This window comes from Flammeovirga sp. SJP92 (assembly GCF_001583495.1).
Taxonomy (GTDB): domain Bacteria; phylum Bacteroidota; class Bacteroidia; order Cytophagales; family Flammeovirgaceae; genus Flammeovirga.
Map to the genome: position 1 here is coordinate 115,344 of NZ_LQAQ01000063.1, position 91,456 is coordinate 206,799.

71 protein-coding genes and 1 tRNA gene (1 of these 72 running past the window's edge) are annotated in these 91,456 nt (G+C 36.2%); 17 read left to right on the forward strand and 55 right to left on the reverse strand.

The window, feature by feature from the left end:
• The 7 genes from AVL50_RS16450 to ccoS form a co-directional block, all read right to left on the reverse strand.
• Nucleotides 1-436, reverse strand: the 5' portion of a protein-coding gene (locus AVL50_RS16450) for a FixH family protein (protein ID WP_082795865.1). The gene continues 5 nt to the left of window position 1, outside the view; only the first 436 of its 441 coding nucleotides appear in the window; the start codon lies at nt 434-436; its stop codon lies off the left edge, out of view.
• A 25-nt stretch (nt 437-461) separates the two neighbouring features.
• Nucleotides 462-2,075, reverse strand: coding sequence for a 4Fe-4S dicluster domain-containing protein (locus AVL50_RS16455; protein ID WP_062617596.1), 1,614 nt, complete (start codon nt 2,073-2,075; stop codon nt 462-464).
• 244 nt (nt 2,076-2,319) lie between these two features.
• On the reverse strand, nt 2,320-3,192 hold the full coding sequence (locus AVL50_RS16460; RefSeq protein ID WP_062617597.1) for a cbb3-type cytochrome c oxidase N-terminal domain-containing protein: 873 nt from the start codon (nt 3,190-3,192) through the stop codon (nt 2,320-2,322).
• A 34-nt stretch (nt 3,193-3,226) separates the two neighbouring features.
• Nucleotides 3,227-3,469 carry a hypothetical protein gene (locus AVL50_RS16465; protein ID WP_062617598.1) on the reverse strand — a complete coding sequence of 81 codons (243 nt, stop codon included), beginning with the start codon at nt 3,467-3,469 and terminating at the stop codon, nt 3,227-3,229.
• Nucleotides 3,456-3,653: a hypothetical protein gene (locus AVL50_RS16470; protein WP_062617599.1), complete on the reverse strand. Its 198-nt coding sequence runs from the start codon at nt 3,651-3,653 to the stop codon at nt 3,456-3,458. The genes AVL50_RS16465 and AVL50_RS16470 overlap by 14 nt, the downstream gene beginning before the upstream one ends.
• Nucleotides 3,654-3,716: 63 nt before the next feature.
• Entirely contained in the window at nt 3,717-5,882 is a 2,166-nt protein-coding gene (ccoN, locus tag AVL50_RS16475) for a cytochrome-c oxidase, cbb3-type subunit I (protein WP_062617600.1), read from the reverse strand.
• Nucleotides 5,836-6,018 (reverse strand): cbb3-type cytochrome oxidase assembly protein CcoS, encoded by a 183-nt coding sequence (ccoS, locus tag AVL50_RS16480; protein WP_044206551.1) that lies wholly within the window; start codon nt 6,016-6,018, stop codon nt 5,836-5,838. Before ccoS ends, ccoN begins: the two co-directional genes overlap by 47 nt.
• Before the next feature lie 244 nt (nt 6,019-6,262).
• Between ccoS and AVL50_RS16485 the strand changes: the two genes are divergently transcribed.
• The 5 genes from AVL50_RS16485 to AVL50_RS16505 all read left to right on the forward strand — a co-directional run bounded on the left by AVL50_RS16485 (nt 6,263) and on the right by AVL50_RS16505 (nt 11,194).
• A complete protein-coding gene (locus AVL50_RS16485) occupies nt 6,263-7,348 on the forward strand; it encodes an endonuclease/exonuclease/phosphatase family protein (RefSeq protein WP_062617601.1) in 1,086 nt (361 codons plus the stop codon).
• A gap of 74 nt (nt 7,349-7,422) precedes the next feature.
• Nucleotides 7,423-9,066, forward strand: a complete 1,644-nt coding sequence (locus AVL50_RS16490) for a Zn-dependent hydrolase (RefSeq protein ID WP_062617602.1) — start codon at nt 7,423-7,425, stop codon at nt 9,064-9,066.
• A 168-nt stretch (nt 9,067-9,234) separates the two neighbouring features.
• Nucleotides 9,235-9,307: transfer RNA gene (locus AVL50_RS16495), tRNA-Trp, on the forward strand.
• A gap of 82 nt (nt 9,308-9,389) precedes the next feature.
• Entirely contained in the window at nt 9,390-10,151 is a 762-nt protein-coding gene (gene truA / locus AVL50_RS16500) for a tRNA pseudouridine(38-40) synthase TruA (RefSeq protein WP_062617603.1), read from the forward strand.
• Nucleotides 10,152-10,360: 209 nt separating this feature from the next.
• A complete protein-coding gene (locus tag AVL50_RS16505; protein WP_062617604.1) occupies nt 10,361-11,194 on the forward strand; it encodes a DUF4349 domain-containing protein in 834 nt (277 codons plus the stop codon).
• 93 nt (nt 11,195-11,287) lie between these two features.
• On the opposite strand, the gene AVL50_RS16510 is transcribed toward AVL50_RS16505, so the two are convergent.
• From AVL50_RS16510 to AVL50_RS33720, 11 genes are all read right to left on the reverse strand, one after another.
• Nucleotides 11,288-12,208 carry a hypothetical protein gene (locus tag AVL50_RS16510; protein WP_157491369.1) on the reverse strand — a complete coding sequence of 307 codons (921 nt, stop codon included), beginning with the start codon at nt 12,206-12,208 and terminating at the stop codon, nt 11,288-11,290.
• 389 nt (nt 12,209-12,597) lie between these two features.
• Nucleotides 12,598-13,092: a GNAT family N-acetyltransferase gene (locus tag AVL50_RS16515; protein ID WP_082795866.1), complete on the reverse strand. Its 495-nt coding sequence runs from the start codon at nt 13,090-13,092 to the stop codon at nt 12,598-12,600.
• Between the two features lie 177 nt (nt 13,093-13,269).
• On the reverse strand, nt 13,270-14,226 hold the full coding sequence (locus AVL50_RS16520) for a metallophosphoesterase (protein ID WP_062617607.1): 957 nt from the start codon (nt 14,224-14,226) through the stop codon (nt 13,270-13,272).
• Between the two features lie 295 nt (nt 14,227-14,521).
• Nucleotides 14,522-15,502, reverse strand: a complete 981-nt coding sequence (locus tag AVL50_RS16525; RefSeq protein WP_062617608.1) for a pyruvate dehydrogenase complex E1 component subunit beta — start codon at nt 15,500-15,502, stop codon at nt 14,522-14,524.
• 302 nt (nt 15,503-15,804) lie between these two features.
• Entirely contained in the window at nt 15,805-17,595 is a 1,791-nt protein-coding gene (locus AVL50_RS16530; RefSeq protein ID WP_063850759.1) for an OmpA family protein, read from the reverse strand.
• 278 nt (nt 17,596-17,873) lie between these two features.
• Entirely contained in the window at nt 17,874-18,920 is a 1,047-nt protein-coding gene (locus tag AVL50_RS16535; protein ID WP_062617610.1) for a glycosyltransferase family 2 protein, read from the reverse strand.
• A 148-nt stretch (nt 18,921-19,068) separates the two neighbouring features.
• On the reverse strand, nt 19,069-19,398 hold the full coding sequence (locus AVL50_RS16540; protein ID WP_062617611.1) for a YbaB/EbfC family nucleoid-associated protein: 330 nt from the start codon (nt 19,396-19,398) through the stop codon (nt 19,069-19,071).
• Between the two features lie 94 nt (nt 19,399-19,492).
• Nucleotides 19,493-20,728, reverse strand: a complete 1,236-nt coding sequence (gene clpX, locus AVL50_RS16545) for an ATP-dependent Clp protease ATP-binding subunit ClpX (protein WP_062617612.1) — start codon at nt 20,726-20,728, stop codon at nt 19,493-19,495.
• A 270-nt stretch (nt 20,729-20,998) separates the two neighbouring features.
• Nucleotides 20,999-21,682, reverse strand: a complete 684-nt coding sequence (locus AVL50_RS16550) for an ATP-dependent Clp protease proteolytic subunit (RefSeq protein WP_062617613.1) — start codon at nt 21,680-21,682, stop codon at nt 20,999-21,001.
• A 192-nt stretch (nt 21,683-21,874) separates the two neighbouring features.
• Entirely contained in the window at nt 21,875-23,017 is a 1,143-nt protein-coding gene (locus AVL50_RS16555) for a DNA polymerase III subunit delta' (protein WP_062617614.1), read from the reverse strand.
• A gap of 256 nt (nt 23,018-23,273) precedes the next feature.
• Nucleotides 23,274-23,408 (reverse strand): hypothetical protein, encoded by a 135-nt coding sequence (locus AVL50_RS33720; protein ID WP_256366128.1) that lies wholly within the window; start codon nt 23,406-23,408, stop codon nt 23,274-23,276.
• Nucleotides 23,409-23,955: 547 nt separating this feature from the next.
• Here AVL50_RS33720 and trmD point away from each other — a divergent pair.
• Complete coding sequence (gene trmD, locus AVL50_RS16560; RefSeq protein WP_062617615.1) at nt 23,956-24,693, forward strand: tRNA (guanosine(37)-N1)-methyltransferase TrmD; 738 nt, start codon at nt 23,956-23,958, stop codon at nt 24,691-24,693.
• 90 nt (nt 24,694-24,783) lie between these two features.
• On the opposite strand, the gene AVL50_RS16565 is transcribed toward trmD, so the two are convergent.
• Both AVL50_RS16565 and AVL50_RS16570 read right to left on the reverse strand, forming a co-directional pair.
• Nucleotides 24,784-25,446, reverse strand: coding sequence for an outer membrane beta-barrel protein (locus AVL50_RS16565; protein WP_062617616.1), 663 nt, complete (start codon nt 25,444-25,446; stop codon nt 24,784-24,786).
• Between the two features lie 138 nt (nt 25,447-25,584).
• Nucleotides 25,585-26,661: a branched-chain amino acid aminotransferase gene (locus tag AVL50_RS16570; RefSeq protein WP_062617617.1), complete on the reverse strand. Its 1,077-nt coding sequence runs from the start codon at nt 26,659-26,661 to the stop codon at nt 25,585-25,587.
• A gap of 140 nt (nt 26,662-26,801) precedes the next feature.
• Here AVL50_RS16570 and AVL50_RS16575 point away from each other — a divergent pair, with 140 nt between their 5' ends.
• The gene (locus tag AVL50_RS16575) at nt 26,802-28,121 is read left to right on the forward strand and encodes a hemolysin family protein (RefSeq protein WP_062617618.1); all 1,320 of its coding nucleotides are present in this window, start codon (nt 26,802-26,804) and stop codon (nt 28,119-28,121) included.
• A 159-nt stretch (nt 28,122-28,280) separates the two neighbouring features.
• Here the strand turns inward: AVL50_RS16575 and tpx are convergent, their stop codons facing one another.
• Nucleotides 28,281-28,778: a thiol peroxidase gene (tpx, locus tag AVL50_RS16580; protein ID WP_062617664.1), complete on the reverse strand. Its 498-nt coding sequence runs from the start codon at nt 28,776-28,778 to the stop codon at nt 28,281-28,283.
• Nucleotides 28,779-28,928: 150 nt separating this feature from the next.
• Between tpx and AVL50_RS16585 the strand changes: the two genes are divergently transcribed.
• The gene (locus tag AVL50_RS16585) at nt 28,929-29,588 is read left to right on the forward strand and encodes an HD domain-containing protein (protein ID WP_062617619.1); all 660 of its coding nucleotides are present in this window, start codon (nt 28,929-28,931) and stop codon (nt 29,586-29,588) included.
• A gap of 76 nt (nt 29,589-29,664) precedes the next feature.
• Here AVL50_RS16585 and AVL50_RS16590 read toward each other — a convergent pair whose 3' ends face one another.
• Nucleotides 29,665-30,309, reverse strand: a complete 645-nt coding sequence (locus tag AVL50_RS16590) for a response regulator transcription factor (protein WP_062617620.1) — start codon at nt 30,307-30,309, stop codon at nt 29,665-29,667.
• Nucleotides 30,310-30,315: 6 nt separating this feature from the next.
• On the reverse strand, nt 30,316-32,442 hold the full coding sequence (locus AVL50_RS16595) for a tetratricopeptide repeat-containing sensor histidine kinase (protein ID WP_062617621.1): 2,127 nt from the start codon (nt 32,440-32,442) through the stop codon (nt 30,316-30,318).
• A 69-nt stretch (nt 32,443-32,511) separates the two neighbouring features.
• Here AVL50_RS16595 and AVL50_RS16600 point away from each other — a divergent pair, with 69 nt between their 5' ends.
• The 3 genes from AVL50_RS16600 (at nt 32,512) to AVL50_RS16610 (ending at nt 36,266) form a co-directional block, all read left to right on the forward strand.
• The gene (locus AVL50_RS16600; protein ID WP_062617622.1) at nt 32,512-34,638 is read left to right on the forward strand and encodes a PKD domain-containing protein; all 2,127 of its coding nucleotides are present in this window, start codon (nt 32,512-32,514) and stop codon (nt 34,636-34,638) included.
• A gap of 143 nt (nt 34,639-34,781) precedes the next feature.
• Nucleotides 34,782-35,390, forward strand: a complete 609-nt coding sequence (locus tag AVL50_RS16605; protein WP_062617623.1) for a TetR/AcrR family transcriptional regulator — start codon at nt 34,782-34,784, stop codon at nt 35,388-35,390.
• A gap of 108 nt (nt 35,391-35,498) precedes the next feature.
• Nucleotides 35,499-36,266 (forward strand): haloacid dehalogenase type II, encoded by a 768-nt coding sequence (locus tag AVL50_RS16610; protein ID WP_082795867.1) that lies wholly within the window; start codon nt 35,499-35,501, stop codon nt 36,264-36,266.
• 49 nt (nt 36,267-36,315) lie between these two features.
• Here the strand turns inward: AVL50_RS16610 and AVL50_RS16615 are convergent, their stop codons facing one another.
• From AVL50_RS16615 to AVL50_RS16675, 13 genes are all read right to left on the reverse strand, one after another.
• The gene (locus AVL50_RS16615; RefSeq protein WP_172826857.1) at nt 36,316-37,722 is read right to left on the reverse strand and encodes a DUF1254 domain-containing protein; all 1,407 of its coding nucleotides are present in this window, start codon (nt 37,720-37,722) and stop codon (nt 36,316-36,318) included.
• Nucleotides 37,723-37,848: 126 nt separating this feature from the next.
• Nucleotides 37,849-38,832, reverse strand: a complete 984-nt coding sequence (locus tag AVL50_RS16620; RefSeq protein ID WP_062617625.1) for a helix-turn-helix transcriptional regulator — start codon at nt 38,830-38,832, stop codon at nt 37,849-37,851.
• Between the two features lie 202 nt (nt 38,833-39,034).
• Nucleotides 39,035-39,817 (reverse strand): methyltransferase domain-containing protein, encoded by a 783-nt coding sequence (locus AVL50_RS16625; RefSeq protein ID WP_062617626.1) that lies wholly within the window; start codon nt 39,815-39,817, stop codon nt 39,035-39,037.
• Between the two features lie 233 nt (nt 39,818-40,050).
• A complete protein-coding gene (locus AVL50_RS16630; protein ID WP_062617627.1) occupies nt 40,051-40,464 on the reverse strand; it encodes a cyclic nucleotide-binding domain-containing protein in 414 nt (137 codons plus the stop codon).
• A gap of 72 nt (nt 40,465-40,536) precedes the next feature.
• The gene (locus tag AVL50_RS16635) at nt 40,537-40,938 is read right to left on the reverse strand and encodes a hypothetical protein (protein ID WP_062617628.1); all 402 of its coding nucleotides are present in this window, start codon (nt 40,936-40,938) and stop codon (nt 40,537-40,539) included.
• A 344-nt stretch (nt 40,939-41,282) separates the two neighbouring features.
• On the reverse strand, nt 41,283-45,269 hold the full coding sequence (locus tag AVL50_RS16640) for a starch-binding protein (RefSeq protein ID WP_172826858.1): 3,987 nt from the start codon (nt 45,267-45,269) through the stop codon (nt 41,283-41,285).
• A 384-nt stretch (nt 45,270-45,653) separates the two neighbouring features.
• A complete protein-coding gene (locus AVL50_RS16645; RefSeq protein ID WP_063850749.1) occupies nt 45,654-47,237 on the reverse strand; it encodes an aldehyde dehydrogenase (NADP(+)) in 1,584 nt (527 codons plus the stop codon).
• Nucleotides 47,230-48,837 (reverse strand): glycoside hydrolase family 43 protein, encoded by a 1,608-nt coding sequence (locus AVL50_RS16650; protein WP_062617667.1) that lies wholly within the window; start codon nt 48,835-48,837, stop codon nt 47,230-47,232. Before AVL50_RS16650 ends, AVL50_RS16645 begins: the two co-directional genes overlap by 8 nt.
• Nucleotides 48,838-48,918: 81 nt before the next feature.
• Complete coding sequence (locus AVL50_RS16655; RefSeq protein WP_062617630.1) at nt 48,919-49,869, reverse strand: C-terminal binding protein; 951 nt, start codon at nt 49,867-49,869, stop codon at nt 48,919-48,921.
• Nucleotides 49,870-50,125: 256 nt separating this feature from the next.
• Complete coding sequence (locus AVL50_RS16660; protein ID WP_062617631.1) at nt 50,126-51,298, reverse strand: fumarylacetoacetate hydrolase family protein; 1,173 nt, start codon at nt 51,296-51,298, stop codon at nt 50,126-50,128.
• Nucleotides 51,299-51,314: 16 nt separating this feature from the next.
• On the reverse strand, nt 51,315-52,205 hold the full coding sequence (locus AVL50_RS16665) for an SMP-30/gluconolactonase/LRE family protein (protein ID WP_062617632.1): 891 nt from the start codon (nt 52,203-52,205) through the stop codon (nt 51,315-51,317).
• Entirely contained in the window at nt 52,189-52,989 is an 801-nt protein-coding gene (locus AVL50_RS16670; RefSeq protein WP_062617633.1) for an SDR family NAD(P)-dependent oxidoreductase, read from the reverse strand. Before AVL50_RS16670 ends, AVL50_RS16665 begins: the two co-directional genes overlap by 17 nt.
• 19 nt (nt 52,990-53,008) lie before the next feature.
• Nucleotides 53,009-54,697, reverse strand: a complete 1,689-nt coding sequence (locus tag AVL50_RS16675) for a DUF5107 domain-containing protein (protein ID WP_172826859.1) — start codon at nt 54,695-54,697, stop codon at nt 53,009-53,011.
• A 345-nt stretch (nt 54,698-55,042) separates the two neighbouring features.
• Here AVL50_RS16675 and AVL50_RS16680 point away from each other — a divergent pair, with 345 nt between their 5' ends.
• Nucleotides 55,043-55,597, forward strand: a complete 555-nt coding sequence (locus AVL50_RS16680) for a GPR1/FUN34/YaaH family transporter (RefSeq protein ID WP_157491370.1) — start codon at nt 55,043-55,045, stop codon at nt 55,595-55,597.
• 210 nt (nt 55,598-55,807) lie between these two features.
• Here AVL50_RS16680 and AVL50_RS16685 read toward each other — a convergent pair whose 3' ends face one another.
• From AVL50_RS16685 to AVL50_RS16745, 12 genes are all read right to left on the reverse strand, one after another.
• On the reverse strand, nt 55,808-57,115 hold the full coding sequence (locus tag AVL50_RS16685; protein ID WP_082795870.1) for a glycoside hydrolase family 11 protein: 1,308 nt from the start codon (nt 57,113-57,115) through the stop codon (nt 55,808-55,810).
• Nucleotides 57,116-57,240: 125 nt separating this feature from the next.
• Nucleotides 57,241-60,390 carry a glycosyl hydrolase family 8 gene (locus AVL50_RS16690; protein WP_082795871.1) on the reverse strand — a complete coding sequence of 1,050 codons (3,150 nt, stop codon included), beginning with the start codon at nt 60,388-60,390 and terminating at the stop codon, nt 57,241-57,243.
• Between the two features lie 618 nt (nt 60,391-61,008).
• The gene (locus AVL50_RS16695; protein ID WP_062617637.1) at nt 61,009-61,989 is read right to left on the reverse strand and encodes a glycoside hydrolase family 43 protein; all 981 of its coding nucleotides are present in this window, start codon (nt 61,987-61,989) and stop codon (nt 61,009-61,011) included.
• Nucleotides 61,990-62,005: 16 nt separating this feature from the next.
• A complete protein-coding gene (locus AVL50_RS16700; protein WP_216639055.1) occupies nt 62,006-63,523 on the reverse strand; it encodes an MFS transporter in 1,518 nt (505 codons plus the stop codon).
• 216 nt (nt 63,524-63,739) lie between these two features.
• Complete coding sequence (locus AVL50_RS16705) at nt 63,740-65,089, reverse strand: endo-1,4-beta-xylanase (protein WP_062617639.1); 1,350 nt, start codon at nt 65,087-65,089, stop codon at nt 63,740-63,742.
• 66 nt (nt 65,090-65,155) lie between these two features.
• Nucleotides 65,156-66,379 carry a PKD domain-containing protein gene (locus AVL50_RS16710; protein ID WP_062617640.1) on the reverse strand — a complete coding sequence of 408 codons (1,224 nt, stop codon included), beginning with the start codon at nt 66,377-66,379 and terminating at the stop codon, nt 65,156-65,158.
• Nucleotides 66,380-66,412: 33 nt separating this feature from the next.
• Nucleotides 66,413-67,882: a RagB/SusD family nutrient uptake outer membrane protein gene (locus AVL50_RS16715; RefSeq protein WP_062617641.1), complete on the reverse strand. Its 1,470-nt coding sequence runs from the start codon at nt 67,880-67,882 to the stop codon at nt 66,413-66,415.
• Nucleotides 67,883-67,886: 4 nt separating this feature from the next.
• A complete protein-coding gene (locus tag AVL50_RS16720; protein ID WP_082795872.1) occupies nt 67,887-70,961 on the reverse strand; it encodes a TonB-dependent receptor in 3,075 nt (1,024 codons plus the stop codon).
• 730 nt (nt 70,962-71,691) lie between these two features.
• Nucleotides 71,692-75,699, reverse strand: coding sequence for an ATP-binding protein (locus AVL50_RS16730; protein ID WP_062617644.1), 4,008 nt, complete (start codon nt 75,697-75,699; stop codon nt 71,692-71,694).
• Between the two features lie 360 nt (nt 75,700-76,059).
• Nucleotides 76,060-77,205 (reverse strand): endo-1,4-beta-xylanase, encoded by a 1,146-nt coding sequence (locus AVL50_RS16735; protein ID WP_062617645.1) that lies wholly within the window; start codon nt 77,203-77,205, stop codon nt 76,060-76,062.
• A 304-nt stretch (nt 77,206-77,509) separates the two neighbouring features.
• Nucleotides 77,510-78,943 (reverse strand): hypothetical protein, encoded by a 1,434-nt coding sequence (locus tag AVL50_RS16740; protein WP_062617646.1) that lies wholly within the window; start codon nt 78,941-78,943, stop codon nt 77,510-77,512.
• 78 nt (nt 78,944-79,021) lie between these two features.
• Complete coding sequence (locus AVL50_RS16745; protein WP_062617647.1) at nt 79,022-79,585, reverse strand: Crp/Fnr family transcriptional regulator; 564 nt, start codon at nt 79,583-79,585, stop codon at nt 79,022-79,024.
• Nucleotides 79,586-79,652: 67 nt separating this feature from the next.
• On the opposite strand from AVL50_RS16745, the gene AVL50_RS16750 reads away from it, so the two are divergent.
• On the forward strand, nt 79,653-80,450 hold the full coding sequence (locus AVL50_RS16750) for an SDR family NAD(P)-dependent oxidoreductase (protein WP_062617648.1): 798 nt from the start codon (nt 79,653-79,655) through the stop codon (nt 80,448-80,450).
• Between the two features lie 206 nt (nt 80,451-80,656).
• Nucleotides 80,657-83,329: an alpha-amylase family glycosyl hydrolase gene (locus AVL50_RS16755; RefSeq protein ID WP_062617649.1), complete on the forward strand. Its 2,673-nt coding sequence runs from the start codon at nt 80,657-80,659 to the stop codon at nt 83,327-83,329.
• A gap of 157 nt (nt 83,330-83,486) precedes the next feature.
• Here the strand turns inward: AVL50_RS16755 and AVL50_RS16760 are convergent, their stop codons facing one another.
• From AVL50_RS16760 to AVL50_RS16785, 6 genes are all read right to left on the reverse strand, one after another.
• Nucleotides 83,487-84,158, reverse strand: coding sequence for a hypothetical protein (locus tag AVL50_RS16760; protein ID WP_062617650.1), 672 nt, complete (start codon nt 84,156-84,158; stop codon nt 83,487-83,489).
• A gap of 140 nt (nt 84,159-84,298) precedes the next feature.
• The gene (locus AVL50_RS16765; RefSeq protein WP_062617651.1) at nt 84,299-84,850 is read right to left on the reverse strand and encodes an AraC family transcriptional regulator; all 552 of its coding nucleotides are present in this window, start codon (nt 84,848-84,850) and stop codon (nt 84,299-84,301) included.
• A 207-nt stretch (nt 84,851-85,057) separates the two neighbouring features.
• Nucleotides 85,058-85,285 (reverse strand): hypothetical protein, encoded by a 228-nt coding sequence (locus AVL50_RS16770; protein ID WP_062617652.1) that lies wholly within the window; start codon nt 85,283-85,285, stop codon nt 85,058-85,060.
• A gap of 86 nt (nt 85,286-85,371) precedes the next feature.
• On the reverse strand, nt 85,372-86,046 hold the full coding sequence (locus AVL50_RS16775) for a carbohydrate porin (RefSeq protein WP_062617653.1): 675 nt from the start codon (nt 86,044-86,046) through the stop codon (nt 85,372-85,374).
• Complete coding sequence (locus tag AVL50_RS16780) at nt 86,021-86,647, reverse strand: hypothetical protein (protein ID WP_062617654.1); 627 nt, start codon at nt 86,645-86,647, stop codon at nt 86,021-86,023. Before AVL50_RS16780 ends, AVL50_RS16775 begins: the two co-directional genes overlap by 26 nt.
• Before the next feature lie 43 nt (nt 86,648-86,690).
• The gene (locus tag AVL50_RS16785) at nt 86,691-88,010 is read right to left on the reverse strand and encodes an amidohydrolase family protein (RefSeq protein WP_063850762.1); all 1,320 of its coding nucleotides are present in this window, start codon (nt 88,008-88,010) and stop codon (nt 86,691-86,693) included.
• 359 nt (nt 88,011-88,369) lie between these two features.
• On the opposite strand from AVL50_RS16785, the gene AVL50_RS16790 reads away from it, so the two are divergent.
• From AVL50_RS16790 to AVL50_RS16800, 3 genes are all read left to right on the forward strand, one after another.
• A complete protein-coding gene (locus AVL50_RS16790; RefSeq protein ID WP_062617656.1) occupies nt 88,370-88,942 on the forward strand; it encodes a Crp/Fnr family transcriptional regulator in 573 nt (190 codons plus the stop codon).
• A gap of 72 nt (nt 88,943-89,014) precedes the next feature.
• Nucleotides 89,015-89,668 (forward strand): MBL fold metallo-hydrolase, encoded by a 654-nt coding sequence (locus AVL50_RS16795; protein WP_062617657.1) that lies wholly within the window; start codon nt 89,015-89,017, stop codon nt 89,666-89,668.
• Nucleotides 89,669-89,680: 12 nt separating this feature from the next.
• A complete protein-coding gene (locus AVL50_RS16800) occupies nt 89,681-90,445 on the forward strand; it encodes an MBL fold metallo-hydrolase (protein WP_062617658.1) in 765 nt (254 codons plus the stop codon).
• A gap of 162 nt (nt 90,446-90,607) precedes the next feature.
• Here AVL50_RS16800 and AVL50_RS16805 read toward each other — a convergent pair whose 3' ends face one another.
• Complete coding sequence (locus AVL50_RS16805; RefSeq protein WP_062617659.1) at nt 90,608-91,240, reverse strand: hypothetical protein; 633 nt, start codon at nt 91,238-91,240, stop codon at nt 90,608-90,610.
• Nucleotides 91,241-91,456: the final 216 nt, after the last annotated feature.

The window sequence follows — 91,456 nt, forward strand, 5'->3', positions numbered from 1 at the left end:
GAACTAATGCTTTCTCAAATAAGTAATCTACTCCTGTGTCTGAAAAATTGACTTGAATGATCCATCTTCCTTTCACAATTCTTGAAGCATCTATATTCTGTGTATTCTCAGCATTCAAATCTAGTTTCACATTAAAGTCTAAACGAGAATCTGATGGTCTGAAAAAGCGGATATTTCCCTCTGTTTTTTTCAATTCAGAAGGAAGAATAATATCTACAGTTCCTTTTTCTCTATTTAAAGCTATAACAGGCGCAGCTGATAATTTCTTTGTATTTTCTTTCTTCTGAACCGTTTCTTCATAGCGTTGTTCCTCTGCATAGTAATCTTTAGATACCATGTTTACAGGCACCGTAAACATTTTAATTACCAATCCAATCATAGTCACTCCGAATACACAGAAGACTATTACTACTCCCCAACCCCAGTTTAATTTCATGTTTGTTCTCTCTAAAGTTTGTTATTTATTTCTTTATAGGTCCAAGGAAATTTGTGGTCACTTCATCCAATTCCTCTTCTCCATTCATAATCTTGATGGTGATTTTGTTCTTCATTCCATCAAGGTTTTTAGGGTCAATATCAATAAAGAATACACCATCTAAGTGAGCTCCTTCTTTTAATTGCATATCACCTCCGGCAATGGTAATTTTTCCTTCTGGATCTACTAATACTACATCCAAATCGTCAAAACTATTATTGCTCTTATTTACTAATTGTATGGTATATAAATTTCTAATATCTCCGTTTTCGGCTTTCTGGAAAAGCATACCTGGTGCTCTTAAGACCGTTACCTCAACATCTCCTCGTTTTACTAAGGCCAACGAGATCGCCCCTACCAAAATCAACAATACGGCTGTATAGGCTTTGATTCTTGTCGTAAATTTAAATGGCTTTCCTTTTTCAATATCATTAGCGGATGCGAAACGGATCAAACCTCTTGGCTTGTCAATTTTATCCATCACTTCATCACAAGCATCAATACAAGCTGTACAGTTCACACATTCTAATTGAGTACCATTTCTAATATCAATACCTGTTGGGCAAACATGAACACACAATTTACAGTCAATACAATCACCTAAAGGCTGTTCTTCTGTAACTGAAGGATTCACATCTTCTAATGTCATTTTTCTCACCGTTTCTTTTTGCTCCGAAACAGGTGATTTCACTTCCTCTACTTCAGCCTTCTTGATTTCTGGAAGTGGGCTTGGTTTTGCTTTTGGCTTTTTCGCTTTGCCAATGATCGGCTTCACAGAAGATGAACTCCCACAGCCACCACAACCTCCTGCTGTTGCTTTTTTCTTCTTTAGTTTTCCTCTTGGTTCTCCTCTTACATGGTCATATGATATCACAATAGAATCTTTATCAAGAAATACGCCTTGCAAACGACCATAAGGACAAACCTGTGTACAAGCCTGTTCTCTAAACTTAGCAAATACAAAATAGAAAATACCAGCGAAAGCAATATGTGCCAAGAATACTGGCCAATTTTCAGCGGGCTTACTTGTCATCATTCCAATCAAAGCATCACCTCCAACAATGTAACCTAATACCATATTGGCAATGGCTAAAGAGAAGACAATAAAGATTGTGTGCTTTGTTCCCTTCTTTAATATTTTTTCCTGAGTCCAAGGGGACTGGTCTAATTTTCTTTTCTGATTAGCATCGCCTTCAATCCAATATTCTATTCTACGGAATACCATTTCCATAAATACGGTTTGAGGACAGGTCCAACCACACCAAACTCTACCATAAACCACTGTAAAAAGTACAATGAATATAATTAGTGCAATCATAATCAAAACAAACACAAAGAAGTCTTGAGGGACAAATAGACGTCCGAAGATCACAAATTGCCTTTCTATTATGTTCATCATAAAGAAAGGTTGTCCATTAATTTTGATAAAAGGGCCAACAAAGAAGAAAGCTATTAGGATGTAGGCTACCCATTTTCTTGCATTATAATATCTACCGCTTGGCTTTTTTGGGTACAACCAAACTCTTTTACCGTCCGCATCAACTGTTGATATACTATCACGAAATGATTCAGGTGATTGGGAATGTAGATCTTTTCTCATGACTATAGGTCGTTTTGATAATTTGTTCAGTGGTGGATAATTCTGAACAAACTTTTATTCCTGCTTATTCCAAATTTAATGAAATTGGAACTCACTTAGAGTACCCTCTTAACACATATTTTCAAATTAAAAATAGAGGTTTAAAAGACGAACTCAAGTACTTATATATGATGATATGTTAATATATAAAAAGTATAAAAAGGGTAACCTCTTAAGGCTACCCTTCTATATCTTCAAGCAATTATTACATTGCTACTTTTTCTCCTTGAGGTGCTTTCGCATTTGGAGGATTTGTACCTTGCAAGCTTAAAATATAGCTTGATACCTCTTGAATTTGTAATGGTGTCAACTTCGCTTCCCAAGCTAACATACCTTTGGCAGTTACACCATATTTGATCGTTTTGAAGATGCTTTTCACATCACCTCCATGTAACCAATACTCATCAGTAAGGTTTGGTCCAACACCACCTTCACCTGCACCACCGTGACAAACTTTACAGTTAGCATCGAAAGCTTTTTTACCTGAAGCCAATGCAGCTGCTTCTACTACAGCCTCTACATTTGTTTCATCAATAGAGTTAGCCATTGTAGCTAGGTATTCTTTCTTTGCAATTTCAGCTTGCTCTACATCATAGTGATATTCGGCGATAGATACCGGTTCAGCATCTGTTTCACCCCACCAGTGATAAACACCAAGGTAACCGAATGCTAAAACGATACAACCATAGAACAATGCTTTCCACCAAGGCGGAAGATCGTTGTCCAATTCTTGAATACCATCATAATTGTGATCCATGATGATATCTTTTTCCAAAGCGATTGGTTTAGCAGCATTAATTCTTGCTAAGAAACCTTTCCACCCTGTTTCACCTTCCATTTCGAAGGCTACATCTTCAGCTGTCTTAGGAGCTTTTTTCAGGCTTTCTTTCACAATGAAAAGAAGACCTAAAGCTACAATAATGATAGCGAAGAATAGTAAAACTAATACTGATCCTAAAGTATAAATAAGTAAATCAAAATTATCTATACCATAAACCAGCTGCTCTGATGCCCAAGCTGCATTACCAGTAAGCGTAAGAGCTAAAAGCGATAATATTTTTTTATTTGCAGATTTCATGACCTGTTCAGTTTGAGAGTCAATAGCTTGTTACCTATTGAGCCGTATGTTTTTTTGTAACAACTACAGTATAAAAGACCAATGCCAATACTAGGAAGATTAAGAAAAAAACAATAATCGCAAACCCTAACAATGTTACTGCCCATTCGCTTGCATTCATCATGTTTAATGATTCCTGCATTGATGACGCTGCAAAAGTTGATGAAGCGTTTAATAAGATTGCACTGATTGTCAATACAAATGACAATAATGGCTTTGAAAGTTTACTTAAATTCATTTGTGCTGTCATTTTCTTTCTCTTCGTCTAAATCTAAAGGAAGGTTGGATATTTCAGACACTGTATCATTTTTCATCTTAAAAGCATAGAAACTCCACGCCAAAAAGAAAACAAAAAAGATAAGGAATCCGATGACCGGAAAAATATCAATCCCTTCTATAGATCTAAGTACATCTTTATACATAACTACATGTTATTCAGAATGTTTACTCCCAATATCAAAACATCAGGAGTAAACATATCTAATCTATTTTAATGGAAGGTTACTTGCTTTACCTGCGTCTATACCTAAACGCTGTAAGTAGGCAATCAAGGCGACAATTTCCTTACGAGGGGCAGTGTCAGCACCGTCATTAATTAAGCTTTCAGTAATTTCGTCTGCTTGCTTATCTAAATCAGCTACCGCTTTGTCCTCATAACCTTCTTCATATGGTACACCCAAGTTTCTCATCAATGAGATTTGAGCAGGAACGTCATCAACAGAAATGTCATCCTCCAATAACCATGGGTAAGATGGCATGATTGAACCTGGAGACATTGAACCTGGATCCAACATATGGTTGTAGTGCCATGAATCTGGATATTTACCTCCTACTCTTGCTAAATCTGGACCAGTACGCTTAGAACCCCACTGGAATGGATGGTCATAAACAAACTCACCTGATTTAGAATAATCACCATATCTTTCAGTTTCAGAACGGAAAGGTCGGATCATTTGAGAGTGACATAAATAACACCCTTCTCTGATGTAAATGTCACGTCCTTTTAATTCAAGAGGAGTATATGGTTTCACCGTCGCAATTGTCGGTGTATTTTCTTCTACGAAATAAGTTGGTAAGAATTCTACAAGACCACCAATTGAAATCGCTACGAAAGAGAAGATTGTCATTTGGATAGGACGAGCCTCAATCCATTCGTGCCATCTCTTCACGTTGTGCGATCCTTGTAATGCTGGAGCACTTGCTTTTTCTTCTTCTAATAAGTTACCTGACTTAGCCGTCATATAGTAGTTATAAACACCTACTAAAGCACCTACTACATATAATAAACCACCCACTGCTCTCAACATGTACATTGGTACAATTTGAGTGACTGTCTCTAAGAAGTTAGGATACTTCAAGAAACCTTCTGGAGTGAATTCTTTCCACATTAATGACTGTGTCAAACCTGCCCAGTACATTGGTACTACATAAAATACAATACCTAATGTTCCTAACCAGAAGTGAACGTTAGCCAACTTCAATGAGTGAAGTTTTGTACGGTACATCTTAGGGAACAACCAGTATAACATACCGAATGTTAAGAAACCGTTCCATCCTAAAGCACCTACGTGAACGTGAGCAATTGTCCAGTCAGTGTAGTGTGTTATAGCATTAACATTTTTGAAAGACAACATTGGACCTTCAAAAGTGGCCATACCGTAAGCTGTCAATGCAACAACCATAAACTTCAGTACAGGTTCTGTACGAACTTTATCCCAAACACCACGAAGTGTCAATAAACCGTTCAACATACCACCCCATGATGGAGCAATCAACATTACTGAGAATACAGTACCTAATGACTGAGCCCAGTCAGGAAGTGCAGTGTATAATAAGTGGTGAGGTCCAGCCCAGATATAGATAAAAATCAGTGACCAGAAGTGAATGATGGATAATCTGTATGAATATACAGGTCTGTTAGCTGCCTTAGGTACGAAGTAGTACATTAAACCTAAATAAGGAGTAGTAAGGAAGAATGCCACGGCATTGTGACCATACCACCATTGTACTAATGCATCTTGTACACCTGCAAAAACAGAGTAAGAATTGAATAATGATAACGGTAATGATAAACTGTTTACAATGTGTAATACAGCTACCGTTACGAATGTTGCCAAGTAGAACCAAATTGCTACATAAAGGTGTCTCTCACGTCTTTTGACCAATGTCATGATCATATTAAGACCAAAAACTACCCAAATTACGGCAATGGCGATATCGATCGGCCATTCTAATTCGGCATATTCTTTACCTTGAGTAAAGCCTAATGGTAAAGTAATTAAAGCGGATAAAATAATTAACTGCCATCCCCAGAAATGAATCTTTCCGAGTAGATCACTGTACATTCTTGCTTTTACCAAACGTGGTAATGAATAATAGATACCGGCAAACATACCATTACCTACAAATGCAAAAATCACTGCATTGGTATGTAGTGGTCTAAGTCTACCAAAAGTCAACCAGGCTTGTTCTCCTATGTTGAAAATTGGGTGAGCGAGTTGTAATGCTACTAATAGTCCCACTACCATCCCGGCTATTCCCCAAAACATTGTAGCGATTGCAAAATTCTTCACAATCACATTGTCGTACGAAAAATGCTCTAAGTTAGCGCTCGTCGTCTCCTGCTTGTGTTGCTGTTCGTTGTCGATCATCTTCTTCGAATAATATTCGGATGCTTGGAGTGTATGTATCCTCATACTGATTAGATTTCACAGACCAAATGAAGATCCCGAGAAAGATCAGGGCTACAATCAAGCTGATTCCAATCAATACGATTATTGCACTCATAAGATATTTAAATAAAAAGAGTCCTATACTAATATGATACAAATATACTCGACCTAATAAATCCTATTACATGACATTCATCAACCGAAAACATTGACTTTCGTCAATCTTTTTTTCTTTGTAAAAGTATTGATGAATAAAGATTCAACAGGACAAACATGACTTATGTCACATATTCATATAACTTGCAGTATGATTACAAATTAATTTTTTTTAAGACAAAAAAAGGTGATAAAAACTAGGTATGAAGATTTTTTTCAAACAAAATAAATTTAGAATTTTTGGCGTTTTTTGTGTTGTTTTTTCACAGCTTGGAACGTTGCCTGAATCCCTATTTCCAACGGCAATCCTATGGGCATTGATTACCCCGTTGATCGGCCTTTGCTTTATACCCTTATCAATAGAAGAATTCATTAAAAGAAGAAAGTATTACCAGCATTTTTCTACATTTTATATTCTTTTCTTATTAATACTAACTATAAAAACATTTCAATACAGTTTAGATTCCGATGAACATAACGACTTTTCGGTGATGAGTTATAATGTCTCTGTATTTAATATATACAGCTACCTTAACCATGATTATAAAGAAGGAAAGGAGCTCATGAATTGGCTCATGGAAAACCAAACGGACATTTATTGTTTTCAGGAGTATTACAACATTACTCCTCCAAGTAAAAAACACAACCCTGAAGGTATTTTTAATGCCAATAAAAACCTGGGAACTTCAAAAGGGTATCATGTTTATGCCCCTCCTTTCTTAACGAACCACATAGATGCCACCTTTGGTTTAGCCACCATTTCTAAGTTTCCTATTGTCAAAAAAGAAAAAGTGGACTTTAAGAAAATTGGAGGTTCAACAACCAACGGTATCTTGATAACCGACATAAAACTCAGCTCCAATGACACGATAAAGGTCTTCAACTGCCACCTTCAGTCCATTATATTGGACAATGGAGAAACTAAATATAAAAACCGATGGGACCGTTGGACCAGCACAACCCTGAAAATACATAAGGGAGCAGTTCTCCGACAAAAACAAATTGATATAATAATGGATCTCATCAAAAAAAGCCCTTATCCTGTTGTACTTTGCGGTGATTTTAATGAACCTCCATATGGATACGGGTATTTTTCTTTTGACAGTCTTTTGAAAAACAGTTTTGAAAATAAAGGCAATGGTTTTGGTTTTACATTAAGAGACTTACCGTTTAGAATAGATCAGATCTTTTATTCAAGTCAGTTGACATTAAATACTTTTATCACTGAGACCTCAATAAAGGCTTCGGATCATTACCCTATCATTTCTTATTTTTCCATTGAAAAGTAATACATCAATCCCTCTACTTTTCTTTGAAATAAATATCTTGTGGAAAATTACAACTAAACACATATTTAAGAAGAATGAAAAAATCTTTACTAGTAGGTATTTCTTTATGTACGTCCCTATTTATGGGGTGCGCTGAACAACCTCACAAACAAGAAGTTCAACAAGCTGTTGCTGCTCCAAAGGTAAATCACCTTGTCGATTACACTGATTTTACACTAACTTCTGATTTGAGCCATATGAGTGGCAATCAGAAATTGATGATCAAAAAAATGATCGAGGTGGCAAAAATCATGGACAACCTGTTCTGGAAGCAAGCTTATGGAGATAAAGATTCTTTTATTGAAAGCTTACCCAATGATGAGTTAAAAAGATATGCAGCCATCAACTACGGACCGTGGGATAGACTACAAGACAACAAACCTTTTGTAGATAACACGCCGGAAAAGCCAGTTGGAGCCAACTTCTATCCTCAGGATATGACAAAAGAGGAATTCAATAGCTTGAAAGACGATTCAAAAACAAGTTTATACACTGTACTACGTAGAGACCCAAGAGGAGAACTGAAAGTAATTCCTTATTCAAAAGAGTATGAAGCAGAACTAGACAGAGCTTCTTCTTTATTGATGGAATGTGCTCAATTAGCCAAAGATCCTGGTTTGAAAAAGTATTTGGAGTTAAGAGCAAAAGCTTTTGTTTCTAACAACTATTTCACTTCTGACTTGGCTTGGATGGATATGAAATCTAATCCAATTGATTTTGTAGTGGGACCTATCGAAAACTATGAAGATAAATTGTTTGGCTATAAGACTTCATTTGAAGCTTATGTTTTAATTAAAGACATGAAATGGTCAAAGAAGTTAGAAAAATATGCTTCATTCTTACCTGAACTTCAAAAAGGTCTTCCTGTTGATAAAAAATACAAGGATGAAATGCCTGGTACAGATTCTCAATTGAATGCTTATGATGTGGTTTATTATGCAGGTGATTGTAACGCCGGCAGTAAGACCATTGCCATCAACCTTCCTAATGATGAAAGAGTTCAAGATCAAAAAGGATCGAGAAGATTACAGTTGAAAAATGCCATGCGTGCCAAATTTGATAAAATCTTAGTTCCTATTTCTGAGGTTTTGATTGATCCATCTCAACGTCAACATATCACTTTTGATGCATTTTTTGCCAATACAATGTTCCATGAAGTGGCACACGGATTAGGTATCAAAGAAACTATCAATGGAAAAGGAACAGTTAGAAAAGCACTAAAAGAACATGCTTCTGCCTTAGAAGAAGGAAAGGCAGATATTTTAGGTCTTTATATGGTATCACAACTTCATAAGAAAGGTGAGATTGACGGTGACATGAAAGATTACTATACTACTTTCTTGGCTGGTATTTTCAGATCTGTTCGTTTTGGTGCCGCTTCAGCACATGGCGTAGCCAACATGATCCGTTTTAATTTCTTCAAAAAATATGGTGCATTTGAGCAAGATGCTTCTGGTCTTTATAAGGTGAATTATGAAAAAATGGAAGAAGCAATGAATGCTTTATCGGCCAAAATCTTAGAATTACAAGGAAATGGAGATTACAAAGGTGTTACTGAATTAGTAAAATCTCATGGAAAGATCTCTTTTGAACTTCAAAAGGACTTGGATAAGATTGATGATGCAAATATTCCTACTGATGTTGTATTTAATCAAGGTGTAGAAGTTTTAGGGCTTTAAGCCAAAATCCATAAATTATTCTAAAAACAGGTGTTAATTGGCTTTAACACCTGTTTTTTTCTCCCTCAAAATGAATTATTTAAAATTTTATCTCAAAAAATGTTTTGAGTAGATTTGTATAGAAATAATTTAACCGTTAATATTGCAACGTCTTAAAGAGAAAGACACACGGGCATAGCTCAGCTGGTAGAGTTACGGTCTCCAAAACCGCAGGTCGTGGGTTCGAATCCTACTGCCCGTGCTAAACCGCAAGTTCTGAATAGAATTTGCGGTTTTTTTTGTTTATAATGTACCTCTGATCAAATCGAGAAAAATCCACAGATATGAGATACTTTGCTGAAATCGCTTATTTAGGCACAAATTATCACGGCTGGCAAGTACAGCCTAATGCTGAAACAGCTCAAGGGCATCTTGACTATGTTTTAAGCAAACTATTAGGCAAAGAAATCAATACAATTGGCAGTGGAAGAACCGACACTGGCGTACACTGCTCCCAACAGTATGCACAGTTTGATTATGATGGTGATTTAAGCGGAAAAAATTTCCTGCACAGAGTCAACTCATTTCTTTCTCATGATATTGCTGTCAATAGCTTGTGGCAAGTGGACGAGGAAGCTCACGCCCGTTTTGATGCTACCAAAAGAAGTTACCGCTATGATATTGTTTTAGGAAAATCTCCTTTCAAACAAGGATTAGTTTGGCAATATTTCAGACACCCTGATTTTGATAAACTCCAAGAGGCCGCTAAAGTATTATTAGAGTTTGAGGATTTCACTGCATTTTCTAAAAAACATGCTGATGTACACACACACATATGTGACATTATGCAATCCTATTGGACAAAAGAAGGTGATACATTATCCTTCCACATCCAAGCCAACCGCTTTCTTAGAGGTATGATCAGAATTATCGTAGGGAATATGATGGAAGTAGGCATGGGAAGAATGACTACTGATTACATGAGGGAAACGCTTGCTACTAAAAGCAGAGAAAGAGCGGCTAAGTTTCTTGCTCCTGCTCAAGGACTATTCCTTTCGGAAGTACTTTATCCTGAAGAGATCTTTTTGAAGCAAATTGTGGATTGAGGTAAGAGGTAATTTATTTTACGTGGAGAGCTCACTTAATTTTTTAGCACAATACTTTCTTAACAAAATTTAAATAAGGCATCAACTAAAACCTATACTTTTAAAAAATCCTATAGAACTCTATTATACATTGTTCTTTAATCGAAGGTTTTCTACATTAATTCTACAAGCTTTTTTTTTGATTAAAGTAAACTTCAACACCTCAATGTATGAAAAATGTAATTTTTAATCTGATCATCTCTTTATTCATCATTTCGTGTAATTCAGACAATCAAACACTTATGGATCTTGGAAATGTTGATTTTGACCTTGATCTTGAAGTTGACATCCCATCTACTTCTACCAACGAATTCACTCCTAATCACACTCTAGAAAAAAAGACTCCACAGAAAATAATTAAAGATGGAGAAATAACAATTAACGTTTCAGATTTAGAAAAATCAAAAATCAAGATAGACTCTATCATCAGTCAGTACAATGGATATTATGAAAGAGAGGAACTCAAAAATGACACATGGCAACAAGCTTATGAATTAAAAATAAGAGTACCAAGCAATGCTTTTGAGAAAGTTATTATACAAATAGAACCTGGCTACGGATCGATTACACATAAAAAAATTAAAAGCAGAGATGTCACAGATCAATTCATTGATATTGAAACACGTCTGAAAAATAAAAGGAACTATCTCCAGAAATATAACGATCTCTTAAAAAGAGCGAAAACAGTAAAAGAGATTCTCGAAATAGAAGAAAAGATCAGAAAATTAGAAGAAGAGATTGAAAGTCAAACAGGACGTTTAAACTATTTGAGTGATTTGGTAGCTTACAGTACGTTAGAACTTACTTTAAACAAACCAATTGACGAAAAATACCAAGCTCAAGAAAGAGATGACTTCTCAAAAAGAATAGTCTATGCTTTTTCAAGTGGCTGGATTGGATTTGGAGATTTTATCGTATTTATGTTCAAACTATGGCCTTTTATTATCCTACTAGGAATAATCATTTATGGCTGGAGAAGATATAGAGCAAAGAAGAAAAAATAGTTTTAATTATCCGTTCATAAGAGAAAATTAGTGAGAAGCAGTCAATAAAAAAGGGACCTGAGTTTAGGCCCCTTTCTTTTATTAATGAAATGTTTATTCACAAACTTGAGTACAATAACTACTGTACCATCCCCATCGGCGAGTTCCTTCAAATTCATCTCCAAAACTCCATGCTGTTTCATCACTTGTCATGGCAGCATGAGCAGCAATAATATAACAGTCAGGAAGATCTGCTAAAGGTATAGTATAAGTATAAGACGAAACTGCAGGGTCATGATCTGTTTTATAAGGGAATTGACCAGGCACTGGCGTTCCTCTTCGGTTAGTTGGCAATCCTTCTAAAGTCCCAACATATAAATGTGTCTCCGCAAACTGATCATCAGATGTAGAACTATAAGTGATATATAAGTTTTCCTCGTCATTTGTCACTAATAATTCTCCCACAAGAATAGTCTGGCCAGCAAATATTTCAAAGCTTTCAGTGACATAAACACATTCTTCATCGTCACCACAATCACCTTCAAAATCAAATGGGTAACAACCTTGACCTGATTTTATTAATACAGTTCCAGAAGCAGCCTGAACATCTAAAGTGAACTCTACAGTAACCACTCCTCCTTGAAATCCGAAATCATCAAATTTCACAAAATCACCAGTATCAAAGGTACAATCTGTACCGCTTCCTGTTGTTGAAGTCAAATCCCAATCCATTCCATTTACTGTTGCGGAAACGAAATTATCAATGGTGACATATTCTCCTTCACACGTCATTAATTGAAAAACCAAGTGGCTGATGTCTTGTGCGTTATCTTGGTCAATTTCTAAAGTGAAAGTAAACCCATCTGTAGTGGTGAGAATGTCATAATCCCCGGCACCAGCCAGGCCATTTCTTTGATTTGAAGGAGTTTGAGAGGGCGATTCTTCTATATTAGAATTATTACACGAGTAAAATAACATAGAAACAAAAAAGGTTAGCAAAAGATACCAACCGCTTTTTTTGGATAGCGTTGTCATAATAAGCAAGAGTTTAGAGAAATGAGCAAGTAGATAAAACGAATTAGCACTAGTACTGAAGTGCAAATGAAATGAGTGATTATTGAAAGAATTTAGAATAGATCAGTACTTATTAAGTGTAAATTACACATTTAACAACACGTAAACAAAAGGAAGTAACTTAATAGCTTTTTTAAAAAGAAATAGGGAAGCACACATAAATCAAGTAATATTATTTCAATTAAAAATACTATTACAGCCCTATTTTAGGCATCTATAAAGCTATCCGACATTGATATAAATCGCTCTTTTCCAACCCTTTTAAGCTTATATTTTTTAACTTCTAGCCATTCATTACATCAAAGATGATTTAAAAGTCACCCAAACACTACAAATGTAAACTGCTACTACTATTTATTGACAGAACGATAGGACTCGTCCCCTCTTTTTTCTAAAATGACAGATTTAGGAGCAAAACCCAGTTTATTATAAAATGCAATAACCTGTTCATTTTCTACTCCAACAGCTATTTTTTGGATAGCCACACCTTTATAGTTCAGCCAATTCATGGCCTCTTTCATCATCTCTGAACCGATATCATCTTCTCGGTATTCTTCCAAGACATAAAGAGATTCAATCTCTCCTACTGTCGTATCACATTTATGCACAGAGACAATTAGATACCCCACAAGCATATTATTAGCTTTTGCGGTAATCACCAACATGTCTTTCGCTTTTTCAAGTAATTTATTACGTCTTCTGACCCAATCCCTATCCGTAGGTTGAATCATAACGTCGTATCTTAAATGATGATGCATTGCAAATAGCTTTTTCCATAGTTCTGCGACTTCATCAATCGATGATGCATCATTAATATCGATAGTGTATTGGCTAGTCAATTTCATTTCTATTGGATTTTGGTGTGTTGTCTTAGCTTTGATTCTTAAAATTGATCAAATTACAGTCAAAAACAAAGCCTTCTATATCAAAAATAATTGATACAGAAGGCTAATTTCATGCTCTAAGTAACCTAAAGTAAGTAACTTTGAGCATATTTATTGAATACCTTATTGATGATATTTTTAGAATTTTAAAAATCGATCTGAAACAGAAGGAGAAATCTCATAATCAAAATTTACTCCTAAATCTTTCGGCCCTGGAGCTATAAAATCTCCCTCTACTCCCATAATATCAATAAAACCTTGCTCATTGATCTCAATTATAGCATAAACAGGTATTTTATAAGGCACTGTATTTTTCAAAGCGGGACGGTAATCATTTACTTCATCAGAAAACCTTTCTTTAAACTGAAACTCTTTTCCTACCCATTCATAAGACATACTGTTGATCCTTACATAATGAATACCGTTTATTTCATGATAATCATCGTGATGATCATGCCCACTGAAACAAGCAATAACCTTTTTCTTCTCCTGATTAACCTCTTCAAAAATACACCTTACTTCATCTCCATTTTTCACACCCGATTCACCATCTAAGTTCTGATGAGAGAATACAATCACTTTTTTATTTGTCTGAGCAAGATCCTCCTTCAACCATTCCAACTGACTATGTGGTAAAGTTGCTCTTGTTGGTTTATGTGCAAAATAATTTCCTTTTTCATAGTCAACATATGATGAATCCTCTACAAAGAAATTAGGGTCCAATACTATAAAATGAAATGCTCCTTGATCAAAAGAATAGAAGTTTTTCTTCATATCAATATAATCCATCACTTCTTCTTTTGAAGACACATCCATATCATGATTACCCAATACATGGTATTTTTGACCTGCAAAAGAATTCCACACTTTCAAAAAATATTTATTCTGCTCTCTGGGATAACAAAAGTCTCCCAACTGAATGATGAAGTCTACTTTTTCTTTCTGAGCTTGCTGTACAAAGGTTTGGAGGCGTTGGGGAGCATCGTGAATAATATCTTGATGTACATCTGTACAAACAGCAAATTTTACGCTTTTCTTTTCCGAACAAGAAACACAAAATACCCCCAACAGGAGTAAAAGATGTAGTTTTTTCATGATTGATTCTTTTAGGTGAAATGACTATTGAATTTAACCCAACTTCAATCGATTTTATATCTATTTCTTATCTTATAATAAAGCTTGATTATCTATTAATTCACAAGTGGAATTTATACATGATTCGAACGGGCGTTGTGATACCACACCACCACTACAGTAACTGTGATGTGAGATGAGATGATTTAATAGGTTAAGAAAAATATTCTACTTTTCAAAAAATACATAAAACAAAACCTCTAATATTAGCTGAACTAACATTAGAGGTTTATTTATGCTTTAGGCAATCCGAAGATTACTTTCTGTACATTACTTTTTTCACTGCTTCAACAGTACGCTCAACGTTTGGCAAGATCTCTTCGATCAATGTTGGCGCGTATGGAAGAGGAACATCTTTAGAAGCTACTCTTACTACTGGAGAATCTAAGTGATCAAATGCGTGAAGTTGTACGTGGTGAGAAATCTCAGATGAGATTGACGCTAATGGCCAAGCTTCCTCAACTACAACTAAACGGTTTGTTTTCTTCACTGATTTTAAGATAGCATCAAAATCGATTGGTCTTACAGTACGTAAATCAATTACATCACAAGAAATACCTGCTTTCTCTAATTCTTCTGCCGCTTTAGTGATTACGTGAACCATTTTACCGAATGAAACTAAAGTTACATCAGTACCTTCCTGGATAACGTTTGCAACACCCAAAGGAATGATATATTCACTCTCTGGCACTTCACCTTTATCAGCATACATTAATTCTGATTCCATAAAGATAACTGGATCATTATCTCTGATCGATGCTTTCAATAAACCTTTTGCATCGTATGGATTAGAAGGAACAACCACTTTAAGACCTGGAGTATTAGCATACCAGTTTTCAAAGTTTTGTGAGTGCTGAGCACCTAACTGTCCAGCGTTACCTGTTGGTCCACGGAATACCATTGGCGCAGAGTATTGTCCACCTGACATCGAAAGGATTTTCGCCGCACTGTTGATTACTTGGTCTATAGCTACCAACGAGAAGTTGAATGTCATAAACTCTACAATCGGACGAGTACCGTTCATTGCTGCACCTACACCGATACCAGCAAATCCAAGTTCTGCAATTGGCGTATCGATCACTCTATCCGGACCGAATTCGTCTAACATTCCTTGTGTTACTTTGTATGCTCCGTTGTATTCTGCAACTTCCTCACCCATGATGAAGACATCCTTATCACGACGCATTTCCTCTTGCATCGCCTCTCTAAGAGCTTCTCTGAATTGAATTTCTCTCATTACTTATTAAAAGTTCTGCTAATAATATATATCAGTATTTTCGTTTTCGGATGCCAAGATAAGAAGATTTATGCTATTTTTTAAGCTTATCAATAAAAGGTTTTCATAAAAAAAGAACATTCATCATTAAGCTATAGCAAGTAAGGTAAATTTTTATCACCTCTTCACATTTCAGCAGGTCATACAAAAATGACTTAAGCAATTGATAACATCTTTTTTAGGAAGTCATGAAACACAAAAAAGCCTATCCTTAATGAAAAGGATAGGCTCTTGCTATATTATAGAACTACTTCTAAATCTAATTATTTAGTAGCAGCTTGGAAATCTGCATTTTCCCATAAAGCGAAGAACTCAAGATCTTGAGCCGCTTTAGTTTTCAACTCACCTGCAGCTTTGATTTCGCTGATAGCTGTAGCAGCATCAGATTTTCTAGCAGCAACGATTGCTAAACCGTAGTGAGCCCACTCAGTACCTGACTCGTTGAAAGCTGTTGAAGCTTGTGAGAAGTCATTAGCACCTGATTTTTCAGCTTTTAATAAGTAAGCTAAACCTTTGTTGTAAACAACTGTAGCATCATCTCCTGCTGAAGATAAGTACTGGATAGCACCGTCATAATCGCCATCAGTGATTGCAACATAACCTTTAACAGCATTTGCAGTAGCAGCTACTGAAGGGTTGCTAGAGTTAGCTTTCTCTAAGTCAGCTTGAGCACCAGCAATATCACCTTTCATTAACTTAGCACCAGCAAGGTTAGCATAAGCTTCAGGAACATTGTTAGACTTAGCAGCTGTCTCGAAGTGAGGGATTGCTTTCTCTACTAACGCCATAACATCACCACCTTGTTTCGCTTGAGCAAATAAAGTAGCACCTAAGTTATTGTGAGCGATAGCTGAATCATCTTTACGTACAGCAGCTTCGTAAATTTTTACTTTAGCAGCTAAATCCGAAGATAAGTGAGCAGCATATAATAACTCCTCAGAAGATAATGAATCTAAAGCCATTTGACCTTCTGCGATGCTAGCCGCACGAGCTGAGATCTCAGCATCAGTAAGCTTTTCTTTAATCTGTAAGATCTCAGATTTAGCATTACGTAATGGAGGGTAAACATAACGGAATAATTTCTTGTAAGAAGCAAGTGACTGTAATTTCAATTGCTTAGATACGAAATCACCTGATCCGTTTACTACTGACATGATTTCATCTTTCTCAGCATCAGTAAATTTATCTGAATCTTTTAAGATTGCTTTGAACGCTGTCCAGTTTTCAACTACTGGCTTTGTTACAAATTGAGGAGCAGCTTCCTCTTCAACCTTATTTTTCTTTAACAAGTACTCGTAATACTTTTGTACAGCCTCAGGACGCTTGTTTGCTAATTTAGTATTTACTTCTGTAGAACCTTCTGGTGAGTGAGAACCAGTAATTGTTACTGTTCTTGTAGGGTTCTTAGCAGCTACATAATTAGATAACTCTTTACCTTCAGCACCTCTCTTCTCAGAAGAACGTAATACTGATGATCCTTGTAAGAAGAAGAAATCCACGTTAGATGGGATGTACTCTTCAGCGTTGTTGTAACCGTGATCCGCAAAGTTTGCGATAAAAGTAGGCTGAACGTTTTTGATCGTAGTGATAACACCTTGACCCATGTTGTTAGGCATTGCTGCGAAAGCACCTTCGTTAGACTCTTTTACTTTTTGGTTTTTAACTTTAGTCGCACGACCTAAGTATTCTAATTGACCTCTCTCATACTTATCCTCATAAGCAAAAGCCATACGCTCGTGTAAAGCCGGGGTCGCTTCAGGAGCATCAGCGTAGTCATCACCGTTGAAGCTTACTACACCTACTTCTACAGGCTCAGCATCGTTCGGGTTGTATTGAACTACAACATCATAAGTATAACCTTTCTTTAATAATTTTGGAGGAAGTTTTGTGTCAAGTTCAAAAACAACCGAATCACCATGTAATTCTAATGGTGAAGGATTAATTGTCATTCCTTGCTCTTGTGCTAGCTTATTCACATCAACTGGGTTACAGTTAGTAAATAACATTGTTCCAGCAGCAAGTACTGTAGACAAAGCATTAGTGTATTTGTTCATAATCGTCATCCAATTTTTCTATTTCTAGGTTCCGCAATTTAATTGCCTTAACTCAATTGTTCACCTACGCAGTACAAATATTAACTTTTTTTAGAAGTTTGAATTTATAAATAGTATGATATCAAATGAATATAGCATTTTAGTTGCGTAATTTTTCAGTTTTCAAAGATAAGTGAATACAATTTACTAACTCTTAATGCTTATTATTATTATAAAAGATTAACAAAAAATAAGATTCAAGAGTTACTTTAATTCATTTTTTCTAATTAGAGGTTATTTTAATTATGAATAAACCCCTTTAAGTCTGTGAATCTCGTTCTTTTTTTCAAAAAAAACTCCTTTACAATCAACTTTTTATAAACTTCAGGAAAGTTTATTTTATGATTTTTAATTTTTCTCCTCGCTTTGATCAAATAACCAAGTGAAAAATAGAAGTCTCTATGTGCTTTTAACACAGCCCAAAGGTTATTTACTTCTCCTTTTAAAAGAAATCTCACTCCTGCTATTCCATCTAATACCATCCTAAAAAATAATACCAGAAACAATTGAGAAGAAGGTAAATTCTTAAAAAGCAAGAAGAGCCCATTTCTAAAATTCAAATAGGTTTTTTTAGGATTTTCTCTACTGAGTGTACCTCCTCCTACGTGATATACTTCAGCATCTCCAACGGCTTTGATTTTATATCCTTCACTCTTCAATCTCCAGCACAAATCTATTTCTTCCATATGAGCAAAAAAACTTTCATCTAAACCTCCCATTTGATGATAAAGTTCCGCTCTTATAAATAAACACGCTCCTGTCGCCCAAAACACATCAACGGTATCATTATATTGACCATCATCGTATTCTAAAGCATGCATAATTCTTCCTCTGCAGAAAGGATAGCCCATAAAATCCATATATCCTCCTGCGGCTCCAGCATGTTCAAAGGATTCTTGATCAGAGAAAAGTTTAATTTTTGGTTGACAAGCAGCAACTTGCTCATCACTTTCCATAAGAGAAAGTAAAGGTGTCAACCAGTTTTCGGGACACTGTATATCTGAATTCAGCAATACATAGTATTTTGCATCTATCTGTTCTAATGCTTTATTATATCCACCAGTAAATCCGAAATTTTCAGATAGTTCTATTAATTGTACGTGAGGGTAATTTTCTTTCAAAAAAGGGACAGAGTCATCAGTAGATGCGTTATCCGCGACAATTACTTTAGCCCCATAACTACTTTGAATTACACTATCTAAAAATTCGTCTAAAAATTTCCTACCGTTATAATTCAAAATAACGATAGCAACCTCATCATAAGGAAGTTCGCTTGTTGGCTTCATGTCAACAAAAAAGTCTCAGTTTATATATAAAGTACCAGAGCAAAATAAAATAGCATTTCATTCTAGTACTTAGGGGTTGCTGGTGTTTTGACCAACAACCCCTATTATGCTTACTTAGCTATATTGTAAAACTAAGTAAAAAATTTGCTTATCCTAAATTTCCGAAGTCCATACCAGGAATGTTAGGCATCATTCCTTTCGTAGTCTTCATTAATCTTTCTTGTCCTTTCTGATCTGCTTCTTGGATTGCTTGGTTAACAGCGGCTACCACAAGATCTTGCAGCATTTCTCTGTCTTCCTCTTTACAAAGCAATGGATCAATTTCTAATTTAATCACCTGCTTTTTACCATTTGCCACGGCTCTTACCATTCCTCCACCTGCATCTCCTTCAGCAGTGACATTTACTAAGTCTTCTTGTGCTTGTTTTAATTTTTCTTGGACCTCTTTCAATTGTCCAAACATATTACTAAAATCCATATCGATAGGTTCTTCATTAAATTTGAAACACAAACAGCAAAGCACTTAAGAGTAGTACCTTGCTGTTTGTTAGATTTATTATGTCAATTTGTGTTTATGCAACTCTTAAGTTTTTCGCATGAGAAGAGCTTTCGAATTTAATCTTAGCGTATTCTCTATCAATCACAAATTCTTTTACTTTCTCTTCAGATGATGGCAACTCATACATAGCATCAAGCATAATCGCCTCTAAGATACTACGCAATCCTCTTGCTCCTAAGTCATATTCTAATGCTTTTTCTACAATATAATCCAAAGCATCATCTTCGAACTCTAATTCAATATCCTCCATTGCAAACAATTTCTTGTATTGCTTTGTCAATGCATTCTTAGGTTCCGTCAGAATATTTCTTAAAGCATCTTTATCCAATGGCTTCAAGTAAGTCACCAATGGTAAACGACCGATAAGTTCTGGAATGATACCAAAACGTTTTAAGTCTTGTGCCGTCACAAACTCTAATAATTCTTCTTTGTTTAATTCTGGCTGATCATTGTCTTTACCAGCAAAACCAATTGGTCTTGTATTCAAACGAGAAGCGATCATATCTGCGATACCTGCAAAGGCACCACCACAGATAAATAAGATATTTTCAGTGTTTACTGAGATTAGTTTTTGCTCAGGGTGCTTTCTCCCTCCTTGCGGTGGAACGTTTACAATTGACCCTTCTAATAATTTAAGCAATGCCTGTTGTACACCTTCACCACTTACATCTCTTGTAATAGATGGGTTGTCAGACTTACGAGCAATTTTATCAATCTCGTCAATATATACAATACCTCTTTCTGCTTGCTCTACATTGTAATCTGCAGCTTGAAGTAAACGAGTAAGGATGGTTTCAACGTCCTCACCTACATAACCCGCTTCTGTAATTACAGTAGCATCAGCAATACAGAAAGGTACTTGCAATGCTTTCGCTAAAGTTTTTGCTAATAATGTTTTGCCCGTACCAGTATTTCCGGTCATGATGATATTTGACTTTTCAATCACAATATCATCAGAGGTCTGCTTCTGGTTCAAACGCTTATAATGATTATATACAGCAACCGAGAGTACTCGTTTTGCTTTATCCTGCCCGATGATATATTCATCAAGATGTTTTTTCATCTCAGCAGGTGTTTTTAAATCAAACGAAGAAGCCTCCATATCCTTTTTACGAGGTTTTCTTTCCTCCATAAGGATTTGGTGTACTTGTTCAATACAGTTGTTACAGATCTGAGCATTCTGACCTGAAACCATTAATTCCACCGTATCTTTAGGTGCGCCACAAAACGAACAGAAATTTCCTTTCATTTATTCTCTCCTTGCCTTTACTCTTCATTCAAAAACGTATAAAGAAAACTTTCTTTATACCACAACAAACTCCTTATAATATTCTAGAGTTTATATACTTTATGTTGAAAATGCAAGTTACTACAATTTTTACACTTTCTTACAATAGGTAAGAGGGAAATGTAAGATCATTTCCCTCTCAATACCAATGTTTTATACTTATGACAGGTTTTTTATTGAATTTTCACAGTTTAATGTAAAATCTTACTCAAAATACTGTCTAAGTTTGGTTTACTCGTTGTTGGTAGGGTTTCTCATCAACACCTCATCAACTAAACCATATTCTTTAGCTTGTTGAGCTCTCATCCAGTAGTCACGATCTGAATCTTGCCATACTTTGTCATAAGGCTGACCAGTATGCTTTGCTAAGATTTCATAAAGTTCCTTCTTTAATTTCTGGATTTCTCTTGCTGTAATTTCAATGTCAGATGCTTGACCTTGCGCACCACCTAATGGCTGATGAATCATGATTCTTGAGTGAGGCAAAGCAGCTCTTTTACCTTCCGCACCACCTGCTAGCAATACTGCACCCATTGATGCTGCTAAACCTGTACAGATTGTTGCAACATCAGGACGAACATATTGCATTGTATCATACATACCCAAACCTGCATATACAGAACCTCCTGGGCTATTGATGTACATCAAGATGTCTTTCTTTGCATCTAATGACTCTAAAAACAATAACTGAGCAACAACAATATTGGCTACTTGATCATCTACCTGCGTACCCATAAAGATGATACGGTCGGCAATTAATCTTGAAAACACATCAATTTGTCTGAAGTTACGGTCTCTTTCTTCAATGACATAAGGAGTGGTATTTTCAATATTTCCAATATAGCTATCCATGTGAAGGCTCGAGATCCCCTGATCCTTCATGGCAAATTTTTTAAATTCGTTCTTAAAATCCATAGTTTAATCAATTTTATGAGTTAACGCTTATTAGTGCTAGACTATATATAAGCATGTTTTAAACATGCACTTACAAAAGAGAGCAGTGTATTTTTTATCAATCACACTGCTCTCCTATACAAATATATAATAATACTGTTACGAGAGAAGAAAAATCTCTCTTGTTTTTCGTTTTTTTCTTAAAAAATGAGGTTAATATATAATACGCTCAAACGCTTTCCCGACCTTGATGGATAATGTTACAAAAGTAATTTTTGGGTTCGCATTTCTTTCAATGTAATAAAAAGAGTCATTGAAGCTTTTCACCAATTCAGGCAGGTTCTTCTCTGTGAGCACTTTAGAAAAATTATTAACAAAGGCTCTTGTCTCTTCATCTAATCTGATTACTGCTTCTGCATTGTTTTTGATCAACATGGCTTCTCTAAAAAGGGTCAATCCAAACTTGAAAAAGTTTTTCTGTCCTTCTTTCCCCAGTTTATTGAACTCTTCAGACCACTTTCCTACAATCTCTGTAAAATCACGTTTGAAACATGACCTCATCCAATTTTTGAAAAGTTCTTCACTTTGATCAGGCACATCTGAAGCAATTCTCAATGCTTCACGAATATTTCCATCAGCAAGGAATGCTACTTTTTGTGACTTACTAGCCTCTACACCTTGTTGCATCAACAAATTTCCAACCTCATCATCAGAGGGAGCTGGAACATATATTTTTTGTGCTCTGGAAAGAATCGTCACTAAAAGTTTTTCAGGATCATTACTAACCATAAAGAATAATGTCTTCTCTGGCGGTTCTTCCAATATCTTCAAAACAGCATTAGCGGCAGGTGCCTGCATTAATTCTGGCATCCACATCAATACAATCTTATAGCCTCCCTGATGTGCTTTGATAGACATGGATTTGATCACTTCACGACTTTCCTGTCTTGAAATAATGGCTTGCTTGTTTTCTCCTCCAATAAAATCAACCCAATCACTGACGTTTTTGTACGTTCCATTTTCTTCCAATACAAAAGACCTCCAGTCTGGAAGAAAACGCTCGGTTACAGCATCCTCCCTCTTGCTTACTTTTTTTGTAGTGACAGTTGGCACTACAAAGTGCAGATCAGGGTGAAGCATTTTCTGTGCATTTCTACATGATTTACACTGTCCACAAGCATCTTCATCTCCAGGGTTTTCACAGTTGAGGTAATTTGCATAAGCCAAAGCCAATGGAAGCTGTACACCTCCTTCTTTCCCAATAAATAATTGAGCATGGGCAATTTTATTTTGCTGTGCAGCATGGATTAATATTTTCTTAACGTCTGACGCTCCTGGTACTTGTGCGAAAAGCATGTAAATCTGTTTAATTGACTTTATAGTATAAGTGCTAAGTCAAAATTAATTGTCCTCTATTTTTGGCTTGGTACTTATCAAATACTTTATCACGGCAAATTTCAATATTTCACCCTTTTATGCAAATTCTTTCTGTACTACTTCCTCAATTTTTGTTATTTGGCAACAAAGCAAAAAAAGAGACCTCATAATTATGAGGCCTCTAAAGGGTAAATACATTTCATATCATACTTCGATAATTTTAATATTTTTCGATTTATTCGTGAACCATATGGTAAATATTATTGGAATCATTCGGATTATAACCTGAAGCTACTGAGCTTTTGTAGGATACACAACTGCTCAATGAAAGCAGAAATGCTCCAATCAGGAGTAATTTTAAATATTTCATAGTAGCGTGAGTTTGAGATAATAATTTTTCCGATAGTGTTATTTCGGTTCCTTTAAGTTAACATTTATTTACTAGAATCACAAAGGATTGATAAAAGTTAAAGCTAAATGACAATTTATTTTCTCAACACCAACAAAATAAGACCATTAAACACTAACTATCAATAATTTACAAACAAAAATAACCTTCTAATTTGCTTAGAAGGTCTCCCTTATTATTCATGATTTATATGATAGATATTCTCAATGTCATTTGGATTGTATCCTGATACAATTGAGTCTTTATAGGATACACAACTACTTAAGGTTACTATAAAAATACCAGCTAATAAAATTTTAAAGTTTTTCATGTTTCTATAGTTTTAGTGTTTTTTGCTTAATAATTATACGTAAATAATACACTTAAAGATTTCTTTTTTAGGTGTATTTAACAAGAAAAACAAATAGTTGTGAATCAGTATACAAAGACAAAAAGGATTTCAATTCATTGTTTGTATCTTTGCAATTCAAAATTTATATAGATTTTCAACTCAATCGTTGTCATTATAATGCGTATTGATATTATATCGTGTGTGCCAAAATTATTGGACAGTCCATTTTCTCACTCTATTCTACAAAGAGCCAATGATAAAGCTCTTTCTGAAGTTCACGTTCATGATTTAAGAGAATATAAGGTGAATAAACATGGTCATATTGATGACTATGCTTACGGACATGGAGCTGGAATGGTATTGATGGCAGATCCGATTTTTAATTGTATTGAAGATCTTAAAAAAGAAAGAGACTATCAGGAAGTCATTTATATGACACCTGACGGTGAAGTTTTCGATCAGCAGATTGCCAATCACCTCTCTATCAGTTGTGAAAATATTATCATCCTTTGCGGTCATTACAAAGGTATTGATCAAAGAGTCAGAGACGAGGTAATTACAAGAGAAATCTCTATTGGTGATTTTGTACTTTCGGGGGGTGAATTAGCGGCAGCTGTTGTAGCCGATGCTATTATCAGATTAATCCCGGGAGTGCTTGGTGATGAGACATCCGCTTTAACAGACTCTTTTCAGGATGGTCTTTTAGCTCCTCCTGTTTATACCAGACCAAGAGAATGGAAAGGACAAGAAGTACCTGACATCCTTCTTTCTGGGCACGAATCTAAAATAGATGAATGGCGGTTAGAGCAGTCAATGGAACGTACAAAGGAAAGACGTCCTGATTTGTGGGAAAAGTATTTGGATGCTCACCCTGAAATTAAACCAAGAAAAACGAAGAAAAAGAAAAGGAAATAATCAAGCTTTTTTATATACCCCCTTCCTTTTTTGTATGGATACAATAAAAAGAAGGGGGGTTCTGTTCTTCATCGATAGGAAAAGTAGATCCTATAAATGTAAATCCATTGCCGCACCAATTTCAATAAAGCTGGCATTAACAGCCTCTCCAACATTGCTTAATGGACTTGAAACCACCGTAGTTGAATTACTATTGTACCTCAAATAAGGGATAAGCTTAAATTTTTTAGTGAAGTGGATGGGCACACCACAGTCAATGTAAAAGCCTACTTTGGAATCAAATTCCACTGAAGCAAAATCTCTGTTATTTTCCGTTACGCTATACCCTCCTGGAATCTCATACAGAAGACCACCACCTAATCGGATACCTTTCACTTTAGCATCTTGGTTAGTGATAATTTCATACTGAGCTCCTCCTCTGAAAATTGCTCTGCCAAAAAATGAAGAGCTGGTATTACTACCATAAGATGATGAAGTTGCATTGTATTGAAGCTGCATTGCATAACCTACATTAGCTAATAAAGAAAGATTGTTATTTAAGTAATAACCGAAACCAACCTCAAAACCAAAGCCACTTCCATATTGGACTGAAGACAGGCCTCCATCTGCGGGAACATCTACACTCCCTAAGCCAATACCTAGGTTCATTTTTCCATTGAGAAAAAATGGGGAATCAAAATTAGATTGAGCATTGATATTAAAAGAAATTAGACTCAATAATAGGATTGAAAAAGTAAGTTTGCTAATTCTCATTATTTCATTGTTATATAAAAGATAAATAGTCGAAATCAAAGATAGAAAATTTCAATATAAAAAAGCACTTATAATTTATTACTAAACTATAAGTGCTTCATATTTTTTGAGCTGGAGTTTATCCTTCTGCCTTAATGACTAGATCTTATATGTCCACCCTCTTGTATCTTCGATTTCTCCTTTCTGAATACCTTGGAATTTTTCTTTCAGCTCTTGAGCGAAAGTGTAATCTGCTGGCAATTCATAATCAATACCCTCATCGGCAATTGAAGCAAAAGGAGCAATCGTAACAGCTGTACCAATACCGAAAGCACCGTTTAATCTGCCTTCCTTGATCGCTGTGATCACTTCCTCTACAGAAATATGACGCTCTTCTACTTTCTTACCCATTTCCTCTAATAATTCAATTACAGTCAAACGAGTGATAGAACGTAGGATTGTGTCCTCTACAGGAATAGTAGGTGAAGTCACGAATGTACCGTCGATATCGAACATTACATTCATAGTACCTGATTCCTCAATATATTTACGCTCTTTAGCGTCTGTATACAATAACTGGTCGTATCCTTGCTCTGCCGCTAATTTTGCTGGAAGTAAAGACGCAGCATAGTTACCTGCCACTTTAGCGAAACCTGTTCCGCCTGGAGCCGTTCTCGCAAACTCTTTCTCCACTTTAAGTTTTAGCGCTTTAGAATAATATTTCCCTGCTGGAGCTGTGATGATTGCAAACGTATATGTCTCTGATGGACGCATTCCTAAAAATGAATCTGTTGCAAACATAAACGGACGGATATAAAGTGAACTGTCTGGCGTATTTGGCACCCACTCTCTGTCAATCTCTAAAAGTGTATGTAAACCTTCCATAAAAATTTCTTCTGGAATCGTTGGCATACAGATTCTTTCTGCAGAGACGTTTAATCTTTTAGCGTTTTCCTCTGGACGGAAGACTAGTACTTCCTCAGCGTTTTGTGCGTTTCTAAATGCTTTTAATCCTTCAAATATAGACTGCCCATAATGCAATGACGACGTTGCAGGACTTAATTGAAATGAATCGTAAGGGACGACTCTTAAGTCTTGCCATTTACCATCGCGATAGTCAGCTACAAACATGTGGTCAGACATAGTCTTTCCAAATGGTATATTATTGAAATCTACTGTACTTAAACGTGAGTTCTCAGTCTTCTCAATTCTGATGTCTAATGTCAAATCCTTCATAATACTGAACTAACAATTTTTTGCGATGTGAAAAATGTGCCATAAATATAGATACATTTGTACTATTGTGAGTTATTATTTCGAAAATTGTGCAACTCTTAATGAGTTTTTTTGATATTTGTTAAAAATTTCGGAGAAAAATGAATGAAAACATAATTTACATCGGTTTATGTCTTTTATTTTCTGCCTTCTTCTCTGCCACTGAAATCGCCTTTGTTTCGGCGAATAGATTGCATATAGAAGTACAAAGACAGAAAGACTCTTTTACGGGTAGACTGATTGATAAATTCTTTATAAATAAATCTACTTTTATTACCACTATTCTAATCGGAAATACGTCCGCATTAGTAATGTATGGTGTGTTTGTTTCTAATGTTTTAGACCCTGTTTTACAGGTTTTATTCAAGAACAATTTCCCTGCTTTAGACGCTGGTTCCATTGAAGTTGGTGTTTTGATCTCTCAAACCATCCTCTCTACAGTGGTTGTATTGGTGACAGCTGAATTTCTACCGAAGAGTTTAACCATGCTCAACCCTGACCTGTTTTTGAGTATTGCGGCTCCGCCAATGAACATCATTTATACAGTGCTTTATCCTGTAACATGGGCAGTAGAGAAACTTTCACAGTTTTCTATCAAACATTTGATGGGTATCAATATGGAAGAAAAAATTGCTCCTTTCAATTTGACTGATTTGAGCCAATATATCAATGACATTGAAGTGGCTTCATTGAGTGATGATGACACTGACAGTGAAAGTATTGATAAAAAGTATTTCGAAAATGCTTTACAGTTCAAAGAAGCAAAAGCTAGGGACGTGATGATTCCCCGCAAGGAAATTGTCGCATTGGACATTGAAGAGGATATTGAGGCGTTAAAAAATTTATTTATAGAAAGTGGGCACTCTAAAATTCCTATTTATAGAGATGATCTTGATGATATTGTAGGGTATTGCCACGCTAGACAGTTGTATAAAAAACCACAAACTATTCAGGAAATTATTCGTGAGATGCCTTCCAAACCTGAAACAGCGGCCGCTGATGAAATGATGGCGTACATGATGTCTGAACAGAAAAGTATGGTGTGGATAATTGATGAATACGGCGGTACTGCTGGTATAGCCACGCTTGAGGATATTACGGAAGAAATTGTGGGAGAAATTGAAGATGAGCATGACGAGGACGATCTTCCATTCTTCAAAGAAGATGAATTTACCTACTTGCTTACAGCCCGACATGAGGTAGACACTCTCAACGAAAAACACAATTGGAATATTGAAGAAGGAGAATATGATACTTTAGGCGGTTATATTCTTTATCATTATAGAAATATCCCGCAGGTGAATGAAGAAATAGAAATTGACAATCTAAAATTCAATATCGTTACCATGGACGGAGCAAGAATTGACATGGTACGATTACATTTTAAACAAGAAGAGGAAGATCAAAATGAGGAAGATTAAAATTTACTAACTAATTTTCACATATTTTTCACTTCAGTTAATGATCTTAAACAGAAAAAACATATACTTGTAATACCAAGAAAAAAGAAAACCTTTCCACACAAGCTCTCTCAAACTTTGTGGAAAGGTTTCTTTTTTTAAATTCAGCTTATCTATGACTTATAATGCCGCGATAGCTGCTTCGTAATTTGGCTCGTCTACAGTTTCTGCTACTTGCTCAGTGTATTTCACTTTTCCTTCTTCGTCAATCACAACGATACATCTTGAGCATAAGCCTGCCAATGGACCATCGATGATTTTTAAACCGTAAGCATCTTCGAAAGAAGTATCTCTGAATGATGAACCTGTGATTACATCTTCGATTCCCTCAGCACCGCAAAAACGGCCAAATGCAAATGGTAAATCTTTAGAAACACAAACTACAACTGTGTTATCTAATGAAGATGCTTTTTCATTGAAAGTTCTAGTAGATGTTGCACATGTACCTGTATCAACACTTGGATAGATGTTTAGAATTACTTTTTTCCCTTTCAACTCTTCCAGAGTTACTTCTGAAAGGTCTGATTTAACTAATGTAAAAGCTGGAGCAACTGAACCTACTGCTGGTAATTCTCCTGAAGTATGAAAAGGATTCCCTTTTAAAGTAATTTCTGCCATTTTTTTAGCGTTTAAAAGTTTGTAATAAATTCGTTTTTGAGAACATATCTGAAATACATTCCAAATAGGAAAATGTTTTGAAATATGCTTTAAATTTGTTGTTACGTCTACAAAAACGTAAACATCCACAATTTAACAGTTCCATTGAAAATGAATTCATATCAGATAGAAATAGTTGAAAAAACTGCCCAATTTATTCAAAAAAAGTTTGAAGGAGAAGGTACAGGGCATGACTGGCATCATATCTACAGAGTTTGGAAATCCGCAGAAAACATTGCAAAAACAGAAGATTGCGATCCTTATATTGTTTCACTCAGTGCTCTGCTTCACGACATTGCTGATCATAAATTCTATGATGGAGATTTGATGGAGGGAAGCCGACAAACCAAAGCTTGGCTGAAAGAAATTGGAGCTGATGAAGATACCATTGAAAAGGTAGCTGACATAGTGAGTAGAGTTTCTTATAAAGGCGCCAATGTTAAAGATGATATGCCTAGCATTGAAGGGCAAATTGTACAGGATGCTGATCGTTTGGATGCCATTGGAGCCATCGGTATTGCTAGAGCTTTTGCTTATGGAGGTAATAAAAATAGATCGCTTTATGACCCTTCTGAAAAATATGAAATGCACGAGAGTTTTGATGCCTACCATAAAAGTGAATCTTCTACAGTTGCTCATTTTTATGAGAAACTTCTTCTATTAAAAGATCGTATTCATACTGAAACGGCTAAAAAAATTGCAGAACAAAGACATCAATACATGGAAACTTTCCTAGAACAGTTCTACGGAGAGTGGGAAGGAAAAAGGTAATATGTTTATTGAAGTAATTACGAGGAAGGAGAAAGTGTGATAAAATGATGAATTCACTCTCTCCTTTTTCGTCTTTTTATAGTTCTACAATCTTGTTTCGCAAAGCATATTTCACAAGGTCAGCTGTAGTGTATAAGTTCAGCTTTTTCTGAAGATTGGCTTTGTGCGTTTCTACGGTTTTTACACTCACACACATAAGATCCGCCATTTCTTTATGCTTTAAACCTTCAGAAAGGTAAGTAAGCACTTCCAATTCTCTATCGCTTAGAAGTGTTTCCTGTTTTTCTTGTACACTTTGGGCATAACCATCAAAAACTATTCTTGATATTTTCTTCGAAAAAAATCTTCTTCCTGCATAAGCTTCACAAATGGCCTGTAGTAATTCCTCTTTTTCTGTTTCTTTAGTGATATAACCTAAAGCCCCTGCTTGTATCGCACCTTCAATCGTGGCTTGATCTTCCAAAGCTGTCAACATAATAATTTTGACGTGATTATAATGAATTCCAAGATGTTTGGCTAGCGTAATACCCGACTTTGCTCCTAGGTTTACATCCAATAATAACACATCTATTTGAAGGGGGATTTCATTCTTTAAAAACTCATCAGGGCATTGATAGACTCCTATAATTTCTATTTGTTCTTCTGCAATTAGTAATGATCTCAAACCTTGCAAAACGATCTTATGATCATCAATGATAGCAACCTTAATTGGATTATTCATAGCTGTTTATTTGGGTAAATAAATATCAAATGTTGTTCCTTCTGAGAGACGGCTTTTCACCTCTATCCTCCCATTATTTTTTCTGACAAACTCATCCACGAGAATCAAACCAAGACCTGTGCCCTTGTTGGGGGAGTTTCCTATGTGATTGACATTATAATTAATCTGAAATAGCTTATCCACATCTTTTTCAGACATTCCTATTCCATAATCTTTAATGGTGATCACGATAAATTCTATTTCATCTTGAGTCTCTAATTCAATACTACTGTTGTGATCCGAAAACTTTAAAGCATTGACTAACAAATTTCGAATTACAAATTCCATCGTATTCCAATCAAATTCAGCATTCATGCTCAAAACTTTTTCCTTGTCAATTACGATTCCTTTTTGCACGGCTAAGCTGTTGACTTGAAATAAAACATCATCCAATAATACTTTGATATCATGTTGCTTTAAATCTATAGTAATCCTATCTGTTTGAGAGAGCGACCACTGCAATAAGTTTTGCAATAAATCACTGAGGTTATTGGCCGAAATTCTTAAATCATTCAGTTGCTCTTCTATTTCTTCTTTGGAATAATGGTCCAAATTGGACCTCAGACCATTGGTAAGCATCTTAAAAGCAGAAAGTGGATTTCTTAATTCATGTGCTATAATAGAAAAGAAAAGGTCTTTGGTTTGATTAGCTTCATCCAGTGCTTGATTTTTCATGTTCAAAATACCCTCAATCTTCCTTTTGGTATTGTACTTATTATATAACACAAAAACCATCACGAAAAACATCAACACCAAAAACACCAAACCATTTCTAATCAATCTTTGCTGTGCTAATTTGAGAGAGTTCAGTTCATTTTCCTTATCCAGAAGAGCAATTTTATAGTCTCTGTCTTTTATTTCATAATCCTTCTCTAAATTGGCAATTTTCTCTATTTGAGTTTCACTTAAAACACTATCTGAAAACTGCCTAAACAATTCACTATGCTTTAAAGCTTCTTTATAATTGCCCCTGTCTTTATAGATGTAATAATAACTTTCATGAAGGAACTTTCTCAGAACATGAGAATTTAAATCTTGGATTATCTTTTCAGATTTTTCTAGACAAAGTTCAGCCTTATCCAGCTTTCCTAAACTTCTATAACAAGCAGACAAACTATTCAGGGTGGTGGCGGTGTATGTTTTCAATTTCCCTTCTTCAAAAATTGGATAGGCCTTCTCATAATATTTCACTCCATTTTTATAATCTTCTTGAGAATAATAAACCGAGGCAATATTATAGAAAGCAAAAGCAAAACCTATGGTATCCTTTATGGATTGACTCAATCGCAATGCTTCTTGATTGAAATAAAGTGAACTGTCAATCTTATTAAGCTTCCGATAAGTGTTGCCTAAATTGAGGTTGCTTATACTAAGCCCAAAAATATTATTATTCTTGGTTTGCTCTTTCATGGCCTTTTTATCAAAGACGATAGCCTTTTCGTAATTACCAATAGTACGGTACATCTGAGCAAGATTATTATAGGTTCTAGTGAGATTTTTATCATGCTTTTTTTCTCGAATAATTAAACTTTTATGATAATAACTGATCGCTTCATCAACTCTCCTTAACCTATTCGCTACATTTCCCAGATTATTATAAATTACCGATAAAGTACTGCTATCGTTCAATGATTCTGCGTATTTCATGGCTTTGGAGTAAGTCGTCCTTGCTTTGTCCATTTCATCCAAATCCACCTCTTCATTTCCTTTTACTATATAAGCCTTCAACAACAAATCCTCTTCCTCTTCCCTGATAAGTTCTTCAATAATTACATTGATAGAATCAAGGTTTTGTGTATTGTTTTCTAGGACAGCTTTCGCACCAATTTTTTCAATTTTAAGCCTGTAAATTGCTTTTTGATCAGACAGTTGCTCCGCGAAAAGTAGGGCTTCATCAACAAAATAAAGTACTTGTTTAGCTTCTTCTGCGGAGGTGGAATAATCACTGCAGATATCAATATAGAAGTTCAAACGCTCTCTGCCAGAAAGGGCGTCAATCTCACGTTTGAGGCTATCATAATTATTATTGGCAATGACAGGTAATGATACTATTAAAGAAGCATAGAATAGCAATAAAGATTTGAAAGTCAGCATTATTTAAATAATAGTTCCAGTTAGTTCTAGGGGATTTCCCTAACGCAATTTCAGTATTTTCCCCAATTGATGCAAGCCTTAATACATGGTAATTTTGTAGGAATAAAAATTGAATTTAAATCTGCCTTTATTTTACAGCGAATAAAGGCACAACTAATTATTGCCATGCTTTTTTCACACAAACTACTTTTTGACTTCAAATTATGCTTATTGTTCTTTGGGTTATGCATTATCAGTTGCTCATCCGATGACCCTGCTGATGAAATTGTCGGAAACGTTACAGTAGACGCTGGACCTGATCAAACAGTGAGTTTAGGAGATGTTGTTACCTTGACAGGAACGGGAACTGACAGCCAGAATGATGTTGTTACATTTTTATGGGAGACCCTCTCCATTCCCAGTGGATCTTCAGGAATCAGTTTAGAAGACCCAACCTCTGCTATCACAAAATTTACACCTGTAGCGTCTGGTGTTTATCAATTCAAATTGACAGGGACTAACAGCAATGGAAAAACAGGTGATGACACCATAGAAATTACTGTTGGCTCCAATGCTATTTTACCAGAAGAAATTGGAGGAGTGATCAGTTCAGACAGAACATTAGTCAATAGAATTGAAGACCCTACTCTGCCAGATTACATTGCTTCTAGTGATGTAATTTTAGAGGCTAATCTTATCATTGAAGCTGGAGTTATGATTGTTTTTAAAAGTGAAACAGGTATTGATGTTACTGCCTCAGGATCATTAAAAGCAGAAGGAACAGCCGAGGAAGCCATTACTCTGACAGGTACCAACAAGATAAAAGGTGCATGGAAAGGGTTAAATATTTTGTCTAACAGTGCTAATAATAAGTTAGCTTATGTCACAGTTGATTATGCTGGGCAAAAAGGTTTTGATGGTGCCAACCATAAGGCCGGGATTATGATCAACAACGCATCGAGTATCAGTATCACACATTCGACTATTATTAATGCTGATGGGACGGGGATTTATTTGAGAGACAAAACTTCTTCACTTACGGCTTTCAGTGAAAATACTATTTCTAATAACAGCACGCCCATCACAGCACAGCTCCACCATTTTCATTTCTTTGATATCAATTCTGATTATACTGGTAATACAGATGATTATATTTTAGGAATATGGAGTGCGACAGCTACTGATGAAGATGTAACTTGGATGGCCATTAATGTTCCCTTAAGATTAGCAGATAATATTGAGAATATTGAATCTAATATTGCGATTGAAGCAGGTACTGAAATCATTGGAATCAATAACAGCGGGCTTGCTATTTTAGAAGAAGGTTCATTGAATGCAGTTGGTACTACAGATCAAAAAATCATATTCAGAGGAGATGAAAACCTTCCTGGAAAATGGAGAGGATTGTCTTTCCATTCCAACAACACTTCCAATGAACTCACTTATGTAGAAATTTCCAACGGCGGACAAAAAGGATTTGACGGCGGTGATGAAAGAGCCAACATTATGGTGGATGGCAATGGAAGACTTAAGATGACTCATACCAAATCATACAACAGTGGTGGGTACGGCTTATTCACAAGAACTAATGAAGCTGTATTGGTTGATTTTGCAAATAATACATTCACTCAAAATACAGCACCTGTCATGTCGCAAATCAATCATTACCATTATTTTGACAGCAATTCCGATTATACAGGCAACACCAATGATTATATCGATTCTTATTGGAGTGCTACAGATGTTACCGGAGATGCTACCTGGCAGGCGTTGAATGTACCATACAGATTGAGTGCTAATATTGAACGTATTGACGCTTCAATAACCATCAATGCAGGTGCTCAGTTTGTAGGGCAGGAAGACAGCGGACTGGAAATTCAAAATGATGCAGCGTTAACTAGCAATGGCACATCTGTCAACCCTGTTGTATTTAGTGGAAGTCAAGACATAAAAGGCTATTGGAGAGGCTTGCGTTTCCTGTCTAACACATTGAACAATAAATTAAGCCACACTCAGGTGATGAACGGCGGACAAAAAGGGTTTGATGGAGGTAATAGAAAAGCCAATATTGAAGTAGGTGAAGGTGCTTCGTTGACCATAGATCACTGTATGCTCTCAAAAAGTGGTGATGTTGGTATACGTGTTCAAGAAGGTGGTAACCTTACAGAAAGCAACACTACTTTCTCAGACTTAGAAGGTATAGACATAGACCAATAGATTAATTTAGAATAGAGAACAGTTTCCACTTATTATTTACAGTACACTTATTGGTTTAAGTGTACTGTTTTTGTTTCATTTCAAGTTATAAAAATAAAAACATACCACTTGGAATGTTTTTATTTTATCTCTATGTTTGTAGCATGGAACAGAAATTAAAATCGGAACAAACACAACAACTCATTATCGATACTTCTTTCCAGCTTTTTTATAAAGATGGGTTTCAATCGACGAGTGTCAATCAGATTATGAAAGCCACTTCTCTAACTAAAGGAGCTTTTTATCATCACTTTAAGGATAAAAGAGAAATTGGTGTAGCTGTTATTAATCAGATTGTATTTGACCGAATTCATAAAAATATGATCCTCCCTTTACAGCAGGAAGGTGATGCTATTGAAATCCTTAAGGATATTTTCACGAAAAAGATCAGGACTTTCACGGATTATGAAAAGGAAAAGGGATGCCCAGCCAACAACCTCATCAATGAGATAGGAAGTGCTGAGGAAAGCTATCAAAATGCATTAAGAGACATTATTGATCAGTGGACTTCTGCAATTGAAGCTGTGATTGAGCGAGAGAGAAAGAAAGGTACTATCAAGGAAAATACCGATAGTAAAGCGGTAGGAACTTTTCTAGTCAGTGCTTTTGAAGGTGTAAGAGGATTAAGAAAGCTTTATCATGACGATGCTATTCTTGAGCTGTATTTAGTAGGCGTTTCTACTTACCTTGATCAATTAAGATATTCCAGTTAAACCATTTATCTACCCATTCTTTTAACCAATTCAATAGGGAAGTGCATCGTAAAGGTGTACTTCCTACTTTCACTTTAAACACTAATTAATTAAACTATATTCAATCCAATGAAAAATTTATTTTTATTCATCCCATTCACTCTTTTTCTTTTGGCCTTTAACACACCCGAAAAAGAAAAGGAGAAATCACACGTCAAAGTCATCTTTCTTGATGTCAATGAAACCATTTTAGATCTTAATAACATGAAAACTTCTGTTGCAGAAGCATTAGGAGGAAGGACTGATTTATTGAATTTATGGTTTTCAAAAATGTTACATTATTCTTTGGTCGCTACCGACATCAACAGGTATGAGCATTTTGGGAAAATTGGTACGGCTACTTTATTGATGGTCGCTGAAAACAATGCTATTCCATTGACGATGGAAGAAGCTAAAAAAGCCATTGTTACGCCATTAAGGTCACTTCCTCCCCACCCTGATGTGAAAGAAGGTTTAGAGATTCTGAGGAACAAAGGATACAAGGTCATCACATTTACCAATTCCTCTTATGAGGGTGTAAAAACACAAATGGCCAATGCTGAATTGACACCTTACATTGATCAGATGTTGAGTGTGGAAACGATCAAAACGTATAAACCTCATTTGGATAGCTACAAGTGGGCATTAAAAGAAACGGGCTACAAAGCTGAGGAAGTAATGATGGTCGCCGCTCATGGGTGGGATGTGGCAGGTGCTAAAGAGGCAGGACTTAATACAGCTTTTATCAAACGAAAAGGGAAAGCACTTTATCCTCTTGTTGAAAGACCAGATTATGTAGTCAAAGACCTTATTGAATTGGCGAATCAATTGGAAGACCTTACTGAAAAATTGAAGTAAATAAAAAAGCTCTAGAGGTTTCCCTCTAGAGCGTAACAAACACAAATTACTATTTTACCTTATATAACTCAGGTAAATGAAATTTTCCATCAACTACTCTTTGATTAGGTTCGTATAGTCTACATTGTAACATGAAATCCGCGTTAGGAGCAGGAAGCCAGTTTTTAAGTTGTTTTTTATTTTTTGGCTTTTCGTGAGAGATATAAATCGTTAATGATCCATCTTTATTGTAAACCATTCCCTCAGTCATTGACCCTACTTTGTATCTGTCAATTTCGTTATCCACCATAAAACGATCTTCAGCGTCATACATAGTGATTGACCAGAATCCGCCAACTTCTTTATTCACCGCCATATCTGCTGGCAATGTGATTTCGTAAGCATTTTTACCGTTTAATACCTCACCTTTATCATCAAAATATCTTTTTGGATACATGGCTCTTTCTGGAGAGTTCAAACCAATTGAGTTCATATTGATTGCTGCTCTTTGAAGATAATCAGCACCATATTTACCAGCATTGTACTCATAGTTCCATCCATTGACAGGAGTATTAGTATTCTTCGCTGTGTGTAAAATCATCTGGAAAGCATCTCCAAAACCTTTGACCATTGCTTCTTTTTGAACCTCAGTCAACTCGTCCATTTTACCGTTGCCAATTCCGATGTATTTGAACTGATCTGTTAAACTTCTATCTTCTTCTAGATAGTTTTCAGCTAATACTCTATCAAATCTTTTGAACCAGTCCATTCCTTTAGGGAAATTCACTTTTGGTGCTCCAACAGCCACTAATGGCTCTGGGTTTTGACCGCCATTTGGATAATCAGACAAAGGCATTAATCTGAATTCCTTCTGTAATTCTTGTGCAATTTTGTGATCTGCTTCAGAAGCATCTACTCCTAGACGACCTGCTAACCAAATATATCTTGTGTTAGAATAGTATACTGGTAAATTGTCTGGATTTTCAAACGTCTCTCCTCTTTTGGCTAGGATAAAATACCCACCTTTATCACCAATAGTAGCATTACATAAGTCCACTACTGACTCAGTGTACATGTCTAGAATTTGTTCGATAAAGTACCTGTTTTTCACTTCAGGAATAAACAATACCATCGGGTTATTCTCTAAATCTGCCCAACCTTGGATATAATAAGTATCATTGTTTGGGGTAGTATAAGAGCGGTCTCTATAATCCCAAAGTCTTGTGATTGGCCCTAATTGATTTAACGGTGCTTGACCGTTGTTCATTGGAGCATCTACCGAAGTTTGAAGTTCCAATGCCACGTCCATCATTACAGGTGCCCAACCGTAAATTGTAGCTTGTACTGCTGTAGTATAGGCTAATTTATATTCGAATGATTCTTCTGCATTTTGAGCAAATGATGCTGCATTGAATAAAAACAGTCCTGAAAGTATGAGTAGAAAGTGCTTATTGAATTGTAGTATATTACGTATCATTTTTCCATCTATTTGCCTTCTAGTATTCATTACTAAAAGTTGATTTGAAATTCATTTTATAACTATACTAACGTTGATTTTGGGGTAAATCTTTTTGGTTTTAGCTCATAGTTTGTACCAAAAAGTTTATTCTTTCACATACTTCAAGGAAGCTTCTTTAGGAGTGATACCATAAGCCTTCTTAAAACTCAATGAAAACTTTGAAACACTATTATACCCTACTAACCTTGCTATTTCAGTAATGCTTCTTTTTTCATTCTGCAATAGCTGTTTCGATTTCTCCAGCCTCAGATCTGTGTGAAACCTTTTGATACTGCTCCCAAATACACTTCCAAAATCTCTCTTCAATTTAGAAAGTGAATATCCGTATTCATCAGCAATTTCAGAAAGAGCAGGTAATGGTTCAAAGGGATTGATCAATTTATCTTTCAATTCCATTAAACGCTGTAAATCGTCAGGGTGAACATTACTTTGCACTTTAAAATCTTTATGCAACATACGATCATAAAATACCCCAGTACATTCAATCATTCTAGCCAAAACTATACTATGGGTCATTGGGTTGCGTTGCTCAAGGTCTAAATCAAAAATATCTTTTAACAACATATGAATTTCCAAGGGAGCAATATCATACTTCACCCAATTTTGTTCATTAGAAAACAAACCTTCCAGGTATTCTCCAAAATGAGGGAAAACGTCCTTCATTTGACTGATGGATATTCTCAGAGAAACCCATTGATTCAGCTGTCCACCTTTATTATGTGTTTTAAAAGAATATGAAGTATCATAAACAGCCATACCTACTGCCTGAAGATCCATTCCTTCTTCATGGTCTTCAGTATTTTTCATAATGTCCGATGTGTATTCAAACCTAAAGTTTAAATAGCGGTCATCTGCCTTATCACCGATAACATTGTAATAAATATCTTTATCAGAGTTGACAGAATGAATCATAATAGTACTTCCTTTTATCAAGGAAAATACTTGAGATGTAATGCTTAATCCTTGCTTTTTCACTTCATACTTAGTAGGTGTTAATTCACCTCCTAGATGCTCCTGAAGGTGTTTTAAGATATGAAATGCACTTCCTTCTTTAATATTGATCTCCATTTCCTTTTTGATTTAGATCATACGAATATGAGAAGTATTAAAATAATAAAAAACTTCTTTACCGTTTTTACCGCAAAGAAGTTTTCTATTAAATGTGAATACACTTTAAAATAAGTTCCAATATATTCTTATGATGAAATCTAAAGGTGAGAAGAAAAAGTAGAACTTTGAAAGTTTAGTTCAAAGTAACGGAATGATATATTTAAACCCTTCCCCTGACTTCATTTAACATCATTGTCATGGAAACTGCCTTCTCATCTACCCATTTATTATAGTCTTCAATGGCTCTTAAACGGTCGCGTTCAGACATATATCCTTCAGTTGAAATCTGCTCTAAACCTGCTACCTGAGACCATATTTTGACTCGCTCATAAAAATCTTCTCTTGTGTGATCATACAATTCATTGGAAGGAATCACTTCGATCTCTTTAAACCCTGCTTCTTTCAATAAATGTGGCAAATCAGAACCAATAGCGTTATTTATGCCTGCATCCTTTCTCCAGTTTAAGAAAGCTTGATAAAAACGCGTCATAGTTAGAGGAGGTTGTGGCACCCATTCTAAACGGTTATGATTGTAATCTAAAAAGGAAACTTGTCCACCTTCTTTCAGCATAGACTTTACTTTCTGTAAAGCTTCTTTTACTGTGGTCATCCATTGCAACACCCTTGCTCCTACAATTAAGTCGAATTTTCCCTCTGGTTCAAAGTTAAAAAGGTCAACTGTTTTTAGTTCTAAATTCGTTACGTCTTGATACACCACACTGCCATGTTCTATGACAGCAAAAGTATTATCAATTCCAACGACCTTTCCAGATGGGCCAACAATTTTAGCAATGTCTTTAGTGATTGCACCCGTTCCACAACCAATATCCAAGACGGTCATTCCCTCTTTTAAAATGGATTTCAAATGTCTAAAATCAACCTCTAAAGACCTTCTATCAAAAACGGTTTTGGCCTCCTCATTCCTTTTAATTGTCTTGTTCATTTTAATAGCAGTTTAAGTTAAGATTTTTGCAATTCAATTTTTATTGCTTTGATTTTACACTCACAAACTTACTATTGAAAAAATGGAATATCAGAAGTATTATTTAAAATAAAGATGATTTGAAAGAGCTCATAACCAACGAATTAAACATTAATTTAATACCTTAAAATATTATTCAAAATTTTAATCTTTTATAAATACGATTCCTAAGGCATTGAAAATAAAGGGAGTTATTAAGAATTAATCTCTTCAAACTTTTTTTCCCTCTTAAAAAGCATAATCTCTTGAAGCTTTTTGAACTTGATATTATGATCAAAGAGCTTGAAAAGATTTTCTAAGGAAATTTCTATATAATGAGTGTCTTCTAAAAAGACGATATCAAAAACCTGTGATTTGGTTTGCATAATATGATAAGTGCTGAAAATATCACCTTTCTGAAAGAAAAATTCTTCCTTCCTATTGGACGATTTTGAGACCAGTTTTACACTCCCTTTTTCAATAAAATAAAAGCACTTATTATGCTTTTCATTTCGAAGTAAATGAGTGTTTTTGGTTGTTTTTTGGGAAAGGAAAATTTTGTTGATCACCGCAACATCTTCAATAGTAATATTAATATACTTTGAGCAATGAGAGATAAATTGTAACATGAAATTGGGGTAAAAAAAATCCCTTCTTTAGGACATAAGCTCTAAAAAAGGGATACATATATAATGAAATACTTATTTTAATTGTTTTGAAAACACAAGTAATTTACGTTGAAGTCTTGCTTTGCTATTATAATCTATTGAAGTGATGTCTTTCAAAAGTGCTTTTTCATAAGTTGCATAAGCATTTTGTACATCTCCAGTTCTTAAATAATAATCACCCAACACTTCCAATGTGTCATGATTTTCATCAACGGTAATTGCATGTTCTATCCATTCTTTTGCAAGCTCCAAATCAGCATTCCAGTTGATCGATAATTGTGCTGCTTTTGTATATGTTGCCCAATCATTTGCTTCCGCATTTTGCACCATTTTTACTAACTCTGAATTTTCATTTGATTCAGGATATTCTGGAACTGCGGCAAATAAATTGGCAGAAAATAATAAACCGATAAGAGAGATAATTAAGGTTTTCATGGTATTAAAAATAATTAATTTGAACACTAGTTAATATGCCAATAGTATTTCCATAGTTATGCCAATATTTTTTAAAACACTTATTATCAGTAATTTACAATCAAAATACCTAATATCACCTCATTCACGTTTGTTCACTTTTGGACATAAATTACACGTTTTGAACAGATTAACGTCCGTTTTAGTAAAAATAGCCTGTCACAAAATGTAGCAGGCTATTCTAAACACTATTTGATGTAGAATTAGTGTACTTATATAAATGAATGAATGTAGAAAAAAGTATTATGAGAAAGTTGGAACATGTTTAGCACTACTACAGAGTAATCTAAACATGTCCTTGTTCATTATTTTTTAATCAATTTTCTGACAGTTCTTTGGTTATCAATTGAAATGTTGACCAAATACATTCCTGCTTGCAGGTCTAATTGATCAAATGTCAATTGTTGCTTTCCTGACTGCACTGTTTTCAATTGGAGAGGATAAACTTCTTGTCCACTCAAATTGAAAATCTGAACACCAATTGTCTTACTTTCTGCAAGTGTCAGCTGAAGGAAGAATTGATTATCAATAATTGTTGGATACAGTTTTAAATCTTCTTCCAAATTCAGTCCTATAGTAGTATTGCGAGCACTGCTTGATTCAGGATTTGAATTATACCACTGTCCGTCTTTATACCAGCCTTCAGTAGTTCTTGATAAATCAGAAGTCTGATTACCACTTCCATCATGGAACAGTAAACTAGCAGAGGAGGTATTCGTGACTGTATAACTGTACCAACCGTTTCCATCATTGGTCATACTTACACCTGGCCAATTGGATGAGCTTCCATTATCTGTGTTCCAATAGTGGATGAGTGGGTTGTTCCAAGTCGATTTAAAATGAACTGTCAATCCTGTTGGTGTTACTGTATTGCCATCAGGGTTTTGATCGTACCATTGCCCATTTACATACCAACCGTCTTTGTTTCTTGTCAAGTCAGAAGTTTGTCCTCCTCCATTATTACTGAAAATAATACTTGAAGAAGTCACGGCTTCTGGGAAAGTGAAAGCGTACCATCCATTCGACTGTGTCATACTTACACCTGGCCAAGTCGCATTAGCCAATGCTCCCGTCGGAGAGGCGTTCCAATGGTAAATATGTGTATAATCTTTAGCATAAACGGTGAAACCTCCGCTTGGTGCAGTCACTGTGAATGATGCGGTACTTACCGTTGAAGTATTGCCGGCATCATCAACAGCGATAGCTGAGACAGTAGTAGTTTGGGAAATCGATAAGGTGACTTGCCCTTCAGCTGAAGTTGAAGATAAGGTTGGTGTAGATCCGTCTAAAGTATAATAGATCGTTGGTGATGCATCACGATTGTCTGAAGCGGAAATTGTAATGTTTCCAGCGCCTACAAAAGTACTGCCTGAAGGTGAAATAGAAACTGTTGGAGCTTCTGTATCAGGCGTTGTGATTGGTTCATCAATCCATCCGTTATCATACCAAACGTTACCACAAATATTCATTTCGTCGCCAGTGATTTTTGTATCACCGCAAAGTAAGATCAAATTAGTGCAAGTGCCGTCAATCGTGTATTCATAGAACCCAGGATAATCTGTTGAAGCCAACATATTTTCTCCCGGCCATGCAGTTGTCATGGTTCCTCCTGTTACACTCCAGAAATAAATTCTTGGTGTTGAACAGTCCGTTTTGAAATACACGGTCATTCCTCCTTCAATTGGTGTTGGTACAGTGTAGGTCACCGTTTTAACAGCTGAACTACCAACGCTATTGATCGCAATGGCTTTGAAAGTAATCACATCACCTGCGTTTCCAGATAACACTACTTCCCCATTATATTGAGAAGATGAAGCAGTGGGAGTACTTCCATCCAATGTATAATAAATTACTCCGTTTTCAGTGGCTGATGCACTTACTCTATTGCTATTTTGAGTGAGCATTAAAGTTGGTACTTGAGGTGTTATTACCGAGCAATCAGGACATTCGTTGTGCCATGTATTTCCATCATACCAACCATTTGAGTTTCTTGAAAGGTCAATGGTTTTGTTACTTCCATTGTCACTGAAAAGTAGATTGACACTTTCTGTGTTTTCAAATACATATTTATACCAATCACCATCATGCTGTGTCATATTTGGTCCAGGCCAAGTACTTGCAGGTAATGCCCCGGCAGGTACTTCTTGCCAATAATGTACATTGACGCCATTCCAATTAGATGGCTTCTTGAAATACACTTCTAGTCCTTCAATCTCACCGATTCTATAAGAGAAAGTAGTCACTGAAGACGAATTCCCATCTTTATCTACTGCAAATGATTTGATGTCCATATCATCATTGACAGCGATTTTTGTATTGTTGTATTGACTGCTTGAGAACGATGGCTGAGAACCGTCTGTTGTATAATAAATAGTATAAGGACCTCCTGCTCCTAAGGAAGCGGAAAGACTTACTTCTACAGGATTGTCATATCTCTGAGGTGCTGGTGATGCACTTACAAATGGTAAGCTTGGTCCACCTTCTCCTGGCTGGAAGAAACCAACGCCATTGCCACCGATCATACCAGGACCATTTAAAACATAAACTGCCGCCGAACCTGATTCAACTGTGCAGTTCAATGTTCCATTAGAAACCTGTACTTCTGCTCCTGTCACTGCATCTCTATAAATGCCATTAGTCAAACCTGTAAAGTTGAATGATGCTGATCCATCTTTTGCTAGACCTACAGCCACTTCACTGTTTCCATGTACACGAACATAACCAACGCCGTTTCCGCCATTGTCACCATTCCAGCGCCACTCTCCTTTTTGAAGTGCTGGCACTGCTGATCGCATAGCATTCAGTTTTTTGATGTGCTGATAAATCTTGTGGCTTGGTGCCTGATCCATTACATCACCATAGTATGCTCTACCTGTTTCATTGATTGATTTTTTAATTCCTTCTGCATCATGAATATCCGCAAAGGCCCCTGCCATAAATCGCATTTCCGTACCATAATACACAATCGGAATACCTCTCCAAGTAAACATAAAATTCAGACAGGCCGCTAAGTTTTCATCCGTTCCACCATAACGCTTGTTCCAGTCATTATTCGGACCAAAATCATGGTTATCTAACCATAATAAGTTAGTTGACGGATCTGCATATAAGTGATCATAACGTGAGGCCGCTTTTACTCCACCAAAACCTTCACCATATTCAAAAGGACCATGGAAACTTGCTTCAGCGTAAAAATCAATTACAGCCATTCCTGATGGTTCAGAAGCATTCGTTGCTCCTCTCCAAGTGTACCAGTGTGGATTAATTTCTTCGATACTGTGTAATTCGTGACGCTTCTGTGCTACTTCACCAAAAACAAAAAGGTCTGGATTGATCGCCTTAAAAGCATCTAAGAAATACAGTACATCTTCTTTAGACATGTGCTTGATGGTATCCCAACGGAATGCATCTACACCCATTTCAATAAATGTCTTATAAGCATTGACCAAATACTCTCTTACTACAGGGCTGGATGTATTCAAATCAGGTGTATCTCCTGCCAATGCTCTGTTGTAAAGGTTTTCAGTATCGTCCCAGCCTTGAGCAAAACCATTACCGCTTTGATGGTACCAATCTGCATCTGTTGTATTGACATAAGATACTGTAGAAGGCCAGTTGTAGTTAGAAAGATCTTCGTTGTAAGGTGCTGGTAATTCAGGTAGATTCGCTCTACTCCAAATCAAGCCATCATCAGGGTTAGGTGTCATTCCATCGTACTCCCAGTTTGGATTAGGTTGCAATGGATTACCATTTAAATCCTGTCCCCAGACTTCTGAAGTATCTGTATTATATTTAATTTCAGCCAAACCTTTAATACCAAAACGGCCAGCGTGATTAGTCACCACATCCAACACAATTTTCATATCTCTGGCATGTACTTCATTGATCAGATCTTGAAAAGTAGCGCCCGGAGATTCCAATCGAGGATCTACTTTTGTAAAATCATAAGCGTGGTAGCCATGGTAATCCAAAGGACTCCAGTTCTGAACAATCGGAGTGATCCAAATAGCGGTAAAACCAAGGTCTTTGATATAATCCAGTTTTTGAATTAAACCTTTAAAATCACCTTTCCAAGTGACATCATTGGGATCTGTAATAGAAGGATTAATTTCTGGATCTGGATTGTAGGAACTCCATTCATTGGGAACGTTATTACTCGGATCTCCATCAAAGAAGCGAGTGGTCATTAAGAAGTAAATAGTTTCTTCGCGAAAATCAGTTTGTGCGAAAAGCGTATTGATCCCTACACTCATACATAAAGAGAGCGTCAATAGCCATTTTGTAAATTTCATTTTCATACTTTTAGTTGTTTACCAAGTAGAGCCCTTTTTATCATCAGGGTGCTTAATTCCCTTATTGATATTCAGTTTGCTACTTTAAGTAATAATCAAGTCAGTTAATTTTTTTGTACTCAAAGTACTTGTTGTTATTCTTTCCGGAAAGTCACTTCAAGCTGTTTTTACAATGTTAGCACATTCGGTTTTGTGAAGCGTTCCGATGGATAATAAATGGGTGTTTTTAGAAAGTGGCACGTATCGGTGGAGGGAAGGGAACTTTACAAGAAGTATCAATAACTCACAACAGCTTGGTTTAAGAGTATATTCAACAAAAAAAGACACAACAAAAATGCTGTGTCTTTCCATTTCTAATTATCAAATCTACCTGAATTATCTAATCTAAATTACATTATCTGAATACTTACCGTTAAGCTTTCTATAGAGTTGTAAAGGATTATCGTTTTTCAGTGTGTCTGGCAATAGTGCGTCTGGAATATTCTGATAGGCAACAAACCTTGCAAAACGAACGATCGCTTCTCCTCCTACACTTGTTGCCCACCCAATAGATGAAGCTGGATATGGTCCTCCATGTTGCATAGATGGATTCACATCAACACCTGTTGGGTAACCATTGAAAATGATTCTGCCTACTTTTAATTCCAAAAGGCTGATCAGTTTAGAAGACAAATCATCATCACCGTCGGAATGTATAGTGGCTGTCAGTTGCCCTTCAAGATGTTTTGCCAAACGAAGCATATCTTTCTCACATTCTACTTCAACCACTAGAGTCACTGGTCCAAAAATTTCTTCATGGAGTGATTTGTCATTGATAAAATGATCTATTGTCGTTTTGAATAAGGCATTAGGAGGTGTTTTTTCATTTTCGTTCCATTCCACCTCATTGACCCATTCCACATTAGGGTTACTTTTCAATCTCACTAATCCATGATAGTAAGCAGAAAGAATTCCCTTGTTCAGCATTACCCCTCTGCTATTATCATTCAATTGAGAGGAAAGTCCTTTGATCAGTTCATCATCCGCCAATGTCACAATCAAACCTGGGTTGGTACAGAACTGCCCAACACCTAAGCAAACAGAAGTTGAAAGCCCTGCAATCAATTCTTGCTTCTTATTTTCTAATGCTTTCTTACCAATAAAAACGGGGTTGATACTTCCCATTTCAGCATAAACTGGAATAGGATCAGGACGAGAAGCTGCAATGTCCATTAAAGCTTTTCCACCTTTAAATGAACCTGTAAAACCGACCGCTTGAGTTGCTGGATGTTGTACAAGCTTTGCCCCAAGATCATTGCCTACACCTTGCAACAATGAGAATACACCATTGGGCATATTGGTTTTCAAAGCGGCAACTGCAACGGCTTGTGCAAATAATTCAGAAGTTTCCGGGTGAGATGGATGTCCTTTTACCACTACAGGGTTTCCTGCCGCTAATGCAGACGCTGTATCTCCACCTAAAGAACCAAATGCAAATGGGAAGTTGGAGGCTCCAAAAACAACCACTGGCCCGATGGGACGCATCATACGTCTGATATCTGGCTTAGGTACTGGCTGACGGTCAGGAATTGCTGTATCAATACTCGGCTGTGTCCATTGCCCTGCTTCAGCGATACTGGCAAACGCTCTGATCTGTCCACACGTTCTTCCTCTTTCGCCCGTTAATCTTGGAATTCCCAATCCACTTTCTCTGTGTCCTACTTCTAAAAGTGTATCTCCTAAAGCTTCAATTTCATCAGCAATTGCATTTAAAAACAATGCGATTTCTTTTCCGCTTAGATTTCTATATTCTTCAAAGGCATCTTGTGCCTTAAGCATTGCTAATTCAATTTCTTTCTCTTCTGAAGTATAAAAGTTACCCGTTGATTCAGAGGTCACTGGGTTAATAGAAGAGAACTTTTCTCCAGAAGGTTTCAACCAAACACCTCCTATGTAAGAGCTTCCCGAAATAGTTTTTTCTTTAATCATGAGTCAATTCTTTATAGCTGAAATATTCAAAATCGGCGTGCTGTCTTCTGCCTGATAAATCTTGACAGCAAACACCTACAAACGCTCCTGTAAATGCTGCTCTGTAGCGTACATTCTCATCTCTTACGTACTCATCTGATAGAATACTTCCATCCAAAACAGGCCCTACTTTTATCCACTCGCCTTCTTTTACGGCATAGTAGAATTGTAATTGAGCACCATTGTAATCCATTTTCATCCACACTTTTTCTGCGTCTGAAACATCAATGGGTTCAATTGGTTCTTGCTGATCATACTTATCACAAGTGATGATGTACAATTCTTTTTTGGTGCCATCATCATTTCCCATTATATGTAAGTAGTGATAATGGAATGTATTATAATAGGCTACCAATCCTGCCATTTGCTGGAATGAAACAGGATCAAATTCTACACACGTTTCCGCTACAACATGATGTTCCTGTACTCTATGAGCTACTAATGATTGTCTGAAAACTGAACTTAATGATTCTCTGCCGTACAATCTCAAATAGCCTTCTCTATCATTTTGAGTAATCCAATCTTCCGTCATAGGTACTCTTAAGGCATGAAGATGGATGTCCAATGGCTGATCTGGCGCAAAAGTAATTTTCTCTACCTTAGACTTTGGTTTGTGTTCTGGAAGTTGAGGAGCTTCTACTTCTTTTCTTGGTACATTATTATCCCCCACTTTATATAACCAATCATCTTCTCTCCATTCGAATTTTTCAATGGCTGATTCTCTACCTGTAATGCATCTTCCTCTTTCTGTCAAAGGTCTTCCTACTAAGAACACACCGTACCACTCTCCATTTTGTGTTTCTACAAACTGACCATGACCTGATCTTTGTAAGTAGTTTTGAGGAGTATCTTTACAGGTAATGATTGGGTTTTGAGGATGAACTTCGTAAGGCCCAAATAAGCTTTTTGATCTAGCTAAAGTCATGGCATGGTTAAATTCCGTTCCCCCTTCAGCAGTCAACAAATAATAGTAGCCATTTTTCTTAAAAATGTGTGGTCCTTCTGTTCCTCCTAGTTCTGTTCCTGGGAAGATATAATGGATATCACCTATTAATTTCTGCTCTTCTTCTGAATATTCTTGTAATACAATTCCACCAAAAAACTTACGTTTACGGTGATCCATAATCATATTGACTAACCATATTTTTCCGTCATCATCATGGAAGAATGATGAGTCAAATCCACTTGAATTCAAATACACTGGCTCTGACCATGGTCCCATGATATCTTTTGCTGTCACTACATAGTTAGGGGTATCTTTCCATGTTGCACCATCAAAACTCAAGACATTGGTATACAACAAATAGTAAGTTTCATTGTGCTCATTGTAGCTTAAACAAGGCGCCCAAACTCCACCTGAATCAGGCACACCTCTCATGTCTAACTGTGATGTTCTATCTAATGGTCTTGTGATCAATTCCCAATTCACCAAATCTTTGGAATGGTGAATTTGATATCCTGGAAACCACTCAAACGTTGATGTTGCTATATAATAATCATCCCCTCTTCTTAGAATACTTGGATCTGGATTGAACCCTCTAAGAATGGGATTTTGAATCATTTTTGTCATTTCTTCTTTTATTAAAATATGAATATTTTTTGTAGGTTGACACATAAGGCGGGTCGACACGTAGGTCGACCCCTACACCACCTGGCATCGCAGTGCTTCCCCATTTAATGTACGCTCCACTTCTTCTGCAGCATAGCGTTGTAATCTTCTTACACTTGCTTCGCTATAATATGAAATATGAGGCGTCATCAGAATATTTTTTGCAGTTCTCAATGGATGATCTCCTTCCATCGGTTCTGCTTCAAAAACATCGATTCCTGCATTGGCAATTTCTCCTTGATTCAATGCATCCGCTAGCTCTTTTGTATGAATCAATGCTCCTCTTGAAGTATTAATCAAAGTTGCTGTAGGCTTCATTTTTGACAACCTTTCCTGATTGATCAAATGATGTGTCTCAGGTGTGTGAGGTAAATGCAGCGAAAGAATATCAGCCATTTTAATTGCTTCTTCTAATTCCACTTTCTGAACATTCATACCTGATAAAACAGCCTGTGATACATAAGGATCATATGCATAACATTTGAAGCCAAAAGCCTGCATTCGTTTTATCGTTTCTCTTCCGATACGTCCTGCACCCAATACTACAAAGTTCATATCTGAAAAAGATTTCAGTGTGGTAGGCGTAGAGGCAGGCCATTGATTTCCTATAATAGAGTTATGCCAAAAAGGAAGTTGTCTACCTAGTGAAACGGCTAATGATGCTGCATGGTCTGCAACTTCTGCAATACCATAATCTGGAACATTACACACTGCTATTCCATATTTTTTTGCCGCTTCTAAATCAATATTATCCACCCCTATTCCATACCTCACTATCACTTTAGCGTTGTTTAACTGAGAAAGGATTCTATCTGAATAAATACCGTATTGTACCAAAAGGGCATCTGCGTCTTTTGCTACTTCTATTATTTTATCTTCTTCTTTATGTTGATAGATCTCAAGGTTGAATCCTGCTCTATCACATACTTTTTTTTCTTCTTCAAAGGCTCCTGCAAAATTGCAGTCTGAGATTACTACTTTCATCTTGTTTGATTTATTAGTAAATGTGGTTCGCATGGACGTTGTAATACAACGACACTACATATTTTAGAGTGATGAAGGAAAGTGGCCCGTCAAGTGGTTTTTATGGTGGTTCGGCGGACGTTGCAATGCAACGTCCCTACAACGGTATCCATCATAAAGGATATTCTACCATAAATTGAAAGGAGACTGTAGGGATGTCCACTGAAACACAACAAGAACCATTTTTTCTACATTCTTAATTCTTCATTAAAAACCCTTACGCCGTCAATACTCCTCTTTTGGTCAGGTTTTTCATCAATTCTGAAATACCAAAAGTCCATCTTGGTGCCTTGTTGGTATGATTTACCGTATTGGTAAGCATCCCCAGCTTTGCGGAAGAAATAGAAACTACATCACCTACTTTGTGAGTGAAACCATTGCCTTTGTCTCCTCTGTCTTTAGTAGGAGCAAATAATGTCCCTGTGAAAAGTGCGAAGCCATCAGGGTATTGGTGGTTGTCACTGAAAGTCTGCCCTACTAGATCCAACACATCTCTACTGATCTGCGTCATATCACTTTTATCATCCAGAATAAACCCGTCTTCTTTTCCTTGTACTAGCACTCTCACTTCTGCCTTACGTACATCTTCTATCGAAAATGAATCATCGAAAATGCGTATAAAAGGACCGATAGCACATGATGCATTATTGTCTTTGGCTTTCCCCAAAAGTAAAGCACTTCTTCCTTCTATATCTCTTAGGTTTACATCATTACCTAATGTGGCTCCGATCACATCTCCGTTGCCATTTACAGCCAATACAATTTCCGGTTCAGGATTATTCCATTCTGAAATCGGCAAGATTCCAATTTCTGCACCTACACCCACTGAAGACATTGGCTGTGCTTTAGTGAATACTTCTGCATAAGGCCCAATCCCTACTTCCATATATTGTGACCACATTCCTTCTGCCTGCAATACTTCTTTCAGATCTTCTGAAGCTTTAGAACCCGGTACAATTTCACGTACATCTCCGCCAATTTTATCATTGATCATTCCTCTTAGCTCATCCGCTTTTGAAGCATCTCCTCCTGCTCTTTCTTCAATCACTCTTTCCAGCATTGAAACCATGAAAGTTACACCACATGCTTTGATCGCTTGAATATCAAAAGGGGAAATAAAATGAGTTTTGTCCACACTCCCTTCAAGAGCATTCTCCATCAATTCCTCATAACTTCCCAGTTTCTCCAATAAAGAAACATCTATTGTACTTAAATCAATATTGAGATTGAATAGATCAGAGGTAGTAGGTGCCAATGTTGTCAAATTGTATACTCCTTCTTCTTTGATGATAACAGGAGCAGGTCCCGTTTCAACGCCAACCATCCAAACTCTTCCTATTAATGTACCTTCAAACTGATCTGCAGGTAAGTATTGTTTCAAATCACTCATTGTATTGTTTGTTTTTTTAATATTGAACTAATGATGTTGGAAGCCCTTTTACGCCAGGCTTAAAAGCGAATAGACTTCCTGCTAGAGGAAATTCTTGTTTGTCTTCATCTGTCATCAGGTACCTTGCGGTTGTGATGTATAAAGTGTCAAGATGCTCTCCTCCAAACGTACAGCTTGTAATATTTGGCACTGGCATTTCATACACTTCCAGCACCTCTCCTTGTGGTGATAATTTTGTGATTCTTGCTCCCGCAAAAGAACATTGCCATAGATTGCCATCAGCATCTACAGTGAGTCCATCAGGATAACCTTCGGGATCATTGAGCTGGTATAAAACTCTTTTATTTTTAATGCTTTCACCGTCAATATCATAAGCATAAATAACCCTTTTAATAGTATCATTATGATAGAGCGTCTTTCCATCAGGACTAAATGCAGGACCGTTAGTAATGATGTAATCACTGTCTAAATGTGCTACTTTCCCATCTGCTCCTAACCTGTATAAACTTCCTGACGCTTTCTTCTCCTTTTCATCCATTGACCCTGCCCAAAAGTTGCCGTAAGTATCTACCTTTCCGTCATTAAATCTGTTTTCCGGTAGATGTTCCTCCAACGACTGAATCATTTTATAATCATCGTTTTCAAAGTCAATGAAAGCAAAACCATCTCGAACGGTACCGATAAAACCTCCCTTATCTCTAAATGCCAGACTTGTCAACTCAAAACTCAGTTGCCATGACTTTTTAGATTGATTGAAAGTTGAGTAACGGTGTACTTTTTTTTCTACAATGTCCAGCCAATAAATTGCCTGTTCATGCTCTACCCAAAGCGGTCCTTCTCCAAGTGTAGCAGGAATCTCCCAAAGGCATTCCAACGACTCTATTTTTCTATTAATTACTACCTGCATACTCTGCGTCTTCTCCTATTCCTTCACCACCTAACCCTAAATAACCGCCATCAACTGGCAGATCTGTCCCAGTGATAAAGCTTGCCTCATCACTGCATAAAAACATGCATGCACTTGCCACTTCTTCAGGTTGACCACATCTTCTCATCATGTGATATTTACCCCAAATCGGTTCATATTTCTCTTGATCATATCCGGCAGCTTTTAAAACTTCTCGAGTCCAAATCCAACCCGGACTCACTGAGTTGACACGAATACCCATCGGAGCAAGATCCAATGCAGTACATTTTGTCAATTGATTCACCGCACCTTTAGCGGCATTATAAGTCCATCTTCCAGGCTGAGCGATATGTGCTGAAATACTTGAAATGTTGACAATGGCACCTTTACCTTGCTGTTCCATTAGTTTACTGACTTCCTGCGTCATCTTCGCAAAACCTATTGGTCCCACTTCCAGAGAGCGTTGCCATTCGTTTCTCGTTGCCTCTAAACCTGCAGCAATAAACGAGAAGGCATTGTTGATCAGAAAGTCTATACCACCCATTTTTTCAATGGCAAACGCAACTTGTTCTTCACAAAACTTCTCATCCAACATATCTCCATGGATAAAATAAATGTCACCACCTTTAGCCTTCAGCTCTTCTACTGTGGCCAAACCTGTTTCATTATCTATATCTGAAATCACCACCGAACACCCATAAGAAAGAAATGCTTCCACACATGCCCTTCCTATTCCTTGTGCTCCTCCAGTGACTAATGCTCTTTTACCTTGTAATCCTCTCATAATAGTAGCTCTAAAAAATTTATAATACGCCCACTTTCTTCGTCAGCTTATTTTGATTATTATCTTGAATATTGACGATATAAATACCTTTGGTCAATGCTGTTATTTTCACTTCAGTTTGATTGGTGTTTTGTTGAAAAACAACTCTTCCTTCCAAATCATATAACTGTATCAATCGCTGTGAGTGATCAGAGAAAACAATATCAATTTGTCCTGTATTCTGATTTTTAAATTGTACCACAAGCTCCTTTTCCAAACTGCTGATGACATCCTCTTCTGATGGGTCTCTTTCATCACCAACCGTTACATTAAATGTCTCAGAGTGCAACACCTTATCTTCTTTTATTACAGAAAGACTCGCTTTATACTTATCGACTGGAATATTCAATTCAGAAAAAATAATCTCTTCCTTAAATGACTGTACTGTGGACGACTGAATAGTGTAAATCTTTTGGTACACTTCCTTCTCCTCATCCATTACCAGCAATTGCACTTGATATTCTTTTTCAAGAGGCTGGAAAGTGGAGAAATTAATTCTGTTCAAAGAAGGTTGTTCCAAATCCAATGCAAAATGTTTATCGATGTAATCAACATGACTTAACCCCACTGACGGCATATAAGTCTCTGTCCATTCCAATCGCTCATAAGCAGCCATTTTATAATCCTTAAAAAACTGATGTGATAATCCTGACCATAATTCAACATTAGGCCTTTCATAAGCATAAAAATCACTGACATCAACGTTCTCTCCTGGCTCTCCCCATGCCCAGAACTTCAATCCGGGAGTGAGTGATTGATCGTTTGAAATTCTAAAAAGTCCTTCTTCGTTATCATGGTTGATCACACCATAAAAATCTTTCTTGAAGCTAGGGTAAGCATAAGCGATGCCTTGCTCTTCCCAATTTTTGAGTAATGGTAAATTTGTATATTCTTGTACTCTCGGTCCATTCGAAACAAGTTTATCTATACTCGTTAACCAATTTCCGGGACTCCATCCTACTTCATATTGATCAATGGGGACAATCATTTCTGAATTAAATGAAGTCCTAGGATTTTCAACTGTAGAACCTGGAGCAAAAGTGACGCATGTCCAATATTCCAAATTATTATCTACTGCAAGATTTTCCAGTCGTACATTGACCTCAAAATTTGACGCTCCTTCTCTAAGAATTACATCAAAGTAACAGGTCACATTCGTTACTCCATTGTTGTACTGTGGAGGATGCTGAGGATTATCTAAATTATCTTGTATCCACATTGACAATCTCACTCCATCACTCAGTACTTCAGGTGCTTTTTGGTTCCATGGAACACACCAATATTTCCCATGTTCGGGCTCTGGGAAAGTTGGAAAAACACCTGCGTACTGCATGAGCCAGTCATGATAAAAAATATTGTCCCCTATCAAATAAGGAACTCCTAATTCATTGGTATAAAGTTGCTCATGACCAGTAGGTTTGTAGATAAAAGAGACTACTCTAGCCCCAAATTCAGGCACGACTGTAATTTTCACCAATTCATTTTCCAGTACAATTCCTTTAAATTCCCTTTCAACAATTTCAGTTGTAGAAAAAGAAGCTATACTGTAATGCTCATCTAAAGTATAATCATAATGCTGCCACACAAGGGTGGTATCTCGCACCTGCACCTGAGCGAAAGCATAGGTATGAAGTATAAAAAATAAGAGTATTAGTAGATGTCTTTTCATTTCATTCCTTTTGTTTGTTATCATAATTTAGGTGACTCCAAACATGAAAGGCAATAGGTGAGTAGTGATGACGTAGTGATTAAAGTAGTAAAAAGTTAGTTCATGGCGTTAAACCGTTCATTTGACGTATATTAATCCTCTTTTTTGAAAATATTTCTTTACTTCAAACACTTCACTAATGAGTATGCATAAAAAATGTACTACAATTGATAATTATTATATTATTAAGCCTTGAGATTACCACTCATTAACGAATGGTCGCCTGATATATCACTACATTTGCGACTGCAAAAAATGGGGAGATTTTATCTCTATCAATTATCTAACAATCTTAATTACAAGAAAATGAAAAACGGGAATCCTGCTGTTGTAGGTTTAGCTGGCTTTGGTTTAACGACATTATTATTACAATTCCATAACTTAGGCTGGGTAGGCTTAGGTCCTGTGATGGCTATGGGTATCATCTTTGGTGGATTGGCACAGTTTATTGCTGGTTTCCAAGAGCAAAAAATGGGAAACAGCTTCGGTTTTTCAGCATTCGTTTCATACGGTGCATTCTGGATGGGTCTTTGTATCATCTGGCTTTGTAACCACTACGGTATTTATGAATCTTCGCATTCTGATGTAGGGTTCTTCTTATTAGCTTGGATGCTTTATACATTAATCATGTTTATCGCTTCTTTAAGAATTCATACGGCTATGGCGTTTACTTTCGGTACGCTCCTTTTAGGATTCTTATTCTTAGTTTTAGAGCACTTTGTTTCTGAAGCTTTCAAACCAATTGCAGCAATTGATTTAATCATTTGTGCTGGTGCGGCTTGGTACATGATGGCAGCGGCTATCATCAATGAGTTGGCTGGTAAAGTAGTATTACCTTTAGGAAATAAGATTATCAAGTAGTCTATTTCTGTAGATATAAATGATCCGCTATTGCTATGGGGTTTCTCATAGTAATAGCGGATTTTTTTATTTCGAATTTATTGATTGCTCTCTCAGTAGAAGCGTAGCCTGCTACGCAATTGCATGAAATAATGGAGAACATGAAAGTTTATAGATCTCATCAAAAATGATACAATCTATACGTAGCAGGCTACGTGTCTACAAAGATTGTTAATGAATCGCTACTCTCTGAGTTAAAGTATTTGCAGTACCGACTACATGAAAAACATAGATTCCTTGGTGCAGTGAAGGTGGTAATTGGAAAGTCGTTGTTCCTCCTGATGTAGTAATTGTTTCTACTAATTGACCTTGGGAAGTATAGATTAAAATCTCATTTATATTACCCAAATCAACATTTTTTACTGTGAAATAATTCTCTTTAATGGGATTGGGAAAAATAATACTTTCAGACTGTTCTGATAAACTCGAAAGATTTCTTTGTCTTGCTCCTGATGTGTTTCCAAAACCGATAACGCCATTGCAATGCATCCATTCACTGTATTGGCCTCCACAAGTATTATTCTGCCAAACTGCAGTATTGTAAGATTGTTGTTCTGCTTGCTTACGGCTTCCATTGATTTCTACCCAATCTACTTGCACATCTCTGCCGTTAGTATCATTGAAGTATTCTACATTAACACCACCTGAAGAGTTAGTATTGACAGTATAAATCTTGAAGTTATTGGTCAGTGACAAGGTTTGTATTGTTTGATTGTCAATTCTAACATTCAACTTCTCTTGACCACTGATTCCTTTCGCTCTTACTTTGATGGTATTAGAGTTTCCACTTCCGCCACTGTTTCCATTACTTGTGCCCATGGTCATGCTGTACACATCACAAGTACCACTGCTTTGATAGCCTTCTACAGTAAAAGATACTTCATATAAATTCCCCATATTCATTCCTAATGAAGCCCATGCATTGAAGTGATTAGCACATGTCACTGTACCGCTTGTCTTTTTCGACCTTCGAACACTCCAGTATTGCTGAAATGTCTTGGTACCTTGAATCGAAGGTTGTTGAACTCGGGTCGTTTCATAAATATCATAAGTGCCACCATCAGTTGTTACAGTACCTTTTGGTGTTCCTCCTGGTGGGCGCCAGCTTCCCCAGCTTTCTACAATATAATATTCCACTAATGGACTTGTTGTCCAGCCATAAACACACAAATACGAATTACCAGAAGGTTGGTAATTGGCCCCATAAGTCACTGTTTGATTTTTCACTCCAGGACGCTTCCCTTTTCTTGCTAAAAGGTTGCCGATGTTATTCCAAGAGACATAGAAGTTACCTCCATTATTGAGAGTCATACACCCATTCCCTGAGTCTTTCCAATATTCGTAAGTGTAGCCTCCTTGATTGCCGATTTGATTGTTGCAAATGGTTTGGGCATTTGTGTGAGATGAGAAAGTAACAACACACAAAAGTGGAAGGAGAAATACACTCATCATAGAGCATAAGTTTAGTAATTTTTTCATTGTAATTAAGTTTTCATTTCATAATTGATCAAGAGCCCAATAGATATGGGGAGTATTAAGACAATGAGATAGCGTGAATTGGGCTCTTGATTTGTAAAAGATTGTTGTCTTAATACCTTTTAGTATTACTGAATTATTAGTTTTCTTATTTGATTCAATCCATCAGACTGCACCTGCACAACATAGGTTCCTCTTTTAAAACCTTGAGTACTTATTTTCTGCAAACCAGAGGTAAGTTCTGATGTAAAGACCTTTACGCCACTGATGGTGTAGATGCTGATTTGTACAGATTGATCCCCCATTCCTTTTACCGTAAAATAGCTTTGGGCAGGGTTAGGATATAAAGTCATTTCTGAATGTAAACTTTCTTTTGAGGCTACATTTTTAGAGGCTGTCCTTGCATTAGAGCAAGAAGGAGCTGTTGATGAATTGCTGAAATAAATGGTATGTGTTCCGGTTTTAGAAAGTAAGACTACGTTAGTACCCTCTTTCCCTATCCAATATTCTCCATCTAATCCATTAAAGCCACTGTTTGTAAAAGTGATAGAAGGTGATGCACTTCCTAAAGTATGCGTAATCGATCCTTTTAGGTCCACGTACCAATTGGGTACTCCATTATTCGTTCTCATAGAGAAATCCCATATTTGATTGCCTTCTTTTGACCAATTCACTGAAATATTATTGACTTGAGATAAATCAGGGCCATTTCCTAATACATGTGCATGTGTAAAACTCGTGTTAGTTGTAGGAAAAGCGGATGTACTTGGTAAACCAAATGAGCAACTAGGGGTATTGCCTCCACCGTTATCACCGCCATTATTTCCTTCTGCTGTGATGACTAAATTTCCAAGGTTGAATCCTCCTGCATCAAAGGCAACTCTCATAATTTGTTGCCCTGCCGTTAGATTCACTTCTGAAACCGTGACATTCGTAAATGTACCCCAATCTCCTGTAGATGGCACTGCTAATAATCCTGTCTGATCCACTCCTTTGAATTCAATATGGAATTTCCCATTGGCATTAACAGAAGCGACTTCAGCTGAGATGGAATACGAGCCTGCATTGGCTACATTTACGGTAAATTCAAGCCATTCTCCATTAGCAATCCAACCCACATTTCCACCGTTTGTTCTACTCTCCGTATCCACATCTGTATCCTGACGGTCACCATTTCCATTATTCCCAACTCCTGTGTCGTGGTAAGCTACTCCTTCTCCTCCATTATCAAAAGTTGTCGCGTTAATTATTCCCGGGATAGCTTGTGGACTTCCTAAATAAGGAGTTTGTTCTGTTACAGGTATAGACGTTACAGTCACTGAAGTTTGATCCGTAAAACCACCGTCTGCTGTAGTTACTGTAATGGTTGAAGTGCCTTCTGCTATAGCTTGTACTCTTCCTGATGTAGAAACTGTTGCTACATTGGGATTTGAAGAAGTATAAGAAACGGCTTTATTATCTGCATTGGTAGGTAATACTGCAACACTAAGGTTCGATGCCTCTCCTTCTTGAATGGAAAGTGTTGAAGGCGTTAAAGTCACTCCTGTTACCGGAATTGGGTCTACAGGAGGTGGAGTTGATCCATCCACATAAGCTTTGAAATTTCCTGATAGATGCAATAAGCACATCATTTGTAATAGCCCATCGTAATAACGGTATCTTCCTGTGGTAGGAGCTCTATCCCATAAGGCATTGATGAATTCCCATGCTTTGGCATCAGTAGAGGCTAAGGCAGTCATGGCATTACAAGCGACCAATCCTACTGCTTGATAATTTGTGCCCGGTAATGGATTTCCATTTAAAGTATATCCACTAGAGTAACTGTAAATTCCTTCACTGTAGAAAAAGTCTTGGATATTATCAGTGATTACTTTTTCACGTTCATCTTTTTTGAACCATGCATAATCCATCGCTACATTCATTGCACAGCGCCAAGCATCCACCACAAAATCTTCTTTATGACCTCCGGTTGGTGATCCATCATAATTGGAATAGTCAGGCATCAAACCAGTAGTGGGGTGAGCGGCCGATTGAAAGAAATCACGTGCAACATCAGCGGCATCTTTCCAATATTGCTGATTGGTGTTGGCCATAATTCCCCATACTTCATAAAAGGATGGTAAGAAATAAGAAGGGTCTGTATACGTGGAGGCATTAGCATAAGGAACAAAACACACTTTTTTCTCCTCATTAAACATATTCGGAACGGAGCCTATGATTTGATTATGAGGCCACCCTTTATTCATGATTTGCTCTAAAATATAATCTGCTTCAGCACGGTAATTATAAATTCCTCCTCTATCCCCAAAACGAACGGAAGCAAAATACAACGCGGTTACGAAGTAGATTTCACCGTCAGATGCAGTATTGGGATCTAGCTCATTGCCACTTGCATCCACAATCCAACGAAAATAACCTTCACGATTACCTGGGCCATGTTGCATGTGTGTTTTAGCAAATTTCCACATGCGGTCAAACTCCTCTTGTTTATTCATCTGTACTGCGATCATCATACCATATGACATTCCTTCTGATCGCACATCATTATTGTCTATATCAAGAATATAAGCTTCATCTGTTCCTTTAGGGTAATACACTCTTTCAGTGGCATCATCACCGTAGAATAATTGCTGGTAGATATCGTTTATTTTAGTATCAATCTGCTGTTGTGTATACCCTGCCTCCTTGAACATATTTCTGTAGTTTCCTGTATAAAATGCTCCTTGAGATGGTAAGACAGGAGGAGCAGGTGGTGGTGGAATATCTCCCGTTCTCAAAAAAGAAATCCAATCTAAAATAGTGTCATTGGAGCCATCATCCGTTATTAAAACCAATGTAATTGTTCTGTTTCCTGGATTGCCTTCGATCTTAACAGACTTGGTTTGTGTGGTTGCTGAAGTACCCGAGAAAGAAAAAGAAGTGACTTCAACACCATCAATTTCTAGGCTTACTCCTGCTGCACTGCTATTTGTGGAAGCCCCTCTGACTGCAATGTCAAATAATCCGGGAGCATCAGAAAAATTAATGGTCGTTGATCCTTTATCATCATTGGCATAAAGAATAATTCCATTAAAAGGGGTTGTGGTTGTACCTGCATAGGCCCCACCCAAGGTTAATGTTTCCGCTTGGATTTTGATTTCTGCATTGTTGATAACGGCACTACCTTCTACCCTCAGTTGGAATAGCATAACCGTTATCAAAGAAATTAATTTAATAAAGTTGAGTGATACAAAGGATAAAGCTTTAAAGCTCGTCCTTTTGTTGTAATAGTTTTTCATTTCAATAAGTGTGTTGATTTAGTTAGCACTCTTTCTCTTTGCTTATGAGGTAGCCGGAACAACATAGAAAGTAGAAGAGTTAATTCATTTCATCGAAGCTATTGTTCAATTAAAATAGGAAGTTTTGGATTATCTTTTTGAGCCTATTCTACGTTAGAATATCATCTCGTAGCTATAGCTATGCTCTTCTATTCTGCCTTGAATAGACTCAAAAATATTAATCCAATCTATCCCAATTTTAAATGCTCAACAGCTTAAGAGATATCTCGTTGAAAGTAAAACTATGCTAATGAAGAATTATAAAATATAAAATTAGGGTCAAAAAATATCAAAAATGAAGCAGTAGAGATGTTGCATTACAGTGCTTCATTTCTTGTATACGTCTAAAATTACTAAAGTAATAGTTATGGCATACAGATGTTAGAATGCTGTAATTGTAAAGTTGGTTGATGTGTTTTTAAAGGGGAAATTATTAAACTGTTTACCCATAAATGAAATTATGGGTCTAAGTTTATAAGCCTTCCCAATAACCTATATCAAAATTTAAGTATTAAATCTAGAAACAAAAAAAGCACATCAAATTGACATGCTTTTCGAAATGAAATATTAAACTATCCGTTACATTTGACCGTCGATTGTTGAAATTGTCCCGTCACTATTATAATCTATTTCGATAAATTTGACGCTTCGCAACCATGTTTTTCCACCTGAAGGTTTGCTGTCGTGATAAAACAGATACCACTTATCATTAAATTCTACGATGGAATGATGTGTAGTCCATCCTACTACAGGAGTTAAAATCACACCTTTGTACTGAAATGGTCCGTATGGAGAGTCACCTACTGCATAACAGATTTGATGTGTGTTTCCTGTAGAATAAGAGAAGTAATATTTGCCGTTGTATTTATGCATCCAAGGTCCTTCAAAATACCTTCTATCATGATCTCCTGCTTTTAAAGGCTCACCGTTTTCATCCAAAATCACTAGATCTTTTGGTTCCTCCGCGAAGCCTTTCATATCAGCTGTCAGTTTCACAACTTTTGGACATAAAGCATCTTCATGATCTGCAGGTTCTTGCCCTACTTCTATAGCTTTATTGTCTCTGTATCGTTGTAATTGTCCACCCCAAATACCACCAAAATACATATAATAATCTTCATCATTGTCTTGCAATACGGCAGGGTCAATGCTATAGCTTCCATCCATTGGAGTGGCTTCTGGAATAAAAGGGCCTTCAGGTTTGTCACTGATGGCAACGCCCATTCTGAAAATATCATTCTTATCCTTCATCGGAAAATATAAATAGTACTTTCCATTTTTCTCTGCAGCATCGGGTGCCCACATTTGTCGCCCAGCCCAAGGAATATCTTCTAGTTTTAAAACACAACCATGATCCTTTACTTCACCATCTATTTCATCCATTGAAAAGACATGGTAATCTTGCATATTAAAGTGGTCTCCATTGTCATTTTCGGGAACACCTGACTCTATATCATGCGAAGGATAGATGTATAATTTTCCATTAAAAACATGTGCAGAAGGGTCTGCGGAGTAAATATGATCTGCTATATATTTTGGTTTATTTTGTACTAATTCCATTGTATTTCTATTTGAATTAATTTATTGAAACATCTTCTAATTCTAATGCACTTGCTGATTGTTGTAATTGTCTTCGTTCTAAAAGGTCAGACTGAATTTTAATGTTAAAGTCTTTCGTAATCACATAAAAAATAAGAGAGATAACAGACACCATAAAAGTAGTCGCAGGTACTAATGAGGCCGTTAATCGGATTCCAAAAATTGCTTCTGTTGACTGCACTATATTGGGTTCGTAACCATAAACTGATACGATCCATCCACATAATGCTCCTCCTAATCCGAGTCCCGCTTTCAAGGCAAAAACAATCCCTGAGAACACAAACCCTGTCGCTCTTCTGTTGTATTTCCATTCTGAATAATCGGCTACGTCACCCATCATTGCCCATAAAAGTGGAATCGTTGGGGCATAGAAAAGAGATTTTAAAATATTTAAAGTGAATGCTAAACCTACGTTATCTTCTGGTACGAAAAAGAATAATCCGGTGAAAACGGCTGTCATAAATAGACATACAATAAATGTATTACGTTTTCCGAATCTCTTCGCTAATGGTGCTGATAATGTCAGTACTCCTATGATGGTTACAAACTGACCGATCATATTGAAAAAGCTAAAACCTACGCTGAATGCATTACTCTTATCCGGCAATGCCAGCAATCCAAATGTTCCCATTAGCTTTTGTAATAGAGAAGGATCACCGCTTGTATTTTGAATTAAATTGAATTGTTCGAGGAATGAAAAAATGGCTTCTGGTTTCATGTAATAGCTAAAGAAGTAATACATTCCTCCTCCCCACAATGATAAGGTAGTGAAAATGAAAAGCGTCACGATAAACATCGAGAACCAAGGTCCGTTTTTCTTCAAGTCATTAAAGTCTTGCTTGATGCTTGTCTTTTGTGATGGTGGTGGTGTGATTCTTTCTTTAGTAGATAGGAAAGTAATTACAAAAAACATAATTGCTACTAACGAAAATATACCTATTGTTATCGACCATCCTTTTTGATCATCACCTTGCCCAAACTTATCTACCAATGGTAAAGTAAAACCTTGCACCACCAATGAGGCGATCATGGCCAATACAAATCTGACAGAACCAATATTTGTTCTTTCATTAATATCACTTGACATCACTCCATGCAATGCAGAATAAGGTGTATTGTTAAGGGAATAGATTGCCATCAGAAGCGTGTATGTGATACCTGCATAAATGACTTTATACCTTTCTGTAAGGTCAGGAGTGGTAAAAGCTAGAAAGAAAAATAAGCCAAATGGAATGGCAGTCCAAAGCACCCAAGGTCTGTATTTTCCCCATTTAGTATTGGTCCTGTCAGACATAATTCCCACTACGGGATCTACAAAAGCATCAATCACTCTTGCTAAAAGCAGTATGGTACCTGCGGCAGTGGCCTTTATGCCGAATACATCCGTATAAAAGCCCAATTGGAACACCAACATGATCTGGAATACAAAATTCACGGAGCAATCACCAAGGCTGTAACCAATTTTCTCTTTTAAAGATACTTTTTGATCGTTCATTTTCATTTTAAAAAATAGGGGTATGTTGTAGTAAGAAGAATAAGGGAAGAGTAGGATCATCTTTGTGATAGGAAGAGATAGATGATGATAATTGATAATGTTTTTGTTCATCGCACAATATCCCTCTTCATTCTTACCTCTTAACTCTTACCTCAATGTTTTTGTTAGGTGGAGAAAGTGGTACTACTATTCCCAGCTTTCTCCCCATTGCTAACTCTATTCTTGAAGGCCTTCTAAGAAGCCTGTATGTGCTTTTTTGATGACGAAATCTTTATCATATAATAAAGGCCAATCGTCGTGTCCTTGAACACTTGGTATCCAAGATTCATTATCTTTCAATCCCCAAATCGTCAAAGCGAACTTACTGCTTTCAGGTATTGCATTGTACACTTCCACCACTTCTCTCACTTTGTCTTTTTGAGCAAATTCTCTTTCTTCCGTTGAAGAAGTAAGATCATTATCAGGGTTGATTTTTACATCTAATTCAGAGAAGTGCATCAATAATCCTTTATCAGTGATCATCTTTGTATTCTCAGCAATTGCACTTTTTGATGGACCATTGTAACTGATGTGCATTTGGAAACCTACACCATCTAATGGAACATTATTCGTTTGGAAATTATCCACAATTTTACTGATCACACCATTCAGTTTTGTCTTATCCCAGCACAAGTTGTAATCATTGTAGAAAAGGAGACAATCAGGGTCTGCCTCTCTTGCCCATTCAAAACACTTCTGAATGTAGTTTTCACCCATTCTTTCTAAAAATACAGTGTTTCTATAATTGCCTCCTGCATCATCAATAGCCTCGTTAACCACATCCCAAGACACTACTTTTCCTTTGTATCTTGTTACCGTAGTTTTGATATAATCTTCTACCATATTTGAGAATTCCTCATCTGTTCCTTCAAAATTCTCTACCCAACTTGGAGTCGCAGCATGCCAAATTAAAGCATGACCGTGTACTTCCATTCCGTTGTTTTGAGCGTATTCCACCAACTGATCTGCCAATGTAAAATCATATCTTCCTTGCTCAGGATACATGATGTTCATTTTCATTTCCCATTCAGCAGAAATTTGATTGTACTCTCTTCTGTAAATTTCATCATGTGTACCATTCAAACGGTTCACAATTGTAGCCATCCCGACTCTGAAGGTAGTAGCCACATCTTTTAGAGGAGTATCAGGCTCAACTCCATCCGCTTCCAAAGTAGTTACAGATTTGGAATTGGAGAACGTGGAAGTTTTTTCCTTCAGTTGAGCCTTCACTCTCAAATAAAAAGTCTGTCCGTTCGCTAATTCTTCAAAAGTATAAAAGTCATCCTTTGTCACTACGCTTTCATAAGGAGCCACTAGGTTAGAGAAGTTTTCATCCGTAGCAAGGTTCAGCTCATAACTTTGAGCATTGACAACACTTGTCCAATCTGCCGTAAAACTACTTGCTTTAAGATTTGAGATCTTATAAATATCAGGTGCTGAAAGTGTTACTTCCTGCTCTTTATTATCTACACAAGACTGTAATGAAAGTACTAATGCAGCCAATAGATATACTAAAATTCTTTTCATGATTCTATTATTTTCTAAGTTTGAAACAGTCCAGGGAATAGCTCCCTGGATTGTTTGTCTACACTATTATTGTTCGAAATAGGTAATATTGTCTACATAATAATTACCTGCTGTATTTCCCTGAATGACCACCCAAGGGTATTCAGTATTACCATCTATCTGATCAACGAGGTCATATTCTAATGTCACCCATTTACCTGGTTCGACATCAAGGAAATAGCCCGTCTCAAAATCGCTTTCCAGCTGTAATTTTAAGGAACCTGCTTGTTCGAAATACACATCTATCGTTATTTTATCTGCCGCCACACCTACAATCTGACCGTTTCTTACGGCATTGACTGAGAATGGATCTACTTGTGTCATCATTAATACAAAATCAGAAGCGTTTACAGCATCAGTTGCTGGGTTGGCCACTACAGAAACATCTTGTCCCCAAGCGTTCCAATCCCCTACTTGCTCGTCTTCAAAATCGCCATAAACTGTACCGTTGTTTCCTCCAATATCCAATGCATAGTATTTGATATTATCGATGTAATAACTACCTGCTGTATTGCCTTGGAAAAGGATCCATGGGTATTCTTTCGCCGCATCCACTTGACCTTCTAAATCATACTCCAATGTTACCCACTCACCTGCTGGCACCGCTTGGAAATAACCTGTAGCAAAATCGCCTTCAATCTGAAGTTTTAAATCTCCTGCCACTTCCATATAAACATCTACTACGATCTTAGTAGCGAATGGCGTAACCTGTGGAATATTTCTCACTGCATTGTTTTGCCAAGGCTCCGTCTGCGTCATTTTTAATACTCTATCCGAAGGGTTAACCGCAGAACCTGAAGGATTACTTACCACTGAAACATCTTGTCCCCAAGCATTCCAATCGCCAACTTCTCCGTCTTCAAAATCACCTAACAGCAAGAACGCATCCCCACCTACTGGTGGTAAATCAGGATCTCTTTGAGCAATTACAATTTCCTTCGAAACCGTATCTACTCCCATATTATTTCCTGTATATAAAGTGATTTTGTAAGTCCCTTCATTAGGGTAATAAGTGGTATCAACATCTTGAGATCCTCTAACAAACGGTCCATCTTCTTTGAACTTCCATGAGCTCATGATTGAAGTTCCGGTAGACTGATTATCCAGTACAATATAGTTTGGATTTTCGCTTGAAGGAGTTGCCGTAAAAGCGGCTTTTGGCATTTCTTCCACTGGAGAAGAATCCTCATTAGAACATCCCCATATCGAAAGAAGTCCTATAAGATATATGTATAATAAGTTCTTTTTCATAGTTCATTCAATTTCAATTTGACAAGACACTAATTAGTAGCCAGGGTTTTGATCTGCTGCTGAGATTTCTGGATTCACATCAATCTCTTTTTGAGGAATAGGAAGTAATTCTGACTTACCAGCGACAAAGCCTGTTCCTGCTAAAACTGTTGATGCTAAATCCCATCTTAATAGATCATTGAATCTCACTTGCTCCCCTGCCAATTCCACTTTTCTTTCGTGAATAATTGCTTGGAAAATCTCTGACTTACTTCCTACAGGATAAGTAGCGTTCATTTCACTTGAACCATACAAAGGCATATTTACTCTTGCTCTCACTTGGTTCATCAGTTCAATGGCTTTTGAAGCATTCCCTAATTCGTTTTCTGCCTCAGCCCACATCAGCAATACATCTGAATAGCGAATGACTCTGTGATTGATTCCTGATGCAATCTCTTCCTTAGGGCGTTGGTAATAGTTCTGGTATTTCTTCCATGCCGCTCTGTGGTCTGGCAGACTTACGACTTCAGTTCCATTATTGAATAACTCACCGTCCGTATAAAAATTGGCAGTATAACGAGGATCATTCGCTTCATATTCATCCAAAAGATCGTCTCCAGGATAAGAGTTGAACCAGTCGTTCCAACCGTATTCTTGGCCTCTCAAAGAAACAAACTGCATTCCTGAAGCATCTTCTACCCACCAAGTATCTTGGTCTGACCAACCAAACTCACGAGTGAAACCTACCTCAAATACTGACTCCGAATTATATTCTGTTTCCTCCAAGAAGTTATCCATATAATCCTCTACTAAAGTATAGCCCGTCACATTTTGGAAAGCATTTGCCGCTTCTTGCCATTCTTTTCTGAACAAGTGCATTTTTCCTTTTAATGCCCATGCCGCACCTGCCGTTGCTCTACCTCCATCAGTAGCTCCTTGAGTAGGTAAAAGTGAAGCGGCTAGTTCTAAATCTTCTAAAATAAATTGATATACTTCTTCTTTTGTAGCTCTTGGATTTGGCACTGAAGTCAACTCAGGGTAGATGGGTACACCACCGAAACGCGTCACTAATAAATGATAGTAAAAGGCTCTCATAAAGTGTGTTTCACCTAGTGCTTTATCAATATCACCTTGTGTTACATTCTCAAACTTATCTTTATTTGAGATCACAAAATTCGCTTTATTAATTCCTCTGAAACAGTTGTCCCAATAGGTAAAAATACCTTCGTGATTGGAGTCAAAAGTAAAGTTATAATACTGACGTTTGTCTGCTTCATGCTGAGGGTTGAGTTCTACTTCATGTCCCATATTATCATTCATAAAAAATAAATGACGGATGTAAAGTCCTTTGGACTGAAGGTTGACGTAAGAGGCATCTACAGAAGATTGCAACTGTGATTTATTCTTGAAATAAGTGTCTTCTGTCAGTTCATTTGGATTGGAGATGTTGAGGAAATCTGTACTACAGCTACTTCCAAAAACGATCATCAATAATGATAAATATATAGAGTTTCTTGTGTTCATGATTCTAGAAGTTTAATTGTAAACCGCCAATGATTGTAACAGGAGTTGGGTAATTACCTCTGTCAATTCCAGTCTCTGCAGGGTTATTGCCACTTGCAGCCGCTGCACCCACTTCAGGATCTAAACCTGAGTAATTTGTAATTGTAAATAGGTTTTGACCACTCACATAGAACCTGCATCTAGAGATGTATTTTGATAATACATTCTTCGGTAAAGTATAGCCCAATGTCACGTTTTTCAATCGGATATAAGAACCGTCTTCTACAAAGCGATCTGAAGTTCTTAAGTTGTCACCCGACTCATTTAACCTTGGTACATCTGAATCTGGATTCTCAGGTGTCCATGCATTCAACATCATAGGATTGGCATTGAAGAAACGTTGACCGCCTTCCAAATACCATCTTGTAGTGTTGTAAATTTCATTGCCATAAGTACCGTTGAAGAAGATGTTCAAATCAAAGTTTTTGTAATTGAAATCCATATTCAAACCAAAAACAACATCTGGTGTAGGGTTACCAATAATGGTTCTGTCATGATGATCAATCACCCCATCAGGCACACCATCAGGTCCTGAAATATCTCTGAATTTAATGTCACCAGGAGCAGTGTTAGAGGTTTGAATTGGAGAAGTATAAATCTCTTCCCATGATCTGAAAATACCTACCGTTTGATAGCCATAGAAATGTCTTAATGGCTCTCCTTCAACACTTCTCAAAATAGATCCGTTGTTTTCGTAATAGCCTTCAAACAGTGTTTCACCACCTAAATCATTCACTCTGTTTTGCATGGTACTGATGTTCATATTGACAGCCCATTGCAATGCTTTTTCCTGATTCTTTATTCCTAAATTGAATTCAAAACCGCTTACTTGTGCTGAACCTGCATTTTTAGCTTGAGTAGCATTCACCCCACCAATCGATGACACTTGTCTTACATTGATCAAAAGGTCATCACTCTCATTTTTATAATATTCAGCCGATAAAGTCAGACGGTCTTCAAAGAATCCTAAATCCACACCTACATTGGTCATGTAAGTAGTTTCCCATTTCAAGTCTGGATTCGGCAAGTTACCTGCAGTTGTACCAAAGGCTTGATAAACGCCATTTGCTCCGCCAAATACATAGCGGTGATTTCCTGAAACAATAGAAGCTGAGTATCTGTAATCACCAATATTGTCATTACCTACTGAACCATAACTACCTCTTAGTTTTAATTGAGACATCCAGTTGGTTTCAGGGATAAATGCTTCATCCAACACATTCCAACCTAACGATAAAGAGTAAAAGCCAGCCCATCTGTTATTAGCACCAAATCTTGATGAGGCATCACGTCTATATGACGCAGCGAATAAGTATTTTCCATCATAATCATAATTCACACGACCTAAATACCCTAATTTTCCATAGCCTACTTCAAATGAACCACCTGTAAGATCTGTATTGGTTGTGTTCTTGATTTCGTTTGTGATCTCATTAAAACTAGACGTACCCGCATTCATATTTTTCTTTTCAATACGCTCTGCTACTAACACCGCATTTACATTGTGCTTTCCGAATTGACGGCTGTAATTGGCTTGACCGATCAATGTCATCATTGCATGTGAACCATATCCTTTTTCAATCAATGATCGAGTAGGGCGAGCCAATGCTGATCCATCGTCATAAGCAGGAGAGAATAATTCGTTGGTATAATTGAAGTAATCAATACCACCTTGTCCTTTGATGGAGAATCCTTGGAATAATTCTAATTCTGCTGAAAGCGTACCCATTAAATTCACTCTTCGGTTAGAAATTTCTGTGTGCTCCAATACTCTCACTGGGTTTTCTGCATCCTGACCATCCAATTGAATATCTGTACCTTGATAACCACCTAGATTGCTTGCATTGTAAACAGTAAGGTAAGGAGGCATTTTGATTGCATGTTCTAATGCTGAACGTCCTGCACTAGTTTGTTCTGGCTTTTTCTCTGTACTAGAAACCGAGAACGTCTGTGCTACTTTTAATTTTCCTTTGGTATAGTTTGAATTTGCTCTGAACATAAAACGTTCAATTCCTGTATTTTTCAACACCCCTTCTTGGTTCATATAATTACCACTGATACGGTAATTGGTGTTCTCACCACCTCCAGATAATCCAATATTATAATTCTCTATAATACCTTGCTGGAAGATTTCATTTTGCCAATTGGTATTGTACTTACTGATATCAGCATATTTAGGATTATCCAATCGTCCTTCGGCTGCATTGCCCCACATTTTAGAGTAAGCGATATAATCGTCACGTGACATTACATCATTTTGCTTTTGGACAGATTGAACACCTCTATAGCCATCAACATCAATTTTGATATCACCTGATTTACCTTTTTTGGTCGTAATCACTACTACACCATTGGCACCCTGCGCACCATAAATAGCCGTAGTAGAAGCATCTTTCAATACCGACATGGATTCAATATCCGATGGGTTCAAATCACCCAAACCTTGTACAATAATTCCATCTACAACGATCAACGGATTATTTCCACTGGTACCCATCACACCACGAATTTGTACGATAGGGTCACTACCAGGAGAACCATTATTAGTTACTGACACACCCGTGGCTCTACCTTGTAAAGCCTGATCTGCAGTATAAACAGGTGTAGAAGTAATCAGTTCTGAATCTACCGTTGCAATAGCACCCGTCACTTTGGCTCTTTCTTGAGTACCGTAACCGACTACTACAATCTCTTCGAGTTGTTTTACATCTTCGTCCAGAGAAATATTGATTTCAGCTTGGCTTCCAATAGATATTGTTTTTTCAATGTACCCGATATACTTAAAACGTAATTCAGTTTTATCTACAGGCACTTCGATTGAATAAGCTCCATCGAAATTTGTGATCGTTCCAATAGTAGTTCCTACAATAAATACATTGACGCCCGGAAGTGGCATATCGTTACTGCTATCAATAACAACACCTTTAATAATTCTAGCGTCTTGAGCATGGAGAAGTTTAGGAAATAGAAGAATGCAAAATAGAGTCATCAGGAGGCGTACCTTATTCGAAACACCTACCCTACATAAGTAATTGTTCATTTCATGTTCTATGTTAAATTCATCAGAAGCTGTATTTGTGGGTTTACAGAGAAACTTTCAAAATACAGTGAATAGTAAGAGTTAGCGCACATTAGAAGTCGAAATATTTTTAAGTAAAAGTCCTTTTCATTTTATTCATCAACTTTATAATAGTAAAAAAATATGCCTTCAATAGGCTTGTTAATTGTGTCGAAACTGTTGGCTTATTTTCTATGTCAATGACACAAAAAGAATAATAAGACCAACCAAACTAGTTATAACCAAGACCTCTAGTACTACTAATTTCCTAGAGTGAACATTTTGTTCGCTTGACTTTTTTTTCATACTGCAAGTTGTATAATTGTACTTTATACAAATAATAAAAATGAAGCTAAATCTATCAATAATGACGCTGAGAGGCCGTTTTGCAACATTTTTCACAAGGTGTGCTTCATTTATTTTAGGGGTATCACTTAAAAAAATCATTTTAAAAACGTGTTGTGAGTTAGTTGATGAATATTCGATAGATAAGTAAAGTGGTTTTTATGGTGGTTCTTGAGCCACAAGGCATTGTGGCTCTACAAGACTTCTACTTTCAAATCTACTACCAAACAAAGAAATGAAGCTATACTGTAGAGACGCAATGCCTTGCGTCTCAAGAACCATATTAAGAACCACCTTAAAGGTCTTAACACAAAAAAAAACTCGATGCACACCGAGTTCTTCTTTACAATAAATATGTTTCTTGTTGTTAATCTTCCATCTCTTTCATTTCCTGAGTAGGCAGGATATTGAAATGCTCCTTATAACATTTGGTGAAATAAGAAGGAGAAGAGAAACCAGTTTGATAGCCTACTTCACTCATATTATTATTCCCTGCCAATATCAATTTACGAGCTTGTTCTAATCGAATTCTTTTGATAAATACAGTAGCAGTGAGACCGGTCAATGCTTTTATTTTTCTATACAACTGACTTCTACTTAAATGAAATACTTCTGCCAATTGCTCTACGTTCATATTCGTATCTGAGAGGTTTTCAAAAATATAATCAGTAATGGTTTTTAAGAACTCTTGATCGACGCTAGTAGTATTTGTTTGCTCAAAACCTTCCTCTTGGTATTTACCAATAAAGCGATCAAAAATCACTTGTCTTGACTTCAATAATTGATTGATGGTAACGTGCAACAACTCCAAATCAAAAGGCTTTTGGATATACGCATCTGCACCAAGATGAATCCCTTTGATCTTATCTTCCTGATCATTTTTGGCCGTCAGAAGGATCATTGGAACATGACTGATTTTGAGGTTTGTTTTTACTTTCTCACATAATGTAAAACCATCCATATTCGGCATCATTACATCTGAAATAATAATATCTATATTCCTGCTTTCTAAGATTTCCAAAGCATTTACACCGTCTGATGCTTCCACTATTTGATAGTGTTCTTGTAATGCTTCCCTCAAGTAAGAACGTAACTCATAGTTGTCTTCAACAAGTAATACAGATTGTTTTTTGGTAGAGGAAGAAGGAGTAGTAGCCGTAGATTTATGCTTTCCTACAACCAGCACATATTTCTTTCTATTTAATGCCTCTTTATCAAAAATCTGATCTGCTGAAAGGTGGTCTTTCCCTACTGGGAAATCAAGATGGAAGGTCGTCCCCACATTTACTTTACTCTCAACTGAGATCCTTCCTTTATGTAATTCCACAAACTGTTTTACTACTTCCAAACCAACACCCGTACCTCCATAATAAGCATCTTGATGAGAATCTACTTGATAAAAACGATCGAATACTTTATCTAAATTTTCGCTTGGGATACCCGGCCCTGTATCACGGACTGAAATCCTTAAGTAATGCTCCACAAGCGAAAGATTAATATTGATTTCTCCTTCTTGATCCATCAATTTAAACGCATTTGAAAACAGATTAAAGATGATCTTCTCAATCATGCTTTCATCCAAATAGATTTTGATTTCTTTATTATAATCTCTTGTAATGGAAATTTCAATCTGTCTGCTTTCAGCCTCTTCTTCAAAGAATAAAATTGCTTCTTCAATGACTTCCTCTGGGTTGAGTAATTGAGTTTTCAAGCTAATATTCTTGGAATTCAACTTTCTAAAATCCATCAACTCATCTATAAGGTGTTTTAAGCGAAGTGCATTTCTATAAATAGAGACATTCTTTTCCCTTAATTGTTGAGTAGAAAACTGACCGGAAATCATATCAGAAATTGGATTCAAAATCAATGTCAGTGGTGTTCTAAACTCATGGGAGATGTTTGTAAAGAACTGAAGTTTCGCCTTTGTCAATTCCTCTTCCTGCAATCGTCTTTCTCGTTCACCTTTGGCTTCTTCCAAAATTTGTACTCTTGCTTTCATCAATCTATTCAAAATGAAAAGGCCACACAAGAACAATAATATGTAAGCTAAAATGGCTAGATTGGATTGGTACCAATACGGTAAGACTTTGATTTTAATCGTCTTTTCAGGCGTCCAAACACCATTATTATCCATTCCTTTTAAATGAAAAACATATTCTCCTCTTGGTAAAGAAGTATAGGTCACATTTCTGACAGCTCCTACATAATTCCATGACTTTTCAGGTCCTTCTAAATAATAAGCGAAGTCGATTTTATCTGAATATGGAAAGTCAATTCCTGTAAAATTTATCGAGAAAATGTTTTCCTCTTGTGACAGAATTATCTCCTCTCCATCCTTGATTTTCTTTTTGATTTGTTCTATATCATTCTGAAAATTAGTTTGATGTATGCTTATTGAATTAAAGAAAATTTCGGCATCACACTCTTGAGGTTGAATGATAGAAGCATTGATGTAATTTAAACCTTCAATAGTTCCAGTATAAATCATATTAGTGACTTCATCATAATCAATAGCATTATAATTAAAAGTTTCAGACACCAAACCGTCTTTTTTAGAGAAGTAACGGATAGAATCGTTCCACTTCTGAATGACCGCAATTCCGTTTTTACTAGTCAACCAAATATTACCGGCTTTATCTTCTGCAATACCACAAATCACCTTTCTATCCACCTTATTATTACTGAAGTAAGGCGATAATTCTTGTGTTTTCAAATTGTACTTAAACAACCCTGCCCCATCGGTTCCAATCCACAATTGTTGTTCTCTACTGATATATAGCGACAGTATATTATCCCCTCCCAACTGCTGATCAAGTACCTTTTGAACTTTAAATTCTTGATGATGTGTATCTATAAAAAATAGTCCTTCTGTCGTTCCCACCCACACATTATCCTGATGATCTATACAGACATTTCTCACATCTTTCGTCGACAAACTATTGGATACAAATTCCCCGTAATTAGGATAATGAATTTTACCATTTTGAGGATCAAAATAATTAACTCCTCTATCAAAAGTAGCAATCCAAACTCTTCCTTTACTGTCTTCATCAAAGAAAATCACACGGTCTGAAGACAAATCAGAGTTGTCTTTAGTATAGTTGACAAATGAGGTTTGATGTTTAGGAAGCAAGTAAATACCATTACCCCAAGTAGCGACCCAAGTCTGTCCTTTACTGTCCTTAAAAACAGATTGAACAGCATCACTTCCTAATCCTTTAATGAGATTATTTTGAAGGGTATTGATCGATGTAAATTGATTTCTCTTTTGATCGTAAACAGTTATTCCTCCCCCGTCTTGCCCAATCCAAAGCTTATTTTTTTGATTTGAAATAATACTATTGACAGATGAAGTGGCTAATGAGTTTTTATTATAAGGATCATGAATTAGATGCTTGAATTTATAAAAATTGGGATCAAACAATCCTATTCCAAACTCATAATAACCAATCAATATTTTGGATTGATCAACAGCATATAACGACCAAACTGAATTAGAGGAGAGAGAATTATTTTCTTTAGCATAACTCTCCAAATGAGTGTATTGCTTTCCGTTTTTCTGATCAAAAATAAAGATTCCATCATTTTCAGTAGCTACAAAAACGCCCCAATCACTTTCACAAAAATCCATGATACGTGTTGTAGTAATTGGGTAAACCGTCACTTCGTCTTCTTTTATGGTATAAATACCCGACTCCACTGTTCCAATCCAAAGTGTTCCATCCTCCGAAAAATATACTTTCTGAATGCTAATAGAAGAAGGTAGGTTTTGGTGTTTTACCTTCGAAAATGATTTAGAAACATAATCAAAAATAAAGAGTCCTTGATTTGTCGCTAAATAGTAATGTTTATTATTTTTTGTAGCAATTGAGGTGATTTTAAAGTACTCATCAATAGTGAGATTCAAAGGGTAAAATTCAATCTTATTCTCTTTTGATTTTATATAAATTCCTTTCGTGTTAGTGGCTAAAAGTAGCGAATGATCAGGAGTTTCGATCATTCCAAAAGTCACAACATCCGTTTTGTCATGAATCTGAATTGGTGTAAACTTGTCTTTTTGGGCATCAAAATAACTGATCCCTTTATTGGTTCCTACCCAAAGTTGTTGGTATTCATCAATAATCGAGCATCTTATAAAATTATCATTGATTTTGGACGAATCAGAAAAGGTGTAGTTGAACAATTCATAATTCAACCCATCATATCTATAAATACCATTTCCAAAAGTCCCCACCCATAAAAAGCCTTGCTGATCTTTATTGATATCTGTTATTGGCCTTCCATCGGCTTTTAAATTCAATTGAATAAAGTCGTTTTGCTGGCCGTGAACCGATAGGGATAAAAAAGTTAAAAGTAATAGTAAATAATAATTCATAAATCAGTACTGAAGTGAAGGTTATTATCTAAATGATAAAAAGTGATCACGAATTCATTTCATACTAAGTACTAGGAAAAAAATAATTAGGTGTTTCGTGCACCATAGTTAAAACTATGGGCAGGTAATACAGTAACCTAACCAAGACTAAAGTCTTGAAGGTTGAAAACGGAGGCAACACTTTAGTGTTGTCTGAGTCAATATCACCAGCCCATGACTTCAGTCATGGTGCACGATATTTTGTCCCTTTACTTTTATCCTAGTACTTATATAATTATACAGAGAATAAACTCATTTATAAAATTTCAAGTAAAATTTGATTCATTATTCATCGTGATCACCGCTTATTCTAGTAATTAATTACCCTTTTGTAGGTGAATTTGCCAATTCTAATACTGCATGATAAGCTTTCTTAGGTTGGTTGTTTCGATCAAAAAGCAAAGGATGGTCCGTTCTCCCTTCAATCGGCCAATTGTTTCTCCAAGTATGAGCGTCGTTCACTCCCCAGAACGTCACTCTTCCGATTTTCTCTTGATGCTTTAAAAGCACTTTGAAAAGGTCTACATAGTTTTGAGCTAACTTGGCCTGCATACTATCTGGAAGCGTAGAAGTATAAGGGTCAAACTCAGGTACCAACGCATATTTCTGAGAGATTTCTGCTGAAATTTCTTCCGTTGGGAACGGTAGTACAGAAATATCCAATTCTGTTAACATCACTTTTACGCCAAGTGATGCAAAATCTGTAATACTTTTTTCAAACTCAGGAATTTTCACATAATCAATACCATAATGTGCCTGCATACCGATACCGTCCACTCTGATACCTTTATCAATCAGATTCTTGACTAATTTGACAGCCTCTGCTCTTCGGTGGGGTAAAATCAAAGAATAATCGTTGTAATACAACTCCGCATCTGGGTCTGCTTCATTAGCAAATTGGAAGGCTAATTCAATAAAATCTCCACCAATAATTTGGTGCCACTTACTTTTACGAAGTCCTTCTTTATCATCAATCGCTTCGTTAACCACATCCCATGCCTGTACTCTTCCTTTGTATCTTCCAACTACGGTATGAATGTGATCTCTCATTCTTTCAATCAGTTGTTCTCTAGTTACAGTATTTCCTTCATCGTCCAAAAAAAACCAATCAGGAACTTGTGAGTGCCATACCAACGTATGACCTACAATAAACATGTTGTTTTTCTCTCCGTACTCAACGAATTGATCGGCTTCTTTGAAATTGTAAACGCCTTTAGAAGGATGTATTTCTTCAGGTTTCATACAATTTTCAGCAACTATAGAATTGTATTGTTGTTCTACTAAATCAGCGGATTGTTTGCGAACTCCATTGGTGTGATCTACATGCAAAGCAGTGCCTAAGAGAAACTTTCCTTCAAACGCTTCTTTAAGACTTGGTGTAGTAGATTCTTTTTTTGTGGATTGATTCTGACAGCTAAGGGATACCAAAAGTACTGCTAACAACAGCACATGACTAATCGTTTTCATTTTAATGAAAATTTTAAATTAAACAGTAGTCAATTTGGTTATAATAGCTTTCTTGTTTCGACACTACTATTTAGCTATTTATTTGGTTAAAGTCAAATTAATGGGAGGGATTACTTATAATTATCAACTTATTAAGCCTTTAAACTGGTTCAAGTCTTAAGCTGAAAGCGTGACTTGGACCTTCTTCTGGAAAAAGTCTGTAGACTTTTAGATTCCATAATGTACCTAAAAGTCTACAGACTTTTTACAATAACAAGCACAAGTGTCGCTTCGCTCAACACTTGCGCTAGTCTAAAGAAATTTTCTAATTGATCGTCTTCAAAATATTATCCACTTCAATTTTTAAAGGTGTTCCAGCTTTCAAATCCAACGCTAGACTTTCACTGTAATAATCTCCTTTTCCTGGAGTCATGTCTTGGTTATTGTCAATCACGAAAGTCAAATAACATTTTCCTTCATGAAGGTAAGTCAACTGAAAGTCATTTTGGCTTTTAGAGATTTCAGGGAAAAGAAGTACTTCATTCATCATTTTTTCTGCGATATAGCCGTACTCTGTTTTGAAATTCCCATTATTGTCAGTCAACGGTTCTCTTGATAAGTAAACACTGATCTTATTGTCTTTACTTAGATCTGATCTTTTGAAAGATAAATCTACTGTCGCAATATTTTCAATATCATTAATTTGAATTGGGTCTTGTGCAAGTTCTCCTAATTCGGCATAACTTTTATCCCCTGCCTGCATCATATAACTTGCTGAAGTTACCACAGGATATTGCTCTCCCCAATCTGCCAAAGGCATTCCATTTGGAAAACGTTTTACTACTTCTTTTGTTGGGAAATTATATTTTTCAGATGCTTTTTGGGCTAAATCAGAATGTAGAAGTGAGCCATTAAATTCCATGTGTTTACTAGGTTTGTTAGACCCCATTCTACTGGTGTAGGAAACCATTTTCATCTTATTATCTTTAAAACTCACCTTTACCCACATGATGTCTTTTCCACCGTAAGCATCCACAAAAAGGTATTCGTTATTAGAGGCTTCGGTTAATACAAAATAGCTTGTACGGTAGATATCGGCTAGGATTCCCCCGTTTCTGAGCATGATTGTTTTCACTCCTTTATATTCAGCGACAAAGAAAGTATTGAACAGATTTCCCATGGTTCCACCTTCAAATAAACCGTGAATTTGGGAAGTATTGATCGCTCTAAAATCAAAGGCAAACCAAGGAATCTTTTGACCTAATAGAAAAATATCTCCTACCCAATGTCCTTGCATTTTGGTCATAAAATCAAATCCTTCATTATCTATATTGATTGGGGTTATTTCTGGGGCTTTATAATACATAGTTGGTGTTTTTACAGTGTTAATTGAATTAGTATTGGCTTCTAATGGGAAATTTTTATCTGCCCATTCCTTTAACTTTAAGCGATCTTCTTTGGTCATTAAACCGCTTTGAGGCATTGGGTTCGAAGCATTGTTGATTCTATTGAGAAGACCTCTGTTTTTTACAGCTTCTACTAGATTATCATAAGTGGTAAGGTCCATTCCCGCACTTGGAGTTTCTCCCGAATGACAGTAAAAGCAATTGTTGTCTATGATCTGTTTGATATTTCCATTATAAGAAACAGCAGACAGTTGAACTTCTACATCTTGATCTTGTGTATTGATAGTTTTACAAGATTGAATTCCAATACCGATTAGTAAAGAATAGAAAAGTGATTTATTCAATAATTTCATGTTTTGTCAGGTGATGATTTAATGTATAGTTCAAAGGTATGGGGAGAAAAAATATGATTTTTTGATCTATGTCAAAAACTATTTCTGAGCTCTCAATCTACTCAAAGTCTCTTGTGAAATCCCTAAAAAAGAAGCGATCAGCCCCAGCTTTACTCTTAATTCTATTTGAGGGAAATAACTTTGCAAGACCTCATATTTTTGTTTTGCGGTGAGAAAAGACCAATTTTTTGAAATTTGATCAATGATCATCAACATCTCTTCAGAAAGCAAACGGGCGAAAGTATTGAATTCTGGAAATTCAAGAATCAGTTTTTGGTAATCCGTATAACTAATGCGGTATAACTCACAATCTTCCAAACATTCAATGGCTTCAAAACTAGGTTGCTGTGCATAGAAACTGTACCAAGCAGTGATAAAGTGGTTTTCTGTGTAGAACCAAGAACTTATCTGTTTTCCATCATGATAATAATAATTATGTAATACGCCTTTATTTATAAAATATAAATAACGAGCGGTGTTACCTTCTTCTAAGACAACATCACCTTTTTTAAAAAATACTTTTTGAAATGTATCTTGAATGACATTTTTTATTGATAGAGAGAGTGTTATTTTTTCAGATATGGTATTGAGTAGATTTTGCATGATTAGAGGTCAAAGTGAGTTATTGCTACTATATTTTTAATTAAATTAGACAAACTATAATTCAAAAATGAAAAAAACTATTCTTATTACCGGAAGTACAGATGGCATCGGTAAACTTGTCGCTCAAAAGTTAGCCACTGCGGGACATTCTGTTTTTATTCATGGCCGAAATTCAGTAAAAGTAAATTCAGTCATTGAAGCTATTCAAAAAGAAAGCCATAATGAAAATGTTGATGGTTTTGTCGCTGATTTATCAGAACTAGATCAAGTAGAGCAATTAGCGGCTGATATTTTACAAAAAGTGCATCACCTTGATGTTTTAATCAATAATGCTGGTGTTTATAAAAGTCCCCAACCAACCAACTCCAAAGGATTAGACCTCCGTTTTGTGGTCAATTATTTGGCTCCTTATCTACTTACAGAAAAACTACTCCCTATCATCAATGGAGAAGATGCACGCATTATCAATTTAAGTTCGGCCGCACAGTCTCCTGTTTCTTTTTTGGCTTTGGAAGGTAAAGAAAGTTTATCCGAAAATACCACTTATGCTCAAAGCAAACTGGCACTTACAATGTGGAGTTTTGATCTTTCAAAAAAAGTAAATGACGTTACCGTAATTGCTGTTAACCCAGGTTCTCTTTTAAACACTAGAATGGTGAAAGAAGCCTACGGGAAACACTGGTCGTCGGCAGACAAGGGAGGTTCTATTTTATTTGATTTAGCCGTAGGTGGAGAACATCAAACTCATACTGGAGAATACTTCGATAATGATGCGGGATATTATGGTAAAGCACACACAGACGCTTATAATTCGTCAAAAATCAGCACGCTTCTTTCCGTAACAGAAGCCATTTTATCAAAGTAAATGAAAGGAAAATTATTCAACATATTGCAAATTATATTGCTTGAAATGCTTTCTTAAAATATTAAAAGATTGAAAAAAAACTGCAAAAGAAAGTATTGCATTCGGTTGCGATACTTTTTTTAGTTCTTACGCTCTGAATAGTAGTCCTTTATTCATGTTTTTAACTTAACTTTAATAACACAATCTCAATATTTACACATTCGAAAATGAAAAAAAACGCGCTTATTTTTGCTTTCCTTGTGATGTCAGTCCTAGGATATGGGCAGTCATTTACAGGTCAGCAAGTAAAACAAGGCTATGCTATTTTTAGTGATGAAGTTTCCTTTATCTTTGATGAAGGCATCTACAATCAAAAACCAAACAAAGTAACCGTAACGGGGTCTTTTAGGGGATGGGACACGGATATGGACAACGAGGAATGGCAACTGAAAAAAATTGGAGGACAATGGATACTAACATTCAACAATAAAGATTTTAAGGTAATTTCTCCCCAAGCTGAATTTAAATTTAGAATCGATGAAGGCGAATGGTTAAGCCCTTCGGATGTGTCTCCCAACACTAAAGCAGGCAATTTGGTATTTATGCAGAATACTATTCTCCCAGGTCTTAAAGCAGAACTAAAAAATGAAAGACTTATATGGGCCAATGTTGTGGGTGAAAGACCTTTAGATCCAAAGGCTTATATTATCACTTCTGCAGCAGGTGACACTATCAAAGTTAAAGGTGTTTTACCAAATGAAGCAACATCAACATTGATCCTTCCTGAAACTCCTTTGGATAAAAAGAGAGTGTATTACTTACATATCCCTTCCCAAAAATTATCCGCTTTGTGTTCTTATGATGGATGGTTTAGAGAAACGTTCTCTACTAAAGAACTGGGTGCCAATATCGATGATGGCAAAACTTCAGTACGCCTTTTTGCTCCAAGAGCCACTTTAGTAAAACTTTATTTATATAAAGATAAAGATGACACTAAAGCGTATGAAGTAATTGACATGAAAGAAGATGAAGATGGCGTGTGGGAAGCTTTCTTTGATAAAGACCTTCATGGCGTGTGGTATGATTTTACGATTCACGGACACCAAGATCCGGGTAACTTATTTTATGAAACAACAAAAGCACACGTTTCTGACCCTTATACGCGTGTAAGTGATGATACATGGGGTAAATGTAGAATCTGGCACAGAACTACTCCTGCCACTCCTTTGGCAAATGGTATTCCTGCCATGGAAGATGTGATTGCTTATGAAGTACATGTACAAGATTTCACAGACCGTTTGCCGGTAGATGAAAGTATCAAAGGACGTATTCCAGCGGTTACAAAAAGAGGTTTGAAGAACTCAAAAGGGCAAAAAATTGGTTTTGATTACTTATTAGATTTAGGTATCAATGTGGTTCACTTAATGCCAATTCAAGAGTATCTGCACTACCCTACAGATGACTGGAAAGCTTCTTTTGAGAATGACGAGTACATGATCTCGCAAGGTGTAAGTGAAGAAAATTATCAATGGGGTTACAGAACTTCACACGCTATGGCGGTGGAAACAAGATACCGTACTGTAGGTAAAGAACCTGGTGAAGAGCGTAATGAGTTCAGAGATCTTGTTCAAGCATTCCATGACGAAGGTGTGGCAGTAATCATTGATATTGTACCGAACCACACTGCGGAAAACATGGATGGCAACGCTTGGATTTTCAACTTCAATGGTATTGATAAACAGTATTATTATAGAACAAAAGACCTTGAGCATATTGGTGATTACGGTAACGAGGTGAAAACTGAAAACCGTCCAATGACACAAAGATGGTTGATCGACCAATGTCAATATTATATCAAAGAATTTGGTATCGACGGTTTCCGTATCGATTTGGCAGGTCAAGTGGATCAGCAAACTTTGATTGCTTTAAAAGAGGCAATCGGTCAAGATAAAATTGTTTATGGTGAGCCTTGGATTGGTTCTAATGATCCTGAATTTGAAGCGAATCCATCATGGGATTGGTACAAAGAGGATTCTCCAATCACATTCTTCCAAGATGATTCAAGAAGCGCTTACAAAGGTCCTGTATTTAAATTGACAGATCCTTTGACTGACCGTGGATGGGCTGGCGGTAAAACGAGCGATCGTGATGCTGTAATGATGGGCTTAGAGAATTCAAATAAAGAAGATAAAACACCTAACTCTGGTATCACTTACTTGGATATCCACGATAACTTCACTTTATCAGATCAGTTTGGTGGTGAGAAGTTTGACGGCCGTACAAGCGTAGATCAAGATAACTACAAAATCGCTGTAACACTTTTATATACTTCATTGGGACCATTGGTAACCAATGGCGGTTCTGAAATTATGCGTTCAAAAGCTGATGCTCCTTTGAAAGAAGTGGTGAAAACTACGAACAAAGGATACAAAGTATACATGCACGGTTACAGAGACACGTACAATCACCGTACTGCCAATCAGTATGCTTGGGAAACTGTAGGTCAAACACCAACAGCAGGTAATACAAATGATTACAAAAACATGTTTGCATTCTGGAAAGGCATGAACGAGTTCAGACTTTCAGAATATGGTAAAGTGTTCAGAATTGCTGACAAAGCACCTGAAGGTTACTATCAGTTTATTACTCCTAAAGACGAACATCAATTGGGGTATATCGTAGACCAAAAAGTATTTGTATTGTTGAATACAGGTGATACTGAAGCTACATTCAAAAATGTTGAATTGCCAGCAGGTAATTGGAAATTAGTAGCGAACAATGATGCTGTAAATATTCAAAAAGGTGTGAAAGACCTCAAAAACCTAAAAAGTTTAAAAGGTGGATCTTCAGCAAATATTACAGTTCCTGCTGTTTCATTGAAAATTTGGGTAAAACAATAGATTGATTCTATTAAGTATTAAGTCAAAAATCTTAGTACGTTACACATATAAAACCCTTCTTTCTAATGCTTGAAAGGAGGGGTTTGTTTTTCACAAAAAAGAGTCATTCCCCGCTATACAAAAGGAATGACTCTTTATATTTTATCTCAAAGTGATTTTAGAATGAAAACTCTCCTTTGTCTATTGTGATGTATTCTTCTATTGCTTCAGAATATAACGTCAAAGAGAATGTTCCCTTGGCTAAATGCTTTTCAGCGTCATAACTTGAAATGATCAGAAAATCATTCGGTCTGCTATTACCTTCAGGCAACAAACTTGTATAGACATTTCCATTGTAATACAATGTTACAACACCACCTTGATAAATGTTATTATAAATTTCAATAGTTGTGATACCATTCTGCGGTTCCAATGTATTTGTAACTGGATTGGTAATATAAGTTGAATTTAATTTTAGATTTCTTGGCTTATAAATATTCTCTGGAATAGTGGTCCCATCATCAAAAACCACCTCTGAATCAACCGTATCTAGTTGACTATGTGCTTGCATAGATAAAAATTCGAATTGAATTTCAAGCCCATCAATATCAGGATGCATTAATTCTTTTGTATTCGTAAAGCTAATAGAATCTCTAAAAGAAGTAGATGAAAATCCGAATGAATATTGAAAATCAAATTCCACCTCTTCTCCTTGAAGTTCAAATTTAACATAGTCTTCGACTTCTGATGGTTCTTCATGTGAAATGTCTGATTCTGTTGAACATGAAAAAGCGAATAAAGTGAGTGCAACCAGTAATATCGATTGAAGTTTTATTGATTTAGTTATCATTTTTATTAAGTTAAGAGTACAGTATAGCTAAACAAAAGTATGAACTATACTTTGTTTTACATATTTCTTTTCATGAATAAATCGTTAATAATAATGTATACAGCACTATTTTAACGATATAACTTGCTCTTGATAATGCTTTACACCTTATTTCTTAATTCAGAAGGAGGGAAACCATAAGCGTCTTTAAACATCTTACTCATATACCCCACATTGGTAAAATTGAGATCCATTGAAATGGCTGTAATGCTCTTATTGGTACGGTTAATTTGTCGGTAGGCTTCTTCTATTTTTTGTTGATTATAGAATTGTAAAATGGGTTTATCAAAAATAGATTTAAACACTCGATTCAACTTAGAAATACTCATTCCATATTTAAAACTTAAGTCTGACAAGTTGGGTTGTTGAGTGAAATCGGAGAGGTATTGTTCTTTCAACTGCATCATGATTTTCAAGTCATCTTCATGAATATTTCTTTTGAAACCATTCGCTACTTTCTCCATTTTTTCACGCACCAACCCAATGATTTCTAAGGGTTTTGTAAAGAACTGAATCGGTCTTCTTCTTTTCTTATCCAAATTGAAAAATAAAGCTTTCACTAAATTTTCAATCTCTACATCCAATGGAAAGTACTTGAACCATGAAGATTCCTCATGAATCAGTTGGGTAATTTGACTGTTCTGCTTTCCCATAAACTTTTTATACAGCTCCAAAGAAAATACAATAGAAAGCCATTGACACTTTGTATCTACAGGATATTCTACTTCAAAATTCTGTTTAGAATTATAAAAAAATACACCGAGGTTGTTGAAGTCATGTTTTTGTTCATCACCAAGAAAAGAGCCAGTAAAACCAATTTTTAGAGCAAAATAAGGTTGTTCTTCCTCACTTCGACTACTTTAAAATAAAACGGGTTTTTGAAAATGTAAAGTAGAGATAGAAATATACATTTCATCTAAAAAAGTAAATGAGTGTATATCGATATCAGCCCAGCTGTTTTCAACTCTAAGGTGTTCTCCATCCCATTCTCCTTTAAGGTCTTTTGCTACTTTTTCATAAGCAACTTCTTGAGCAAGTTCGTTCCCTTCAATTATATATTGATAATCCATACTTCCGTTTTTGGTCATTATCTAATATACTAGGTTTTGGTAGGGAAAAGCAATAAATAGAAAAAGGAAAGAAACTTATCCTTCCCTTTCTTCTAAGAATATTTTTATAAAAAAACTCTAAATCTTAGTCCGAACACTGACGTAAAATCAGTATTCATATTCAAAGCTGGATTGGCTACTAATTGAACACTCGGTGTGAGTTCTGTATGATGCGTCAATTTGAATTTGTAGAAAATCTCAGAGACATATTGATCTCTCAGTTTCTGACCAAAAGTACTCTCATTTGGTCGGTTCCAGTTTAATCCGCCCCCTAAAGTATTTGGTCCCATAATATTATAAGTGAATCCTGCACTGACTGATGCTTCATAAAAACTTCCTCCATCTTTGGCCCAGCCACCTCTTACAAAAGGCATAAACTTAGTACCAATCAACCAACTTGCAGATCCGATCACACCAAAACCACTTTTTGTACCCAGAGTTTCACTAGCATCTACCTGCCAAACCATAGCATGAATATTTTTCAAGAAAGCTGATTTCATTCCGGGTGTATATCCAATTTCAAAGGTTTTTAAAGTTTCAAATTTACTGAAGAAAGTATCAAAGCTTTTCCAAAACTCAGTGGCTTTTCCGTTGATGTCAATCATACTTCCCACCAAATACACATTATCACTGACCCAAACATTCAACATCGCTCCCATAGATCCATCAGGAAACATACCACCCATGGTACCTGATCCTGTTGCAAACAAAATGTTATTGAAACTTGTCCAAGGGTGCATGTACGTCGGCCCAATCCGTCACATCCACAAAACCTGTATAGAAAACTATCTTATTATTATTAAAACTTTGTCGCCAATACAAATTGGTCATTCTCCATTTCTGATCATTGTAGACCGACTGCATAAAACCTAGAAACCCGACATCAATAGGCCCAAATTCTCTTAATGCATTATCAGTGTATTTATGTCTGTTTTCGAACTTAAAAACTAAACCACCTTCCGAAGTTCCTTTTTTATTACGTACCAAATTCCATTTACCGTACACTCTAAAAACTCCACTTGCTCCCACATTATTATTGACTGCAGATGTAGCACCCATCACTTGAGAGTTGTAATCCATATTGACCATAAAACCTGATTTCTCGTAGAATCTGTTTTTAGCATTATCCGTACTATCTAGCACATTCCAAAGGCTTGTCTTTTCCGTCTCTTTCTGATCGCTTTTTAATTGATTTTCAACAGATGCAGGACTTGTTATACTTTTTTCATTCTGACTATAACTTGAAGAGATATTGAAGAGTATCAGCATCAATAAGAAATATAGTCTTCTAGGGCTCTCCTTTATTGTTAAAGGAGAGCTTTTTTTAGTTAGGTTATTCATTTTTAATAGTATTTTGATCGATTATTTTGAAAGTAGGGATGATCTAGGGCAATATGTTCTTAAACACTTTACCATCTTTCATAATGAGTAGAAGGTTTTTCTCAGGATTAGACAACAACTTGATGTCCTCTAATGGATTTCCTTCAACAATCAACAAATCAGCATAAGCACCTTTTTCTACCACTCCTAGAGGCCCTTCTTTATAAGGATGTCTTTCACCACTTCTTTCAAATAATTCTGCATTGTTTGATGTCGCTTGCACAAGAATTTCGTAACCTGTAAAGTATTTAGATCGAGCTGTGAACTCTAAACTTTGCATTCGTTGGATATCAAGTGAACCTAAAGCATCAGTACCCCAGCTCATTTTCACACCAATTTTCTTCGCTCTTTCATAACCTGCTTCTGCACCTGCTTGCGCCACTAAATACTTCTTGGCTGCTTCACCTTTTAAACCTGCTTGTTCTGGTGTTAGGCCAAATGCAAGGAATTGTGTCGAGAAGAAAACATCATGATCCTTCATCATTTGGAATGTTTCTTCAGTGGCAAATAAACCATGCTCTACACATTGGAATCCTGCATTAATTGCATTTTGAACTCCTTCATTAGAATAAGCGTGGATAGTTGCATACGTTCCCCATTTATCGGTCTCTTTCACAATAGTTTCTAATTCTTCAATCGTATATTCAGTAACATCAATAGGATCATGAGCCCCTGTAATAGAACCACTACCAAAAGCCTTAATCTGTGCTGCACCACCTCTTAAAATATCTCTTGTCGCTTTTTGTGTTTCAGCCACTCCATCTGCAATAATGGTCCAGCCTCTTAGATACGCTTTATCGATTTGACCAGTAAAGTGAGGAGATAAATACCATTCTTTAGGATCATAATCACCATGACCAGAAGTTTGTGACAAGAATGCTCCAGAAGGTAAAATTCTTGGCCCAGGAGTGACACCTTCATCAATCAGGTGCTTTAATCCAAACGATGGTCCGCCGACATCACGAATAGTAGTAAAACCACGCATCAACATTTCTCTAGCATTGACAGCGGCCAGTACCCCAGAATACCCCTCAGGAGCTCCATACACTAAATATTCAATGTCATCATTCCACATAATGTGTGTGTGGGAATCTGTCAAACCAGGTATCAATACTTTCCCTTGTCCATCAATCACCTCACATGAATCTGCACTAATATTTTTTCCTATTTGATGTATTTTATTTCCTTGAACGAGTACATCCACCCCTTCTTTTAATTTCTCATTTTTACCATCAAAAACATTTACATTTTTGATTAATATTCTGTCTTGTGCAAATAATTGAGTACTAAGAATTAAGCACATCAGGATAAATAAATTTTTCATTTTCTTTCTTTCGTTTAATTGAATAATATCATCAAATACCATTCGATGACATTACAAAGGTCATGGTTTATGGCTCCAATCATTTAGAGAAAAAAAGCAGGTTGTTATAGATTTTCGTCAAACAGGTAAAATATTCTATTTCTGAAAAATCCCCATTTTAGGTGATATTTTAGAAGGAGAAAAATAATTAGTTTTGAATGATTTAAATTAAAAATAGAAATTAAAGTTAGAAAGCTCCAAGTGACATCGCTTGGAGTTTTTTCATTATTTCACTCTAGCATTAATGCAATTCAAAATCGATTAGAGATCACTTTTTTATCAAAGTATCATTACATTTGAATAAATAAAAAGGAATCAAAATGCCAAATTTCACACAAATCTCTAAGTTTTTCGAAACGGAATACCCCTTAAACAAAGAAGGTCTAAAAGAACTTTTCAACTCATTTCAAGTAGAAACCTATAAAAAAGGAGATTTAATACTACAAATAGGCAGTTTTGAAAATCACTTGAGGTTCCTCAATAATGGAAGTGTACGTGAGTATTATATCAGCCCCGAAAAAGAAACCAATACTTTGTTCTACACTACCCCTCAATTTATCACTGATTTCTCCGCTTTCAACAACGATACTTCAACTAGAAAAAACCAAGAAGCACTTACTAAAATTGAGTTATTAACCATAGAAAAAAGCACCTTCAGGAACTTGCTTCAAAAGTATGAATGTGGTAAATCGTTCATTGACCTTACCTTTCAGAAAATTCTTCAGAATAAAGAGCAGTTTGAGTACAACCGTGTCACAAAAACGCCAGAGGAACTCTATAAAGAATTAATGATTTACAAACCGCATTGGCTTCAAGCCATTCCTCAGTACCATATTGCTTCTTATTTAGGAGTTACACCTGAGACATTGAGTAGAATTCGTAAGCGTATCTGATTTCTTGATTTGAATCAATGGATTTGGCTTCTGTGAAATCGACATTTGTATTGTACAAAAATCAATACAATTATGAAGTTATATCCTATCAGAAAGTTACAATTAGACGGTGATATACCGATGAACTGTTATGTGCTTGACAGAAATGGAAAGTGCTTTATTATTGACCCTGGTTATCAAAAAGAAGTTATTCAAAAATATGTAGAAGAAGAAGGTCTTGAAGTGATTGGGATCTTACTGACTCATGCTCATATTGACCACATTGAAGCTTTAGACTGCTTTGATGTACCTGTTTATCTCCATGAATTAGAATATCAAATATTAATGGATGATAGCCTGAATGGCTTTGGATATTTTGGGAAACAAAAAGCTTATGATACACATTCCCTTGATATTCTAACGATCACTGAAGAAACCAAGTTATATATAGATGACTATGAAATTTCTGTAATCCTCACCCCGGGGCATACTGTGGGTGGTGTTTGCTATAAAATCGGTCATGATCTATATGTGGGAGATACACTATTTGAAGGTAGTGTCGGCCGTTGGGACAGACCTACAGCAAATCTTGCTCAGCTCAAACAATCAGTTATCCGATTAATTGACGAACAGCCTGATCATATGGTCATTCATCCAGGTCATGGACGTAGCAGTACGATTGGTACCGAGAAACAAATCAACCCATTCTATCATGAATGGAAACGTGAACTTATTCATTCATTATAAATACCTATACTCATGAAAATTCATCATATCAGAAATGCCTCAATGGTCATTGAAACCAATGACAAAGTAATTTTAGTAGACCCAATGCTAGGCAAGAAAAGCACAATGCCTCCATTTTCATTCATTCGCTTTAAAGCTCGAAAAAATCCATTAGTCGATCTTCCAAATAACATCCAACCTGTATTAGATAAAGTTACTCATTGTCTGGTCACACACCTTCACCCTGATCATTTAGATAAGGACGGCGAAGAGTTTTTAAGAAAGAATAGTATTCCTGTGATATGCAGTGTAAAAGATGAGGATGAGTTGATAAAAAGAGGTTTGAACGTTACTCAAACAGTAGATTATTGGAAAAGAAGAGACTTCTTAGGAGGAAAAATTGAAGGTATTCCAGCAAGACATGGTTATGGTTTTGTAGCTAAACCTGCCGGAAATGTAATGGGTTATTATATCGAACTACCTGATCAACCCTCTGTTTACTTGAGTTCTGATACAATTTATACAGATGCTGTTGATAAAGTATTGAAAGAATATAAACCTGAAATCAGTGTTGTAGCAGCAGGTTCTGCTCAATTTGATATATTCAAACCGTTATTGATGACTGTTGAAGATGTGATCAAATTTACGAAAAATGCTCCTGGTAAAGTGATTGCTAATCATATGGAAGCGGTGAACCATTGCCCAACAACTAAAGTTGGCCTTAGACAAAAATATACTGATCTAGGATTAATGAAGAAAAGCTTTGTTCCTGAGGATGGAGAGATGATTACGATTTAATCCTCATTCTTTAATAAGAAAAATCAGGTTAGTGAACATCTTGTGTTGACTAACCTGACTTTTTTGTTTATAAACTTCACAAATGTGAATAACTTTCTATTTTCAATATCTAAAAAAGTGAAATTCACAAAAGTTATCAACAATATCTGTTTTGACCTATTATTATTTAGAATTCAACTCTTGCGAGAAAGATATTTTAGATGTTTTAATCAATGAAGATTGTATTTCTAAAGTGACAACATCAGGATAATCATCTAAATTCAGCATTTTCTTATTCACTACCTCTATTACCTCTGAATTAGAAGTTGTCAAAATCCATTTATAGTCATCACCTAAGGCTAAAAAGATACCTGGTACACTATACTCATTTAATTTTCCTACAGAAAGTGATTTTTGTGGCTGATCCACATCACAGTAAAACCATTCTAATGTTATTTCACAACCCCAAGTTTCTGTATGAGTCTTTGATCCATTTTTTTCTGCTAAAATACTATATGGAAAATTTTCAGGTCTTGAACTCGTTTTATCATAAACACAATTCCCATCAACGTCCATTATATAAATGTTATGATTAACTGTGTAATTAAAAGTATAATTACCTGCTTTTTTAGAAAAAATATCTTTATTAATAGTAAGGTCATAACTATCTCCAAAACAATCACCATCAATGCCCTTGGTACAGTTTTCTGTTTTTACTTTTATATAATGATATTCAGCTTGTAACTCCTCTACTTGAGCAAAAGTTAAATTATGAATTAAGAAAAAAAGTAGATTGAAAGTCAAAAAATATTTCATTGCTTTAAAGTTTAAGTTGGTAGTTATCAAATACAAAACTAATTAATAATTAGAATAATATTGTTTTTGTTGTCACTTCTTAAGTTTGAGAAACAAAATATTTTTAAGACACAAAAAAAGGTTAGTCAACATCCTGTGTTAACTAACCTTCTATATTTAATGAATGTGGCGCCGACTTACTCTCCCGGGGGTTAACCCAGTACCATCAGCACGGTA

What these genes read in the sequence shown, in the direction of transcription:
- AVL50_RS16455 (WP_062617596.1), bottom strand. Translation starts at nt 2,075, where the DNA reads ATGAGAAAAGATCTACATTCCCAATCACCTGAATCATTTCGTGATAGT.
- AVL50_RS16460 (WP_062617597.1), bottom strand. Translation starts at nt 3,192, where the DNA reads ATGAAATCTGCAAATAAAAAAATATTATCGCTTTTAGCTCTTACGCTT.
- AVL50_RS16465 (WP_062617598.1), bottom strand. Translation starts at nt 3,469, where the DNA reads ATGAATTTAAGTAAACTTTCAAAGCCATTATTGTCATTTGTATTGACA.
- AVL50_RS16470 (WP_062617599.1), bottom strand. Translation starts at nt 3,653, where the DNA reads ATGTATAAAGATGTACTTAGATCTATAGAAGGGATTGATATTTTTCCG.
- ccoN (WP_062617600.1), bottom strand. Translation starts at nt 5,882, where the DNA reads ATGATCGACAACGAACAGCAACACAAGCAGGAGACGACGAGCGCTAAC.
- ccoS (WP_044206551.1), bottom strand. Translation starts at nt 6,018, where the DNA reads ATGAGTGCAATAATCGTATTGATTGGAATCAGCTTGATTGTAGCCCTG.
- AVL50_RS16485 (WP_062617601.1), top strand. Translation starts at nt 6,263, where the DNA reads ATGAAGATTTTTTTCAAACAAAATAAATTTAGAATTTTTGGCGTTTTT.
- AVL50_RS16490 (WP_062617602.1), top strand. Translation starts at nt 7,423, where the DNA reads ATGAAAAAATCTTTACTAGTAGGTATTTCTTTATGTACGTCCCTATTT.
- truA (WP_062617603.1), top strand. Translation starts at nt 9,390, where the DNA reads ATGAGATACTTTGCTGAAATCGCTTATTTAGGCACAAATTATCACGGC.
- AVL50_RS16505 (WP_062617604.1), top strand. Translation starts at nt 10,361, where the DNA reads ATGAAAAATGTAATTTTTAATCTGATCATCTCTTTATTCATCATTTCG.
- AVL50_RS16510 (WP_157491369.1), bottom strand. Translation starts at nt 12,208, where the DNA reads ATGACAACGCTATCCAAAAAAAGCGGTTGGTATCTTTTGCTAACCTTT.
- AVL50_RS16515 (WP_082795866.1), bottom strand. Translation starts at nt 13,092, where the DNA reads ATGAAATTGACTAGCCAATACACTATCGATATTAATGATGCATCATCG.
- AVL50_RS16520 (WP_062617607.1), bottom strand. Translation starts at nt 14,226, where the DNA reads ATGAAAAAACTACATCTTTTACTCCTGTTGGGGGTATTTTGTGTTTCT.
- AVL50_RS16525 (WP_062617608.1), bottom strand. Translation starts at nt 15,502, where the DNA reads ATGAGAGAAATTCAATTCAGAGAAGCTCTTAGAGAGGCGATGCAAGAG.
- AVL50_RS16530 (WP_063850759.1), bottom strand. Translation starts at nt 17,595, where the DNA reads ATGAACAAATACACTAATGCTTTGTCTACAGTACTTGCTGCTGGAACA.
- AVL50_RS16535 (WP_062617610.1), bottom strand. Translation starts at nt 18,920, where the DNA reads ATGAAGCCAACAAGCGAACTTCCTTATGATGAGGTTGCTATCGTTATT.
- AVL50_RS16540 (WP_062617611.1), bottom strand. Translation starts at nt 19,398, where the DNA reads ATGGATTTTAGTAATATGTTTGGACAATTGAAAGAGGTCCAAGAAAAA.
- clpX (WP_062617612.1), bottom strand. Translation starts at nt 20,728, where the DNA reads ATGAAAGGAAATTTCTGTTCGTTTTGTGGCGCACCTAAAGATACGGTG.
- AVL50_RS16550 (WP_062617613.1), bottom strand. Translation starts at nt 21,682, where the DNA reads ATGGATTTTAAGAACGAATTTAAAAAATTTGCCATGAAGGATCAGGGG.
- AVL50_RS16555 (WP_062617614.1), bottom strand. Translation starts at nt 23,017, where the DNA reads ATGCTTTTCGCACAAGTACCAGGAGCGTCAGACGTTAAGAAAATATTA.
- AVL50_RS33720 (WP_256366128.1), bottom strand. Translation starts at nt 23,408, where the DNA reads ATGAAATATTTAAAATTACTCCTGATTGGAGCATTTCTGCTTTCATTG.
- trmD (WP_062617615.1), top strand. Translation starts at nt 23,956, where the DNA reads ATGCGTATTGATATTATATCGTGTGTGCCAAAATTATTGGACAGTCCA.
- AVL50_RS16565 (WP_062617616.1), bottom strand. Translation starts at nt 25,446, where the DNA reads ATGAGAATTAGCAAACTTACTTTTTCAATCCTATTATTGAGTCTAATT.
- AVL50_RS16570 (WP_062617617.1), bottom strand. Translation starts at nt 26,661, where the DNA reads ATGAAGGATTTGACATTAGACATCAGAATTGAGAAGACTGAGAACTCA.
- AVL50_RS16575 (WP_062617618.1), top strand. Translation starts at nt 26,802, where the DNA reads ATGAATGAAAACATAATTTACATCGGTTTATGTCTTTTATTTTCTGCC.
- tpx (WP_062617664.1), bottom strand. Translation starts at nt 28,778, where the DNA reads ATGGCAGAAATTACTTTAAAAGGGAATCCTTTTCATACTTCAGGAGAA.
- AVL50_RS16585 (WP_062617619.1), top strand. Translation starts at nt 28,929, where the DNA reads ATGAATTCATATCAGATAGAAATAGTTGAAAAAACTGCCCAATTTATT.
- AVL50_RS16590 (WP_062617620.1), bottom strand. Translation starts at nt 30,309, where the DNA reads ATGAATAATCCAATTAAGGTTGCTATCATTGATGATCATAAGATCGTT.
- AVL50_RS16595 (WP_062617621.1), bottom strand. Translation starts at nt 32,442, where the DNA reads ATGCTGACTTTCAAATCTTTATTGCTATTCTATGCTTCTTTAATAGTA.
- AVL50_RS16600 (WP_062617622.1), top strand. Translation starts at nt 32,512, where the DNA reads ATGCAAGCCTTAATACATGGTAATTTTGTAGGAATAAAAATTGAATTT.
- AVL50_RS16605 (WP_062617623.1), top strand. Translation starts at nt 34,782, where the DNA reads ATGGAACAGAAATTAAAATCGGAACAAACACAACAACTCATTATCGAT.
- AVL50_RS16610 (WP_082795867.1), top strand. Translation starts at nt 35,499, where the DNA reads ATGAAAAATTTATTTTTATTCATCCCATTCACTCTTTTTCTTTTGGCC.
- AVL50_RS16615 (WP_172826857.1), bottom strand. Translation starts at nt 37,722, where the DNA reads ATGATACGTAATATACTACAATTCAATAAGCACTTTCTACTCATACTT.
- AVL50_RS16620 (WP_062617625.1), bottom strand. Translation starts at nt 38,832, where the DNA reads ATGGAGATCAATATTAAAGAAGGAAGTGCATTTCATATCTTAAAACAC.
- AVL50_RS16625 (WP_062617626.1), bottom strand. Translation starts at nt 39,817, where the DNA reads ATGAACAAGACAATTAAAAGGAATGAGGAGGCCAAAACCGTTTTTGAT.
- AVL50_RS16630 (WP_062617627.1), bottom strand. Translation starts at nt 40,464, where the DNA reads ATGTTACAATTTATCTCTCATTGCTCAAAGTATATTAATATTACTATT.
- AVL50_RS16635 (WP_062617628.1), bottom strand. Translation starts at nt 40,938, where the DNA reads ATGAAAACCTTAATTATCTCTCTTATCGGTTTATTATTTTCTGCCAAT.
- AVL50_RS16640 (WP_172826858.1), bottom strand. Translation starts at nt 45,269, where the DNA reads ATGAAATTTACAAAATGGCTATTGACGCTCTCTTTATGTATGAGTGTA.
- AVL50_RS16645 (WP_063850749.1), bottom strand. Translation starts at nt 47,237, where the DNA reads ATGATTAAAGAAAAAACTATTTCGGGAAGCTCTTACATAGGAGGTGTT.
- AVL50_RS16650 (WP_062617667.1), bottom strand. Translation starts at nt 48,837, where the DNA reads ATGATTCAAAATCCCATTCTTAGAGGGTTCAATCCAGATCCAAGTATT.
- AVL50_RS16655 (WP_062617630.1), bottom strand. Translation starts at nt 49,869, where the DNA reads ATGAAAGTAGTAATCTCAGACTGCAATTTTGCAGGAGCCTTTGAAGAA.
- AVL50_RS16660 (WP_062617631.1), bottom strand. Translation starts at nt 51,298, where the DNA reads ATGAGTGATTTGAAACAATACTTACCTGCAGATCAGTTTGAAGGTACA.
- AVL50_RS16665 (WP_062617632.1), bottom strand. Translation starts at nt 52,205, where the DNA reads ATGCAGGTAGTAATTAATAGAAAAATAGAGTCGTTGGAATGCCTTTGG.
- AVL50_RS16670 (WP_062617633.1), bottom strand. Translation starts at nt 52,989, where the DNA reads ATGAGAGGATTACAAGGTAAAAGAGCATTAGTCACTGGAGGAGCACAA.
- AVL50_RS16675 (WP_172826859.1), bottom strand. Translation starts at nt 54,697, where the DNA reads ATGAAAAGACATCTACTAATACTCTTATTTTTTATACTTCATACCTAT.
- AVL50_RS16680 (WP_157491370.1), top strand. Translation starts at nt 55,043, where the DNA reads ATGAAAAACGGGAATCCTGCTGTTGTAGGTTTAGCTGGCTTTGGTTTA.
- AVL50_RS16685 (WP_082795870.1), bottom strand. Translation starts at nt 57,115, where the DNA reads ATGAAAAAATTACTAAACTTATGCTCTATGATGAGTGTATTTCTCCTT.
- AVL50_RS16690 (WP_082795871.1), bottom strand. Translation starts at nt 60,390, where the DNA reads ATGAAAAACTATTACAACAAAAGGACGAGCTTTAAAGCTTTATCCTTT.
- AVL50_RS16695 (WP_062617637.1), bottom strand. Translation starts at nt 61,989, where the DNA reads ATGGAATTAGTACAAAATAAACCAAAATATATAGCAGATCATATTTAC.
- AVL50_RS16700 (WP_216639055.1), bottom strand. Translation starts at nt 63,523, where the DNA reads ATGAACGATCAAAAAGTATCTTTAAAAGAGAAAATTGGTTACAGCCTT.
- AVL50_RS16705 (WP_062617639.1), bottom strand. Translation starts at nt 65,089, where the DNA reads ATGAAAAGAATTTTAGTATATCTATTGGCTGCATTAGTACTTTCATTA.
- AVL50_RS16710 (WP_062617640.1), bottom strand. Translation starts at nt 66,379, where the DNA reads ATGAAAAAGAACTTATTATACATATATCTTATAGGACTTCTTTCGATA.
- AVL50_RS16715 (WP_062617641.1), bottom strand. Translation starts at nt 67,882, where the DNA reads ATGAACACAAGAAACTCTATATATTTATCATTATTGATGATCGTTTTT.
- AVL50_RS16720 (WP_082795872.1), bottom strand. Translation starts at nt 70,961, where the DNA reads ATGAACAATTACTTATGTAGGGTAGGTGTTTCGAATAAGGTACGCCTC.
- AVL50_RS16730 (WP_062617644.1), bottom strand. Translation starts at nt 75,699, where the DNA reads ATGAATTATTATTTACTATTACTTTTAACTTTTTTATCCCTATCGGTT.
- AVL50_RS16735 (WP_062617645.1), bottom strand. Translation starts at nt 77,205, where the DNA reads ATGAAAACGATTAGTCATGTGCTGTTGTTAGCAGTACTTTTGGTATCC.
- AVL50_RS16740 (WP_062617646.1), bottom strand. Translation starts at nt 78,943, where the DNA reads ATGAAATTATTGAATAAATCACTTTTCTATTCTTTACTAATCGGTATT.
- AVL50_RS16745 (WP_062617647.1), bottom strand. Translation starts at nt 79,585, where the DNA reads ATGCAAAATCTACTCAATACCATATCTGAAAAAATAACACTCTCTCTA.
- AVL50_RS16750 (WP_062617648.1), top strand. Translation starts at nt 79,653, where the DNA reads ATGAAAAAAACTATTCTTATTACCGGAAGTACAGATGGCATCGGTAAA.
- AVL50_RS16755 (WP_062617649.1), top strand. Translation starts at nt 80,657, where the DNA reads ATGAAAAAAAACGCGCTTATTTTTGCTTTCCTTGTGATGTCAGTCCTA.
- AVL50_RS16760 (WP_062617650.1), bottom strand. Translation starts at nt 84,158, where the DNA reads ATGATAACTAAATCAATAAAACTTCAATCGATATTACTGGTTGCACTC.
- AVL50_RS16765 (WP_062617651.1), bottom strand. Translation starts at nt 84,850, where the DNA reads ATGGGAAAGCAGAACAGTCAAATTACCCAACTGATTCATGAGGAATCT.
- AVL50_RS16770 (WP_062617652.1), bottom strand. Translation starts at nt 85,285, where the DNA reads ATGACCAAAAACGGAAGTATGGATTATCAATATATAATTGAAGGGAAC.
- AVL50_RS16775 (WP_062617653.1), bottom strand. Translation starts at nt 86,046, where the DNA reads ATGCACCCTTGGACAAGTTTCAATAACATTTTGTTTGCAACAGGATCA.
- AVL50_RS16780 (WP_062617654.1), bottom strand. Translation starts at nt 86,647, where the DNA reads ATGAATAACCTAACTAAAAAAAGCTCTCCTTTAACAATAAAGGAGAGC.
- AVL50_RS16785 (WP_063850762.1), bottom strand. Translation starts at nt 88,010, where the DNA reads ATGAAAAATTTATTTATCCTGATGTGCTTAATTCTTAGTACTCAATTA.
- AVL50_RS16790 (WP_062617656.1), top strand. Translation starts at nt 88,370, where the DNA reads ATGCCAAATTTCACACAAATCTCTAAGTTTTTCGAAACGGAATACCCC.
- AVL50_RS16795 (WP_062617657.1), top strand. Translation starts at nt 89,015, where the DNA reads ATGAAGTTATATCCTATCAGAAAGTTACAATTAGACGGTGATATACCG.
- AVL50_RS16800 (WP_062617658.1), top strand. Translation starts at nt 89,681, where the DNA reads ATGAAAATTCATCATATCAGAAATGCCTCAATGGTCATTGAAACCAAT.
- AVL50_RS16805 (WP_062617659.1), bottom strand. Translation starts at nt 91,240, where the DNA reads ATGAAATATTTTTTGACTTTCAATCTACTTTTTTTCTTAATTCATAAT.